The organism is Pectobacterium aroidearum, from assembly GCF_015689195.1.
Classification (GTDB): Bacteria; Pseudomonadota; Gammaproteobacteria; order Enterobacterales; family Enterobacteriaceae; genus Pectobacterium; species Pectobacterium aroidearum.
Window position 1 is genome coordinate 287777 of sequence record NZ_CP065044.1, and the last position, 115343, is coordinate 403119.

Genomic DNA, 115343 nt, shown 5'->3' on the forward strand with positions numbered 1-115343 from the left:
GTGCAGGGTTTATTGGTTCAGCGTTGGTCAGATACATTCTGACGGAGACGCAGGACAGCGTCGTTATTGTCGATAAACTGACTTATGCAGGTAACTTGTCTTCTCTGGCTCCCGTTGCCGATAGCGAACGTTTTGCGTTCGAGCAGGTGGATATCTGCGATCGTGCTGAGCTGGACCGCGTCTTCAAGACTTACCAGCCTGCGCTGGTAATGCATTTAGCGGCAGAAAGCCACGTCGATCGCTCTATCGACGGCCCGGCGGCGTTTATCGAAACCAATATTGTTGGCACCTACACGATGCTGGAAGCAGCACGCCACTACTGGCAGAGTCTGGCTGATGCGGACAAGTGCGCGTTCCGTTTTCACCATATCTCTACTGATGAAGTGTTTGGCGATCTGCACGGGACAGACGATCTGTTCACCGAGACGACGTCCTATGCGCCGAGCAGCCCCTATTCCGCATCGAAGGCATCGAGCGACCACCTTGTTCGCGCCTGGCTGCGTACCTACGGGTTCCCGACGATCATCACCAACTGCTCGAATAACTACGGACCTTACCATTTCCCTGAGAAGCTGATTCCGCTGGTGATCCTGAATGCGGTCGCGGGTAAACCGCTGCCGGTTTACGGTGACGGCGCGCAAATCCGCGACTGGCTGTTTGTCGAAGACCACGCTCGCGCACTGTACAAAGTGGTGACGGAAGGCGAAATCGGCGAAACGTACAACATCGGCGGTCACAACGAGCGCAAAAACATTGAAGTCGTGCAGACCATTTGTGCGCTGCTGGAAGAACTGGCGCCGAATAAGCCCGCGGGTGTGGAACATTACCGCGACCTCATCACCTACGTGAAAGATCGCCCTGGTCACGACATGCGCTACGCGATCGATGCCGGGAAAATTGAACGTGAACTGGGCTGGCGTCCAGAAGAAACGTTTGAGACGGGCATGAGAAAAACGGTCAACTGGTATCTGAACAACGAAAAATGGTGGCGCAGCGTGCAGGATGGTTCTTATGCCGGCGAACGTTTAGGGCTGAACGATTAAAACCTGCGCCTGATGGCGGAAAAAGAAGGAGCGAAACAATGGCCCATCCGGTATCAGTAGGACAGGGAGAGATTCGCGCCACGGTTGAACCGCTGGGCTGGGAGAGTGAATTCTTCCAGCTTAACAGCGGTAAACTGAGTTTTTCCCCTGCTGCGCCCGCGTTGACGCCTGATGTGTTGAGCGCATTTACGCTGACGCAGGCCAAAATTGCGGCGGACAATCTGGTGTTGGCGGATGCACTTGCCGATCTTGGTTTTCGACTGGTAGAAGGCGAGGTTGATCTCAGTCTCTCGCTGCAACGGGCTACCGTGGTTACGCCGCTACCGCGCTGGCGTGAAGCCGTGTCCGACGATATCCCGGCGCTGAAGGACGCGGCATCACGTGTTTTTGCGCTGAGCCGTTTTCGTTCTCCGTGGTACCAGCCGGAGGATAGCGGTCGTTTCTATGCGCAGTGGATTGAAAATGCCGTGCGCGGTACGTTCGACCACTGCTGTTTACTGGCGGAAGATACCGCTGGCAATCCACAAGGATGGGTCACGCTACGCAGAGTGGATGACACGGATTCACGTATCGGACTACTGGGCGTTTGGCCTGGCGTTACGGTACGGGGCGTCGGTTCACAACTGATGGCGCTGGCGGAAACGTGGTGCCGACAACAAGGATTGATTCGTCTTCGGGTCGCGACGCAGGTTGGCAACGTGGCGGCGCTTCGTCTTTATCTTCGCCGTGGTGCCACGATTGAGAGCACGGCGTATTGGTTATACAGGTGATCACATGATTCCATTTAATGCGCCACCGGTTGTCGGTACGGAACTGGATTATATGCAGGCTGCCATGAGCAGCGGTAAATTGTGCGGTGATGGTGGGTTCACCCGCCGTTGTCAGCAGTGGCTGGAACATTATTCCGGCAGTAAAAAAGTCCTGCTCACGCCTTCCTGTACCGCTTCGCTAGAGATGGCCGCTATCCTGCTGGATGTGAAGCCCGGCGATGAAGTGATCATGCCGAGCTATACCTTTGTTTCCACCGCTAACGCCTTTGTGCTACGCGGTGCGAAGATCGTGTTTGTCGATATCCGTCCGGATACCATGAACATTGACGAAACGAAAATCGAAGCGGCAATTACGGAAAAAACGCGCATTATCGTGCCGGTTCACTACGCAGGCGTAGCCTGCGAGATGGACGCGATTATGGCGCTGGCGAAGAAATACGATTTATATGTTGTGGAAGATGCCGCACAGGGCGTGATGTCCAGCTACAAAGGCCGCGTTCTGGGTTCCATTGGTCATATCGGCTGCTTCAGCTTTCACGAAACCAAGAATTACACCTCAGGCGGTGAGGGCGGTGCCACGCTGATTAATGACGTCAGACTGGTGGATCGTGCGGAAATCATCCGTGAAAAAGGCACTAACCGTAGCCAGTTTTTCCGTGGACAGGTGGATAAATACACGTGGCGTGATATCGGTTCAAGCTATCTGATGGCGGATATTCAGGCTGCCTATCTCTGGGCACAGCTGGAAGCAGCGCGGCCGATCAACGAACGTCGCCTGAAACTGTGGCAGAACTACTACGCGGCATTCAAGTCATTGGCCGATGCCGGGCGTATTACGTTGCCGACCGTGCCTGCCAATGGTATTCACAACGCGCACATGTTTTATATCAAACTGCGCGATCAGGACGACCGCAGCGCGTTTATCAATTACATGAAAGAAGCCGAAATCATGACGGTCTTTCATTATATCCCGCTGCACAGTTGCCCAGCTGGTTTGAATTTTGGTCATTTCTCCGGTGAAGATCGCTATACCACGCAGGAAAGTGAACGGCTAGTGCGTTTACCGCTGTTCTATAATCTGTCGGACGTTAATCAGCGGACCGTCATCAATACCATTCTGAGCTTCTTCTCCTGATATGTCGTTGGCGAAAGCATCGATATGGACGGCTGGCTCTACGCTGATAAAAATCGGCGCGGGGCTGGTTGTCGTGAAACTGTTGGCGGTCACGTTTGGCCCCAGCGGCGTGGGAATGGCAGGGAATTTCCGCCAACTGATTACGGTGCTGGGAGTGTTAGCCGGCGCAGGTATCTTCAACGGCGTCACCAAATACGTGGCGGAGTATCAGCAGCAGCCGGAACGGCTGAAGCCGCTGCTCGGTACGTCTGTCACGTTGGTGCTGGGCTTCTCTACCCTGCTGGCGATACTCTTTCTGGCCGCCGCCACGCCTATTGCTCATCTGTTGTTTGGGCATGACGACTATCGTGATGTGGTGCGTGCGTTGGCGTTTATCCAAATGGGTATCGCCTACGCCAACCTGTTTCTGGCGATCCTCAAAGGTTATCGGGATGCGATAGGCAACGCGCTGGCGGTGATTGGCGGTAGCCTGATCGGGCTGGCAGCCTTTTGGCTCTGTCTGAAACTGGGTGGCTACGTTGGCGCACTGGCTGGGCTGGCGCTGGTGCCCGCGCTGCTGGTGATTCCAGCAGGCATCATGCTACTGCGACGCACGCCACTGTCGCTGGCGTCGCTAAAACCGACGTGGGAGCGCGCTATTGCCGGTCAGTTGGGCAAGTTTACGCTGATGGCGTTGATGACCGCGGTGACGCTGCCTGTGGCGTATATCATGATGCGTAACCTGCTGGCAGCCCATTACAGCTGGGATGAGGTGGGTATCTGGCAGGGCGTCAGCAGTATTTCCGATGCGTACCTGCAATTTATTACCGCCTCCTTTACCGTTTATCTGTTGCCGACACTGTCGCGTCTGACGGACAAGGCTGCGCTGGCGCAGGAGATTGTGCGCTCGCTGAAGTTTGTGCTGCCCGTCGTGGCAGGCGTTAGTTTTTGCGTGTGGCTACTGCGAGACTTTGCCATCTGGCTGCTGTTTTCCAGCCAGTTTACGGCAATGAGAGATCTCTTCGTTTGGCAGTTGGTAGGGGATGTGATGAAAGTGGGCGCTTACGTCTTTGGCTATCTGGTCATTGCGAAAGCAGCGCTGCGCTTTTATCTGCTCACGGAAGTCAGCCAGTTCCTCCTGTTGACCGGGTTTTCGCACTGGCTGATTCCTCTTTATGGCGCACAAGGCGCAGCGCAGGCTTACATGGCAACCTACCTGGTCTATTTTTTGCTTTGTTGTTGCGTATTCATTATTTACCGTAGGCGAGCATGACGACACTGATTCATGTATTGGGATCTGATATCCCGCATCATAACCAGACCGTTTTACGTTTTTTTAACGACGTACTGGCGACGGAACTTCCCGAACAGCAGATTCGGCATTTCATCGTGGCGTCCCGCGATGGCATTTCATCGGCTGATTTTCCCGCGCTGCGTATTGAAACCTGCGTGGATAAGAAAACGTTGGCCGAGGCGGTCATCGCCAGGGCGAAAGCGAACCGTAAGATGCGCTTTTTTCTGCACGGTCAGTTTAACCCCACGCTGTGGCTGGCGCTGCTGAGCGGAAAAATCAAATCCGAGCAGGTTTACTGGCACGTGTGGGGCGCTGATTTGTATGAAGAAGCGAGCGGCCTGAAATATCGCCTGTTTTATTGGCTTCGGCGCATGGCGCAAAAACGTGTTGGACACGTGTTTGCTACGCGTGGCGATCTGGCGTGGTATCAGCAGCGTGCGCCTCGTGTGCCGACGTCATTGCTGTACTTCCCAACGCGCATGAATCCGGCGCTAACGAGCATGCAGGTGGATAAACCGCTGGCAGGGCCGATGACGATTCTGGTCGGTAATTCTGGCGATCGCACGAATCGTCATCAGGAAGCGCTGCGGGCGATTCACAAGCAGTTCGGGAAAAATGTGCGGGTGATTGTGCCAATGGGCTACCCTGCGAATAACGAATCCTACATCGCGCAGGTGGAAAAAGACGGTTTGGCGCTGTTCGGCGTGAAAAATTTCCAACTGCTGAAAGACCAACTGGCGTTTGATGATTATCTCAACATGCTGCGCACCTGCGATTTGGGCTATTTTATTTTCGACCGCCAGCAGGGAATCGGGACGCTATGTCTGTTGATTCAGTTTGGCGTACCTTTTGTGATCAGTCGGCAAAATCCGTTCTGGCAGGATCTGACAGAACAGAACCTGCCCGTGCTGTTTTACGGTGACGAGCTGGATGAAGCGTTGGTGCGTGAGGCGCAGCGCCAACTGGCATCGGTCGATAAACACCAAATCGCGTTCTTTAATCCCAATTATCTACAAGGCTGGCGGGATGCGCTGGCGTTGGCGATGGGAGAACCAACATGACGCTGGGGCAATTTGGTGGACTGTTTGTCGTCTACCTGATTTCAGTCATCTTTATCCTGAGCCTGACCTGGATGGAGTTTCGGCGGGTGCGTTTTAATTTTAACGTGCTGTTTTCCCTGCTCTATTTATTGACGTTCTATTTTGGTTTTCCGTTTACCTGTGTGCTGGTGTTCCGGTTCGGCGTTGACGTCGTTCCGGTGCAGTTCCTGCTTCAGGCGATGCTATCTGCGACGGCGTTCTATGCAATCTATTACGTCAGCTATAAGACGCGACTGCGCCAGAAAACCTCTGTGCTGCGTGCGCCACTCCTGACGGTTAATCGTGTCGAAGCCAATCTGACCTGGCTGTTGCTGGCGCTGATCGCGGTCGCCACCGTCGGTATTTTCTTTCTTAACAATGGCTTTTTGCTGTTTAAGCTGCGCTCTTACAGCCAGATCTTCTCCAGCGATGTGTCCGGCGTGGCGTTGAAACGCTTCTTCTACTTCTTCATTCCGGCGATGCTGGTGGTGTATTTCCTGCGTCAGACGCAGCGTGCGTGGCTGATGTTCCTCATCGGCACCGTTGCATTTGGGATGCTGACCTATGTGATTGTTGGCGGAACGCGTGCAAATCTGATCATCGCCTTCGCGCTGTTTCTGTTTATTGGCATTGTGCGCGGCTGGATTACGCTGTGGATGCTGGTTGCGGCTGGCGCGTTCGGGATTGTCGGGATGTTCTGGCTGGCGCTGAAGCGCTATGGGCTGGATGTCAGCGGCGATTACGCCTTCTATACCTTCCTCTATTTAACCCGCGACACCTTCTCGCCCTGGGAGAATCTGGCGCTGTTGTGGCAGAACTACGACAAGATTGAATTTCAGGGGCTGGCACCGATTGCCCGTGATTTCTACGTCTTTATTCCCTCCTGGCTATGGCCGGATCGCCCGAATCTGGTGTTAAACAGCGCGAACTATTTCACCTGGGAAGTGTTGAATAACCATTCCGGGCTGGCGATATCTCCCACGCTGCTGGGGTCGCTGGTGGTGATGGGTGGTGTGCTGTTTATCCCGTTGGGGGCAATTGCAGTCGGGTTGGTGATCAAGTGGTTCGACTGGGTGTACGAATTAGGGAAGAACGACAGCAATCGCTACAAGGCCGCTATTTTGCAGGCGTTCTGTTTCGGCGCGGTGTTCAATATTATTGTGCTGACGCGTGAAGGCGTCGATTCTTTTGTTTCACGCGTGGTGTTTTTCTGTCTGGTATTTGGCCTGTGCCTGCTGGTTGCCAAGCTGCTCTACTGGTTACTGGAAAGCGCTGGGCTCATCCGACAGCGTCTGATGCGTATGCGTGCGACGCCGCTGGTGCCGACACCCAATACCGTACCGGATTCTGTGATAAAGGAGCAGCGATGACAGCGTTAAAAACCACAGAGACAATTCCTCTGTATACCATTCGTGATTTGCCCATTCACGGTTTCCGCGACATGGCGCAGTTCGTTGATTACCTGTTTGCAGGAGAACGGGTTGAAACGGGAACACTTGTCGCGATTAACGCTGAGAAAGTGCTTACGGCAGAGAAAGATGTGGCGTTGCGTACGCTGCTCGATCGCGCAGAGTATAAATATGCGGACGGCATTAGTATTGTGCGCTCCATTCGGCGCAAATACTCGCAGGCTGACGTCACGCGGATTGCGGGCGCCGACCTGTGGGAAGCGCTAATGGAACGGGCAGGTAAAGAGGGAACGCCGGTTTTTTTGGTAGGCGGTAAACCTGATGTGCTGGCACAAACGGAAGCGAAGCTGCGGGCGCAGTGGAACGTGAATATTGTCGGCAGTCAGGATGGCTATTTTGCGCCAGAGCAGCGCGATGCGTTGTTTGAGCGTATTCGCGCCAGTGGTGCACAGCTTGTTACCGTGGCAATGGGGTCACCACGACAGGAAATTCTGATGCGCGATTGTCGTCATCACTATCCTGATGCGTTGTACATGGGCGTGGGCGGAACGTATGACGTCTTTACCGGCCATGTGAAGCGCGCCCCGCGGGTATGGCAAAATTTAGGGTTGGAGTGGCTGTATCGCTTGCTGTCCCAGCCGAGTCGTATTTTTCGGCAGCTTAAGCTGTTGAAGTATGTTGCTTATCACTACAGCGGTCGTCTGTAGCCTCACTGAACTGGCGCGTTCAACGCGCCAACCTTTCTCCGCGATATACCACTCTGATTTTTCATTCCCATTCGACGGTAATTGTCTGTTTTTCAGCCAATTGGAAATACAGAATTCTATCTTTGGCGTATTCGTCATCCCTGATGTGTTATTCACACTCACATTACGGTATTTTCATGGCCGCTAATTTGAGGCAAGGGTACGTTCTTTCTACTCGATCGTATTTATGAATAAGAACAATAACCGGCAGCAGCCGGGATAAGCACAACATAAAGACAGAGGATATATGGCAGAAGATGTAAAGCAGGAAAAACTCCATCGGGGGTTAGAAGCACGACATATTGAGCTGATTGCGCTGGGTGGTACGATTGGCGTTGGGCTGTTTATGGGCGCGGCCAGTGCGCTGAAGTGGGCAGGGCCATCGGTATTGCTGGCCTATATTGTCGCTGGGATCTTCGTTTTCTTCATCATGCGCTCAATGGGTGAGATGCTCTATCTGGAGCCGGTCGCGGGATCGTTTGCCGTCTACGCGCACAAATACATGAATCCCTTTTTCGGTTATCTCACCGCATGGGGTTATTGGTTTATGTGGATGGCGGTTGGGATTTCGGAAATTACCGCCATTGGCGTGTATGTTCAGTACTGGTTCCCTGATTTGCCACAGTGGATACCCGCTATCGCCGCGGTTGCGCTGGTGGCGGGCGCAAACCTTGCAGCGGTCAGGCTGTATGGTGAAATTGAATTCTGGTTCGCAATGATAAAAATCACCACCATCGTTGTGATGATTATCGTTGGCGTCGGCATTATCTTCTTCGGCTTTGGTAACCACGGTCAGGCAACTGGATTCAGTAATCTGACCGAACACGGCGGTTTTCTGGCCGGAGGTTGGAAAGGTCTGCTGTTTGCACTCTGTCTGGTGGTGGCGTCTTATCAGGGCGTTGAGCTGGTCGGTATCACTGCGGGTGAGGCGAAAAATCCGCAGGTGACGCTGAAGCGAGCAATCAACAACATTCTGTGGCGTATCCTGATTTTCTACGTGGGCGCGATCTTCGTTATCGTCACGATTTTCCCCTGGAATGAAATCGGCACGTCCGGCAGTCCGTTTGTGCTGACGTTTGCGAAAATCGGTATCACGGCAGCGGCGGGCATCATCAACTTTGTGGTGCTGACGGCTGCGCTGTCGGGGTGTAACAGCGGTATGTATAGCTGTGGACGTATGCTGTATTCGCTGGCCAACAATCGCCAGCTTCCTGCTTGGTTAGGTAAAGTAACGGCCAGCGGCGTACCGGCTGCGGGCGTTATGATTTCGATTCTTTGCCTGATGGCTGGGTCGGTGCTGAACTACATTATCCCTAACCCGGAAAAAGTCTTTGTTTATGTCTATAGCGCGAGCGTACTGCCGGGTATGGTGCCGTGGTTTGTAGTGTTGATTAGCCAACTGCGTTTTCGTGAACAGCATCGTGCCGCGCTGGCCGCACATCCGTTTAAATCGATATTGTTCCCGTGGGTAAACTACCTGACGATGGCGTTTTTGCTGTGTGTGCTGGTAGGTATGTACATCAATATCGATACGCGGATGTCTTTGTTGGTCGGTATCGCCTTTTTAGCCGTGGTCAGCCTGTGTTATTTCGCACTGGGATTAGGTAAAAAAACGTCGCTGGCAGGCGGTAAATCGTAGTATCTGGGGGCGGGAAGGGCGTAACTGTATGTTATTTAGCTTGAAATGAACAAATCATAATCAAACGCATCATTTCGATAAAAAAGCACTAGACAGCCAGTCACTAAGCCCGTAATATCCCGCCCCGCAACGGCGCTAAGCGCCCGTAGCTCAGCTGGATAGAGCGCTGCCCTCCGGAGGCAGAGGTCTCAGGTTCGAATCCTGTCGGGCGCACCATTATATTTTTATGAAGTATGTTGTGTGCAAGAGCTGCGGTGGTACACTTTTTTTAGTAAAGAAAGTATCCCGTAAAAAGGAAGTACCGCGTAACAAGTAATAGACGTAAAATGTGGTTATGGTGGCTATAGCTCAGTTGGTAGAGCCCTGGATTGTGATTCCAGTTGTCGTGGGTTCGAGTCCCATTAGCCACCCCAGATTTTGTAGTTGATTACTTGGTTTATTAAGGTCTTTTCGTTAATAAAAGAGTTTGTGAGTTATGCGAAGGTGGCGGAATTGGTAGACGCGCTAGCTTCAGGTGTTAGTGTTCTTACGGACGTGAGGGTTCAAGTCCCTCTCTTCGCACCACACACAAACGAGAACATCAGTGATGTTCAGAAAAAGCAGTAAATTCGGCGAGTAGCGCAGCTTGGTAGCGCAACTGGTTTGGGACCAGTGGGTCGGAGGTTCGAATCCTCTCTCGCCGACCAATTACAAAAAAAAGCACATCGAAAGATGTGCTTTTTTTTCGTCTGAAAATCATGTCACGACGATAAACCCTAATTTTTTATTTGAGATTATACGGGTAGAGTGCGGATATGAACGGTTGTGTCTCCGCACTTTGATTTTTACCAATAGACTGGATTTTTACCGATAGGCTGTTTTTATTGAGCCTTGGATTCATGCCCCAGCACACCATCGTCACCGAAATACTTTTCGGCCAATCCGTTCAACTGACGGTTGCTTCTTAATGTGTCGAGCTTTTCGTTAAAAGCGGCGAGCAGGGTGTCCCCTTGTGGATTTTTAGCAAACGGAAAACTAACGAGTTCATGCGATAACGGCTCCCCAACCAACTTGAGCGGCAGTTTATGTTTGTTGATTTCGGCTAGTAGAATCGGGCGTGAATTGACATAGCCCTGTACGCGGTTATTGATGACATCATTGACCGCACCATCCCGAGTCTCGTAGGTTCTAATGGTAATATTGTTTTTGGGAAAAGCGTTACGCAGGTTCGTGACGTGTGTCGATCCTAGAACCCCTGCAATTGTTTTTCCGTCCAGGTCGGATAAAGACTGGATATCGTCATTTTTTATACTTGTGACCACCTGTGAAGCATAAGTGAGGTAGGATTTAGAAAAATTGTATTTTTTCTGACGAGCCTCGGTTTGGACGAAATTATTCGCGATAGTATCAAGTTTTCCTGCCTCTAACTGCCCCAACAAACCGCTGAAGTCCGACGTTGTCCACTCGACCTTATATCCCAGTTCATTCGCTATTTTTTCAGCGACTTCTACATCATAGCCAACGAGTTTACCGTTTTCTTTATAAGAACCTGGAAAACTCTGTCCGGTGGTTCCAATGCGTAAAACCTGTGGCTGATCTGTAGAAGTCGAATTATCACACCCAGCTACGGCGACGGCGATCCCAGCCGCGAGCAAGAGTGTTTTAGGTTTAATAAAGAGGCGTGCTTGCATGGTGGAATCCCTATTCCCTAGTGTCATGATGATATTAATTTGGGTTTTAATATAATTATTTGATAGATATAGATTTAAGAGCCTAAAGTGAACTATATCACTGCGAAAAATGAGTGGTTTATATCGTAACGCTATAATTTATTCCTTTTGCTTTAGTTACAAATTTCATCGGGATTCTTAAACTAATAAACCAATCTATGGGCTTTCCTCGTGGTTATGAAAGAATGGCAACTGCCAGTTAAAAAGGAATTCTTGTGTTATCTATAAAATCTCCCCTTGCTTATCATCATCAGGCTGATTTGTGTCGTCATGTCGGTGGACTGATTCACTCGTTTAGTCAGAACATTGCGATTTTAACCAGCCCAAATGCCTGGCAAGCGGTTGAGAATGAAGTGACTGGCAGCCTTAAGAACAACGGAATTGCTTTTGATGTGCATTTCTTAACCGGAGAATGTACGCGTGAAAGTGTGGAATACCACCGTGAAAAAATTGCACGGAATAACATTCAGTTCGTCGTAGGGATTGGCGGCGGGCGTGTGCTGGATTGTGCTAAGGCCATAGCGGATGGACTGGAAAATGGGCAGGTTGCCACACTACCAACGATAGCGGCGACCTGTGCGGCCTGGTCGCCAATTAGCATTCTTTATAATGATCAAGGCGGGCATCAGGGGACTGTTGTGCTCAAACGGATGCCTGTCCTTGTCATGGTTGATAGTTCCGTCATTACACGTAGCGATGCACGTTACTTGAAAGCCGGGATCGTTGACGCGTTGGCGAAATGGTATGAATTTCAGCCGTACTTGATCTCGTGTAGCGATAGTCTGGCGCTGAGTCTCAAGATACAGGCCGCCACTTTTGCCCGTGATATCTTTGAACAATGGGGAGAGCAGGCGATACGCGATAACGAAAATCAGCAGGTGACGCCTGCGTTGCAGAAGGTTATTGATGCGGCGATTGCTGGTGCGGGACTGGCTAATAGTATGAGGGATGAAAACCCTGCTCCGGGTGTTGCTCATGCTATTCATAACCGTTTGACCTATATCCCCGAATTGCACAATTGGCTACATGGTGAAAAGGTCGGATTTGGATTGCTAGTACAATCTCTTCTGGCTCACGACAGCAAGTGTGTTGATGAGGGTTTATTGGAGCAGTTATATCGCTATGATATGCCTTTATCGCTTCCGATAGCAGGGGAGCAATATGAGGAAACGGTGAAGCATATCGTGACACACTTTAAATTCCCAACGGATAGCGCGGCGTTATTGCCGTTCTCTCTCTCTCCTGACGCACTGAGCCGCGCGATTCTGGCGGTGGAAAATGTGCGTAGATAGCTATGCTGTCCTGCCGGATTCATCAACCCGACAAGACGTTCTTGTTCCCTGTGATATCGTGCGTTACAGCGCGTAATGCACGGGTGCCAGCGCGCTGCTATCTATACTTTCTCGCATTGATTTTAGTACGGTATCAAAAGGACACAGCGTGCCTTTTTCAGTCTGCTGGCAGCCCTGAGAGGTCAATTCTTCTTTCAGTAGCGGCTGCCGATCGCTCAGTGGCGTCAGAGAACGGATCTGAACCAGCGATTGTGCCTGGAAATAGACGCGCAAAAAACGCTGCTGAGTGGTGGTATCACGCCAGCGTTCGAATACCAGACTGCCCGCCGGTGGAATGTTATCTGCGGTGTCGCCGGGCAGTTGCCAATGAAACGGCAACAGCGTGCGCAGATAGGCGATGTTGGTGTCATGTGCCACATACAGCAAGTAAGGCGCTGCTGGCGGCTCCCCTTGTGTGGTGTCCTGCGCTTCCTGCGTTCCCTGTGCCAGAGCCTGTGCGATTTGCTGCATGAGTAGTGAGCCGCCGCGCTGTGCGATATAGGGAACATCGTTGGTGAAATCGTATTTAGCCGTCATCGGAGCCATCAGCGGAGTGAGATCCTGCGTGTTGCGGACGTGACCAAACGCGACCTGCGCCTGTGGTAGGTTCTCAGTGTACTCCAGCAGAAAAACCTCACTCATATTCGCCAGCGTATTCAGACCGCTGATAGAAATCGAACCGTCTTTATCCTGTTTTATCGCCCACGGTTTATCAAACACCGGGCACGGTTTATCCGCTTTACATACGATCTGCTTCAACTGCTCGATGCTCGGCTGAAGGTGCTGATAGGCGGTATTGAGATCGCCTCCCATCGCTTTCAGCACCTCGGCCTTGGCCCGCTCGGGGTCAAGCGTGCTAATCCCCATTTTATCCCCGTGGAACAGCGGATCGTGTTTTTCATCCTCAACGGCGTGCGTTGCTACGCCACAGCCGGGAAACATGCCATCCATGTAGGCCTGTGCGGTCGCACGGGTGCGTTGTAACGGGCTGGCGAGCACATAAATCTGCTGCTCCGTGGGACAACCTGAAGCGAACAGGTGCTGCTGACGATAATACTCGCCCTCATAGCGGCCTTTTAGCACGGTGGCAGCATAGCCGTGTCCGGTTAACTCACCGTCGCGCGTGACCCACTGCGGCCACTCTCGTGCCGTGCCGGACTCTAGCGTCGTCGTGTTGGGTTCTGTTGGAGGGCGTACGCCATGACGGCTGACTTCAACCACCTTTTCCAGTTGGTAGCGATCCTGAGCCTGGGCCTGAGCAGAGAATGCTGAAACAATGATCATGGTAATCAATAAGGTACGGGGCATACGCCATGTCGTGTGGGAAAGCATGATAATCCTTCGTCAGCGGTCATTCGGATAAGGAATTTCATTGTAGGAAGAGGAAGATGACAAACGGGCTTTTTAGCTCGGCAGAGAGTGTTAGCGAACATTTCTACATGCATAGTTTGCAATCAAACTTTTTGATCTAAGATAGATCCCAAAGGTATAAAGCGCATAATTTCCGCATGTTATATTTTTAAAAATTAAAAAGACGATATAAATCCCGCCTGATAAATCCAACACTAACGAGTTAATTATGGCATCACATCTTATTGATTTTCTTCTTATAGGGAATAATTTTGGCACGCCTGAAATGCGCGGCGTCTGGTCCGAGCATAATCGCCTGACTAAACAGGTCGACGTTGAAGTTGCCCTGGCGCTTGCCGAGGGTGAACTGGGTGTCATTCCGCTGGATGCGGCAAAAACCATTGCAGAAAACGCTGACGCAAGCGCGCTTAACGTTGAAGAGATTGCAAAAGATGCGGCACGCATGAAGCACTCTCTGATGCCGACGATTGCCGCGATTCAGAAACAGTGCGGCGCTGCGGGTGAATTTATTCACTACGGCGTGACCACACAGGACATCGTTGATACCGCGACAGTGTTACAGCTGAAACAATCTTTTGATATTGTTGTAAGAGATACACAACTGCTGGCCGTTGAGCTGAAGCGTCTGGCGAAGAAATACCAACACACGCTGATGGCTGGTCGTACCCACGGTATGCAGGCGCTTCCCACCACGTTTGGCTTCAAACTGGCCGTCTGGCTGGATGAATTTATCCGTCACCTCGAACGTCTGACTGAAATCAAGGAACGTGTTCTCGTCGGCAACATCAACGGTGCCATCTGTACCTATGCTTCTTTTGGCGAACAAGGGCCGGAAATCGAGCGTCTGACGCTGGATAAACTGGGACTGAATACGCCGAATATCGGCTGGCAGTCTGCCCGCGATCGCTTCTCCGAATACGCCTCTGTTGCGGTGCTGATCAGCGGTACGCTGGGTAAAATCGGTAACGAGCTGTATAACCTGATGCGCACCGAGATTAACGAAATCGAAGAGCCGTTCTCAGAAGGGAAAATCGGTTCTACCACCATGCCGCATAAACGTAACCCTGCCGCATTGGAAGGGCTGGCGAGCCTGACAGCACCGCTGTTCAAGAGCGCCGCGCTGATTCATGAATCCATGAAAGTTGAGCACGAGCGTGATGCGATGAGCTGGCGTGCGGAGTGGATTGCGTTGCCGGAAATCAATATCTATCTGTCTGCTCAGCTTCAGAACGCGCTTGGCATCCTGCGTGGGATGTCCGTCAACGAGAAGCAAATGCTGGCGAACCTCGATCTGCAAAATGGCCTGCTGCTGTCCGAGAAAGTCATGTTCGAGATTGGTAAACGTCTTGGTAAGCAGACCGCTCACCATCTGGTTTACGAATGCTCAATGCAGGCATTCGAGCAAAATCAGTCCTTTAAATCGGTGCTGCTGGCTCATCCGGTGCTTTCTGAGCAGGTGACCGCCGCCGATCTGGACGAATGGCTGAATCCGGCTAACTACGTTGGTAGTGCGCCGCAGAAGGTCGATGACGTGATTCGCTATGCGGATAACTCCGGCCTGCTGCCAGCATAAGGTGACATCATGAGTATCGTATTTCGTCAGGCTACGCTTGCGGATGATGAGACTTTTCTGGCGCTGGCGCTGGCGGCGTTTGAGCCGATTCGCCAGTTGGGCATCAATTTTTCCGCCGCCCATGCGGACATCGACATGGTGCGCACGCATATTGCCTCACACGGCGTTTATGTAATGGAAAAAGAGGGGGAGATGGTGTCGTCATTCACCATCCGCTATCCGTGGGGGCCGGAGCCAGGTCCGTTCGGTTTGCCCCATTTGGGCTGGTTTGCAACACACCCTGGCTATAAAAAGCAGGGGCTGGGTAAGCAAATGATGGGCTGGCTGGAAGAAGAAATTCTGATTAACCAGCTCAAAGCGCCTGCGGTGTCGCTTGGCACCGCGCAAAACCACCCGTGGCTGATTGAGATGTACAGAAATTATGGTTTCAGGGAAGTCGGGCAGACGAATCTGGGAAAAGGACACCTGACAATCTGGATGGAAAAAATCCTTGATAACCAATTGTATGACCAGTGGAAAGATAAAAACTCAAAAAGAGAGGCAGTAAAATGATGAAAAAAGTAACGTTGTCTGTTCTGGCGCTGACGACCGCCTTTCTTGTAGCCGGCTGTGATTCTGGGAAAAGCAACGCCGAGCAGGAAAAAGTACTGAAAGTGGGTTCAACCGGCCAAAGTTATCCAAGCGGCTTCAAGCAAGATAACAAGCTGGTTGGGTTTGACGTTGAAGTGACAGAAGCCATTGCGAAAGATCTGAACTACAAAGTCGAGTGGGTCACCGCCGATTTCAGCGGCCTGATGGGGCAACTGGAAGCGAAAAAACTGGATACCGTGGCAAACGTAGTCGCCATTACTCCTGCGCGTCAGGAAAAATACAATTTCGCCCAGCCGTACAGCTTCTACGGCAGCCAGATTGTGACGCACAAAGACAACGCGGACATTAATACGCTGGCCGACCTGAAAGGGAAGACCGTTGCCGGGGTTCTGGGTTCCAACCACGTCAACAACCTGAAAAAAGCGTTTGCCGACGGCAGCGTAAATATTCGTACCTATGAAACGCGCGATGGTGCGATGAACGATGCGCTGTCTAAGCGTGTTGAAGGCTACGTGAATTCACGTCCGATCCTGCTGGCGGAAATCAATAAGCGTAACCTGCCGTTCAAGCTGGTTGGTGAGCCGCTGGTGATTGAAGAAGTGAGCTTCCCGTTCCATAAGGACGAGAAGGGCGATGCGCTGCGTAAGCAGTTCGATGCCGAATTAACGAAAATGCGTGAAGATGGACGCCTGAAAGCGATCTCCGAAAAATATTTTGGTGAAGACATCACGGTATCACCGGCTAAATAACCTCACGCCGTCATTCTGGCCGAATCGTTACGTAGACTGATTGTTCGTGATGTAGGTAGCCAGATGATTTGTTATATAGCCTAGTCATAACCCTGTTCCACCGGCGCAATATGGCCGGTGGAAGCATTAATGGTATTACTCATGAATATCGATCTTGCCTACCTGTTAAAGGTCTTTCCCCAGGTATTAATGTATTTGCCGACCACGCTGTTTCTTGCCGTGGTTTCGATGTTTTTTGCTATGGTTCTCGGCCTTATCCTGGCGTTAGTCCGTGAAAGCAAGATCGTCGTCGTGGTAAAAATCGTTGAACTGTATATCTCGCTGTTCCGCGGTATTCCGTCGCTGGTTCAGTTATTTATTATCTATTTCGGCCTGCCGCAGCTGTTCCCCGGATTATCCAATCTGGATGCCATGACGGCGGCGATTATCGGTTTTAGTCTGAAAACGTCCGCCTATATGGCAGAAATCTTCCGTGCGGGCCTGTCCTCGGTGGATTTCGGCCAGACGGAAGCGGGTTTATCGATTGGTATGAGTAAAGCGCAGGTCTATCGCCGCATCGTGTTGCCTCAGGCCATGTTGAATGCGCTGCCTGCGACGGGGAATACCTTTATTTCCCTGATTAAAGATACCTCGGTAGCCTTTGCGCTGGGTGTCTCCGAACTGTTTGCGGAAGGCAAGATGATTGCCGCCGAATCTCTGCGTTTCTTTGAGACCTTCCTGGTTGTGGGTCTGATTTACTGGTTGGTGATCATTGTTTATTCCTGGCTGCAAAAACAGCTGGAGAAGAAACTGAATCACTCGCTACAGCGATAAGGGGCTGACATGATCAGTGTAAAGAATCTTTCTAAACGCTTTGGCGATCAGGTGGTGTTGGACAACATTAGTCTGAATATCGCGAAGGGCGAAGTCGTGGCGATTATCGGCCCATCTGGTTCGGGTAAATCCACGCTGCTGCGCTGTCTAAACCTGCTGGAAACACCAGAGTCGGGCACGATTGAAATTGGCGACCAAACGCTGGATACGCGTCGTTATTCCTCTAAAGAAGCCTATGCGCTGCGCCGTCAGACCGCGATGGTGTTCCAGAGTTACAACCTGTTTAAGAACAAGACGGCGCTGGAGAACGTGACGGAAGCGCTGATTGTCGTGAAAAAAATGCCGAAGAAGCAGGCGGATGAAATCGGTCTGGCGCTGCTGGAGCAGGTTGGTCTGCTGCCGCAGGCGGCACAGTATCCGGTGACACTATCCGGCGGGCAGCAGCAGCGCGTGAGTATTGCACGTGCGCTGGCGGTTGATCCGAAAGCCATCTTATTTGATGAACCGACCTCGGCGCTGGACCCGGAAAGGGTACACGAAGTGCTTCAGGTGATTCAGAAGCTGGCGAAAAACGACACCACGATGGTGATCGTGACCCACGAAATGCAGTTTGCGAAAGAAGTGGCTGACCGCGTGATCTTCATGGCGGACGGTCACATTGTTGAAGAAGGCCCGGCGGAGCAGGTGATTAGCTTCTCGGACAACCCGCAAACCCAGCGTTTCCTGCGTCAGTTGACCAAGCTGCCTGAGCCGCTTGAGTACGATATTTAACGCATACGTAGACACACCTGCACGCCTGAACAAGGCCGCCCTGCCAGACAGGGCACGATAATGTGGAGCAAGAATTGATGAAAACCGCACCCCAGCATGAGCCCCTGGCTCAGTTTATTCAGGCATTTCGCCACGATTTACACCGCAATCCTGAGCTGTCGAATCAGGAGTTTGAGACGACGAAGAAAATTCGTGCGGTATTAGAAAAAGAGGGGATTCGCATCCTCGATCTGCCGTTGAAAACCGGTCTGGTCGCGGAAGTCGGCGGTCTACAGGATGGCCCACTGGTCGTGGTCCGTTCGGACATCGACGCCCTGCCGATTGAAGAAGAGTCTGGCGTAGAATTTACGTCGCTCAATAAAGGGGTGATGCACGCCTGCGGTCATGATTTTCACTCTTCCGCTGCGCTGGGCGCGGCGATTCTGCTGAAGAAAATCGAGCCAGAACTGAAAGGCACGGTACGCATTTTATTTCAGGCGGCTGAAGAAACGGGGCTGGGCGCGCCGGAAGTTATCGCCGTTGGTGCGTTGGACAATGCGGTAGCGATTTTCGGTATCCACAACGATCCAACGCTGCCTGTTGGCGTCATCGGTGGGAAAGACGGCGCGTTGACGGCGGGCGTTGACCGTTTTGAGATCAAGATTGCGGCGAAAGGCTGCCACGCGGCGAAACCACATGAAGGCAACGATCCGATTATCATTCTGGGCCAGCTGATTTCTGCTGTACAGACCATCATCAGCCGCACGGTGTCGTCTGACAACAACGCGGTAGTATCGATTACTCAGGTTCATAGCGGCAGCACCTGGAACGTTATCCCTGATACCGCCTACGTTGAAGGTACGGTCAGAACGTTCAATCAGGACGCGCGTGATTTGATTGAACAGCGTTTCCGTCAGATCGTTTCAGGTATCGCCAGCACCTTTGGTGCGGAAATTGAGTTCCTGTGGCACGCAGGGCCACCGTCGGTAATCAACACGCCAGAGTGGGTTGAATTTGCGCTGAACGTGGCAAGTGACGAAGGGTTTGAAGCGCGCCGCGTGGAAGCCAGCCCGATTGGTGAAGATTTCGCGTTCTATCAGCAGAAACTGCCGGGTACGTTCATGATGGTCGGCTCCGGTGGACCGTATGCGCTGCACCACCCGAAATTCCGCGTTGACGATCGCGCACTGTTCCCAACCGCGCACTATCTGTATCAGATGGCGAAGCAGAGTCTGGAACAGCTCTCCTCTCGCTAAGCCTTGTTAAAGCATGTTATCCGCGTCGGTTCCTCGACGCGGATATTTTTTGTCTATTAATGACTTAAAATCTGATCCAGGAACTGACGCGTTCTCGGATGTGAGGGCGTGTTGAAGAAGTCCTGCGGTGGAGCGGATTCAACGATGCTGCCGTCAGCCATCAGAATCACTTTGTCTGCAACCGTTTTGGCAAAGCCCATCTCATGGGTAACGACGATCATCGTCATACCGGATTCCGCCAAATCGAGCATCACATCCAACACCTCTTTAATCATCTCTGGATCCAGTGCAGAAGTGGGTTCGTCAAACAGCATGATTTCCGGCTGCATGCACAGCGCCCGGGCAATGGCCACGCGCTGCTGCTGGCCGCCAGAGAGCTGTAGCGGGAACTTATGCGCCTGATTGGCGATATGTACTTTTTCCAGATAGTGCATTGCTAAATCGATGGCCTCCTGCTTCTTACGCTGCTTGACCAGCGTCGGGCCAATCGTCAGGTTATCCAGCACGCTTAGATGAGGAAACAAATTGAACTGCTGGAACAGCATACCGATGCCGGAGCGTACGCGGTTGATGTTCTTGATGTTGTCATTGACCTCAATGCCATTCACGCGGATGTGCCCGTCGTGGTGCTCTTCCAGTCGGTTAATGCAGCGGATGAGTGTGGATTTGCCGGAGCCGGAAGGGCCGCAAATCACCACACGCTCGCCTTTCTGCACGTTCAGCGTCACGTTATTCAGTGCCTGAAACGCGCCGTACCATTTGCTGACGGCGTCGATCTCAATGATGACGTTGCTGTCTGCCATTACATGGTTTGTCATTGACGTGTCTGTAACTACAGTCTTTGTAACTACAGTGTCTGCGGCTAAGTTCATGATAACCAGGCTCCTGTCGGTGTTTTCATCAACGGCTATCGCTTAACCGTGATACGTTTCTGGGTTACGGCTGGCATCGATGCGCTTTTCTACCCACAGCGCGTAGCGTGAGAGCAAGAAGCCAAATAGCAGATAGATAGCCGAGATGAAAATATAGGTTTCAATGTAATAGCGCCGCCATAGCGGGTCTTGCATCACTGAACTGGTGGCGGTGAGGATATCGAACAGCCCGATAATGATGACGAACGAGGTGTTCTTCATAGCGGCGATAACATGGTTGGTCATGGCAGGCAGGCAGATACGCAGCGCCTGCGGCAGGACGATTTTGGTCGTCGTGTGCCAATAACCGAGATTGAGCGCTATCGCCGCTTCGTATTGCCCGCGTGGTACGGACTGCAAACCGCCGCGAATCACCTCAGCCTGATAGCAGGCGAAAAACAGCGCGATACCAATGATGATGCGCAGCAGCTTGTTGATTTCCATACCGGCGGGCAGGAACAGCGGGAATACGTTAACGGCGACGAACAGGATCGTGATGAGCGGTACGCCGCGCAAACCTTCGATAAAAATAACCGACAGACCGCGTAGAAAAGGCAGCGGTGAGCGACGCCCCAGCGCCAGCAGAACTGAAACCGGCATACCGATGACGACGGTGCCGCTAAACAGCAGAATCGTCAGCGGCAGTCCGCCCCATTCACTGGAAGGCACGTAAGATAAGCCAAACACGCCGCCGGACATCAGGATGGCGATGCTGACTACCGCGACGAGCCACAGCGGTAAGAGGATACGCGAGTGCCAGAAGCGCGGCATCAGCGACAGGCCAAGTGCCAAAAACCAGATTCCCATCGCCAGCACCAGACGCCAGTGTTCATCGTAAGGGTAAAGACCAAACAGAATAGGGCGATGTTTTTCCACGATAACTGCCCAGCAGGCACCAGCGGCTGCACGACAGATGTCCGGGTCAGCGGTGTACCACACGGCATCGAGAATGCCCCAGTGCAGCAGTTTATTGCCGACGTTCCACATTAGCACTGCCAGTAACAGTGTAAGCACCGTTTGCGGCACGCTGCTGAATAGGTGGCGGCGCAGCCACAGCAGCGGCGTACGCAGTTGGCTGGGAACGGCAGAGAGTGACAGGACCGGAAATAGCATACGGTGCTCCTCAGCGCTCTTTGATAGCGACGACGCGGTTAAACAGGTTCATCAGCAGCGATGTCACGATGCTGACCGTCAGATAAACCACCATCATGATGGCTATCACTTCGAGCGCCTGACCGGTCTGGTTCATCAGCGTATTGCTGATGTTTGCCAGTTCCGAGTAACCGACCACGACCGCGATCGAGCTGTTTTTTGACAGGCTGACATACTGGCTGGTCAGCGGTGGAACGATGACGCGCATGGCCTGTGGGATAATGATGTGGCGCATCATGTGCCACGGCGAAAAAGACAGTGCACGTGCCGCTTCCAACTGGCCTTTGGGGATAGACTGAATCCCCGCCCGCACGATTTCTGCGATAAACGCGGAGGAATAGAGCGCAATGCCGAGCAGCAGCGCTGTAAATTCAGGGCTGACGGTAAAGCCGCCGCGAAAGTTAAAGCCGCGCAAGATCGGGCGATCGAGCTCTGCCGGTGCACCGGAAAGCCACCAAACCAGCAGCGGTAGCCCGATAAGGGCTGCCAGCGTCAAACGACCTGTCGGCAGAGAGCGCCCGCGACTTTCCCGAACATAGCGTGCTACGCGGTTCAGGATCAGGCTAATCAGTACGGCGACGAGCAGGGCGATTCCCGTCCACAGCCAGCCGTGGTGTGCGGCGGGAACGGCAAAAGACAGCCCGCGATTGGTCAGGAATCCCATATTACCCAGTTCGATAGCATCCTGCGGTGAGGGCAAATTGCGGATCACCACTGACCAGAAAATCACCTGCAAGATCACCGGAATATTGCGCATCATCTCGATGTATCCTCCGGCGAGCCGCGCCAGCAACCAGTTACGAGAGACGCGGGCGATGCCGACGGAGAAGCCCAGCAGCGTGGCGAGCACGATGCCGCACAGCGTGATGTACAGGGTATTCAGTAACCCGACGCCCAGTGCGCGCAGGTAACTGTCGCGTGGGGTAAAGGCGATGAGCTTTTCACCGATCTCAAACTGCGCGGTGTGGTCAAGAAAGCCAAATCCTGTTGCGATATTTTGCGAGCGCAGGTTTTCGACCACGTTGGCATAGAGCCAGTAGCTGAAAGCGACAATCAGGAGGCCGAGCAGGCACTGATAAATCCAGGCGCGCAGCGACTTGCTGTCAAACGCATTCAACAGACGGCGCGCATAAGATGGCGTTCCCAGCCACGACGGTGCAGAGGCTGACGGCAGCGTTGGGTGTGGTGATTTCATTACCGGCGGTCTTTTCTTCTGATCATTACCGATTGCAGCGCGCTATCCGAGGGGATCTGTGCGTGAATACGGTGGTATGGCGTCAGCCCGGATATTCTCGGGGGGTGACGCCGATGATTGGGTGAATTAACGAATGGGCAGACCGTAGAGCAAACCGCCTTTCGTCCAGAGATTATTCAGGTCGCGCTCCAGCGGGGCCGGGGTATCTGGCCCGAAGTGGCGGTTATAAATATCGCCGTAATTCCCGACCTGCTTAATCACGTTGTAAGCCCACTGGTTACTCAATCCCAGTTTCTGACCGTAATCGCCAGTGACCCCAAGCTGCGCCTGTATATCCGGGTCTGTCGACTTGAGCTTGCTGTCCACGTTCTGTTGACCGATTTCCATCTCTTCCGCGTTGAATGTGGCGTAAACCACCCATTTCACAATGTCGTACCACTGGTCATCACCCTGACGAACCGCCATCGCCAGCGGCTCTTTTGAGTAAATCCCCGGCAGAATCACATGGTCGGATGGTTTTTCCGCATCAAAGGTGCGCACGCCGGGCAGGGCGACTTTATCGCGGGCAATGACGTCGCAGCGTCCAGACAGGTAGGCCGCGACATACTCTTTATTGTTCTCGATAACCACCGGGGTGTAATGCAGGTTGCGTGAGGCAAAAATCTGCGCGACGTTACGTTCGGTGCTGCTGCCCGGTGTGATGCAGACGGTCGCGCCGTCCAGATCTTCGACTTTCTTCACATTGGCGCTGGTGCGCACCATGAAGCCCGTACCGGTATAGAAGGTCGGCGGCGCGAAGTTCAGCCCCAGCGACGTATCGCGAGACAAATCAGCGGTGATATTGCGTGACAGCACGTCCACTTCACCAGACTGAATCGCGGGGAAGCGCTGGGCGGTGGAAAGGGCGGCAAAGCGTACTTTATTCGCATCGCCAAACACAGCGGCCGCTAATGCGCGGCAATAATCGACGTCCAGCCCGGTCCACTGTCCTTTGCTATCAATCGCGGAAAAGCCGTGGCGCGCTGGGTGCACGCCGCACACCAGTTCACCGCGTGCTTTGATTTTTTTGAGCGTTTCGCCATTTCCTGCATCAGCGGCATTAGCGTGTGCGACGGGCAGCAGAAGCCCCCCTAAAGTCAGCGCTGTGGCGGTCGTCAACGAGAGTAGTTTTCTCAGCATAAGTATCCTCAGAATGATCGGTGTTGTTTTAATTTGTTGTAATTAATGGTTTTTATTATGGCGCGTTCTTTTGTATACAAATGTTCTCAATGTTGCATCTAAATGGCAAATAGCATATTTCTCTATCTAAATCTGAATATTGGATATAGCCATTTCGGGCACGACCAGAAGGATAAAAAAGAGAGGTGTGCCTCGCACGGTAAGCAAGGCACAGAGGGATGATTTAGCGGGCGAGCAGGCTTTGTATGCCTTGCCACATGAGCTGGGCGCTGAGCACTAACATGGTGAGGCGAAACGTGGTGCGGAAGAGTTTTTCAGGCAGATTATCCAGCAGGCGTGTGCCCAGCCAGGTGCCTAATACGCCGCTGACAATCATCGCAGCCAGCATCGGCAGCCAATCGTGATAGGCAAACCCCATCATCCCGAATGCCAGTATCTTCAGGCCGTGTTGTAACACCATGCAGAGCGCGTGCGTGGCGATAAGCGGCTGTTTGGTGACCCCCTGAGAGCTGATAAGCCCAGCGACCATTGGACCCGTTGCGCCAACAATCATGGTGCCGAGGCTGGTGAGCGCACCACCGAGAATGAAGAACAATCGATTAACCGGTTTTGGCGCGGTGCGTTTACGGAAAACCGACCACAGAATGAAACTGGCCAGCGCAATTTTTGCCACGCTGTCTGGGATCCAAACGACGACGGGCGCACCCAGTGCGATGCCGATGACGCTGCCGATAAAAAACCACAGCGCCAATGGCCAGACGATATACAAACGCTGGATCAGGCTGCGGCTGAGGTTGGAGCCTAGCTGGACGATGCCGTGTACCGGCAGCAGGCTGCTGACTGGCATCCCGAGACCCATGATCGCAAGCAATGTGACGCCACCGCCCAGCCCCAGCGCGGCCGTTAACGCCGACGTCAAAAAACTGCAAAAAATCAGGATACCGGCAAAGAGCGGAGAAATGTCGGGCGGAACAAGATGTAGCATGGTGAAACCCATCGCGTGGTCGAGCAAATGATAATGCCTGATGCGTTCAATGCGTATCAAGCACCCGTTCCGCTGTTAACGATAATCGTCATGCAGCAGGCGTTGATACAGCGCCAGCGCCTCAGGGCGTGGCAAAGCCTGACTGGCGCAGTCGATGAATTTCTCCGCAATCAGATTATCCGGCAGCGGGTTCTCTGCGCTGGAGCCACGCGCACCTGCCACGCGACGATGATAGGTGTGGCCGTCACGAGTGATTAGCGTAACGTGCGCCGTGTGTGTGGTGGGCTCGTCATGACAGATGAGTTCAACGCGTGCCATCAGCGATTGTGTGGTGGGGTCGTGCAGCGCCGCTTCGTCAATAAAATCGTCCAGCGTCAGCTTTCCCTGTACCCAGGCACGGGCAATACAGTAGTGCAGGCTGAATTTCCCCGCCAGCGGCGTATCCGGCGTCGGGATGTTGATGTGCGGGAAGCGAATAGGGTGGATGGCAATCTGAATGCGTTCCAGCGATTCTGGGGACAGCTCGGTTTCCTCGCGTAGCGTCAGCAGGCTGTCCAGCGGTGCCAGAATGGCGTAGCAGCAGGGGAAATATTTAAAATTATTCCCTTTTACGGGGTCCAGAATATGAGACGGTGCGGACCAAGGCTCGGTTAATGGTGTGGTGTCGACGTTTTCGGCGGCGCGGTTGTAGACGTTGAAATACCCGTGGTGGTGTTCAAATGCGGTATCCCCCGCGCTGTATCCCTGACGCGCCAATAATACCGCCATGACGGCGCTGCGATTGGCGTGGCCGACTGCCAGTGATTTCGTTTGACTGCCGAAGTTGGATTTGATGCCGGAGGCGAGTGACGCCGTGATTGCAAAGGCGGTCGCCGTTTCTTCTTCACTGAGCTTCAGCAGCACCGCGCAGGCTGCCACGCCCGCGAAAATGCCGACGGACGTTGTGGGGTGCCAGCCGTTGCGATATTGAAAAGGGCTGACGGCTTTGCCCATGCGTACCGCGGTTTCATAACCACACAAATAGGCATGCAGGATCGTTTCTCCGTTGGCTTCCTGCTTGTCTGCCAGCGCCAGCAAGGCCGGGAGTACGGCGACAGAAATATGCCCGTGCAGCCAGGAGTTGGAGTCGTCAAAATCGAGCAAATGCGCGGATGTGCCGTTTAATAACGCCGCATCCAGCGCGTTAAGTTTGAGATCAGTACCGAAAATACGGCTCTTTCCCACGGCGGCGGAGGGCACTATCACCGCCCTGAGTTTTTGCGCCCCGTCCTGAATCCCCCCCGCGAGCGTGACGCCCAGCGTATCAATTACGGCAGTGCGGGCGTGTGCCAATACGTCGGCAGGGAACGTCTGGCGAGAAAATTCCAGCAGATTATGGGCAAGCTGGCGGGCAATGGTCATGGAGGCGTCCTGTCGTTATCGTGAAATTTTTATATCGAATGGTTTATGTCTAACTGAAGCGCGTTAGCCCGCTAATAGCGAAGTCAGTGTCGCGAGCGACCCCGGCTGCTCAAAGTGGAAAGCCGCCTGATAGAGCCGACGGCTGCGGTCTTCCCCCAATACGGGGAGGGTCAGCACGTCAAACTTGGTGCGCAGCTCGGCGTCGGTCAGTGGATTTTGCGGGTGCCCGCGATAAACATCGGTTTCGGCATGGCGTATTTCGCCGTCTTCCAGTTCGATATCGATAAACGCGGAACTGGCCGATTGCCCCTCGACGGCATCGATCTGTAGGCGTGACAGCAACTGGCGTGCAGCCGGGTCGTCAACGGTCTGCTGCGTAAAGTCCGTATCGGTGAGGCGGTAGCCGCTCAACGCCAGCGCAATGCAGTGCGGAATACTGAATTTGCTCTCCAGCGGGGTTTGCGGGTTGGCGATCCCCGCGTTCACCATTCCCATTGGATGGACTTTGGCATGAATACGGGTGATAGCGCGGCCTTTTAGCTGTGGATAGAGCTTGAGCGCCGTTTCAATTGACGCATGGGTTCCTCGACAGCTGGCATACAGTTTGTAGCCGTTACCCAATAGCTCCCAACTGTCGCCAAAATCGAGCGGCGGGATGACGGCACTGCCGTCCTGCACAAAGGTTTTTACCCAGCCATCGGTTTCATAAAAGTGATGGGCGGCAATAAAACCTTCCTCAGCCAGTTCTGCCGCCGTGATGCCATCCATTGCCGCTTTGCCTGCATGAAACGGTTTGCCGTGCGTACCGGATGATTTCTGCAATCCTCCCATCATGGTCGCGGCCGCCCCCAACGCATTGGCAATAGCGTTGGGTTCCAGACGCAGAATGGAAGCGGCAACGGCTGCTGCTCCTGCGCGTCCGACAATCGACGTTGGGTGAAAGCCTCGACGTTGCAGGCTGCGACCTACACCAGGTACCCAGCCGCCCCCCAGTCTGGCCATGACTTCAAATCCGGTGATGAACGCGATAAGCGTCGTGCGCTCGTCCGCACCGTAATGCTGTGCCATTGCCAACGCGGTTGACCAGCAAGGGCCGCTAGGGTGCCCCGCACCAGCCGGATGCGTATCGTCATAGTCGGCTGCATGAGAAAGCGTGCCGTTGATCAGTGCCGCCAGCGCTGGTGTGGTTTTCGCACCGAGAATGATTTGCGCCTTTCCCTGAGCCTGCCAGCGTTGCGCCACGCGTTGAACCGCGCTGGCCGCATCGTCTCCTGTCGCGCCAATGGAGACGCCCAGATAGTCAATGAGCGCACGCTTGGCTTCGTGCCACACGGCATCGGGGATCGTCATTGTGGGCGCGTTGTGAATAAACTGGCTGAGCGCGTTGCCGCGAGGAAACGTCGGGGTGGCAGACATCGTAGGAGCTCCTTAAGCAAAAACGCGAGGAGATTGCCAGTACACCGAACGGTGCTAAGATTCGCGTTTTGTATTGTTGAATGCATTTGTATACAGTGTGTGACGAAAAGCATATGCAATCGCCCATTCAGTGACAAAGACGCTTTTTCGCTAAGCTAAGTACAAAATATGCGATGCGATATCTTGCTAAAGGCAGGGCGTCGGGCAAACTTGAATTTTTCTCAATGCATGACGATCCGTAGCGTGAAGGTGCGAACCGCGACAAAAAGCGAGGCGTTTGTCCATCTGCACTCGGCCTTATTCCGACCGTCACACGATATATCAAGGGACTATGAACTTAACACTTAACGACAAAGCGCCGGCACTGTCGCCATTCGAGGTACTGATTAACGCGATAGAGAAAGGCGAGCTGCTGCCTGGCGAACGTTTGCAGGAAACACGGTTGGCGAAGCAGTTTGGATTGAGCCGAACGCCGATTCGTGAGGCGCTGCACCGTCTGGAAGCGTTGGGGCTGGTGGAGCCGGGTCCACAGCGTGGACTGATGATCGCGCAGATCAGCTATGAGCGACTGCGTCAGCTTTTCGCCGTGCGTGAAGGGTTAGAGCGGCTGGCGATGGAGCTTGCTGTCGCTTCTGCGTCGGCAGAAGAACTGGCTCTGCTGCAGGATATGGTCGACGTGGAGAAGACGCTCACCGATAGCCGACAACTGCACGATCATAATCGGCTTTTTCATCGCCAGATTTACCGGGCGACTCATAATCCGTATCTGAATGAGATGCTGGAAAATCTGCGCATTCATCTGTCGCTCCTGCGCGGAACCACTTATGAATCGACGGAACGTACCGAAGAGGCACGGCGTGAACATCAGGCAATTGTGGCAGCGTTGGTACGGCGTGATAAGGACGCGGCACAAGAGGCTGCCTGCCAACATATCCGTAACGGCTATCGTGCCCGACTAAGCATGTTAAATCAGCAGCTTTGATCGAACTGTCGGAAAAACACGACACTTGGGGTGATCTGCTGTCTCAAAAAAGAGACATTTAATTCATTGATTAATAATAGTTAATATTTTTTATGATAAATCCGTCTCTGAATAGCGACATATTTTGTGAGCGGGGTCTCGTTTTTATCACTCATGACACTTTTGCTTTTCTTCCCGTGAAGAAATAAAAATAACATTTATTATTAGCGGGTTATCATTGAATTGAGAGTCGATGGTAATAAAATTATGCATGTTGGCATAATTTGTGCTTAAATATACGTGTAGATGCTCATTCCACCTTCTATGCTTGCTTCGGCTTCATAATCCTGGGAATGATGCAGAGCCAATTTGAGGTGCCTATCGTCCAACTCCAGATGAAGATGCAAATCTCCATCGGGCTTTCCGGACATAACGTTGAGTGAGGCACCATTCTGTTGTCTGACAGACCTGATATTTTCAACGCTTACCGTTTATCGGTAAGCGTTTTTTTTCGTCTGATGAAAATGTTCGGTAACTGCCTTCTTCCGAAACATAAAACGAATAAGGCTCCCAAAAGGAGCCTTATGAAGGGGATGTCGTAGCGATCGATTAGTCGGCAGGCTGTTGTAGCGTGAGCAACAGCCCTTCACGCCGCATTTGCGCCGCTTCATCGGGCAGATGCAGCCGCTCCAGTGCGTCGGCGCGCCAGGCATAATCATAAGCGTCCGGGCGGAGCTCTAGTGCAGCGCGGAAGGCATCGCTAGCCTGTTGCCATTCGCCGTGTTTCATCAATAGCTGCCCTAACGTGCTGCTCAACAGCGGCGTAGTGCCGTGTTGCTTGGTGTACTGATGCAGCACTTTTTCCAGTTGTTCCGGGTTACCCGCCTTGAGGCGAGGCATTAGCAGGATCAAACGCTCGTCATATTGACGTTTGAGACCGTCGAGAATGATCTTCTGGGCCGTATCGTGATCGTCACACTCGATCAAATGCTCAGCCATCGCGACCTGAAGCGGGATCTCATGGCGTACTTTACGGCTCTGATTATTCCACCATGATTTCAGCCCTTCGCTGCCGCCATCTGCCATCGCCTGATTCATCAGGCCTATATAGGCCTGCTGTTGCAGATCCAGCAAACGTGCTTCAGGGTACAGATTGATCTTGCGCATCGCAGGCAGAATATCCAGCAGTGCACTGTAGGCATGGGTTCGCAGGAAAGCCTGTTCCGCTAAACGCAGCACCTCTGGATGACGGGGCGCAACTTCCAGCAATTTGTCCACGCCGTGACGCGCCGCATGATCTTCATTACGCGCCAACTGAATACGCACGCGCGTGATATCCACCGGAAGTTGATCGGTATCTGCAACCTCGGCGGCACGCTCCAGATATTGCTTGGTGCGGAATTCGTCACCGCGCTGTTGGGCGGCTTCGGCTGCCAGCAGGTAGTTAACCACAGGCTGCTCGGCGTGGTCGGCATTGCGAGTCAGCAGTTTTTCTACCTGTAAATAATCCCCTTCGGCCAGCTTGAGCAGCGCGGCTTTGGTCTGCTTTCTGGCGCGGGTGCGTTTGCGACCGAGGAACCAGCCGCGTGTGCGGGCGCCGGTACGAAAGATTCGGCGGAGCACCCATTCCACCGCCAGAAAGGCGAGGAAAAACAGCACCAGCATAATGACCAGACCGGTCACACTGGTTTGAATATCATAATTATCCGTCTGGATCAGGACGTAGCCTTGGTGACCCGCGACGATCGGGCCGATCACAACGCCTGCGATCAGGATCAGGAACAGCAATAAGACTTTCAGCATGCTCATTCCCCCTGCTGCGTAGCTGGCGCTTGAGCCAGCAGATTACGAACGCGCGTTTGCATCAGTTTTTCCAACAGCGCCTGACTTTGTAGCTCCATTGGGACATCCAGTGAAACCGACTGCTGGCTTAATGCATCGAGCTGATCCAAAAAGGCCTGCGTCGTGGGGTCGGTAGTATCGAAGTAGGCGCGAACCCAGGTGGCGGCTGTTTCCAGCGACTGTTTGTACACTTCATTCTGGTGACGAGGAATGGCCTGTGCGGCAACCAGCAGACGTGAACGGATATTCTCACGCAGATATACATCCTGATTCGGTGCCAGCAGCGGTTCGGCAGCGCTGTCGCGGCGACGAATGGTGATAAAATCCGCCATGAAATTGTGCCAGCTCTTGCTTAGATTCTGTCGCCATTCGCTCAAGGAGGCGGACAGCTCTGTGCTGTTGGCGTCCATCGGCGCTTCATCGGTGTTGTTATCGGCGAGCTGCAAGTTGTCCAACTGGTCGGTTAGCTGATTCACTTTCAGGATGATGCCGTCGAAATCGACCTGGCTCACGCCTGCCAGCGCGCCGATGTCGCTGGTCAATGCGCGGCGGATTTCAATCAAGCTGGGATCGTTCATTTCCGCCAGACTTGCGTCCGCGCTTTTCAGCAACGCACCGGCAGTGGTGACGTCTTTGTCGCTCCACAGCTTACGTCCTGCCAGTTTCACCAGAAAATCCGCCTGAGCGATCAGCCAGGTATTGGTGTCATGGCTGGAAAGTGCCGCCAGCTTATCGCGCAGTTCATCTGACTGACGCGTTAACGCCTCAAGACGCTGTGCGGCCGTGTCCTGCGCTTTGCTTTGCTGCTGCTGAGCGTCCTGCCACTGCTGTTGTTCTTGCTTGTGCTGCTGCTGCAAGGCATTTAACTGTGCTTCCAGACGTTGAAGCGTGGCGGTTTCCCGCTGCGCCTGCTGGTGTCCGTGGTAATACAGCCCCGCGCCTATCGCCAGCGCAATCACAATGGCAATCGCTCCCAGCACGGCACCACTGCGTTTGGGTTGCGGTGCGGGATCTTGCTGCTGATGCGCGGGTTCAACCCGTTCAGCAACCTCGTCGGATGGAGCTGTGGGGGTATTGTGTTCCGTCATAATGGTACATCCCATGATCAGGTTTATTGTAGTGCGCGCACGAGCGCATCGTTATCGGCGTTATCGGCGACCCGGATATCGCGCCAGCCAAGCTGACGAGCCTGTTCTGCCAGTCGTTCACTGACGACGATCAAGCGGCAGCCGAGTAACCAGGAAGCCCGATAGTAATCAGGTACTAAAGTATAGATCCGTTGTAGCATTTCTCCGCTGGTGATCACCAGTTTGTCGATGCCTATTTGTTGCCAGTGGCGGCTTTGCTCCGGCCCATCATAATGAACGTCTCTGCGCTGATAGCATTCGCAGTAGGTCACCTGCACGCCGCGTTCAGTTAGCGTTTCTCCCAGCAATTCCCTGCCGCCGTTGCCGCGCAGTAATAGTGCGCGCTTGCCGGAAATATTTTGCAGTTCAGGTAGTTGCAGGAGCGTTTCGCTGGTTTCGCGTTCGGGAGGGTAGATGACCGGATGGGCGCTGGTTTTATGCAGCGCCAGTGCCGTGGTGCGCCCAATCGCATAATAAGCGAGATGGGCAGGCCAACCGATGCCCGCACGCGTCAGCATTGGATCGGCGTAATGAATCGCATGTTGTGAGAGCGCAAACACCAGATCGTCGGCGCGCAGCGTCTGTAATAGTGCTGGCAAGCTGGCAAGTTCTCGTCCGGGTGAAAACTCGATCAGCGGGCTGTGCCAGGCGTTATAGCCAAGCTTTCTTAAACGGGTCACCAGTTGTTCGCCAGTTGGTGACGGACGGGTAACCAGAATTGTCATGATGAGCTCGACTCGTGATAAACGGCCTGAAGGATGGCGCTGGCCCCTTTTGCTAACAGCTCTTCAGCCAGTGCGATGCCGATTTGTTCGGCGTCGGAGACGTTTCCTCTACGTTCACCGACGATCATTTGGCTACCGTCCGGGGCGCCAACCAGCGCACGTAACCACAGTGTATCGCCTTCCAGTTCGGCATAGCTGCCAATCGGCACCTGACAGCCACCTTCAAGGCGTACATTCATGGCGCGTTCAGCCTGGACGCGGGCAGCGGTCGCGGGGTGATTGAGTGGGGCAAGGAGTTGGCGAATACGATCGTCATTTAAACGGCATTCGATGCCGATAGCACCTTGTCCGACGGCGGGTAGAGATTCTTCCGGGCTCAGCGCACAGCGGATGCGTTCTTCAAGGCCGAGGCGTTTCAAACCCGCGACAGCAAGGATAATGGCGTCATACTCGCCGTTGTCCAATTTTGCCAGACGCGTTCCGACATTGCCGCGCAAATCACGAATCACCAGATCGGGGCGTCGGGCGCGCAGCTGACACTGGCGACGCAGGCTGGATGTGCCGACACAGCTGCCTTCCGGTAATTGTTCGAGGCTGCCGTAACGGTTGGAAACGAATGCGTCGCGCGGGTCATCGCGTTCGCAAATGGTAGTCAGGCCGAGGCCATCCGGGAATTCGACGGGCACATCTTTCATGGAATGGACGGCAATATCAGCGCGCCCTTCAAGCAGCGCCAATTCCAGCTCTTTAACAAACAATCCCTTACCGCCGACCTTTGCCAGTGGCGTATCCAGGATGATGTCGCCGCGGGTCACCATCGGCACCAGCTCCACGTGTAAATCCGGGTAGAGGTGATTCAGACACTGCTGAACATATCGTGCTTGCCACAGGGCGAGCGGGCTTTGTCGGGTGGCAATTCTAATAATATTGGCTAACATGCTTGATACCGTTTTTATCATTTTCCGCCATCGTATCATTGATGGTGCGTTGGTGTCAGGTTGTGGGCATTAGCGGTGCGCCTTTTAAAACGGTCTGAAATTCGGGTGCCGCATACATAGATATACTCTAAATAATTCAAGTTTCAGGCAGGCGGCAAGCGAGGGAATCCCGATGAGCTTACTTAAGTAAGTGATTCGGGTGAGTGAACGCAGCCAACGCACATGCAACTTGAAGTATGACGAGTAGGAAGCCGTGCTGATGCAGTTGGGTAGAGAAATTCGTAATAAAGCAAGATAGATAAGTCTAACTTTCTTTACTTTCTTTACGCCCATTCAGCAAGGTGTTAAATTGATCACGTTTCCAGCAATAATTCGCTAAACATTCTTCTAATTTCATCATGGCGGATTTGGAACACGGGGTTTTTCTAGGCACTGGGATAAATCAGGCGAAACTGTCTTGTACTTCTACATCGAGACTTTGAAGCAAAGACTGGATGCGATCAACCAACTGCGTGTTGACCGTGCTCTGGGAGCAATGAAGCCAGCTTTTCAGCAGGTTTACAGTCTTCTGCCCATTTTATTACATCATCATCACCCGTTGATGCCCGGCTACCTTGAAGGCAAGGTGCCTCATGGTATCTGTACTCACACGCCTGATGAAAAACAACAACAGTACCTGGATGGCATTGCGCTGCGCTGGGGTCAGTTTGATTGTTCTCATCCGCAGGGCGAACTGCCGATCACGGGCATCTATTCAATGGGAAGCACCTCGTCTATCGGGCAGAGCTGTAGCTCCGATCTCGATATCTGGGTGTGTCACCAATCCTGGCTGGACAGCGAAGAACGCCAGCTCCTACAGAAGAAATGTACGCTGCTGGAGCAGTGGGCTGCGGCGCAAGGCGCTGAGGTCAGCTTCTTCCTGATGGATGAAAGCCGTTTCCGCCACAATGAAAGTGGCAGCCTGAGCGGTGAAGACTGCGGCACCACGCAGCATATTCTGTTACTCGACGAATTCTACCGTACCGCTGTGCGTATGGCGGGTAAACGCATTCTGTGGAACATGGTGCCAGTCGAAGAAGAATCTCACTACGACGAATATGTGCTGTCACTGTACTCACAGGGGGCGCTGGCACCTAACGAGTGGATGGATTTAGGCGGTTTAAGTACGCTGTCAGCAGAAGAGTATTTTGGCGCAAGCCTCTGGCAGCTCTATAAAAGCATCGATTCTCCCTATAAAGCCGTACTGAAAACACTGCTGCTGGAAGCCTATTCCTGGGAATACCCGGATACCAGCCTGCTGTCGACCGAGATTAAAAAGCGCCTGCATGATGGCGAAATCGTGTCTTTCGGCCTTGATCCTTACTGCATGATGTTAGATCGCGTGACGCATTATCTGACGGCGATTAACGATCCCACGCGCCTCGATCTGGCGCGTCGATGTTTCTACTTAAAAGTGTGTGAAAAGCTCTCGCGGGAACAAGCCTGCGTCGGCTGGCGTCGCCAGATTCTGAGCCAACTGGTGCAAGAATGGGGATGGAGCGACGAACATCTGGCCATGCTGGATAACCGCGCTAACTGGAAAATCGAACAAGTACGCGAAGCGCATAATGAACTGCTGGATGCGATGATGCAGACCTATCGCAACCTGATTCGCTTCGCCCGCCGTAATAATTTGAGCGTCAGTGCCAGCCCGCAGGATATCGGTGTGTTGACCCGTAAACTGTATGCCGCGTTTGAAGCGCTGCCGGGCAAAGTTACCCTGCTGAACCCACAAATTTCGCCCGATTTGTCTGAACCGAACTTAACCTTTATCTATGTTCCGCCGGGTCGCGCGAACCGTTCCGGCTGGTACCTGTACAATCAGGCGCCGTCGATGGATGCGATCATCAGCCATCAGCCGCTGGAATATAACCGCTATCTGAACAAGCTAGTGGCGTGGGCGTATTTCAATGGCCTGCTGACGCCAAGCACGCGTCTGTACATTAAAGGCAATGAGCTGTGCGATATCACGCGCCTGCAAGCGCTGGTGGACGATGTCGCCAGCCATTTCCCGCTGCGCCTGCCTGCACCAACGCCGAAAGCGCTGTACAGCCCGTGTGAGATTCGTCATCTGGCGATTATCGTCAATCTGGAACACGATCCGACGGCGGCCTTCCGCAATCAGGTGGTGCATTTCGACTTCCGTCATCTGGACGTCTTTAGCTTCGGCCAGCAGCAGCAGTGTCTGGTCGGCAGTATCGACCTGCTGTATCGCAACTCGTGGAACGAAGTGCGTACCCTGCATTTCAGCGGCGAGCAGGCGGTGTTGGAAGCGCTGAAAACCATTCTGGGCAAAATGCATCAGGATGCGGCGCTGCCGGAATCACTGGAAGTATTCTGCTACAGCCAGCATCTGCGCGGGTTGATTCGTACCCGTGTGCAGCAACTGGTGTCCGAATGCATTGAGCTGCGTCTGACTAGCACGCGTCAGGAGCCGGGTCGCTTCAAAGCAGTGAAAGTGGCGGGTCAAACCTGGGGCTTGTTCTTCGAGCGGCTGAGCGTGTCGGTGCAGAAGCTGGAAAATGCGGTCGAATTTTATGGCGCAATTTCCAACAACAAGCTGCAAGGCCAACCGGTTCAGGTTGAAACTAACCATGTGCATTTACCGCCGGTGGTGGATGGCGTCGCCAGCGAAGGGATCATCCAATTCTTCTTTGAAGATCTGACGGAAAATCAGGGCTTTAATATCTATATTCTGGATGAGTCGAATCGCGTTGAGGTGTATCACCACTGTGAAGGCAGTAAAGAAGAACTGGTGCGCGATGTCAGTCGCTTCTATTCATCGTCGCACGATCGCTTTACTTACGGTTCCAGCTTTATCAATTTCAACCTGCCGCAGTTCTACCAAATCGTGCAGTTGGACGGTCGTACGCAGGTGATCCCATTCCGTAGCAGCGCGCTTTCTCATCTGTGCATTACGCCAGTCGTGGATGATGAAGTGATGACAATGAAGCAGCGGCTGCAAATCTTATAATCACTTCCTGATATTCGGCTTTCAGCGCATTCAGAAAAGGATGTATTGATGGATTCGTTGCAACGCCGAAATCTGATACTGCTGGCGCTCGGACAAGGGCTGACCGGCAGTATTATTTCCCTGATGACGCTATGTTCTACGCTGGTTGGCGTATCCATGACGCCTGTTCCACTGCTGACGACATTACCGATTACTGCGACGGTGTGCGGCGCGGCGCTGATGATCTACGCCGTTTCCTCATTGATGACAAAATATGGCAGACGTAATGCGTTCATTATCGGCACGCTGCTGGGTCTGGCGGGAGCGCTTCTGGCGGCGTTGGCGATTGTGTTGCACAGTTTCCCCCTCTTTGTTTTTGCGACATTTGTTCTGGGGATGTCCTGTGCCTTCAATCAGTATTATCGCTTCGCTGCGGCTGAAATCTTTACTGATAATCAGCAGAAAAATCGTGCCATTTCCTGGGTGATCAGCGGCGGCATTCTGGGGGGCTTCCTCGGCCCATTTGCGGCGAGCCAATCATCTCAGCTCTGGGCGCCATACCCGTTTTTTGGCAGTTTTATCGCGGCGGCGTTCATCTGCGTTATCACGTTATTGCTGCTGCTTGGCCTTAAACTGCCTCCGATGTCCGTTGCCGCGGCCAACGCTCAGCGTAGTGAACCGCTATCGTCCATCCTGAAAAGTCGGGCATTTGTCTTGGGAACGGCGAGCTGTTCCGTCGGATTTGTGGTGATGACGTTATTAATGAATTCAGTGCCGCTGGCAATGCATCAGCACCACTTTTCCGTCAGCCATAGCGCGACGGTGTTGCAATGGCATTTTGTGTCCATGTATGCGCCAGCGCTGCTGTTAGTGATGCTGGCGCAACGGCTGACGCCGATTCAGGTTGTGGCGATTGGCATGGCGTGTAACGTGGTGGGCGTGGCGGTTGCGCTGAGTGGTTTGACGTTCTGGCACTTTCTCTTTGCGCTGGTGCTGTTCGGCATTGGGTGGGCGTTTATGTTTAACGGCGGGACATTTATGCTGAACGCGTTTACCCATTCGGTGCATAAATCCCGTTTGCAGGGCATTAATTCGCTGATGATTTACGTCCCTAATGCGTTGGCTTCGCTGTCCGCTGGCAGCCTGATGGCGCTGACCAGCGGCTGGCCGCTAGTGAATATGGTCGGTATCGGCATGCTGTTGTTGCTGGTACTGGCGCTGTTATTACTGGGACGGCGCTGAGGTTCGGTGCGCCGCGATGCCATGGGGCATGTGATAATTACTCGAAGCGAACGGTTTCCCCGGCCTGAGCCGAACAGGCGGATGACAACAGCGCGATAAAGTCTTCACCGCTGCGATCGCATATCCAGCGTGTTTCCTGACGATTGAAGTGGTAACCGCCTGCTTTGGTCGCCAGCCAGATTTGGTGCAACGGTTCCTGCCGATTAATCACGATTTTGCTGCCGTTTTCAAAACTCAGCGTCATCACGCCGCCGTTGGTTTCGTAATCGATGTCGGCATCACCCTCAAACTGATCCAGCGTTTCTTCCAACTGAAGCATGAGTTCGTCGGCTAATTGGTGGAACTCGCTATCGTTCATTTTCGATTCCTATTGATTTTCATGATCCACCTGCGATTATAGAGAGCATACGAGTATTAATGACAGGTCTTAACGTGATGAAGAACGTATTTCGCCAGTTTTTTCTGGTGTTAGCAGTAGTGAGTTTATTCGGTTGTGGCCTGAAAGGTCCGCTGTATATGCCTGCCGATGGCAAATCCGGTGCGTCAACGACTCAGCAAAATGAGAGCCAGCCGCCGCAAAAGAAAGCGTCAATGCATCCTTAATGTGTGACGACAAGAATATATAACAGGTCACGTAGATGTTTATCGCGCCCGGTTAAGCAAGCGGGGGAGTCAGGATAATGCAGTTCGCTAAGATGCACGGATTAGGCAACGATTTCATGGTTGTTGATGCCGTTACGCAAAACGTTTATTTTTCACCCGAATTGATTCGCCGTTTGGCGGATCGGCACTGTGGTGTGGGGTTTGACCAACTGCTGGTCGTTGAGCCGCCCTACGATCCTGAACTGGATTTTCATTATCGTATTTTTAACGCGGATGGCAGTGAAGTGGCACAGTGCGGTAACGGTGCGCGCTGCTTTGCTCGTTTTGTTCGCTTGAAAGGGCTGACCAACAAGCGTGATATCGCCGTCAGTACGCAGACGGGCCGGATGGTGCTGTCTGTGACGGATGATGAACTGGTGCGTGTCAACATGGGCGAACCGAATTTCGAGCCGCAACAGGTGCCTTTTCGCGCGGTCAAAGCAGAGAAAACCTACATCATGCGTGCCGACGAACACACGGTACTTTGTGGCGTGGTGTCGATGGGCAACCCGCACTGCGTGATTCAGGTTGAGGATGTGGACACGGCGAAAGTGGAAACGCTGGGGCCGCTGTTGGAAAGCCACGAGCGTTTTCCCGAGCGAGCCAACATTGGTTTTATGCAGGTTGTCGATAGCCACACTGTCCGCCTGCGGGTGTACGAGCGCGGTGCGGGAGAAACGCAGGCGTGTGGTAGCGGCGCGTGTGCCGCCGTGGCGGTAGGGATCCAGCAGGGGCTATTGTCCGCGAACGTTCGCGTGTCTCTGCCGGGCGGGGATTTGGATATCCAGTGGGATGGGCCGGGACATCCGTTATTCATGACCGGGCCTGCAACGCATGTCTACGATGGATTTATTCATTTATGAAGAATGTCGAGGAACAGGCAGAGCGCGAGATCGCACTCAGTGACGAGATGGTTTTGCAGTTCCTGCAACAGAATCCCGATTTTTTTATCCGTAATGCGCGTCCCGTCGAGCAGATGCGCATTCCTCACCCCGTCAGGGGAACCGTGTCGCTGGTGGAATGGCAACTGGCGCGTCAGCGTAACCACATTACTCAGCTTGAGGAAGAGATCACGCTGCTGATGGAACAGGCGGGGGCGAACGAAGCGTTGTTCAATCGCCTGCTTGGGTTACAGACTGAATTGGCATCGGCGGATAGCCTGACGGACATGTTGGATCGGTTGCAGCGCTGGGCGCGTCAGCTTGGTCTGGCGGGGGCGACGGTTCGTCTGTTCAGCGATAAATGGCGCATTGGCGCGCCGTCTGGTTTTACCCACCTCGGGCTAAACCGCACCACGTTTGAGCCGCTGCGCATTCAGCGTTTCGGGCAAAGTAACCACTATCTTGGCAGCCTGAACGGGCCGGAACTGCTGCTCCTGCTGCCGCAGGCCAGGCAGGTTGGGTCGGTTGCGCTGTCGTTGATGGGCAATAATCACGATTTGGGCGTGCTCATTTTCAGTAGCCGTGACACCCATCATTATCAGGATGGCATGGGAACCGTACTGCTTCAGCAAATGGCCATGATGCTGCCAGCGATGCTGGCGCGCTGGATTGAGCGGGTATGAGCCGACAGCCTGCGTCGCCGGAGGCCCCTTCCTCTTCGCCCTTACAAGCCGATGTTGATGCTTTCCTGCGCTATCTGAAAGTGGAGCGTCAGCTTAGTCCGCTCACGCAGACCAGCTATTTGCGCCAACTGTCCGCGGTTATCACGATACTCTCTGCTGCGGGTGTGGTTGACTGGCGTAAGCTGGACGCCGCTGGCGTGCGTTCCGTGGTATCACGCAGCAAGCGTGATGGGCTGCATTCGGGCAGTTTGGCACTTCGCCTATCGGCATTACGCAGATTTCTCGACTGGATGGTGTCACGCGGTGTGCTGGCGGCGAACCCAGCGAAAGGAATATCCACGCCGAGAGCCGGACGTCCATTACCCAAGAATATGGATGTGGATGAGATGGATCGTCTGCTGGATATCGATCTGGACGATCCCCTCGCGGTGCGCGACCGCACGATGCTGGAAGTGATGTACGGCGCGGGGCTGCGTCTGGCGGAACTGGTCGGTATGGACTGTCAGCATATCGATCTGGCAAGCGGTGAAGTGTGGGTAATGGGGAAAGGCAGTAAAGAGCGCAAATTGCCGATAGGAAAAACGGCGGTAATCTGGCTGGAACGCTGGCTGGCGTTGCGTGAACTGTTTGGCCCACAGGATGATGCCGTGTTTATCTCCAATCAGGGGCGACGCATCTCGATGCGTAACGTGCAGAAGCGTTTTGCCGAGTGGGGGATTAAGCAGGGCGTGAATAGCCATGTTCATCCGCACAAGCTGCGCCACTCTTTTGCGACGCACATGCTGGAATCCAGCGGGGATTTACGGGCGGTCCAAGAGCTGCTGGGCCATGCCAACTTGTCCACGACACAGATCTACACCCATCTTGATTTTCAACATTTAGCCTCCGTGTACGATGCTGCGCATCCACGCGCCAAACGAGGGAAACCCTGATGCATTTTTACCGATCTCTTGGCCCGATCCGGGCGATCACGTTCGATCTGGATGACACGCTGTACGACAACGCGGACGTCATCCGGCGCACAGGACAAGAGTCAATTCGCTTCCTACAAGAATACCATCCTGCACTTCGTGATTTTCAGGCGGATGATTTTCAAAACTTACGCCAGACCTTGCTGGAACGCGAACCTGATATCTATCACGACGTCACTGAATGGCGTCGCCGTGCGGCTGAGCTGGCCATGTTAGAACGTGGGCTAAGTGCGGCAGAAGCTAAAGAGGGTGCCAAGGCGGCAATGGAAAATTTTGCCCACTGGCGTAGTCAAATAACGATTACGGAAGAGACGCACCAGACGTTGGCGGCGTTAGCCGAGAAAGTGCCGCTGGCCGCCATCACCAACGGTAATGCTGAGCCGCACCGCTTTGGCCTTGAGCGCTATTTTTCATTTATTCTGCGCGCTGGCCCGCACGGTCGCGCCAAACCGTTTGATGACATGTACCATCTGGCAGCGGAAAAGCTCAATCTGCCTTTGCATGAGATCCTACATGTGGGTGACGATCTTACGACCGATGTTGCGGGGTCGATCCGCTGCGGTATGCAGGCCTGCTGGATTAACTTGCGTGAAGGCAGCCTGACGCAGATTGGGGATGCCCGACTGCTGCCGCATATTGAAATTTCGCGGTTGGCATCGCTGTCGGCATTGCTATAATCACTGCATTAATCTGTATAAATCACCAGTGGAAATGCCCTTGTTGATGCGGCGTTTCCCTCACCGGATAACCCGTACCTATGGACGTTTCTGATCTGCTCGATGGCCTCAACGACAAACAGCGTGACGCGGTAGCCGCGCCGCGCAGCAATTTATTGGTGCTGGCGGGGGCAGGCAGCGGCAAAACGCGGGTACTGGTTCATCGTATTGCCTGGCTCTTGTCCGTGGAAAACTGTTCGCCTTACTCCATCATGGCGGTGACATTTACCAACAAAGCGGCGGCGGAGATGCGCCATCGTATCGATCACCTGATCGGCACCAGTCAGGGCGGTATGTGGATTGGCACTTTTCACGGGCTGGCACACCGTCTGCTGCGTGCGCACCATATGGATGCCAATCTGCCGCAGGATTTCCAGATTCTGGACAGCGAAGATCAGCTGCGTCTGCTGAAGCGTCTGATTCGGGCGCTGAATCTGGACGAGAAACAGTGGCCGCCGCGTCAGGCGATGTGGTTTATCAACGGGAAGAAAGATGAGGGGCTACGTCCGCAGCATATTGAAAGCTATGGCAACCCTATCGAGCAAACGTGGCAGCGCGTGTATCAGGCCTATCAGGAAGCGTGCGATCGTGCCGGACTGGTGGATTTCGCCGAACTGCTGCTGCGCGCGCACGAACTGTGGTTGAACAAGCCGCATGTGCTGAACCACTATCGCGAACGTTTCACCAATATTCTGGTGGACGAATTTCAGGATACCAACCGCATTCAGTATGCCTGGATCCGTATGCTGGCGGGCGACAGCGCCAAAGTGATGATCGTCGGGGATGACGATCAGTCGATTTACGGCTGGCGCGGCGCGCAGGTCGAGAATATTCAGCTGTTCCTGAAAGATTTTGCCGGCGCAGAAACGATCCGTCTGGAGCAGAACTACCGCTCGACCAGCAACATCCTGAAAGCGGCGAATGCGCTGATCGCGCATAACGGTGGGCGACTCGGAAAAAACCTGTGGACCGATGGCGTAGAAGGCGAGCCTATTTCGCTGTATTGCGCGTTCAACGAATTGGATGAAGCGCGCTACGTCGTCAACCGGATTAAAACCTGGCAGGAAAATGGCGGTGCGCTTAAAGATAACGCCATTCTGTATCGGAGCAACGCCCAGTCGCGCGTGCTGGAAGAGGCGCTCTTGCAGCAGAGTATGCCGTACCGCATTTACGGCGGCATGCGCTTCTTTGAGCGTCAGGAAATTAAAGATGCGCTGTCTTATCTGCGCCTCATCGCCAATCGTAACGACGATGCGGCGTTCGAGCGCGTGGTGAATACGCCGACGCGCGGCATCGGCGATCGCACATTGGATGTCGTGCGTCAGACGTCGCGCGATCGTCAGTTGACGCTGTGGCAAGCCACGCGGGTGTTGTTGCAGGAGAAAGTGCTGGCGGGACGCGCGGCGGCATCACTACAGCGCTTTATCGAATTGATCGATGCGCTGGCCTATGAAACGTCGGAACTGCCGCTGCATGTGCAAACCGACCGGGTCATTAAAGATTCCGGCCTGTGGAGCATGTACGAACAGGAAAAAGGCGAAAAAGGGCAGGCGCGGGTAGAAAACCTCGAGGAACTGGTGACGGCGACGCGCCAGTTCAGCTATCAGGAAGAAGATCAGGATCTGATGCCGCTTCAGGCTTTCCTGTCGCATGCCGCGCTGGAAGCGGGGGAAGGTCAGGCGGATGCCAATCAGGATGCGGTACAGCTCATGACGCTGCACTCGGCGAAAGGGCTGGAGTTCCCGCAGGTGTTTATCGTCGGCATGGAAGAAGGCATGTTCCCCAGCCAGATGTCGCTGGATGAAGGTGGGCGTTTGGAAGAAGAACGTCGTCTGGCCTATGTCGGCGTGACGCGTGCGATGGAAAAGCTGACGATAACCTACGCCGAATCCCGCCGTTTATACGGCAAAGAAGCTTATCACCGACCGTCACGATTTGTCGGCGAACTGCCTGAAGAGTGTGTTGAGGAAGTGCGGTTACGCGCCAGTGTCTCCCGCCCAGTCAATCACCAGCGTCTTGGCACGCCGATCACGCAAAACGACAGCGGCTATAAATTGGGGCAGCGGGTGCGCCATGCGAAATTTGGCGAAGGCACGATCGTGAATCTGGAAGGCAGCGGCGATCACGCCCGTCTTCAGGTTGCGTTTCAAGGACAGGGCATTAAATGGTTGGTTGCCGCCTATGCCCGGCTGGAAACGGTGTGATCGTCACGATGTGGCTTGAAGTATGACGGGGTTATATATCTTATAAAAATCCTGTATTAACCTTTATCGTCATTTTCGACAATGCTAGGTGGCCTGCCGCGTATCCATGGATGTGTGGTATCACAATAAAAAAGGAGCATGCCCATGACGCTAGACCAGATTATTGCCGAGTTGCAGAAGAAAAAATGGGTCGATCTTACGCATACGATTACGGAGTCGATTCCTATTTTTGGCGCGTTTGAAGGCGTGTTGCAGCGTAAGACCTTATTCAACGTTGAAGATCATGGCTTTTATGCGCAGGCCGTGACGTTTGCGACACAAACGGGGACGCATATTGACGCGCCGGGGCATTTTGTCGCGGGTAAACGTTATCTGGATCGCATTGATAATAAAGAGCTGTTGCTGCCGCTGGTGGTGCTCCACAAACAAGACGCCGTCGCGCGCGATCACGATTACCGCCTGTCGGTTGATGACATTCTGGCATTTGAACGTGAACACGGAGAAATCTCGTCAGGAAGCTTTGTCGCGTTTGCCAGCGGCTGGAGCACGCGCTGGCCTGATATTGACGCCTTCGCCAATAAAGATGAGCAGGGTAACAGCCATACGCCGGGCTGGTCGCTCGAGGCGCTGACCTTTCTGTTTGAAGAGCGCGGTATTAGCGCGGTTGGGCATGAAACGCTGGATACCGATTCCGCCGTTGATTTCCGTCGCAACAACGGGTTGATTGGCGAGTTCTTCGTGCTGAATCAGAATGCCTGGCAGGTTGAGGTGCTGAACAATTTGCATCAGCTGCCGCCTACCGGCGCTTATATCCACGTCAGCTACCCTAATTTCGCCGGTGCGCCCGGCTTCCCCGTCCGTGCCATCGCCTACCTGCCGGACAATGCCTAATCGATAAACGCGGTTCCTTTTTGCTTTAAGGGACTGCGTTTCTTACCAATGGCAGCGCCGAATTTATTGGAAAATCTCATTCGTTTGGTCAATATTTTACAGCGTGTTTCAGCCGAGGTTTTAAAGTTGAAGTCTTTTTCATCTCGGCGTAACATGCGCGCATCATTATTCTCGGAGGACTAACGCCTTGGACACACCCAGTCGATACTGGCTCACTAACCTGTTCATTAGGTACAACTTCTAAGGCTATCTTCCTCTGCTGATAGCCTTCGTGGTTGTCAGCGACGCTGTTTTTGTCGCTACGAGTCAGATCCGTCGAACGGACTGAAACCTGCTGGTGACACCTCACCTTTGTTTCTGTGCTTCAATCGCGTTGTCCATCTCTGCTACTGAAAGGGGAGCTATGGCCCATGCTGAGCGCATTTAAACTGGATAATTGCCGTTTATCTCGTCTGGAACTGGATGACTCCGATGATCTCACCACGTCAGTTTGGGTCGATTTGATCGAGCCGGAAGACGATGAGCGTGAAAAAGTACAAAACGAACTGGGACAAAGTCTGGCAACCCGTCCAGAACTGGAAGATATCGAAGCGTCGGCACGTTTTTTTGAAGATGAAGATGGCTTGCATATTCACTCCTTTTTCTTTTTTGAAGATGCTGAGGATCACGCCGGTAACTCCACGGTGGCGTTTACCATCCGTGATGGCCGCCTGTACACCCTGCGCGAGCGTGAATTGCCCGCTTTCCGCCTGTATCGCATGCGCGCCCGCAACCAAACGTTGGTGGACGGTAATGCTTACGAACTGCTGCTCGACCTCTTTGAGACGAAAATTGAGCAACTGGCGGACGAAATCGAGAACATCTACAGCGATCTGGAATCACTAAGCCGCATCATAATGGAAGGGCGGCAGGGTGAAGAGTACGACGAGGCGTTGTCCACGCTGGCGGAACTGGAAGACGTGGGCTGGAAAGTGCGCCTGTGCCTGATGGATACCCAACGCGCGTTGAATTTTCTGGTGCGTAAAGCCCGCTTGCCATCCGGCCAACTGGAGCAGGCGCGCGAAATTTTACGCGATATCGAATCTCTGCTGCCGCATAACGAATCCCTGTTCCAGAAAGTTAACTTCCTGATGCAGGCGGCGATGGGCTTCATCAACATCGAGCAGAGCCGGATTATCAAGATCTTCTCGGTGGTATCCGTGGTGTTTCTGCCGCCGACGCTGGTGGCATCCAGCTACGGGATGAACTTTGAGTTTATGCCGGAGCTGAGATGGTCGTTTGGCTATCCGGGGGCGATTGTGCTGATGATCCTCGCCGGACTGGCGCCGTACCTCTACTTTAAACGTAAAAACTGGCTCTAAGTTTTTACCGATACGCCTGATGGAAATTAACCATCAGGCGTATCAACATTCCTTCCTCCATTCATCGTTCTCCGGCTCACTCTTTCTGTTTATTCTCCCGCGCCCGTTCATTTTCCGGCCATCTTGTTTAGAATGGCGGACAGTCCTCTCTATTCTTACTTTCTATTACTAAAAACAGGTCGTGTGCATGAAAGGGATGTCTCCTTGGATGCAGTGGGGAATATTGCTGTCAGTTTCGTTATCTCTGGGGTTTGGACTACAGATTTACCACGTTCCCGCCGCGCTGTTGCTGGGGCCGATGATGGTCGGTGTCGTCATGGGCTTGAACGGCGCGACGATTCGCATCCCACCCGTCTGCTTTGCTGGCAGCAATGCCGTACTGGGCTGTCTGGTAGCCCAGAGCCTGTCTTTTTCTATCCTGACTCCTTTGCTGAATGAATGGCCGCTGGTGCTGTTCATTTTGTTGGCGACGCTGGCGGCCAGCGGATTATCTGGCTGGTTACTGGTCAAATTTAGCGAGCTTCCCGGAACGACCGGAACTTGGGGCGCATCGCCGGGCGGGGCGTCTGCCATGGTTGCCATGTCTGGAGAGTTCGGCGCGGACGTGCGACTGGTTGCCTTCATGCAATATTTACGCGTGTTGATGGTGACCGCTTCGGCTGCGTTCGTGGCACGTCTGAGCTTAGGCGATGAAGCGGCAGAAAACAGCGCGATGCTGGTATGGTTCCCTTCGTTGGACTGGCGTTTTCTGGCGACGCTCGGCGTGGCATTTGGTAGCGCATGGTTAGCAAGACGCATGCGTATTCCATCCGGGGCGCTGCTGGGGCCGATGATTATCGGTTCTATGCTGCATGCCAGCGGCACCTTGCACTTGCAAACCCCGGAGTGGCTGCTGGCGTTGGCCTACGCCGTGATTGGCTGGAGCGTGGGTTTATGTTTCACCCGTCCCATCTTTCTACTGGCAATACGCACGCTGCCGCACATGATGGCGTCGATCGTCGGATTGATGCTGCTCTGTGGCGGGATGGCGTGGATGGTGACGAAAATGATGCCGGTGGATATGCTGACCGCCTTTCTGGCGACCAGCCCCGGCGGGCTGGATTCGATTGCAATTATTGCCGCAGGCAGTCGGGTCGATATGGCGTTTGTCATTGCCATGCAGACGCTGCGGCTGTTTTCGACGCTAGTATTCAGCCCGATCTTATCGCGCTTTATTTCCCGTCGTGTTGAGGCTGGGAAGGTGTAGCGGGCGCGCGCCGTAGCTTACGCTGTGTATAAAGTGCATCCAGAATGAACAGCCCCAGTGCGCCCCAGATGAAGGCAAACGTGACCAGCTTGTCGCTGCTGAACGTTTCACCGTAGAACACCACAGCCAGCAGGAACATGATGGTCGGGCCGAGATACTGGAAAAAGCCGAGCGTCGATAGACGCAGACGCATGGCTGCCGCGGTGAAAAATAGCAGCGGCACCGTGGTGACGATACCCGCCGAGAGCAGCAGCAGGTTTAGCGACCAGGGATTGGCTATCAGATGGCTGCTTGGCGTATCGGCAATAAAAAACAGATAAATGACCGCCACTGGCAGCAGCCACAGCGTTTCGATCAACATGCCCGTTTGCCCGTCGATACCAATCTTCTTACGCAGCAGGCCGTATAACGCGAAGCTGAATGCCAGCCCCAGCGCGATCACCGGCAGCGATCCGAATGTCCACAGTTGAACCAGTACGCCTGTCACCGCGAGCAGCACGGCCAGCCATTGCAGACGGCGGAAGCGCTCTCCAAGGAAGATCATGCCCAACATGACGTTGACCAGCGGGTTAATAAAATATCCCAGACTGGCTTCCAGCATGTGATGGTTGTTGACCGCCCAGATATACAACAGCCAGTTTCCGCCGATAAGCACCGCCGTTAATGCCAGCAGAAACAGATGCTTGACGTTGCGGCAGGCATAGCTCACCTGACGCCATTTCCGGCCGATGGTCAGCAGGATGAGCATAAAGAAGAATGACCAGATAATACGGTGTGTCAGTATTTCATTGGGTGGAACGTGCTCAAGCAGCTTGAAATAAACGGGAGCAATTCCCCAAATAAAATACGCACCGAGGGCGAAAAATATCCCCTCACGGGTTTGTTGCGCGTTCATGGGTGACTCGATAAGGACGGCGGGAAAACGCTAAGTCTACCCAAAACTGTGAGCGCTTTCACGTAAAGTGTTAATGGCTATGTTGCCTGACAATCCTGTTTGCCCACGGGAAAGGCTACCCGACAATATAGGTTGCGGTCGCGCTGGCCAAATGTGAACCCTGTTCGTTATGCAATTCGGCACGGGCGACGGCGATTTTATTGCCGCCGCGCAGCAGCGTGCTGGTTATCGTGAAGTGTTCCCCATAGCCCGGACGCAGATAATCTACCCGCATATCAATGGTTCCCATGCGGGCGAGTCGGTGATGAAATTCCTGATCGCTGATCGTCTCATGACGCAGCAGCGTGTTGCCGACGCATACCAATCCGGCAGCAACGTCCAGCCCGGCGGCAATCACGCCGCCATGCAGAATCTTTTGTGCCGCATTGCCGATGAGCTTCTCTTGCCGGGCGAACGTCAGGACGGCCTTATCAGCTTCAAATTGCTGTAGCTCAAGGCCTAGCTCGATGTTGAATGGCATTTTGTAAATGAAAATCTCGCCAACGAGCTGGCGCACGGTATCTCTGGTTAATGTCGTTCCCTGAAATGAGGGGTGGTCAGCCATCGTTGTTTTCCGTCCGAGCAATAAGAGGTACGCATTAAATGTAGGTGATTTGATGCGATAAGGTTATGTAAGTGTTTATTTTATGCATTGATTTTGTTTCTTGCCAGAAAAGGCTGAGAAACGGCGGAACGGTAATTCAAACGTCGCGGAACTGTGTAGAATGGCGGGCTTGTGTGGGGAAGGGGAAGGCTTATCGCTATTTAGATAAAAGAGTTTATTTAGATAAAAGATTTTATTTGGATAAAAAGAATGCCGGAGAAAAAACATGTCGGAGAAAATGAATGCATAAAATAGTACTCGTACTGGCAGCATTACTGATGGCACAGGCTCATGCTGAAACAACAACAAACGTAAACGCGCCTGCGCCAAATCAACCGGTGGTACGTGGCAGCATTATCGCCAGTCTGTTACAAGAGCACGATACCCCGTTTGTCCTCTATCCTTATGAAAGTAACTACTTGCTGTACACCTATACCAGCAACATCAATAAAACGGCGATCCAGAGCTATAACTGGGGCGATGAAGCACGTAAAGATGAAGTGCATTACCAGTTGAGCCTGGGATTCCCTATCTGGCGTGGCATTCTGGGTGATAACTCGCTGCTGGGGGCTTCCTATACGCAGCGCTCATGGTGGCAGCTGTCGAATAAGAGTGAGTCTTCTCCATTCCGTGAAACGGATTATGAACCTCAGGTCTTTTTGGGCTGGGCAACGAACGCCACCCTCGCGGGCTGGACGCTGCGGGATGTGGAAGTGGGCTTTAATCACCAATCTAACGGCCGTTCCGAACCCACGTCACGCAGTTGGAACCGCGCCTATGCCCGTCTGATGGCACAGAACGGTAACTGGCAGGTTGATGTGAAACCGTGGATTCGTTTCTCTGATAGCCAGGACGATAACCCGGATATCACCAAATACATGGGTCATTACCGCTTACGCGTTGGCTATGTGTGGGGCGACAGCGTGTTTAGCGCGGAAGGGCGTTATAACTGGAACAGCGGCTACGGCGGTGGTGAACTGGGCTGGAGCTACCCGCTGACGCGTCATGTTCGCTTTTATACCAAGGTCTTTAGCGGTTACGGTGAATCACTGATTGACTACAACCACCGTCAGACTCGCTTCGGCGTTGGGGTGACGCTGAACGACATGTTCTAACGACGGTTATTTTAGCGATTGCCGTTTTGACTACTGCCTTCGTTAACGACTGTCTTTGTTAACCCGTGTCGTTTTACCAAACTAACCATTGCAGTTTTACCAAACGGCGCTGAAAATAGCGCCTGTTTGATTTCATTGAATTGGGGAAGGCGTGTCTACGGCGGAAGTATTGAATAAGGAAGCGCTGGCGGTTCAGGTTCTGCGGGACACGTTCGGCTACCAGCAATTCCGACCGGGTCAGCAGGAAATTATCAGCGCGACGCTCAGTGGGCAGGATTGTCTGGTGATCATGCCGACAGGCGGCGGCAAGTCGCTGTGCTATCAAATCCCTGCACTGGTGATGGACGGGCTGACGCTGGTGGTGTCCCCGCTGATTTCACTGATGAAAGATCAGGTCGATCAGCTTCAGGCCTACGGCGTGTCGGCGGCCTGCCTGAATTCGACGCAGACGCGTGAACAGCAGCTTGAGGTGATGGCGGGTTGCCGTACCGGCCAGATCAAATTGCTGTATATTGCGCCGGAACGTCTGACGACAGATAGCTTCCTCGATCATCTCGCCCACTGGCAGATCGCCCTGATCGCGGTGGATGAAGCGCACTGCATTTCCCAATGGGGACACGATTTCCGCCCTGAATACCGCGCTCTGGGGCAGATTAAACAGCGTTTTCCGCATCTTCCTTTCATTGCTTTGACGGCCACCGCTGACGAGACCACGCGCAACGATATCGTTCGCCTGCTGGATCTTCAGTCGCCGCTCATTCAGATCAACAGTTTTGACCGCCCGAATATTCGCTACACGCTGGTAGAGAAATTCAAACCGCTCGATCAGCTCTGGATGTTCGTGCAGGGACAGCGGGGAAAAAGCGGCATCATCTACTGCAATAGCCGCTCCCGCGTGGAAGACATTTGTGCGCGTTTGCAGGCGCGCGGGCTGAGCGCAGGGGCTTATCACGCTGGTCTGGATAACGAGCGGCGTGCGCAGGTGCAGGAAGCGTTTCTGCGTGACGATCTTCAGGTGGTAGTCGCGACCGTCGCATTTGGTATGGGCATCAACAAACCTAACGTGCGGTTTGTGGTGCACTTTGATATTCCGCGCAACATCGAATCCTACTATCAGGAAACGGGGCGTGCCGGACGTGACGGCCTCGCTGCTGAAGCTGCGCTGTTCTACGATCCGGCGGATATGGCGTGGCTGCGCCGCTGTCTGGAAGAAAAACCCGCCGGGCCGCAGTTGGATATCGAGCGCCATAAGCTCAATGCGATGGGGGCATTTGCCGAAGCGCAGACCTGCCGTCGTCTGGTGCTGCTGAACTATTTCGGTGAAGGGCGCCAACAACCTTGCGGTAACTGCGATGTTTGTCTCGATCCGCCGAAGCGTTACGACGGGCTGGTTGAGGCGCAAAAGGCGCTGTCCTGCGTGTATCGCGTTGGTCAGCGCTTTGGTTTAGGGTATATCGTCGAGGTGCTGCGCGGCGCAAATAACCAGCGTATCCGGGACTTCGGCCATGACAAGCTGCCGGTTTACGGTATCGGCAAGGATAAATCGCAGGAGCATTGGGTCAGCGTGCTGCGCCAGCTGATTCATCTGGGCTTGCTGAACCAGAACATCACGATGCATTCCGCCGTACAGCTTACCGAATCGGCACGTCCGGTATTGCGGGGAGAAGTGCCGCTACAGCTGGCTGTGCCGCGAGTGATTAACCTGAAGCCTCGCGCGAATCAGAAATCTTATGGCGGAAATTACGACCGTAAGCTGTTCGCCAAATTGCGCAAATTGCGTAAATCCATTGCGGATGAAGACAATATTCCGCCTTACGTGGTGTTCAGCGATGCGACGCTGCTGGAGATGGCGGAACTGATGCCGATCACCGCGGGTGAATTGCTGAATATCAACGGGGTCGGTCACCGTAAGCTTGAACGCTTTGGTGCGCCCTTCATGAACATGATTCGCGATCATGTCGATAATGATGACGAGTAACGCTCGCCTTATCTGATTGCATTTAAAAAAACAGGAAAACCAAGATGCTGATGCTATTTCTGACGGTGGCGCTGGTGCATTTCATTGCGCTGATGAGCCCTGGGCCGGATTTCTTTTTTGTTTCACAAACCGCGGCCAGCCGTTCCCGCCGTGAAGCGATGATGGGTGTGCTGGGTATTTCTCTGGGCGTGGTGGTCTGGGCGGCTATCGCGCTGCTGGGGCTGCATCTGCTGTTGCAAAAAATGGCCTGGCTGCATACCGCCATTACCGTCGGCGGCGGGCTGTATCTGTGCTGGATGGGCTGGCAGATGTTGCGCTCCGCACGGCGTAAAGCACAGTTGGAAACCACGCAGGAAACGGCGGTGGTCTTGCCTCAGCGTGGCAAAACCTTTATGCGTGGGCTATTGACGAATCTGGCTAACCCGAAGGCGCTGATCTATTTCGGCAGCGTGTTCTCGCTGTTTGTTGGCGATAGCGTCGGCAGCGGTGCCCGTTGGGGACTGTTCGCGCTGATCTCGATTGAAACGCTGATCTGGTTCAGCCTGGTCGCGATGGTTTTCGCCTTGCCGGCAATGCGTCGCGGCTATCAGCGTCTGGCGAAATGGGTGGATGGCGTAGCGGGCGTGCTATTTACCGGTTTCGGCCTGCACCTGATTTTCTCTCGCTAACATTTCCCCAGAGCGTTTCTGGTGGAGAACAACAGTGCGCCGTAAGTCGATACGGCGCACTGTCTTCATCAGGCTTTTCTCGCGGTGGCAAGTAACGCGCCAACCAGCACGAACAGTGAACCGAATATCCGGTTGAGTGTCTTCATTTGCCGTGGGCCTTTCAGCCACCCGGCGATCCGCGTTGCCAGCGTGGCATAGCCAATCATCACGATAATATCGACCACAACGGTGGTGACGCCCAATACCAGATACTGAGCGGCCTGCGGCTGGTGGGGGATAATGAACTGTGGGAACAGCGCTGCCAGAAACACGATGCTTTTCGGGTTGGTCAGATTCACCAACACCGCACGTTTAAAGAGTCTACGACGCGGCATCGCGCTGGCGATCGCCTGAAGGTCCAGTGCGCCCGCGGCGCGCCACTGCTGAATCCCCAGCCAAATCAGATAAGCCGCGCCCAGCCATTTCAGCATATCGAAAGCCAATACCGACTGGTTAAGCAGCGCGCCTAGCCCGATGCCGACCAGCACGATATGAATCGCCAGCCCGACCTGCAAACCACAGATCGAGGCCGCCGCGCCGCGATAGCCGTGGCTAATGCCGGTACTCATGGTGTTGATGGCGCCCGAGCCGGGCGACAGGCTGAGAATAAGCGTTGTGAGTAAATAGGTTAACCACCAGTCCAATGTCATGAAGCATGCCCCTGAATCACGTTCTGTATTACGAGAGTCTGTCTGTTTTTTATGTCACAATACGCTGGTGCTCTACCGCTTGTCATGTTCTTCCGCTAGCTTTAGTTTTCCCGCGTCACCGGAGAGGTGTGATGGTTCAACGCCACAATACGTTGTTTACGTCGGAACGGTTAACGCCTGAGGGGTTAACCTCGAACCTGCTAACGCGAGAAGCGCAGTTTGCCGCTTTTGCTACCGGAGAATTACTGGATTTTTGGCGTCAGCGTGAAGAGGGCGAATTCTCTGGCGTTGATGACGTCCCTATCCGGTTTGTTCGCTTTACCGCGCCACAGCACGACAAGATTGTCGTTGTCTTTTCAGGCCGCATCGAAAGCTACGTCAAATATAGCGAAGTGGCGTATGACCTTTTTCATAGCGGCTATGATGTACTCATCATGGATCACCGTGGGCAAGGGCGATCGGGTCGCGTGTTGCAAGACGGCCACCGTGGACACGTTGTGCGTTTCAGTGATTATGTCGATGACGCCGAAACGCTGTGTCAGCAGCACATAGGGCCGAAGCACTATACCCGCCGGTTTGCGTTAGCGCATTCAATGGGAGGCGCGATTCTGGCACAACTGCTGATTCGCCAGCCTGAGACGTTTGATGCCGTTGCGCTGTGCGCGCCGATGTTTGGCATTCGTTTGCCGCTTCCTCATTGTGTTGCCGGATGGATTGTCGATTGGGCAGAGCGTCGTCCGGCGATACGTGATTATTACGCTATCGGCACCGGACAGTGGCGTCCGTTGCCTTATCGGATGAATGTACTGACGCACAGCCGTGAACGCTACCAGCGCAGCATTCGATTTTATGCAGACTCGCCGGATTTGCGCGTAGGCGGCCCCACCTATCATTGGGTGCGTGAAGCGATACAGGCAGGGAAACAGCTACAGGCACAGGCCAGCGCCGTCACTACGCCGCTGCTGCTGTTGCAGGCGGGAGAGGAACGCGTGGTGGATAACCGCAGCCAAAATGCGTTTTGTCAGGCACTGGCGCAGAGCGGTAACGCCAATGCGAACGGCGTTCTACAGGTTATCCCCGGTGCGCGGCATGAAATTCTATTTGAAACGGATAACCTCCGCGCTCAGGCATTTGCGCTGATTCTGGCGCACTTTGCGCGTTATCATTAATTTTTGCGGCGTGTGCCGCTACAACACACCAGAAGTGAGATCTCATCGTTATGTACCATGTCGTTGCTTCCGATTTAGATGGCACACTGCTGTCACCTGACCACTCGCTGTCCCCGTATGCGAAAGAAACCCTCAGGCTGCTGACGGAAAAAGGGATTCACTTTGTGTTCGCGACCGGACGGCACCACATGGACGTCGCGCAGATTCGCGATAATCTCGGCATCAGCGCGTTTATGATTACCTCGAATGGCGCGCGAGTGCACAACTCGCAGGGCGAGCTGATTTTCAGCCACAATCTGGATCAGGATATCGCCCGCGACCTTTACAGCGTCGTACACACTAACCCCGATATGCTGACGCACGTGTACCGCGATGATGAGTGGTTTATGAACCGTCCACGAGCGGAAGAAGAACGTTTCTTCAAAGAGTCGATCTTTAAATACAAGTTGTTCGAGCCTGCGCTGCTGGAAACCGATGGCGTCAGCAAGGTGTTCTTTACCTGCGATTCCCATGAACAACTGCTGCCGTTGGAAGAAGCGATCAATGCGCGCTGGGGCGACCGTGTTAACGTGAGCTTTTCGACGCTTACCTGTCTGGAAGTGATGGCGGGCGGCGTATCTAAAGGCCATGCGCTGGAGCAGGTGGCGAAGATCATCGGCTTCTCGCTCAAAGAGTGCGTAGCGTTTGGCGATGGTATGAACGACTACGAAATGCTGTCGATGGCAGGTAAAGGCTGCGTCATGCAGAACGCGCACCAGCGCCTGAAAGATTTACTGCCGGATCGCGAAGTGATTGGTTCTAACGCAGACAGCGCGGTGCCGAATTACCTGCGGGAACTGTTTCTGAAGTAAGCCGTATATTCTCGAACCGACGTCCCATCGAGCACGAACTGCCCGATGGGATCGCTGAACTTCAGCGCGGTTTTTTCAGAAAATCGACCGCTTTGTCGGGGAAATCGGTGAACAGCCCGTCAACATCCGCCTGATAGTAGAGAATATCGTAAAGCCGATCGACATCCTTGGCGTACGCTGGTAGCCTGTCAGCCCTTGCCGTGAACGGGTGTACCTGAAGTTTATGCTGGTGGGCTTCCTTCACCATGCCGGTAAAGGTGATGTTGTCAGGCGTCGAACCTTTCTGGACGAGCATGTGGTAGTCCGGCCCGACACCATCGGCATAGGTTGCAATCTGCTGCATGGCGCCGGGCTTTTGCATCCAGTCGTAGTTGTAATTCGCCCACGTCCCATCGGCCTGTTTCTCGTAGGTTTCATGCCAGTCGGTATAGGCAATCAGTTGAATCAGGTTTAGGTCCATCTTCATCTGCGGCTGCAATTCGGTTTTGATGCGCTTTAGCTCAGCAACATCAAACGATTGCAGGAAGACCTTATCGCTTTTTTTCGTATAGCCATACTGCTTCAACACGGCCAGCGTTTCGCGGGCGATATCTTTCCCTTCCTGATGGTGAAACCACGGCGCTTTGATTTCGGGGTAGATCCCGATGTTTTTGCCCGTTGAGTGGTTCAGACCCTGAATAAATTCAATCTCTTCCTGAAAGGTATGAATGCGGAAGTCGGATTTCCACATCGGGAAGCGGTTCGTGTAGCTCTGTACCTGCTTACCGTCTTTGATGTCGAATCCTTCGGTGAATTTCAGCGACTTGATCTCTTGTAGCGTGAAGTCGATAGCGTAAAAGCGTCCATCTTTACGGGCACGTTGCGGAAAACGTTCTGCCACATCGGTCACGCGATCCAGATAGTGGTCATGCAGGACAATGAGCGCGTTATCTTTGGTGAGCACCAGATCCTGCTCCAGATAATCGGCACCCTGAGCGTAGGCCATTGCCTTGGCTGGAAGTGTATGCTCGGGTAGATAGCCGCTGGCACCGCGGTGGGCAATGACGATTTTGTCGGTTGATGAAGCGGAGTCACTCGCGTGACTGGAAGCACTAAGGGAGACGGAGAGTGCGAGGGCGGAGAGTAGGGATGTTACGGTAACGTTCATGCGATCAAACCTCTTTCTGTTGAGAGAAAGACGGCGTCATCATGACGCCGCCAGAGGGATGCTTACAAGAGCGGGTTAAGCGCGGCTGGCTAACTCTGCTTTATGTTTTTTCTCATTCAGCATAACAACAATCAGCAGAAGTACCGCCAGAATGCTGCCGCCGATCATCACCATGAAGCCGCCGTCCCAACCGAAGAAGTCAACGGTGTAGCCGACGATGGCGCTAGCGGCAACGGAGCCACCGAGGTAGCCGAACAGGCCGGTGAAGCCCGCTGCTGTACCTGCTGCTTTCTTCGGTGCCAGCTCCAGTGCGTGCAGACCAATCAGCATCACCGGGCCGTAAATCAGGAAGCCGATGACGATCATACAGGCCATATCCACACCCGGATTACCGGCTGGGTTCATCCAGTACACGATGGTCGCTATCGTCACCAGCGTCATAAAGAACACGCCCGTTGCACCACGGTTGCCTTTGAACACTTTATCGGACATCCAGCCGCACAGCAGCGTACCCGGAATACCCGCGTATTCGTACAGGAAGTAGGCCCAGGACGATTTATCCAGTGCGAAGTGTTTCACTTCTTTCAGATAAGTCGGTGACCAGTCGAGGATGCCGTAACGCAGCAGGTAAACGAAGACGTTGGCGATAGCGATGTACCACAGCAGTTTGTTCGGGAAAACGTACTGCATGAAAATCTGCTTAGCCGTCAGTTCTTCTTCGTCTTTTTCATTGTAATCAACCGGATAGTCGTTTTTGTACTCTTCAATCGGTGGCAAACCACAGGATTGCGGTGTGTCACGCATTAGTGCAAACGCAATCAGAGCAACCAGAATCGCGGCGAAGGCCGGCATATAAAGTGCGGCTTTCCAGTCGTTGAACCAGGCCATACCCAGCAGGAACAGCAGAGGCGGAAGCCCGCCGCCGACGTTGTGAGCACAGTTCCATACGGATACGATGCCGCCACGCTCTTTCTGCGACCACCAGTGAACCATGGTGCGTCCACACGGTGGCCATCCCATTCCCTGGAACCAGCCGCACAGGAACAGCAGGACGAACATCACCGCGATGCTTGACGTTGCCCACGGCACGAAGCCCATGAACAGCATCACGGCGGCTGCCAGAATCAGACCGGCAGGCAGGAAAACCCGTGGGTTGGAACGGTCAGATACCGAACCCATGATGAATTTGGAAAAGCCGTAGGCGATAGAGATACCGGATAGCGCAAAGCCAAGGTCACCGCGTGAGAAGCCCTGTTCAATCAGGTAAGGCATTGCCAGTGTGAAGTTTTTGCGTACCAGATAGTAGGCGGCGTAGCCAAAAAAGATCCCCATGAATATCTGCCAGCGCAGACGGCGATAGAGGGGATCGACACGATCCTGCGATACGCGCGCCTGGTGGGCTGCGGGCCTAAAAATACTCAGCATAGATATCTCCAATGCGAAAAAAAACGATAGCTTTTTTGTTCTATTACGAACGTTATTGTAAGGGGCTAGCGTACAAATGAGTGTGATTCATGACGCTAATGTTACACTTTTATGAAACTGTGACGATTTTTGCGCTCATGTTAACAGAATCGGAAAATTCCACAGTGTGCTTTTAGTGACCTGAATCACACTTATTGTTTTTAGACACCTCTTTGTTTTCGTTTAGTGTTCGTTTTTGCTCTTTATCAAACATTAACCCTCCTTTTTGTGTCCCAATAGCAACATATACCATCCGCCCGGAGCGAGAATATGATGCAAAATACTGGGAACTGGCGTGAAACTGACGTGGTTGTCATCGGCGGAGGTGCGACGGGAGCTGGTACGGCACGGGATTGCGCCCTGCGTGGACTGCGCTGCCTGTTGCTTGAACGTTATGATATTGCGACCGGGGCAACCGGGCGTAATCACGGCCTATTACACAGCGGCGCCCGCTATGCGGTTACCGATGGCGAGTCTGCCCGCGAATGCATTGAAGAGAATCAGATTCTCCGGCGGATTGCCCGCCACTGTATTGAACCGACCGACGGCCTGTTTATTACCTTGCCGGAAGACGATCTTGGCTGGCAGGCGCAGTTTATTGCCTCCTGCCAGCAGGCGGGGATTCGTGCTCAAGCGATGGACCCGCAGGAAGCGCTGCGGCTGGAACCCGCGGCTAATCCGGCGTTGATTGGCGCGGTGCGCGTGCCGGATGGTTCTGTCGATCCCTTTCGCCTGACGGCGGCCAACATGATCGATGCCTGCGAGCACGGCGCGGAAGTCTTGACCTATCACGAGGTTATCGGGCTGATTCGTCAGGGCGATCGGGTTACTGGTGTGCGCGTTTTCGACCATAAAAAAGGTGTAGAAACAGAAATATACGCGCAGGTGGTGGTTAACGCAGGGGGAATCTGGGGGCAACACATTGCGGAATATGCCGATCTGCGCGTGCGCATGTTCCCGGCGAAAGGCGCGCTGCTGATTCTTGGACACCGCATCAACAACATGGTGATCAATCGCTGCCGTAAACCCGCGGATGCCGACATTCTGGTGCCGGGCGATACCATTTCGCTGATTGGCACGACCTCAACCCACATCGACTACGACCAAATCGACAATATGCTGGTGACACCTGCCGAAGTGGAAACGCTGATGCGCGAGGGATCCATGCTGGCGCCGTCTCTGGCGAGCACGCGAATTTTGCGCGCCTATGCCGGCGTCCGACCTCTGGTTGCCAACGACAGTGACCCCAGCGGGCGCAGCGTAAGTCGCGGCATTGTGCTGCTCGACCATGCCAGCCGCGACGGGCTGGAAGGGTTTATTACCATCACCGGCGGCAAGCTGATGACCTACCGTCTGATGGCGGAGTGGGTGACGGACGCTATCTGCAAAAAGCTGGGCCATGACGTGGCCTGCTCGACGGCACAGACGCCGCTGCCCGGTTCTGAGTCGCTGGATGAGGTGAAAACCGCCCCTCACGCCCTGTCAGCTTATCCTGCGGCAAAACCGCTCTCCGCGCCGCTGCGCGGCTCGGCGATTTATCGCCACGGTGAACGTGCTGGAAGAATGCTGTCCGGTGAACGTCTTGATCGCAGTCTGGTGTGCGAGTGTGAGGCCGTGACGGCGGGAGAAGTGCGCTACGCCGTGGAATCATTGCAGGTGAATAACCTGATTGACCTGCGTCGCCGTACTCGCGTTGGCATGGGCACCTGTCAGGGGGAACTGTGCGCCTGTCGTGCAGCGGGTCTGCTATGCCGTCTGGGCACCGCGACGCCGGAGCAGTCGCTCACGCAGCTCAGCCAGTTTTTGAACGAACGCTGGAAAGGGATTCGCCCAGTCGCGTGGGGCAATGCCCTGCGTGAAAGCGAGTTTACCAGTTGGATTTATCAGGGATTGTGCGGCCTGACGGCCAGCGACAGCCAGGAGGATCGTCATGCGCTATGACGTTGTGATTATCGGCGGAGGACTGGCGGGGCTGACCTGCGGTATTCGCCTGGCGGAGCAGGGGAAACGCTGCGCAATTGTCAGCGCCGGGCAAAATGCGCTGCATTTTTCTTCCGGTGCGCTGGATTTACTCTCCCATCTCCCTGACGGACAGCCTGTGAGCCAGCCGCTTGAGGCGTTGGATGAGCTGGCGCGTCAGGCTCCTCACCACCCTTATTCGCGCATGGGGACGGCGGCGGTTGCCGCACTGTTGCCACAGGTCGAAGCATTGCTGGATCGCAGCACTATCTCCCTGTTGGGCAGCTATCAGCAGAATCACTGGCGTATGACGCCGTTAGGTAAGTTTCGCGCATGCTGGCTGAGCCCGGTTGATGGCGTAACGCGTGGCCTGCCGGATTCCCGTTTTGGCGATAACCCGCTCATTGCTGGTATCGAAGGTTTTCTGGATTTTCAGTCCCGAATTGTTGCCGGTACGCTTCAGGCGCAGGGGATCGCGGCGCGCAGTGATGACCTCAAGCTGCCGGTGCTGGATCGGTTACGCCAAAACCCCAGTGAATTCCGTGCGGTAAATATCGCCCGTGTGCTCGACCGACCAGAAAACCGCGCGGCGCTGGTGGAGGAACTGTCGCTTCTGGCCAACGGTAACGATGCCATCATCATGCCCGCCTGTCTGGGGTTGGATAGTCCCGAGGTGGTGGGTGAACTCGCTGAGGCGCTAGGTAAACCGATATCGCTGTTGCCGACCTTACCACCGTCAGTTCTCGGATTGCGCTTGCATCAGGCGCTGTCGCAGCGCTTTCGTCAGTTGGGTGGCATGGTAATGCCGGGCGACCGCGCGGTGCGTGCAACACTGTCGGCGCAGGAGATTGCCGTTCATAGCCACCATCACCGTGATATTCCGCTACGGGCGAAGTACGCGGTGCTGGCGAGCGGCAGCTTCTTCAGTAACGGGCTGGTGACGCAGTTCGATCGGGTGACAGAGCCAGTCTTTGGGCTGGATATTCGGTTTGCGGAGCAGCGCGAAGGCTGGAGCCAGCAGGACGTGTTTGCGCCGCAGCCCTATATGCAGTTTGGGGCGATCGTTGATGAACATCTCCACCCGCGTATTGGGGGCGAAACGATCGGCAATCTGTACGCCATCGGCGCGGTGCTGGAAGGCTTCGACCCGATTGCGCAGGGATGTGGAGCCGGGGTGTCCTTGCTTAGCGCACTGCATGTTGCCGAACAGATTTTGAAGGAGGGCAACCCATGAGCCTGCTTAGCGATAACAGTTTTGAAGATTGTATCAAGTGTACGGTCTGTACCACGTACTGCCCGGTATCGCGCGTGAACCCGCTTTATCCCGGCCCGAAACAGGCTGGACCGGACGGCGAACGCCTGCGGCGTAAAGACCCGGCACTGTACGATGACGCGTTGAAATACTGCACCAACTGTAAACGCTGTGAAGTCGCATGTCCGTCGGATGTCAAAATTGGCGACATTATTCAGCGTGCGAAAGCGACGCACAGCAATCACAAGCCGACGTTGCGCGACGCGATTCTGAGCCATACCGATCTTATGGGGTCGATTGCCACACCGTTTGCGCCGCTGGTCAACACGGCTACCAGCCTGAAGCCCGTGCGCCAACTGCTGGATAAGGCGTTGAAAATCGACCATCGTCGTCAGTTGCCGAAATATTCGTTCGGCACCTTCCGGCGCTGGTATCGTCAGCAGGCGGCAAAGCAGCAGGACTATGATGAGCAGGTCGCTTATTTCCACGGCTGCTATGTCAACTACAACCACCCACAGCTGGGTAAAGATCTGGTTCAGGTCTTTAACGCGATGGGCATTGGCGTCCAGTTGCTGAATAAAGAGAAATGCTGCGGCGTACCGCTGATCGCCAATGGTTTTCACGACAAGGCCAGAAAGCAGGCGCACGCTAATATCAAATCGCTGGATGAGGCGATCAATCAGAAATCCCTGCCGGTGGTCGCGACGTCATCCAGCTGTACGTTCACGCTGCGTGATGAATATCCGCATCTGCTGGGTGTGGATAACGGTCACGTGCGCGATGGCGTCGAACTGGTGACGCGCCAGCTCTATCGCCTGTTGGAAGAAGAAGGGCGAACGCTGCCGCTGCGTAAATTGCCACTGCGGGTGGCGTATCACACACCCTGCCATCTGGAGAGGATGGGCTGGACGGCGTATACCCTGGCGCTGCTGCAACGCATCCCCGGTCTTGAACTGGTGATGCTGGATTCCCAGTGCTGCGGTATTGCTGGCACCTATGGTTTCAAGAAAGAGAATTACACCACGTCGCAAGGCATTGGCGCACCGCTGTTCCAGCAGATTGAAGAGAGCGGCGTCGATATCGTGGTAACGGACTGCGAAACCTGTAAATGGCAGATTGAGATGTCGACCAGCAAACGGTGTGAACACCCCATCACGCTGCTGGCGAGGTCATTAGCGCAGCCAGAGTAAGAAGCAGAGGGCGAAAAATGGGCCGCGACGCAGCTCGTATTGAGAATAAGAATTTATCGCAAAAAGCACTTTACAACTGCGAATGATAATGATTATTATTGCTGTGCGTTCCGGGGAACGGTGTCATGTGCCTGTGTTAATGGTGTTTATGACGAGCCGGTTTCTCTGTGAAGGCACGACATTGCTCACATTGCTTCCAGTATTATTTAGCCAGCTCGGGTGCTGGCTTTTTTTTTGCCTGTCGTCCGCTCCTGAGCCACCCTGTTTCCGATCTTCCGCGCGTTTTCTCCCTTATTCCATCGCCATTCTCTGATGTTTAACCGATGCATCGCGCTGGTGATGTACCTTTCTGTCAGTACGCTCTACCCAATTGCATTTAGGATGCGAAGACGATCACAACAAAGTAAAAACGATGTTTCATTTTCTCTTTATCGCGCAGATAGTTATTAGTGTTTAATGAATTCTTAGTGTCTAGTGTCTAAAAATGAATGGATGCTATCCTGCTCACTACGGTGGAATCCGCTTATGGCTTTGTCCGCGAAAGATAAACTGTTCCAAAACATCATCACGCACTATGCCAGTAATACCCATGGATTCACGGCGCTGGATTGTGCCGGTTTTATTCAGGTCAGCCGTAGCGTTATCAGCCATTACCTTAATCGCCTGTGCGATGAGGGCAAACTCCATAAGCAGAATACTCGCCCTGTCCGTTTTTATATCGATACTCGTCCACAAACTTCGCCAGATACAGTGATACCGCTCAAGCATGATGATGTTTTTAGTGAACTGATTGGTGCTACAGGAAGTTTGCAGCAAGCCATCTCTTCTTGTCGTTCTGCGGTGAATTATCCCGGTCGGGGGCTACCGATATTGCTCTCTGGCGAGAGTGGCGTTGGGAAAAGCCACCTGGCGGCAATGATTCATCTTTATGCACAGGATCGCGGTATTGTTGCCTTGGACAAGCCATTGGTCGAGCTTAACTGTGCCGACTATGCCAACAATCCCGAACTGCTTTCCGCTACGCTGTTTGGCTATATAAAAGGGGCATTTACCGGGGCCGATCGGGATAAAAAAGGTGCCTTTGATGATGCTGACGGCAGTTTCCTGTTTCTTGATGAAGTGCATCGCTTATCTGCGGAAAATCAGGAAAAACTCTTTTTATTTATGGATAAAGGTTACTTCTATCGTCTGGGAGATAACCGTACTCGCCACTCGGCCGCGATCCGCTTTATTTTTGCCACGACGGAAAATGTCGATACGGTGTTGTTGAATACTTTTCGTCGGCGTATTCCCATTCGTATTGCGCTACCAAACTTTATTTCCCGTCCGCTGACCGAGCGGGTTGCTCAGGTAGAGTATTTTTTACGCCGTGAAGCGAGCGATCTGAACTGCGATATTCATATGGATAGCCTGTTGATGCATCAACTGGTGGCGTCTCCCATTCGGGGAAATATTGGTGAATTGAAAAACCAAGTCAGAGTGATGTGTGCCAGTGCATGGAGTGAAAACCAGCATTCAGAATATATTGCATTACAGCCTCTCCAGCCCGGTCAAATGAATGGCGATACGCTGGTGTTCTCCGCGCGAAAACCTTCAGCTTCCCTCGATATTTCATCACTGTTGCCAAAAGCGATGCGGGATGACGTGATATTCAAAGAGTTTTGTCACAGCGGCAATACCCTACTGTTGAATCGAAAACTCGAACAACTGCTCACCACGCTTAACTGTACCGTTCAGAAAGAGGAACTCTACAGCGGCTATATCTGGCAAAACACGATGCGGGCCATTAATGAGTTGGAAAATCAAACGGGTATTGAATGTAACGCAGACTATCGAAAAACGGTTTGGCTTTGCCTGCATTACGCCATGAATAATGCCAGTGAAGCGCAATACATCAATGAACTGACGGCCATCACCGATTATGTTTCTGCAAAAGCCAGGCTGCTGGCGCTTGAATGCCTCTGTTTGTTGAAAAAATATGTGACAAACACCGATTATCCTTTGCTGATGCCGCTGCTGAGCTGTGCCATGAACAAATTATCCGGCGATGATGATTTGATTCAGGGCGTGATTGTCTCCCACGGTCGCTCCACCGCTTCCAGTATTGCAGGGATTGCAAACCAACTAACGGGCGGATACTACTTTAAAGCGTTTGATATGCCCAACTCGACCTCGACACGGGAGATCATTGATCTATTGATTGCCCATCTGGATAGCATCAAACAGCGTGCAGGGTTGATTATATTGGTCGATATGGGATCGCTGAAAGAGATCTATGAGGAAATAAAACTGCACCTTCACGGTGAGTTGTTAGTCATTAATAATGTCAGCACGGCGATGGCGCTGGACATTGCATCTAAGATTCAGAGTCGATTGTCCATGGAAGAGATTATCGACGGCGTAAAAGGCGCCTATGAGGTCGAAACAAGGTATTACGCGGGTATGCTTCCCGGTAATAAAATTATCATTTCATGTATATCTGGTGAGGGGATTTCCAGAAAGCTGAGAGATATTGTATTACGCTATCTGGCCTCTGACACAATAGATATCGTCACAATGGAATATGATGATTTAAAATACAAACTGTCACAGGCCGATCCGGCATTAAATGGCACACGGCTCGTCATTACCACGACTGCGCTTGATGCAGGTTATATCCCCATTATTAGTGTTGAGCAATTAATAAAAGAGAAGTTTGACATCCTGCACAGGGACTATTTTACCGACCTGCTTATCTCCGGTGGAATGGAACCTATGATTGATGAAGTGGTTAAGCTATTTACGGTAGAAGGCGTTGCCGGACGTCTTAATTTCCTTAATCCGGTGATTATTATTGATGAAGTGGAAGCCGTAATTAAGCAGTATGAATTTTTCTACAAAATTCATTTTGAGAGCTATTTACGCATTAATCTGTTTATGCACATTGCGCTGATGATTGAACGGGTCATGGTCAATACTGGCATGTGCCATCGTGATGACTCCGCGCTAACGGCTGAACAGCAGGCGTTTGTCGATGTTCACGATACGTTTTTTCAGGTACTGAACCGTAAATACCATATTGTCGTTCCATTGACAGAAGTGCTGATGATTTATGAAATCATGGAGCCCTGGATTTCTTCAGACCCTACGCCGTAATAATGCGACGCTGACCAATGAGTCAGTGTCGCCTTTCGCCACTTCGCTCTCTGCCACGCCGAACCATACTGACACCTTGCGCATAAAAATGGATAGCCGGATGGCGTGGCTATCCTCTCTTTTTATTGACATAAATAGGCGCTCACCGCGTTTCGACACATCGTTGTATGCCGATCTGGACAGTATTTTTAGCGTCTAATAACTGAAATAAAACCCAATAAAAACAATTGAATAATAATCTGGCATGGTAAGTGCATTAATGCTGCCAGTTGCTGTAAATAAATTAAGGAACGCGTTATGCGAGAAGTTTATATCGCCAGCCATGGCCGATACGCTGAAGGGACGGTATCCGCCCTGAATTTACTGATTGGCGAAGATCATGCGATTCAACCTATTTGCGCTTATTGCGGCGATATTGGTTCTACAGCTGAATTGGCTGAACGTTTTATTGAGATTGCGCAGGAATCGGCGCGGCGTGGAAATGAGTTAGTTATTTTCACCGATATGCAGGGAGGCAGCGTTAATAATACCGCGGTGCAACTGATGGTGAAATACCCACATATGCACGTGATTAGCGGCGCTAATTTGATCATGCTGATGGCATTTTGCATGTCTGAAAACAGCGATACCGCCGCTCGGGTGCGTGAAGCGATCACGATGGCTACAGAAGGTATGCAGTACATGAATGCCGTTCCAGCGCTTCAGGCGGCGCGTGAAGCGAACTTTAGCGCTGAACAGGATGGCTCCGACGATTTCTTTACTACGGAGCTATCGCAATGACGATCATTCTTGAGCCATTAGATGCGCGCTACGAGGCATTTCACCCTCCACTTTCTCCGGTATGGCTCAATGATGCCATTCAGGATGTTTTAAAAAAGCTGGACGAGATGTTGCCGCGTTTTAGCCACACATTTCCTGCTGCCAGCGCCAGCAGTGGACACTATCCGACGGTTGAAAAGGTCGATTGGACGGAAGGGTTCTGGACTGGCATGTTGTGGCTGGCCTGGGAAGTTACCGGGGATGATAAATATCGTCAGGTAGCGGAAGGGCTGCTGGACAGCTTTGAAACGCGTCTGGATAACCACATCAAAGTCGATACCCACGACTTAGGGTTCCTTTACCTGCTGTCCTGCGTCAATGCCTGGCGCCTAACCGGCAACGAACGCGCCCGTTCACTCGCGCTACGTGCTGCGGAACTGCTGTATCAGCGTTATAACGAAACCGCAGGGGTGATACAGGCATGGGGCGATCTCAGCGATCCTGCGCGGCAGGGGCGCATGATTATTGATTGTAACCTGAACGTCCCGCTTTTGTTCTGGGCTGCGAATGAGACGGGAAATACTGGCTATCGGCAAGCCGCACAGCGCCATCTTGCTTTAGCCGCACGCCATCTGGTCAGAGATGACGCCTCAACGTTTCATACGTTTTATATGGATATCCGCACCGGACGCCCACTACATGGCGATACCCATCAGGGATTCAGCGATGATTCCTGCTGGTCTCGTGGGCAGGCCTGGGGCATTTATGGCTTTGCGCTGGGCTTTAATTATACCGGCGATGGCGAGCTTCCGGAGTTGTCCCGCAAGCTGGCTCACTATTTTCTCAACCGGCTGCCGGAAGATTATGTCTGTTACTGGGATTTGATCTTTACGCCGCAGGATAACGCGTTTCGAGATACCTCTGCGGCAGCGATTGCCGTATGCGGGCTGGCGGAACTGCTAAAGCAGTTGCCCATTACCGATCCGCTGCGTCCCGCCTATCACCATGCCATCACGCAGATCGCGCAGAATTTGCGCCAGCACTATTTCGCTCATCACACCGACGGGCTGCTGCGCGAAGGTGTTTATAACTTCGGCCGCAATATGGGAATTAACGAACCCAATCTCTGGGGTGATTACTTTTGGTTTGAAGCCCTGGTACGCCTTACCCGAATCTGGACCCCCTACTGGTAAATTCTAATAACAGGAGTAAATACCATGATTTCACTTATTCGTATTGACGACCGTCTGATTCATGGACAGGTCGCCGTTGTCTGGACAAAACACCTTGGAGTTAACCGCATTCTGGTTGCGAACGATCAGATTGTGAATAACGACGTACAAAAGATGTCGTTACGCATGGCCGCCCCGGATACGGCTAAATGCGCCATTATGACGGTTGCGGATGCGGTTGATGTACTGAATGACGCCCGCTCCGACAGCATGAAAATTCTGCTCATTATCAATAACGCAGCCGATGCGCGGCGCTTGATTGAACAAGTCCCTGCGATAAAAACGTTAAACGTTGCGAACTACGGCCGTATTACCGACAACCTGGCGGCAAAAACGAGAATCAGCGACACCGTATATGTGACTCCGGAAGATGTGGCTGATTTTCATGCGATTGCTGAACGTGGCGTGGCGGTTGAGTACCAGGTCTTACCTTCACACCCGATAAAAAACCTGATTGAGATGCTGGATAGCGCTCATTAAGCGAGGTCACCATGTTAACAACAGCACTTCTTATTGCATTGGTGATGTATATCGCCAAGTTTGCCGACCACACGCTAGGGCAGCCACTGATTGAACGCCCGCTGATTTGTGGTGCGATGGTTGGGTTTGTCCTGGGGGATTTCCAGCAGGGCATCATCATTGGTGCGACGCTGGAACTCATTTTCCTCGGCACTATCACCATCGGCGGCTCTGTGCCCGCTGACCTTGCGGTCGGCTCGGTACTGGCTACGGCTTTTACTATTTTAACGAAAGCCGAACCCGCCGTTGCAGTCGCGCTGGCATTGCCGATTAGTTTATTGGCGGTCTTTGTCTATCAGGTCGAGAAGCTGGTTTATACCGGTCTGGTCGAGAAATACGATGCGCTGCTTGAAGAGGGCAAAGATCGCGCTGCACTCGGGATGACACTAGGGATGACGCTGTTCTACGGCGTACCGTTTGCGGTGATCGCATTCTTTGGGGTGCTGTATGGGACGGACGTCATTCGCAGCCTGGTGGAAAGCATTCCTGGCACGGTGATGCGTGGCATGACCGCCGTCGGAGGGATTTTACCCGCTTTAGGTTTTGCCATTCTTCTTCAGGCGTTGTGGAACCGTAATATCGCGGCTTTCTTCTTTATCGGTTTTGCCATGGCCGCCTACTTAAAACTGCCCATCATGGGGATCGCGATTATTGCCGCCTCTGTCGCCGTTTACCTGTGTTTTAACGAGTTCAACCAGCTCAAAGCCAACAAACAGAATGCTGCCACTGCTCCGGCGGCTTCTGTAGACGATAAGGATGGGTTCTTCAATGACTGATATCCAAACCAGGCACGTCAGCGAAACAAACAATGCCAGTGCATACAGTGATAACAAGAGTGAGAAAAAGCTGTTTCGCCAGCTGTTCTTCCGCCAGTTCCAACTGCTGGGATCGATGAATTTTACGCGTATGCAAGGGCTGAGTTATGGCTGGGCGCTGGCGCCGATGCTGAAAAAGATCTACCCAGACCCGCACCGTTATCTGGACGCGCTAAAGCGTAACAGCCAGTTTTTTAACTCCAATCAGCATTTATCTCCTTTCATCATGGGGCTAACGCTGTCGATGGAAAAAGAAAACGCCAACAATCCCGACTTTGATCAATCCAGTATTAACGGCATCAAAGTTGCCCTGATGGGGCCGTTTGCGGGGGTGGGCGACTCTTTCTTCTACGGTGTGTTACGTATTATCGCGACGGGGATTGCTATCGGGTTAGCCTCTCAGGGAAACCCGCTGGGTCCTTTGCTTTTCCTGCTGATCTATAACATTCCAAGTTATCTGGTTCGTTACTATGGTGGGGTGATGGGGTATCGGCTAGGGTCGAAATACATTGCGGAAGCGACCCAGTCGGGCCTGTTGGGCTGTATTACCAAAGCCTCGTCGATTATGGGCTTGATGATGGTCGGTGCGATGAGTGCCAGTATGGTGAAATTTACCACGACCTATAACACCACCATCGCCGGACAGCCCTTCGTGTTGCAGGACATTCTCGACAAGATATGCGTTGGCCTCATTCCACTGCTGCTGGTATTAGGGTGTTTCAAGCTTCTCAAGAAGAAGGTCAGCCCTAATCGGGTGCTTATCCTGTTAATTGTATTAGGCTTTGCCGCAGCAGGTATTGGCATCATCTAAATGCATCCTCCCTCATGCGAGGGAGGCGTGTCTTATTCTTTGGTGGAGCGTTAGCGTTGATATCTGACGCTTTCGCTCGCTTCAGAAACGATCATGAGCAGGAAGGGCAATGGAATTTAAATTGCTGGCTATCGATCTGGATGGCACGTTGCTGACGTCACAAAAAGCAGTGACGCCAGCGACATGCAGAATATTGCAAGAGGCTCTGGAAAAGGGCATCCATGTGGCGCTGGTTTCTGGCCGGACGCTGCCCAGCGTATTGCAAATCATGGATCAGCTAGGGCTAGTTGGTTCTCGCTGCTGGGCTATCGCCTGCAACGGTGCGTTGATCTGGAGTCAGGAAAAATCCGCCATGATTAGCGCCCACGTTCTGGATCATGACGATATTCTGACGTTGACGCATTTTGGCCGCAGTCTGAATCTGGAATGCTACCAAATCGATGGGCAGCAGTTGGTTGCCAGCAGGCCTGTTCTCTCTGATGCGGGTGCCTTGCGGTATTGCCGTATGCCGGTGGTTATCCTGCCGCCAGATTGGGAAACCCATTCCCGACGACAGACGCCAAAAATGATGTTTGTTGAGGGACGAACCACGATAGATGCACTGGCCGGGCGTATCCCTCCGTCGCTTTCTCGTCGTTATTATTTTGTGCGCAGCGAACCTAACTATTTTGAAGTCATGCAGCGGGGCGTTAACAAAGGCACTGCCTGCCAGACGCTGGCCCACTATCTCGCGATTCCCCCCGCGGCTATTCTGGCAATCGGCGATGAGGAGAATGATAGAGAAATGTTAGCGTTCGCCGGTACAGGGATCGCGATGGGGAATGCAGTGCCAAAGATTAAAGCCATGGCAGACTGGGTAACGACAAATAATGACAAAGAAGGCGTAGCCGTTGCGCTTCAACGCTACCTTACCCTGACCGGGGACTCGTGTTGATCGCGAGCCTGCGCTCACCACGTTGTACCTTATAGATAGTTAGTACTTTATCGATAATTAGTTCCGTATCGATAAGTAATACCTTATCGACAATAAAAATAAAGAGGTGCTTTAAATGTGGGAAAAAAGTATGTGAAAGGAGTTAATCGACACACATACCTCTATTTTCTACATGTTGTGTGATCCGAGTCTCGCCTAGCGTCTGGGTTGCCGTAGACACTAATAATGAATGTGTTTTTTCTTGAACACATTATTTTAATCTTTTGAAAATAAAAGTTATTTACCTCTTGGCATATCCCTTGCTTATTCCTGTTAGATAATAAGATAAACAGGAAAATAGACGAATCATGAATAGAATCTCTCTGGCTATAATGATGACTACCATTTTCATCACTCCCTCCGTGCTGGCTGCTGTTCCTGACGCTCATGAATTTAACGCTATCAATATATTTACTCGCGATACTGTCGTTAAAAATTTAAAAAAAGATCATCCAAGATTATTGATGACTGGCGAGGATATAAAAATTATCCAAGAGCAGATTAAAAGCGATGAAGAGATGAAAAAGCTGGTTGATGAGGTAATTAGAAGAGCTGAAGGAAGCCTTAATGAGCCGGTTATTCATTATAAATTGACTGGGAACGATGCATCACCTTCATTACTGGATACATCGCGGAAGGCTATAAAGATTATCCTGGATAATGCATTTTCCTGGAAAATCACCGGAGATGCTCGTTTCGCTAAAAAAGCGAAAGAAACCGTGCTTGCCGTATCTGACTTTCCTGACTGGAATGCGCAATCCCGTTTTCTTGATGCTGGAGAAATGATGTTTGCGGTGGCCATCGGCTATGACTGGCTTTACGACCAGTTGTCCGCCGAAGAAGAGAAGCAAATTCGGGAGGCACTACTTGAGAAGGGAATTAATTGGGGATTAAAAGCTTACGCTTACAAGGATCCTGCCGCGCCCAGCCTGGGGTTTCCATGGTGGGCGACCAATTGGAATGAAGTCTGCAACGGCGGGGTACTCGCAGCAGTTCTTGCTACCGCGGAACATTATCCCGAACGGACACTGACGCTGCTCAACAATATTATCCCCTCGCTGAAGATGGGACTGGATGCCTATAAACCAGATGGCGCGAGTGCAGAAGGCCCCATTTATTGGAGCTACGGTATGACCTATCGCATTATTGCGCAGGAGATGCTGAGAAGCGCGTTTGGTCAGGATTATGGTTTATCGTCAGATACCGTTCTGGAAAAAACTCCCTGGTATCGTTTTGCTATTGAAGGTTTCTCTGGTGATGGTTTCAACTACGGTGATGCGGTAGAAGATCAGGGTTATACCCCCGCTTATGCCTGGTTCGGCAATCGCTACAAACAAGATCTCATTATTAATGCTGCCAGAGGACAAATGCAGAAAGCGCTAGCGCGCTCAGCAGCAGGGAAGGTGTGGGGAGAGTTCGATCGCTTTTTGCCGCTATTTGCGCTGTGGTATCCACAAGCCGTGAGCGTCAGTGGCGCAACGACACAAGATAACTTTCTGTTTCATGGACCATCAGCGCTTTTTATTTATAAGAAGCAATTTTCAGATGGGGGAAATGTCTGGTTAGGTATTAAGTCTGGTGACAATAAAGCGAATCATGCCCATCAGGATCTTGGCTCTTTTGTTCTGGAATATGATGGTGTCCGCTGGGCTAATGATTTAGGCAAAGACTATTATAATCTCCCCGGTTATTTTGATAATGCCGTGCGTCCATCGTATTTCCGCGTATCTGCCTTAAGCCATAACACGCTCACCTTTGATGGTGACAATCAGGATCCTAATGGCGTGGCGACACTCATTTGGGATGAAAAGCAATCAACGGCAAGGCTTGAATTAACACATGCTTATCCTGATGTCGCGGAAAATATACTCAGAGAATATCGGTTAGATGGAAAAGCCATAACAATAAGTGATGCAATACAAGGAACCTACAACCCCAAAATATACCGTTGGGCAATGGTGACAACTGCCGAGATTACTATCAAGGGCAATACGGCATTGTTGACCAAAGAGGGTAGGACGATCAACGTGATAAAAGATGATGATTCTGCGGAATTTCGTGTTCTATCGACAAAACCTGCCGATAACCGACAAAAGGACAACGTGGGAACATCCATGTTGGCAGTACAAAAGGAAATACCTGCAAAATCTGATTACAGAATCAATGTCACCATTACGCCATGATCTCTGTAATCTGTTGTTAATCAATAAAAAGGAAACTGTGTATGGATATCTGTTTGAGTAAGAAAAAAGGTGTTTTTTTCTTAATAATTATATTTTTGAGTCTGTTTCTAAGCGGACTCAGAGTCGGGCACGCGGCCGTCAATGATAAAGCTTTCCTGCATCCGGGTATGCTTTATACGCAAGCGGATTTGGAGCGGATGAAGGCAGGGGTTAATAATAAGCAGGAGCCTTGGTATACGGATTGGCAACTGCTGCAATCTCACTATTTGGCAAGCGCCACGTATTCGGTGACGCCAAAAGCGGTGGTATACCGAAACGACCCCACAAATGGCAGTGCGGGAAATGGTGAGCTACAGAATAGTGCTTCAGCCGCATTGTCCCTCGCAATTGAATGGGCGATGACAAAAAATCCCGCCTATGCGAATGCGGCGATAAAAATTCTGAATGGCTGGTCAACGACATTGACGGCAATTAAGGGCAACGACGCACAGCTTGCCGCCAGCCTGTATGGTTATAAATTGCTTAATGCGGCTGAGATATTACGCTATACCGGCAGCGGCTGGTCGTCGGCTGATATTGCGCAGTTTAGTAAAATGATGACCAACGTATTTTACCCATTGACCAGCACCTATGGTCAGGTAAATGGCGGTTGGGCGAATGGTAATTGGGATGCGGCCGACACGCTATTTCACCTGAGTTTGGGGGTCTGGCTGAACGATTCTGAATTATATAATAGCGCTGTAACGTATTTTAAACAGGGCGAGGGCAATGGTTCGGTTATCCATTATGTACAAAATGAGAATGGCCAATTGCAGGAGAGTGGCCGCGATCAGGCGCATGCACAAGGGGGATTAGGCTTATTGGTGATGGCGGCGCAGATTGGTTATAACCAGCGCCAGTATCATACAAGCGGGGCAGATATGGTGAGCTACCCGAATAATAGCTATCCACTGGTTAAGGCGGCGGAATACACCGCGAAATATAATCTGGGATATACGGTGCCCTATACGCCGATTCCTGGTAAAGGTTATACGCTTGCGGATATGGGAAAAGGGCGCGCATGGATCCCCGGTCTGACCATCTCTTCTGCATTTCGTGGCGAATTCAGGCCAATATATCGTGGCATTTTCAGCTTATTCACCGCAGCCGGTGTGTCTGAAACTCAACTGCCTTACACGAAAGAAGTCATCAGTCGTATGCCGATAGGTAAGTTTTATTTTGATCATCCTTCCTATGAAGGATTAATCAATGCGACAAATTCTTCTTCATCCGACAATATGTATATTGTGTTGCAGTCTGTCAGTAAATCTCGGAATAACGATAACACGGGAACACTGGCTACCGTCACGGGTGAGTCCGCGCCAATTACCGTAAATGGGGTCAATCCGTCGGTAAATAGTGGTATTCAGGCGGTTTATCTTAATAAAAATAAATTCGCTTTCCGTTCGATACAGACAGGGAAATATATTTCTGTCACCGCGGAGGGTCGTTTAGTTGCATCTGCCAACAACGTGACCGACCGTGAATCCTTTATTTATACCGACTCCGGAAATGGTAATGGAACGTTATTGTCCGTATCGAATAAGCGTTTCCTGATTATGGATTCTGATACCTATCAAATTTCAGCGACTGGAACGGGCGTTAGCAATGATAATGGCCGGTGGATGATGTTATATCCCGATCCAACAGCGTTAGGTGTTGTTAAGTAATAACCGAACACGGAACTGGAGTTATCTCTGGTTCCGTCATTTCTCAATGCTTATTTCTCAATGCGTCATCCTGTTCTGATTTTTCGAACAGAGCGGTGAGTTTTTTGCGCTATCTTATTTGCCACCGCCCGTTACACTTTCCTTATCAAAAACGCGGGAGGAAATAACATGATCTATTTACGTCAAGCGCAAGATCGCGGACATGCGAATCACGGCTGGCTCGACAGCTGGCACACGTTCTCCTTTGCCGATTATTACGATCCTGATTTCATGGGTTTTTCGGCACTGCGCGTCATTAATGAAGACGTTATCGAAGGCGGGCAGGGCTTTGGCACACATCCGCACAAAGATATGGAAATTTTGACCTATGTTTTATCCGGTGCCGTTGAGCATCAGGACAGCATGGGAAATAAAGAGCAGGTGCCAGCAGGCGAATTCCAGATTATGAGTGCGGGTACCGGTATTCGTCACTCTGAATACAATGCCAGCAAGGACGAACCGCTGCATCTGTACCAAATCTGGATTATCCCGGAAAAAACCGGGCTGACGCCGCGCTACGAGCAGAAGCGCTTTGATGTGCAGCAAGGACGCCAGTTAGTGCTGTCCCCGGATGCGCGTGAAGGCTCGCTGAAAGTCTTTCAGGACATGACGCTGTGGCGCTGGGCGCTGAAAGCGCAGGAGCAATCGGTGTATCAGATTCAGGCTGACCGTCGCGTCTGGGTTCAGGTGGTGCGTGGTACGGTAGAGATTAACGGCCAGAAAGCGGAAACCAGCGATGCATTCGCAGTCTGGGACGAAACGGCGATTTCTGTTCATGCCAGCGAAGACAGTGAAATTCTGCTGTTTGATTTGCCGCCGGTATAACGACGGTGAAGATGTGAAACATAAGCCCGCGTAGGAAAGGACGCGGGTTTTTTATGCTCTTAAAAGCCGCACGCTACCCTTCAGATTCTGCCCCTTTGCCTTTACTTTCTTTACGTTTTTTTTGCTAGACTTAGCCTACTGTTTTTCAGGCATTTTTAGTCGATGATGAAGAAGAAAAGACCCGTTCTCCAGGACGTTGCTGACCGCGTTGGGATTACCAAAATGACGGTAAGCCGCTATTTGCGTAACCCTGCGCAGGTGTCAGCCGCGTTGCAGGAAAAGATCGCTATTGCATTGGATGAGCTGGGCTATATTCCCAATCTCGCGCCGAATATGCTCGCCAGCTCCACCAGCCGGGCGATTGGGGTGCTGCTGCCGTCATTAACCAATCAGGTTTTTGCCGAGGTATTACGCGGTATTGAGCGCACGGCGGAAGCGCACGGTTACCAGACCATGTTGGCGCACTATGGCTATCATCCTGACAAAGAAGAACAGCGCCTGACCTCACTGCTGTCGTATCACATCGATGGGCTTATTCTGGCCGAACGCACCCACACGCCGCGAACGCGCCAGATGCTGGACGTCGCCGGCATTCCGGTCGTGGAGCTGATGGATTCCGTCTCGCCCTGTCTGGATATGGCCGTTGGGTTTGATAACGTCGAAGCCGCCCGTCAGATGACGCTGCGTATGGTTGCGCTGGGGCATCGTCATATTGTCTATCTCGGGGCGCGGCAGGATGAGCGTACGATTATGCGCTGTCGAGGCTACGAGCAAGCGATGTGGGAAAGCGATCTCAAAAGTTACTGCGTGATGAGTGAGCGGGCGTCTTCCTATTCGCTCGGTGGTGAGCTGCTGCGGCAGACACAGGCGGAATACCCGCAGGTCGATAGCGTATTTTGTACCAACGACGACTTAGCCGTCGGCGCGATGTTTGAATGCCAGCGCCAGGGATTGCGCGTGCCGGAAGATATCGGTGTAGCGGGTTTCCACGGGCACGATATTGGTCAGGCGATGGTGCCTAAGCTGGCGAGCGTACTGACGCCGCGTGAGCACATGGGGCGTGTCGGCACCGAGCGTTTGCTGGCTCGTCTGCGGGGCGAGCCAGTTGCTCAGGGCATGGTCGATGTCGGTTTTACCGTGCTGGACGGTGAAAGCCTTTAAACCGCTGCGTTAGCCTGCTGCACGCAGTGCCTCAACGCAGCGCTGTACGACTTCTTCCCGGGTGCCGTCAATATCGACCTTCAGGACATCCGGTTCATCGCTGCCCGGTTCTTCCAGCGCATCGAACTGACTTTTCAGCAGATCCGTTGGCATGAAGTGGCCTGCTCTGGCTTTGTGACGCTCGAGCACTAGCTCAAAGCTGCCTTTCAAATAGATAAACACCATCTTTTCGTTCCCTTCGCGCAGGCGGTCGCGGTAACGCTTTTTCAGCGCGGAACAGACGATGATGCCGGTCTCGTTTTTGTGTGCCAGGCTGTAGGCGACATCGCTAAGCCGCTCCAGCCACGGTGCACGGTCGTCATCGTTCAGTGGCGTGCCGCTGGCCATTTTCTGGATATTCGCGCGCGGATGCAGATCGTCGCCATCAATAAATTTTGCCTGAATGGCGCGGCCAAGTTCAGCGCCAACTGAGGATTTTCCACTGCCTGATACGCCCATCAGAATAATGCTTCGACCTGACATAATTTGATCTCTATCTCAAACTGTAAATTAAATGATACTTAATGGTTCCAGACTTTAACATGTTACCCGTATCATGTTACCGGTATCAAATGACGATGTGATACACCTCACAAACAATCAGCCAATTCTGGCCCGGTGTCTAAGAGAGATGATTAACGATGACAGAAATAACATCCGCCTATAGCGCCAGTGTGCTATTAACCATCGCCGCAGGCGCAGTCGCACTGTTACTGGTGTTGATTATGCGCTTTAAAGTGCATGCTTTTCTGGCTTTGACACTGGTAAGTTTGGTCACTGCTCTGGTGACGAAAACTCCATACGAGAAGATTGTCCCCACGTTGCTCAGTGGCTTCGGTAGTACGCTGGCTTCTGTTGCTCTGCTGGTTGGTTTGGGAGCAATGATTGGCCGTTTGCTGGAAGTGACCGGCGGCGCGAAGGTGTTGGCTGATACGCTGATCAACAAGTTCGGTGAACAGCGAGCACCCTTTGCGCTCGGTATTGCTTCACTGCTCTTTGGCTTCCCGATCTTCTTTGATGCGGGTTTGGTTGTCATGCTGCCGATTATTTTCAGCGTAGCAAAACGCTTTGGTGGTTCGACATTAAAATATGCCTTCCCCGCTGCGGGTGCTTTTGCTGCTATGCACGCGTTGGTGCCGCCACATCCCGGTCCGGTTGCGGCCAGTGAATTACTGGGTGCCAATATTGGCCTGTTAGTGATTATCGGTGGCCTTATTGCGTTACCCACCTGGTATTTCGGCGGTTATCTCTATGGGTTATACGCAGGTAAAAAATTCGATATCAAGCTGCCTTCAAGCTTCTTGTCTGCGGTTGAAACGGATACGAGCGTTAAGCCACCGCGTTTTTCCGTGGTGCTGAGTATCCTGCTGCTACCACTGGTGCTGATTTTTCTCGATACCGGGCTCAATACGTTAACGGTAATGGGTATTGTCAGCGGTGACAGTGGACTGGTGCAGTTCTTGCGTATGTTGGGTAAAACGCCGATTGCATTACTGATCACGGTGTTTTTTGCGTTGATGGTCTTTAGTGGTGATAAGAGCCGCTCACACCTTGAAAAAATCTGTGATGGGGCGCTAGGGCCGATTTGTTCGATTATCCTGGTAACCGGCGCAGGCGGTATGTTCGGTGGTGTGCTGCGTGCCAGCGGGATTGGTAATGCTTTGGCTGGCGCACTGGCTGATACGGGGATGCCAGTGATTGTTGCTGCATTTGTCGTGTCTGCGGCACTGCGTGTGGCGCAGGGGTCGGCGACGGTGGCGCTGACGACGACGGCGGCGCTGATGGCACCCACCGTGGCAGCGACCACGGGCTTAAGTCAGTTTGACCTGTGCTTTATTGTGGTAGCAATTGCGGGTGGGGCGACCGTGCTGTCGCATGTGAACGATTCTGGCTTCTGGCTGGTGAGTCGTTTCCTTGAGATGGATGAGAAAACGACCCTGAAAACCTGGACGGTAATGGAAACGTTGCTCGGGACTATCGCGTTCCTGATTGCGGTAATAGGCAGTATTTTGCTTTGATGTTTTTAGCCTCCCCTCTTGCAAGGGAAGGTTTTGACATTAATCCGGCGTAAAAATTATGCAGCGGTGATCATGAGTACCGAGTGAGCGACAGGACGTCGCGAAAGCCAGTGCCGCGTATGGAACGCGTCACTGGCGGCCCGAAGGGTGATCATGAACGCCGATGGCACCGCGTAGCGGCATGATTTAGCCGGAAGCCTGGGTTCGCAGGGCGGCGGCGACTGAGCGCCCTGCGTCGGGCGCGTGCTACGGGGTAGCATGGAAATTGCGATATTATCGCGCACGAAACCGTGTCTTAGTTGGCATAAAAATGTGACTAAGACACAGGGGGAAACGATGCGGCTATAACTTCATATAAGCGCGCACGCCGTCGAGGAACATCTGCGTCGACAGCATCACCAGAATCAACCCCATCAATTTCTCCAGCGCGCTCACGCCTTTTTCACCCAGCAAACGTAAGAACACATCTGACATCAGCAGGATGATGAAGGAGATACTCCAGGCGATAAACAGCGCCAGCGTCAGATGAGGAAGCTGATTAGGATACTGGTGAGACAGCAGCATCAGTGCCGCAAGGATCGACGGTCCCGCCACCAGTGGAATCGCCATTGGCACCAGAAATGGTTCTTCACCGGCTGGCAGACCGCTGCTGTTGCCTTCTTGTGAAGGGAAAATCATACGAATCGCGATAAGAAACAGCACGATACCGCCGGAAATGGAGACGGTTTCGGTACGCAGATTCAGGAACGCCAGAATACGCTCACCCGCGAACAGGAAAATCAGCATCAGCCCGAGGGCGATCAGCATTTCACGGATCAACACCACGCGTCGGCGTTTGGGATCGAGATGCTTGAGCACGGACATAAAAATCGGCAGGTTGCCGAGTGGATCCATAATGAGCAACAGCAGCACCGTTGCGGAGATCATTTCTGTCATGTTGGTTTTTACTCCCGAAACCTTGTTTCCTGACCTGGGCCCTCTTTATGGGCTGCTCTACATTATTATCTTGCGCCAAGGCAATGATATTAGAATGACTGCTGAAAAATGCCGTGCTATCGAATAAATTCACTTGCGACTTTATGTACATTTTGTAAGGTTGAACGACACGATAATTTACAGGTTTACGACAGGACGCGCGCGACCTTTTCGGCAGCTCACTGAGTCAGTACTCACCAAGCGCTATCGACGTTAGCCAGAATTCTTTTTGTTACCCCCAAAGCAGGACAGTTACCATGAAAAATGTTGGTTTTATTGGCTGGCGCGGTATGGTCGGCTCGGTTCTCATGCAGCGCATGGTGGAAGAACGCGACTTTGATGTGATTCACCCGGTATTCTTTTCAACGTCTCAGCACGGCGAAGCAGCTCCGGCGTTAGGTGGTCATCAAGGCGTGTTGCAGGATGCTTATAATATCGAAGCACTGCGCGCGCTGGACATCATCATTACCTGTCAGGGCGGCGATTATACCAATGAAGTCTACCCAAAGCTGCGTGAAAGTGGCTGGCAGGGTTATTGGATCGATGCCGCCTCCTCGCTGCGTATGAAAGATGACGCGATTATTATTCTGGATCCGGTTAACCACGGGGTGATTCAGCAGGGTCTGGATAAAGGCATCAAAACCTTTGCCGGTGGTAACTGTACCGTTAGCCTGATGCTGATGTCATTGGGCGGTCTGTTTGCTAACAATCTGGTGGAGTGGGTTTCTGCCGCGACGTATCAGGCTGCTTCTGGCGGCGGGGCGCGTCACATGCGTGAACTGCTGACCCAAATGGGCGCGCTGCACGGTGAAGTGGCGAAAGAGCTACAGGATCCGGCGTCTGCGATTCTGGATATCGAACGTAAAGTGACAGCGCTGACCCGTAGCGGTTCGCTGCCAACCGATAACTTCGGTGTGCCGTTGGCGGGTAGCCTGATTCCGTGGATCGACAAACAGCTGGATAACGGCCAGAGCCGTGAAGAGTGGAAAGGTCAGGCGGAAACCAACAAGATTCTGGGCACCAGCAGCGTCATTCCTGTCGACGGTCTCTGCGTGCGCGTCGGCGCACTGCGCTGCCACAGCCAGGCGTTCACCATCAAACTGAAGAAAGACGTGGCGCTGCCGGAAATCGAACAACTGCTGGCAACTCACAACGACTGGGTGAAAGTGGTACCGAACGATCGCGACATCACCATGCGTGAACTGACGCCTGCTGCGGTAACCGGCACGCTCTCCACGCCAGTGGGTCGTCTGCGTAAGCTGAACATGGGGCCGGAATACCTGTCCGCCTTCACGGTCGGCGATCAGCTGCTGTGGGGAGCCGCTGAACCGCTGCGCCGTATGCTGCGCATCCTGCTGTAGTTATCTTGATGTAGCTATCTTGCCATAGTTCTCCTGCTTCTCTGGCGCAACATCGGTTGGTGTTGCGCCTGTTCCCTACTCAGATGACATCGAGAAAGTAAACGAATGAGTACTGACAGTGAAAAGGATATCTCACGTGTATTAACATGGGAAAATCAGAAATTTGTTGTTACGACGAATAATGATCTACTGGATATTCATGCCATACATTGTTATTTAACGCGTTCAAGTTGGGCTGAAGGCATTGATATCGACACTGTTCAGGAATCTATCACTAACAGCCTTAATTTCGGTTTATTTACTGACGATAAGCAGATTGGATTCGCGCGTGTCGTGACGGATTTTGCGACTTTTGGTTATCTCTGTGATGTTTATGTGCTGGAAGAATATCAGCAGCAAAAGTTGGGAAGCTGGTTAATGGAATGCTGCCTTGACCATCCGGTACTTAAACGACTGCGGCGTATTATGCTTGTGACATCCACAGCGCCATGGCTCTATGAAAAAGCAGGGTATTCTCCGGTTAACAAAGAAAACTATGTCTGGGCGATTACGCGTCCCGATATCTATCAATCGAAGATGTATCAGGCTTGAGTTTCCCGTCAGGCCGAGCGTGCTCTCCTGCTCTCAGGTAGTTTTCATTTGCCTGATCTTATTCTGGCACCTGATCTGTTTATCCACCCCATCACGCCACACTATCCATCTGTTCCAATGCCTTACGCGCTGAAATCAGCGGGACGCGCACTTCGACTCGGGTGAATTTATCCGCTTCGCTGACTACCGTGATGCCATAGCGGTTGCCGTATCGTGCTTTGATACGGCGGTCGACCAAATTCATGCCTAATCCATCGCCACCGCTGCGGGGCTGATAGGTGCCCGCATTATCTTCTACTGACAGTTCCAGCGTGTTGGCGTGCAAGCGTCCGCTGATGTGGATGTGCCCACTTTCAATCATCTGTGAGATACCGTGCTTAATCGCATTTTCGACAATCGGTTGCAGAGAAAATGCGGGTAATCGTGCTTCACGCAGCGCCTCCGGCAGCGAAATGTCTACCGTCAGGTGATCGGCAAAGCGCGCTTTTTCGATTTCGAGATAGGCGTTAACGTGCTCCAGCTCGTCATTGAGCGATACTTCATCGTTGCTGCGCTTGAGGTTTTTACGGAAAAACGTCGACAGAGACAGCACCAGTTGGCGAGCGTGATCGGGGTTGCGTCGTATCACGGCGGACAGCGTATTCAGCGCGTTGAACAGAAAATGCGGGTTGACCTGCGCGTGCAGTAGCTTGATTTCCGATTGCGCCAGCAGCTGTTTCTGCTGTTCAAAACGACCTGTCAGAATCTGTGCGGAAAGCAGGTGGGCGATCCCTTCTCCCAGCGTACGGTTAATGCTGGAAAATAGCTTATTCTTGGGTTCATAAAGCTTGATTGTGCCGACAACTCGCTGATCTTCGCCACGCAGCGGGATTACCAGCGTGGAACCGAGTTTGCAGTGTGATGACACCGAACAGGTATAGGACACCTCGTTACCGTCGGCGTACACCACCTGATTGTTGTCTATCGCCCGGCGTGTGTGTGATGACGTAATGGGCGCGCCGACGTTGTGGTGGTCGTCGCCCAGCCCGATAAACGCCAGCAGTTTATCGCGATCGGTAATCGCCACGGCACCGACACCCAGTTCTTCATACAAAATACGGGCAACGCGCATACTGTTTTGTGGGTTGAATCCCTGACGTAGCGCCCCTTCGGCGCGAGCGGCGATTTGCAGCGCCTTGGCGGAAAATGCAGAAGTGTATTTTTCAAAAATGGCGCGTCTGTCGAGCAGAATGCGCATAAACATGGCGGAACCGATGGTATTGGTGATCATCATCGGTAGCGCAATGTCCCTCACCAGCTCTGCGGCGTTATCAAATGGACGGGCGACCAGCAGAATAATCGCCATTTGCAAACATTCTGCAACCAGTGCGGTCAGGCCGACGACGAGGGGCTGAAACAGGAGATCGATACGATTACGGCGTGCCAGATAGCGATGCAGTAACCCGCCGAGCAGGCCTTCGGCTATCGTCGACAGCATACAGGCCAGCGCGGTCATGCCCCCCATCGAATAGCGGTGTAATCCGCCCGTTAACCCGACGAGAAAGCCAACGGAAGGGCCGCCCAGCATGCCACCGAGCACGGCACCGGTCGCACGGGTATTGGCAATCGAATCGTCTATATGCAGACCGAAGTAGGTTCCCATAATGCAAAACACGGAAAAAACCAGATAGCACACCAGCTTGTGCGGCAGGCGAATGGTGACCTGCATTAGCGGGATAAACAGCGGTGTCTTGCTGAGCAGATAGGCGATAACCAGATAAACACACATCTGCTGTAACAGGGAAAGAATGAGATCAATCTGGCTAACCATGGGCGGGGTCTCAACATACACAATCGCCAAATTGTACTGCTTTTTGCCAGCGGACGAATCGATCTTTAAACAAAAGATGCTAATTATCCCGTGTCATAACTTATTCATATAAATATAAACGGAAAAATTTGATCGGTTCTCGGTTATTTCTCCGTTCTTTGACTACGCTGAATTAGGGGGCGTGGTTCAAGAACTCTTTCATACTATTCATTATTTTTACACGTCGCCGTTATTCATTAGCAAGCTAATAACCCGTTATTTTTATTGGATTTTTGTTAAAAATAGGTAACGGGAGAATATAAGCGCAGCGTAATGCGTTTTTATATTACTTATTTATTTAATTCAAATGGTTAATCAGAGGATGGATACCATGTCAGCGTTTTCTGATGCGATTAATTCACTTATTTCCGGGCATTATGCCGATCCGTTCTCGCTGTTAGGTATGCATCATTCTTCTAAAGGCCTTGAAGTTCGGGCTCTGCTGCCGGATGCGCAGGCAGTCTGGGTGGTTGATGCCAGCAATGGACGAAAAATCGTTGAGCTGGAACGTATAGACGAACGCGGTTTTTTTTGTGGTCTGGTGCCGCGCCGGAAAAACGCGTTCCGTTATCAATTGGCCGTGACCTGGCGTGAAGAAACCTGGGTGATTGAAGATCCTTACCGCTTTGGCCCGCTGTTGCAGGATATGGATATTTGGCTGCTGGCCGAAGGCACCCACCTGCGGCCTTACGAGCGGCTGGGCGCCCATCTGGAAACGCTGGACGGGGTTGAAGGTACGCGTTTTGCCGTGTGGGCACCCAATGCTCAGCGCGTTTCGGTAGTGGGGCAGTTCAACTTCTGGGATGGTCGCAGGCACCCGATGCGGTTGCGTAGGGAGAATGGCATTTGGGAGCTGTTTCTGCCCGATGTGAAAGCAGGGCAACTCTACAAATATGAAATGATCGATAGCCACGGCAGCATCCGGCTGAAGGCCGATCCGTATGCGTTTGAAGCGCAGATGCGCCCGGATACCGCCTCGCTGATTACGCCGTTGCCTGAGAAAGTCCCAACCAGCGATGCCCGGCGTGAGGCGAATGGCCTGCGTTCACCTATCTCCATTTATGAAGTTCACCTCGGTTCCTGGCGGCGGCATACGGATAACAATTTTTGGCTGAGCTATCAGGAACTGGCGAAGCAACTGATTGATTATGTGCAGTACATGGGTTTCACGCATGTGGAGCTGATGCCAATTAACGAACATCCGTTCGACGGTAGTTGGGGCTATCAACCGCTGGGGCTCTATGCGCCAACGCGCCGTTTCGGCACCGCGCAGGAGTTCAGGGCGTTTGTTGATGCACTCCATGATGCGGGCATTAACGTCTTACTGGACTGGGTGCCCGGACATTTTCCCGGTGACGAATACGGTTTGGCACAGTTTGACGGCACTGCGCTGTATGAATACGCCGATCCGCGTGAAGGCTATCATCAGGACTGGAACACGCTGATTTATAACTATGGTCGCCATGAGGTGCGTAACTATCTGGCGGGCAACGCGCTGTTCTGGATGGAACGCTATGGCATCGACGGGCTGCGGGTAGACGCCGTGGCTTCCATGATTTACCGCGACTACAGCCGCAGCGAAGGCGAGTGGGTGCCGAACCATTACGGCGGTAAAGAGAACCTCGAGGCGATTGCGTTTCTGCGCTACACCAACCACATGCTGGGCCATGCCGCACCGGCGGCGATCACGCTTGCCGAAGAGTCGACCGATTATCCGGGCGTCACGCTGCCGCCGGATTGCAACGGGTTAGGGTTTCACTACAAGTGGAATATGGGCTGGATGCACGACACGCTGGCCTATATGCAGCACGATCCGGTTCACCGCAAATATCATCACGATTTGCTGACATTCGGCATGTTGTACGCCTATAGCGAGAACTTCGTGCTGCCGCTGTCTCACGATGAAGTGGTGCATGGCAAGCGCTCGCTGCTGGATCGCATGCCCGGCGATGTCTGGCAAAAATTTGCCAATTTACGCGCCTATTACGGTTTTATGTGGGCCTATCCCGGTAAGAAACTGCTGTTTATGGGGGGCGAATTTGCGCAGGGACGTGAATGGAACCATGACGCCAGTCTGGACTGGCATCTGCTGGATGAACCGGAAGGGTGGCACCGTGGCGTGCAGACGCTGGTGCGCGATCTCAACCATTACTATCGCCAGCAGCCGTCGCTGTATCAGTTAGATTTTCAGCCGCAGGGCTTTGAATGGCTGGTGGTGGACGATCGGGAAAATTCGGTTTTTGCCTTTGTCCGGCGTGATGAGCAGGGCAACGAAGTGCTGGTGGTCAGCAACTTTACGCCGGTGCCACGTTATGGCTATCGGATTGGCATTAACCAGCCCGGCGGCTGGCGAGAAGTCATCAACACCGATTCTGTTCACTACAACGGTAGCGATTTGGGCAATGTTGGGACGATTTATAGTGAGGAATGGGGCAGCCATCAGCGCCAGCACTCTCTTGTTCTGACTATTCCGCCGCTTGCTACGCTGTATCTGGTGAAGGAGGCGTAAATGGCAGAATTGCAGACGGGCAAGCCGACGCCGCTGGGAGCCAGTTTTGACGGACAGGGCGTGAATTTCGCGCTGTTTTCAACGGATGCCGAGCGGGTCGAGCTGTGCATATTTGATGAACGCCAGCAGGAGCAGCGGCTCGAACTGACCGCGCGCAGCGGCGATATCTGGCACGGCTACCTTCCTGCTGCGCAGCCCGGCTTACGTTACGGTTTCCGGGTTGATGGGCCGTTCGAGCCGTCACAAGGCTTGCGCTTCAACCCACATAAGCTGCTGTTAGATCCGTGCGCCCGTCAGCTTGACGGCTGGGTGGTGGATGACGATTGCCTGCAAGGCGGCATTGACCAGCGAGATGAACGCGATAGCGCTGACATCATGGCGAAATGCGTGGTCACGGCAGAGGATTACGATTGGCAGGATGACCAGCATCCGCACACGCCCTGGCATCAGACGGTGATTTATGAAGCGCACGTTCGTGGATTGACGCAACTGCACCCTGATATTCCTGAAGATATTCGCGGTAGCTATGCGGCGCTGGGCCACCCGGTGATGATTGACTATCTGACGTCGCTGGGCGTGACGGCGCTGGAACTGCTTCCGGTGCAGCAGCATGCCGATGAGCCACGGCTTCAGCAACTGGGGTTGCGTAATTACTGGGGCTATAACGTACTGCTGCCTTTCGCCGTGGATAACAGTTTGGCTGCGGGCGATGACGCGCTGAATGAATTCCGAGATGCGGTGAAAGCGCTGCATCGTGCGGGGATCGAGGTCATTCTGGATGTGGTGTTTAACCACAGCGCAGAACTGGATGTTGAAGGCCCCACGCTGTGCCAGCGCGGCATCGATAACCGCAGTTATTACTGGCTGGGTGAGAACGGTGAATACCATAACTGGACTGGCTGCGGCAATGTGTTGCGGCTGAACCATCCGGCGGTCATTGATTGGGTGATGGACTGTCTGCGCTTCTGGCGCGAGGTCTGCCACGTTGATGGCTTCCGTTTCGATCTGGCAACGGTGCTGGGGCGAACCCCGGATTTTACCGCCGCTGCGCCGCTGTTGTCCGCCATGAAAAACGATAGCCGTTTACAGGGCTGCAAGCTGATTGCCGAACCGTGGGACATCGGGCATGGCGGTTATCAGTTAGGTCAGTTCCCGACGCCGTTCGCGGAGTGGAGTGACCGCTACCGTGACGATATGCGCCGTTTTTGGCTGCATGGCGACATTTCCCTCGGCGCGTTCGCTCGCCGCTTTGCCGCCTCCAGCGATATTTTCCAGCAGCACGACCGCCTACCTTTCGCCTCTATCAACAAACTGACGGCCCATGACGGCTTTACGCTGCGCGATCTGGTGAGTTTCAACCACAAGCACAACGACGCCAACGGCGAGGGTAACCGCGACGGTACCGACAGTAACTTCAGCAATAACCACGGTACGGAAGGGCTGGAAGCGGACGACGACATCCTACAGCGTCGGCTGGCGAGCCAGAAGGCGCTGCTGACGACGCTGATTCTGTCGCAGGGCACGCCAATGCTGCTGGCGGGCGATGAACTGGGGCACAGCCAGCAGGGCAACAACAATGCCTACTGTCAGGATAACGAATTGACCTGGCTGCATTGGGAAAACGCAAATAGTGCACTGCGCGAGTTTGTCGCCGGATTGATCCAGCTGCGCCGCACGATCCCGGCATTACAGCAGGAGACGTGGTGGCAAGAAGGGGACGGTGCAGTGCAATGGCTCAACAGAGAAGGCCAGCCGTTGACGCCGCAGCAGTGGGAACAAGGGGAGCATCAGCTACAGATTTTACTGTCTGGTCGTTGGCTTGTGCTGTTTAACGCCAGCCTACACGCCGGTGAGTTCATGTTGCCAGAAGGCCACTGGCAGGTTTCACCGCCGTTTGATGAGACGAACCCGCCCGAGGGCGGAATCTGGCACGGACAAGCGCAGGCGGTATGTGTCTTGATAAAACAGACCGCCTAAGCGCAAGCCATTAAAAGAATAATCAGGAGATAGCCATGGTGAATAACGACAAGCATGACCCTCTGATGTTGGCAAGACAGCTCCCTCTTAAATCCGTGGCATTAATTTTAGCCGGAGGCCGTGGAACGCGGCTGAAAGGGCTGACGGCGCTGCGTGCCAAGCCCGCCGTCCACTTTGGCGGCAAATTTCGCATTATTGATTTCGCGCTCTCTAACTGCCTGAATTCCGGCATCCGTCGTATTGGCGTGATTACGCAATATCAGTCGCATACGCTGGTGCAGCATATTCAGCGCGGCTGGTCATTTCTGAATGCTGAAATGAACGAGTTTGTCGATTTGCTCCCTGCGCAGCAGCGCCATTCTACCGATCACTGGTATCGGGGAACGGCGGACGCGGTTTGTCAGAATCTCGACATCATTCGGCGCTACCGTGCGGAGTATGTGGTGATCCTCGCGGGCGATCACATCTACAAGATGGACTACTCACGTATGCTCATCGATCACGTAGAGAAAGGTGCGGAATGCACCGTTGCCTGCCTGCCCGTGCCGCTGGAAGAAGCCAGTGCCTTTGGCGTCATGAGCGTGGACAAACAGCACCGCATCCTCGATTTTGCCGAAAAACCGGATAACCCGACACCAATGCCGGATAACCCCGACATGGCGCTCGCGAGCATGGGGATCTATGTTTTTAATGCGGACTATCTTTATCAGCTACTGGATGCGGATCACAACACGCCGGACTCTAACCACGACTTTGGGCAGGACCTGATCCCGAAGATCGTCTCACAGCGTCTGGCCTGGGCACATCCTTTTACCCTGTCGTGCGTCACGTCGGGTGAAGATGAAAATCAGTATTGGCGGGATGTCGGTACGCTGGAAGCCTACTGGCGCGCCAATCTCGATCTGGCGTCCGTCACGCCGGAGCTGGATGTCTACGATCGGCACTGGCCGATTCGTTCCGCGATTGAATCGCTGCCGCCAGCTAAATTTGTTCAGGATCGCTCCGGCAGCCATGGCATGACGATGAACTCGCTGGTATCGGGGGGCTGTATCGTCTCCGGCTCTGTCGTCACGCATTCGGTGCTGTTCCCGCGCGTGCGGGTCAATTCATTTTGCAGTATCGATTCGACGGTGATTCTGCCGGATGTCAACGTGGGGCGCTCCTGCCGTTTACGCCGTTGCGTGATCGATCGCGCCTGCAATTTGCCGGAAGGCATGGTGATTGGTGAAAACGCGGAAGAGGATAGCCGCCGTTTTTACCGTTCGGAAGAGGGGATCGTGCTGGTCACGCGATCGATGTTGGAAAAGCTGTAAACACCATCGGAACAAAACGGGAGTAATAATGCGGGTCTTACATGTTTGTTCAGAGCTCTTTCCACTGTTGAAAACGGGTGGACTGGCGGATGTGGCTGGTGCGTTGCCCGGCGCGCAGATTGCGGCGGGGATGGATGTTCGCGTCATCCTGCCTGCTTTCCCCGATCTGAAAAAAGGCATCGCCAACCTACAGGTTGTGCGTGAGCTGGATACCTTCGCCGGACACGTCACGCTGCTGTTCGGCCATTTTAACGGCGTCGGTATTTATTTGATTGATGTGCCCGAACTGTATGAACGCGCGGGCAGCCCTTACCACGATCCGGCGCTTTACGCCTATGCCGATAACTATCTGCGATTCGCGCTGCTGGGGTGGATGGGATGCGAAATGGCGTGCGGTCTGGACCACTACTGGCGGCCCGATATCGTGCATGCCCATGACTGGCACGCGGGGCTGACCTGCGCCTATCTGGCGGCGCGTAACCGTCCGGCGAAATCTATCTTTACCGTTCACAACCTTGCCTATCAGGGGCTGTTTGATGCCCGGCATATGCCGGATCTCCACTTGCCGAGCGAGTTCTTTCAGGTGTACGGGCTGGAGTTTTACGGCCAGATTTCCTACCTCAAAGCGGGATTGTACTACGCTGACCATATTACGACCGTGAGCCCGACCTACGCGCATGAGATTACGCTGCCAGCGTATGGCTACGGTATGGAAGGTTTACTGAAGTCGCGTGAAGAGGAAGGACGACTGTCCGGAATCCTCAATGGCGTAGACGAGATGATTTGGAATCCGGCACACGATCCTTTACTCGCTAGCCATTACAGCCGCGATACGTTGGCGAACAAGGCCGAAAATAAACGGCGTCTGCAAACGGCAATGGGCTTGAAGATTGACGACAAGGTGCCGGTTTTTGCCATCGTCAGCCGTCTGACCAGCCAGAAAGGGCTCGATATTGCGCTAAGCGCGATACCGGATCTGCTGGAACAGGGCGGGCAAGTGGTGGTACTGGGCGCAGGAGATGCCGATTTGCAGGAGGGCTTTCTGGCGGCGGCGGCTGAATATCACGGTCAGGTTGGGGTACAGATTGGTTATCACGAGGCCTTCTCGCACCGCATTATTGGCGGCGCGGATGTCATCATGGTGCCTAGCCGGTTTGAGCCTTGTGGGTTAACGCAGCTCTATGGCTTGAAATATGGCACGTTGCCGCTGGTGCGCCGCACCGGCGGGCTGGCGGATACGGTATCAGACTGTTCGCTGGAGAATCTGGCGGATGGGCTGGCAAGCGGGTTTGTCTTTAACGATTGCAGCGTGGGATCGCTATCCCGCGCGATTCGTCGTGTGTTTGTGCTGTGGTCTCGGCCTACGCTATGGCGTTATGTGCAGCGTCAGGCGATGGCGATGGACTTTGGTTGGCAGGTTGCTGCTCAGGCTTATGGTGCGCTCTATCAACGCTTGTATACCCACTAGTTTTCCCGTTGCGCGTCATCCGCATGCAACCTGAAAACGACAGGGTATGATAACACTCACTTGGGAATGAATATTATGAACTCTCCGTTTATCTATACTTCGCCAACGCTCAGTGTGGAAGCGCTGAAACACTCTATTGCTTACAAGCTCATGTTTACCGTGGGGAAAGATCCCTCGATTGCGAATAAACATGACTGGCTGAACGCCACGCTGCTGGCCGTGCGTGACCGGATGGTGGAACGCTGGCTGCGCTCGAACCGCGCACAGCTTTCGCAGGATGTGCGGCAGGTGTATTACCTGTCGATGGAATTTTTGCTGGGGCGGACGCTGTCGAACGCACTGCTGGCGATGGGATTGTATGACGATCTGAAAGCGGCGCTGGATGGCATGGGGCTGGAGCTGGACGATCTGCTAGAGGAAGAAAATGACCCAGGCTTAGGAAACGGCGGTCTGGGACGTTTGGCGGCCTGTTTTCTGGATTCGCTGGCGACGATGGCTTTGCCTGGGCGCGGCTACGGTATTCGCTACGAATACGGCATGTTTAAGCAGAACATTGTTAACGGCAAGCAGGCAGAATCGCCGGACTACTGGTTGGAATACGGCAACGCGTGGGAATTCCCGCGCCACAGCACGCGCTATAAAGTACGCTTCGGCGGCCGAATCCAGCAGGAAGGCAGCAAAATGCGCTGGCTGGAAACGGAAGAAGTTATCGCGTGCGCTTACGACCAAATCATTCCCGGTTTTGATACGGACGCTACCAATACCCTGCGTTTGTGGGGCGCGCAGGCCAGTAATGAAATCAATCTGGGTAAATTCAATCAGGGCGACTATTTTGCGGCGGTAGAAGATAAAAACCACTCGGAAAACGTGTCGCGCGTGCTGTATCCCGATGATTCCACCTATTCAGGCCGCGAGCTACGCCTGCGTCAGGAATATTTCCTGGTTTCCGCCACGGTGCAGGACATTCTGAACCGTCACTGGATGATGCATAAGACTTACGCCAATCTGGCAGAGAAGTTCGCTATCCACCTGAACGATACTCACCCAGTGCTGGCTATCCCTGAGTTGATGCGCTTACTGATTGATGAGCATAAATTCCAATGGATAGAGGCGTGGACGGTGGTGAGGAAAGTCTTCTCCTATACAAACCATACGCTGATGCAGGAAGCGCTGGAAACCTGGCCAGTTGATATGCTGGGTAAAATCTTGCCGCGCCACCTGCAATTGATTTTCGAAATTAACGAACATTTTCTGGAATACGTCCAGAAAGAAGCCCCGGATGACAACGATCTGCTGGCGCGGGTTTCCATCATTGATGAAAACAACGGACGTAAAGTCCGCATGGCGTGGTTGGCCGTGGTCGCCAGCCATAAGGTCAACGGCGTATCGGAGCTGCACTCTGATCTGATGGTACAGTCTCTGTTTGCCGATTTTGCTCGCCTCTTCCCTAATCGTTTCTGCAATAAAACCAATGGGGTGACGCCACGGCGTTGGCTGGCGCTGGCTAACCCATCGCTCTCTAAACTGTTGGACGACACGATAGGGCAGACCTGGCGCACCGACCTGAGCCAGTTGAGCGAACTGAAACAGCACATCGATTATCCGGCATTTGTGCAGAAAATCCGTAAGGTGAAGCTGAAGAACAAAGTGCGCTTAGCGACCTATATGGCGGAAAACCTGAATATTGTGGTTAACCCCGAGTCGCTGTTCGATGTGCAGATTAAGCGCATTCACGAATACAAACGGCAACTGCTGAATGTATTGCACATCATCACCCTCTATAACCGCATTAAAGACGATCCAGAAGTTGCGCGTGTGCCGCGCGTCGCCATCTTTGCGGGCAAGGCGGCATCGGCCTATTACATGGCGAAGCACATTATCAACCTGATCAACGACGTCGCGAAGGTGATCAACAATGATCCGGCATTGCACGATCGGCTGAAAGTGGTCTTCATCCCGAACTACAGTGTGAGTCTGGCACAGTTGATCATCCCGGCAGCCGATCTCTCTGAGCAGATCTCGCTGGCGGGGACGGAAGCCTCCGGGACCAGTAATATGAAATTTGCCCTGAACGGCGCGCTGACGATCGGCACGCTGGATGGGGCGAATGTCGAAATGCTGGAACACATTGGCGAAGAAAATATGTTTATCTTCGGCAACACGGCGGAGCAGGTCGAAGCGCTGCGCCAGAGTGGCTACAACCCACGGCAATATTACGATCAGGATGAAGAGCTGCGCCGCGTACTGACGCAAATTACCACGGGCGTCTTCAGCCCTGATGACAGCCGACGTTATAGCGATCTGTTTGATTCACTGGTGAATTTTGGCGATTACTATCAGCTACTGGCAGACTATCGCAGCTATGTGGATACGCAGGATCGGGTGGATGAGCTGTATGAGAACAAGGATGAATGGGCGCGCTGTGCCGTCAAGAATATTGCCAATATGGGTTATTTCTCGTCTGACCGCACCATCGGTGAATATGCAGAAGATATCTGGGATATCAAACCGATACGGTTGTGATTGCACGTTGGTGATATGAAAAAGCGCCGTAGGCAAAACCTACGGCGCTTTTGTGTTTACAGCAGTAACAGGCGCTTGCGGTAACCGTGCGGATTAACCCGCTTTGGCCATTTGCTGTTGGCGGTGGTGGGCTAACCAGTCGCTGATGCGTTGTTTCTGCGCGTCATTCAGGCGCATGCCCAGCTTGGTGCGGCGCCAGATGACGTCGTCCAGCGTGACGGCCCATTCTTTCTCAACCAGATAGCGCAGTTCCGCTTCATACAGGTCATGACCGAAATCTTCACCCAGATCGCCGAGGCCTTTCACGTTTGTCAGAATCAGTTCGCTGTTTGAACCGTAGGTACGGCTGTAACGACGCGTCAGTGATTCCGGCAGATTGAAGCGGCGACGCAGCGCGGCGGCATAGTCATCACGTGTGCCTGCGATATCACCACCCGGCAGGACGGCTTCTTTCGTCCAGGCTTTACCCGCTTGTGGATAGTATTTGTGCAGCTTGTCCAGCGCGTGCTCTGCCAGCTTACGATATGTTGTCAGTTTGCCGCCAAACACGGAAAGCAGCGGAGCCTGGCCGTTATCATCATCGACAGACAGCGTGTAATCACGGGTAATCGCCTGCGGAGAGTCGGACTCGTCATCACAGAGCGGACGCACGCCGGAGTAGGTCCAGACGATATCATCACGTGTAAGCTGCTGTTTGAAATGATCGTTATACACATCCAGCAGATAGCCGACTTCGTTATCATCGATCTTCACATCGTGTGGATTGCCTTTGTATTCCACGTCGGTGGTACCGATGATCGAGTAGTCATCCTGCCACGGGATCACGAAGACAATACGGTGATCTTTGTTTTGCAGAATATACGCCTGTGGCTGGTTGTGGACTTTTGGCACCACGATATGGCTGCCTTTGATCAAACGGATGCCGTAAGGTGATTTCAGTTGCAGGCCGTCATCAAAGAATTCTTTTACCCACGGGCCAGTGGCGTTCACCAGACCTTTGGCGCGCCAGGTGAAGGTTTCGCCGGTCAGTGAATCAACCGCATCTACGATCCACACGCCTTGCTCACGACGGGCGCGGGTCACTTTGGTACGGGTACGGACTTCTCCGCCGCGTTTTGTCACTTCCTGCGCGTTTAACACCACCAGACGCGCATCGTCCACCCAGCAGTCCGAATATTCAAAGCCCTGCTTCAGTTCAGGCTTAAGTACAGAATCTGCACCGAATTTCAGTCCCTTACTGGCAGGCAGGCTGACGCGTTTACCAATGTTGTCGTACATGAACAGGCCGATACGAATCATCCAGGCCGGACGCAGGTGCGGCTGATGGGGCAAACGAAAGCGCATCGGGAAAATAATGTGCGGGGCCATTTTCAGCAGCGTTTCGCGCTCAGACAGCGCTTCGCTGACCAAACGAAACTCATAGTGCTCAAGGTAACGCAGGCCGCCGTGAATCAGCTTGGAGCTGGCGGAGGACGTGGCACAGGCAAGATCCTGCGCTTCCAACAACAGGACTGATAACCCTCGCCCAGCCGCATCTGCGGCGATGCCTGCACCGTTAATTCCGCCGCCGATAACGATTAGATCTTTGGTTTCCACGTTTCTTCCTCCACCCTCGAATAAATCAAAATGTTCGTTTTCGAGCATTATGATAATCGAAAACAAACAAATCAGCCAATGGTTAACCAAATAAAAACATTTATGCGTGATGGAGCTAACAATATGATGATAATTGTCACATTAAAATAAGGGATAATGAGGGGTTTTGGGACTATCTTGGACGGCATAGCCCGGTCAGGGTTACGACTGCTCTATATATTGGCTGAAGCGCAGGAGATAGCCATCAGGATCCTGAACCAGAAATTCTCTCTGGCAGGCTTGGGTTGGCTCTGTCTTATCTTCGCCAGTTTCTATTGTGTAATAGTTATCTCTCAGCGGTCGGTAAAGCGGAATGTGGTGATGTGCCAGACTGTCTACTAGGGGCATTACGTCGTCCACCTCAATCTGAAGATTGATACCGCGTCCCAAAGGTTTGATTAGCTCCCCTGTTTTCCATCCTCCCTCGTGAAACGCTTCCAACATCAGCTGCGCTTCACCCAGGCTAAGATAGACAAAATCTGGGTTCTCACGGCGGATCGTTACGGTGAAACCGAGTATGTGCACATAAAAATGTATCGAAGCGGAAAAATCCGTCACCGTGAGTTCAGGTACCATGCGGTTCCAGTAGGTCTGTGTCATGTAGTTACCGTTTTTATCGTCACACTTCACGTTAGTGAAGCACTGTTTTTATAAATAACCTTATAATCATATAGGTTTTATGCCGCTGAAGGCGGGTTACAATGACGCCAGTTGTTACTAACATCCTGTCCATTATTAACAAGGTTGTCACTTTCGATGGAACAATTTGAAGCTATTAGTATTGAGCAAGCCCATTCCCGCTGGCAGGAAGGGGGCGTTGTCGTTGATATTCGCGATCCACAGAGCTTTGCTGCGGCCCATGTTCCCGGCGCGACGCATCTGACCAACGAGACGCTGTCTGACTTTGTGCGCGGCGCAGACTTTGAAGCATCGGTCATGGTGATTTGCTACCACGGCATCAGCAGCCGCAATGCGGCACAGTATCTGATTAGCCTGGGGTTCGATTCGGTGTACAGTATCGATGGCGGCTTTGAGGCCTGGCAAAATCGCTACCCGCAAGACACGCAGGCGCAAGCCTGATCGCATGACGATTCAAGAACCTTTATTATCATGTTTCTAACTCAATCTACCCACTGGCGCTTCCCGCTATGATGACTCGCGTTATTGCTCTCTCCAATCCGCGTCTGGCTCAGGCATTTGTTGATTACATGCGTACGCAGCAGATCTATTTGGAAATGCGGCCTCACGGGCATGAAGCTGAACTGTGGCTGGAGGATGAAACCCAACTGGGCAAGGTTCAGGAAGCGCTGGAGATTTTTCTGCGTGACCCGACGAACCCGCGCTATCTGGCGGCCAGTTGGCAAACGGGATCGATGGACACCGGTATTCAATACCAACGCTACTCTTTCCTGCAAACGCTGAAACAAAAGGCCGGGCCGCTGACGCTATCCGTGATGGTCGTGACGATCGCGGTGTTTATCCTGATGCAGATTTCAGGCTATGAGAGCGTGATGACGTGGCTGGCGTTCCCGGCGGAGGGGCAGCAGCTACAGCTGTGGCGCTGGTTCAGTCATGCTTTGTTGCACTTTTCCCTGCTGCACATTTTGTTCAATCTGATGTGGTGGTGGTATCTGGGTGGGCCGGTTGAAAAAGTATTGGGCACTGGCAAATTGCTGGTCATCACGCTGGTTTCCGCGCTGGTGAGCGGCTGGGCGCAGTCCTGGTTCAGCGGTACCTATTTTGGTGGCCTGTCGGGCGTGGTTTACGCCTTGATGGGCTATGTCTGGCTGCGAGGGGAAAGAGAGCCTGACGGCTACTTATCTATGCCGCGTAGTCTGATGGCCTTCGCTTTACTCTGGCTGGTCGCTGGATATTTCGATATTTTAGGCATGTCGATCGCCAATGCGGCGCATGTGGCTGGGCTGATTGTCGGGCTATTGATGGCCTTTTGGGACACGTATAATAAAACAAACCCCCGGTGAATCGGGGCGTCTTAGGGGATAAATGTGAAGCAGACACAACGGCATGACGCCATTATTGAACTGGTGCGTCGGCAGGGGTATGTCAGTACTGAAGAGCTGGTGGATCATTTTGCGGTAAGCCCGCAGACCATCCGTCGCGATCTGAACGATCTGGCCGAACAGAATAAGATCCATCGCCACCACGGCGGCGCGGCCTTGCCGTCCAGTTCAGTGAACACGGCCTACCATGACCGTAAAATGATGTGGTCGGACGAAAAAGCGCGCATTGCCCGTCGGGTGGCGAGCCAGATTCCAGACGGCGCCACCTTGTTTATCGATATCGGCACCACGCCTGAAGCGGTGGCCTATGCGCTGATGCAGCACAAGGATCTGCGCGTGGTCACCAATAACCTGAATGTGGCAACGCTGCTGACGGCAAAAGAGGATTTTCGTCTGATTTTGGCTGGTGGTGAAGTGCGTACTCGTGATGGCGGCATCATGGGTGAAGCGACGCTGGATTTTATCTCTCAGTTCCGCCTGGATTTCGGCATTTTGGGCATCAGCGGTATTGACATGGATGGGTCATTACTGGAGTTTGATTACCATGAAGTGCGCACAAAACGGGCGATTATTGAAAATTCTCGCTGCGTCATGCTGGTGACGGATCATTCCAAGTTTGGCCGTAATGCGATGGTGAATTTGGGCAACATGGATTTGATCGACTATCTTTTTACCGATCAGTCACCACCGCCCAGCGTACTGAAAATCATTGAACAACATAAGGTACAGTTGGAGTTGTGTTGAACCCGATGTGCCTTTTCCATGACGGATAACGGAGGAGGCACGATGTCAGATTCTTCAAGAAAGCCGGATTCTGCAAAGCGATCAGGCTCGTCAACACGTTCAGCGGCGGCAAAAAAGCCAGAGGCTTTTACGCAGCCCGTTTCCTCCGCTTATCCCCCCATCGCTTTTGATACCGCAGAATTTACCGCCGCGCTGCTTCGTCAGCAGCGGCTTGCTGGCGTCACCTCGCTTAATGCGATGACGCCAGTGCAGTGCTGGCGCGCCGTCAGTCTGGCGCTGTCTGAACAATTGCTGATGCATACTGCATCGCCCACGTCTTCCTCGACCAATACGCCGCAACGCCATGTGAACTACCTGTCGATGGAGTTTCTGCCTGGCCGCCTGACGGGCAACAACCTGCTTAATCTGGGATGGTATGACGCCGTTGCCGCCGCGCTGGCTGAGCAGGGGCTGAACCTGAGCGATATCCTTGAACAGGAAACCGATCCGGGTTTAGGCAACGGTGGATTAGGCCGACTGGCGTCCTGCTTTCTGGATTCGATGGCAACGGTGGGACAGCCCGCCACGGGGTACGGCCTCAACTATCAGTATGGTCTGTTCCGTCAGCACTTCGCGCAAGAACAGCAGCAGGAAACGGCTGATGACTGGCAGCGCGACACCTATCCGTGGTTTGTGCCGCGCGCAGAGCTGGCGGTGGATGTCGGATTCGGCGGGCGTCTGCAACCCCAGACGGACGGCACCTTGCGCTGGCTACCGGATACTGTTTTTAGAGGTGAGGCCTGTGACCTGCCGGTGATTGGCTATCACAACGGCGCTGCGCAGCCGCTGCGTCTGTGGCGCGCGACGCATCGTGCTCCGTTTGATTTGACGTTGTTCAACGAAGGGCATTATCTGCGCGCGGCACAGACGGGGATTTCCGCCGCCAGCCTGACCAGCGTGCTGTATCCGAATGACAATCATGCGGCGGGCAAACGTCTGCGTCTGATGCAGCAGTATTTCCACTGCGCCTGTTCGGTGGCCGACATTCTGCGTCGGCATCTTAAGGCGGGGCGCGCGCTGTCCACGTTGCCGGATTATGAAGTCATCCAGCTTAACGATACCCACCCGACGCTAGCGATCCCCGAATTGATGCGTCTGCTGCTGGATGAGCATCAGATACCGTGGGATGAAGCCTGGTCGATAACCGGACGTACCTTTGCCTATACCAACCATACGCTGATGCCGGAAGCGCTTGAGCGCTGGGACGAACGGCTGTTTGGTCGCCTGCTCCCTCGCCACCTGTCTATCATCCGGCAAATTGATACGCAGTTTAAGGCGCTGGTTGAGGACAAGTGGCCCGGCGATCGGCAGGTGTGGGCGAAGCTCGCCATCCGCCACCAGCGTCAGATTCGTATGGCAAACCTTTGCGTCGTCAGCTGCTTTGCGGTTAACGGCGTGGCGGCACTGCACTCGGAGCTGGTGGTGAAAGATCTGTTTCCTGAATATCACCAGCTGTGGCCGACCAAATTCCATAACGTCACCAACGGGATTACCCCACGCCGCTGGCTGAAGCAGTGTAACCCGGCGTTGTCCGCGCTTATCGACGACACACTGCACACGCCGTGGGTAAATGATTTGCCCGCGCTGCGCGGGCTGGAGCCCTATGCTGACGATGCTGGTTTTCGTGAGCGTTATCGACAAATCAAAGCTGATAATAAAACGCAACTGGTGACCTACCTGCGCCAGCAGTACGACATCGTGATCGATCCGCAGGCGCTGTTTGATGTGCAAATCAAGCGATTGCATGAGTACAAACGCCAACATTTGAATCTGCTGCATATTCTCGCGCTATATCGTCAATTGCGTGACAATCCGCATCTGGATATAGTGCCGCACGTCTTTTTGTTCGGTGCCAAAGCGGCGCCGGGCTATGTATTAGCGAAAAACATCATTTATGCCATTAACCGGGTTGCTGCGGTCATTAATCAGGATCGCCGTGTTAACGATCGCCTGAAGGTCGTCTTCCCGTCGGACTACCGTGTATCGCTGGCTGAACGGATGATTCCTGCCGCAGATGTGTCTGAGCAGATTTCAACGGCAGGTAAAGAGGCGTCCGGTACGGGCAATATGAAGCTGGCGCTGAACGGTGCGCTGACCGTCGGCACGCTGGACGGGGCGAATGTGGAAATGGCGCAGCAGGTGGGTGAAGACAATCTGTTCATTTTTGGTCACACCGTCGAACAGGTAAAAGCGCTACAGACGCAGGGCTATGAGCCGTCTGACTACCTTGCCGTGACGCCGCTGCTGCGTGAAGTGCTGAACGAGCTAGCGAGTGGCGCGTTCAGTCAGGGGGATAAAAACGCGTTTGCCCCGCTGTTGGATAGCCTGCTGAAGCTGGGCGATCCCTATATGTTAATGGCCGATTTTGCACCGTATTGCGAGGTGCAGCAGCGTGTTGATGCGCTTTACCGTGAGCCGGATGAATGGACGCGCCGTTGCGTGCTGAATACCGCCAGAATGGGGATGTTCAGTTCGGACAGGGCGATTCATGATTACCAGACGCGCATTTGGCAGGCGCATCGTTAGGAAAAGGAGAGGGTGTTCAAGGTGGATAAACTGGCAAGCCAGCAGCCAGGCATCGCGGAAAGCTATACCGATGCCTATGGCAAAGAGCACATTGTTGCGGCCGCAATCAGAAACCAGATTCAGGCAATGATGGACGTTTCTGACAGCGGCAATGCGCCCTTGCCGCCTGTTCGTGTTTTTTTGCAGGGCCGGGACGCGGTCATTGAGCTTGCTGGTCACGGTGAATTCCTTTGGACGCTAATGTATGAAAACGGCGGTCAAATTCAGGGGCAGATCACGGGCGGCTCTACGTTGGCTCTGCCGGGCGTGCTGCCGCTGGGTTACCACTATCTGACGTTGACGCAGGCCGACCAGCGCTGGAGTTGCCGGATTATTGTTGCGCCGCACCGCTGCTACGAACCCGAAGCCTTACAGCAGGGAAAACGCTGGTGGGGCGTTACCGTCCAGCTTTACACCTTGCGCTCGCAGAACAACTGGGGCGTCGGGGATTTTGGCGACCTGCGCCATCTGGTGGAACAGATTGCCCGGCGCGGCGGTGCCTTTGTGGGGCTGAACCCGCTGCATTCGCTGTATCCCGCGCTGCCAGAGGCCGCAAGCCCTTACAGTCCTTCCTCCCGACACTGGCTGAACATTATTTATATCGATGTGAATCGCATCGATGATTTTCAGCAGAGTGAGGAGGCGCAAGCATGGTGGCTCCGTGAGGATACCCAAAGTGCGGTGACGGCGTTACGGGCAGGTCGCTGGGTCGATTATGAACCGGTGACGGCGCTTAAGCTGACCGCTTTACGGTTGGCTTTCCGCTACTTTACGACACGCAGCACGCTGGACCCGCGTATTAGCGCCTTTCGCCAGTTTGTCGTCAGCGGCGGGCAGAGCCTGCAACTTCAGGCGACGTTTGATGCGTTGCAGGCCTACCTGAAAAAGCAGGGCGAGAACTACGCGGACTGGCACCAATGGCCAGCCCGTTACCATGATGTGCACAGTGAAACCGTGAAGTCATTCCGCCGTGAACACAGCGATGAGATTACGTTTTACAGCTGGCTGCAATGGGTGGCGCATGAGCAACTTGCAGAGTGTTACGCGCACAGTAAACAGCTTGGCCTGCCGCTCGGTCTGTATCGCGATTTAGCCGTTGGGGTCGCACAGGGCGGCGCGGAAACCTGGGATGAACGGCAGCTCTATTGCCTTGATGCCTCTATCGGTGCACCGCCGGATCCGCTTGGACCACAGGGACAAGACTGGCAGCTCGCGCCGATGAACCCCACCATGATGCAGCTGCGCGGCTATCAGCCGTTTATCGACGTACTGCGCAGTAACATGGCGCACTGTGGTGCGCTGCGTATCGATCACGTGATGGCGCTCTTGCGCCTGTGGTGGATCCCCAAGGCGGAGACAGCAGGCAACGGGGCTTACGTGCATTATCCGGTTGATGATTTGCTGGCGGTGCTGGCGCTGGAAAGTCAGCGCCATCGCTGCCTGATTATCGGCGAGGATTTAGGCACGGTGCCGCCGGAAATTGTCAGCAAGCTGCATGACTACGGTATCTATTCTTACAAGGTGCTGTTCTTTGAAAAAGATGAGGAGAACCATTTCCGCGCACCGGAAGATTACCCACGTCAGGCGATGACAACGATCACCACGCACGATCTCCCGACGCTGCGCGGCTACTGGCAAACCGTGGATTTATCGCTGGGACGGGAATTGGGGCTGTACCCGACGGAAACGCTATTGCAAGAGCAGATGCAGCAGCGTGAGAAAGCGAAACAGGGGCTGCTCAATGCGTTGCATGAATTCGGGCTATTGCCGCAGCGGGTTGGTCGCAACTCGGCGCTGACGACGATGGGCGCACCGCTGAGTCGTGGCGTTCATCGCTATGTCGCTGATAGCGCCAGCGCGCTGGTGGGGTTCCAACTGGAAGACTGGCTGGATATGGCGACACCGGTCAATGTGCCGGGTACCAATCGTGAATACCCCAACTGGCGGCGCAAACTTACGCGCCCGCTGGAGTCGATCTTCGCTGACCGCTGCCTTGAACGGCTGGTTCGGGATATGGATTTGCGCCGTGGCGCACCAATGAAAACGCAGAAAGCCTAAATAACGGAATGACAATGATTCCTCCCCTGAGTTGGGGAGGAATAAGAAATAAATCAGCAGGAGAGGGGATTAATAGTAGGAGTGTTCGCCGCGCTGGTGCTCGGTGAGATCTCTCACGCCTTTCAGCTCAGGGAATTTTTCCAGCAGCTCTTTCTCGATCCCTTCTTTCAGCGTGTAGTCGACCATCGAACAGCCGTTACAGCCACCGCCAAATTGCAGAATCGCCATGCCGTCATCGGTAATTTCCATCAGCGTTACGCGGCCGCCGTGGCCAGCCAGCTGTGGGTTGATCTGCGATTGCAGCACATACTCAACGCGTTCCATCAGCGGGGCGCTGTCGTCCACTTTACGCATTTTGGCGTTTGGCGCTTTCAGCGTGAGCTGAGAACCTAATTGGTCGGTTACGAAGTCGATTTCAGCGTCTTCCAGATAAGGTGCGCTGAGTTCGTCTACGTAAGCGGAAATCTTTTCAAACTTCAGTACGGTATCGCTCGCTTCTACGGCATCCGGCGGACAATACGAGACACCGCACTCGGCGTTTGGCGTACCTGGATTGATAACAAATACGCGAATCTGTGTGCCTTCTTCCTGTTTTGCCAACAGTTTCAGGAAATGCTCCTGAGCAGCATCGGTAATACGGATCATAATAGTAAGCTCGATAGTTGACTGCACTTATCGGTTATAATACGCCCATCCTCCCCCTGACTACAAGGTTCGGCACAAACACCAGACCTGAACGCCCGCAGCCCCCTGAGCCAACAGCAGCCTGCTGATTTCAGAGGCGGTGCTGCCCGTCGTGACCACATCATCCAGCAAAACCACCTGCTGCCCGGACAGCGAAACATCACAGGAAAATGCGCCCCGCAGGTTGCGCCGCCGCGCGCTGGCGCTGAGCGTTTGCTGTAGCGGCGTGCGACGGGTTCGCAGCAATTCGCGGGGATTGTAAGCACAGTTCAGCCAGCGGGCGAGAGGACGGGCAAGCAGCTCTGTCTGGTTGAAGCCACGACGCCATTGGCGGTTCCGGTGCAGGGGCACAGTGAACAGGCGATCGGGGCGGAGCAGGGGAACCTGTCCGGTGAGTTTTCTTTCGCGATAGGCCATCTGCCAGCGCAGTAACAGCTGTCGGGCGAGTACAACTGCCAGCTCGGTTTTACCGTGAAATTTAAACTGTTTCAGCAGCGTGTTAAGCGGCGGGGCGTAGTCGCTGATAAAGGTCATCGATTGCCAAGGCGGCGGGTTTTGCAGGCAGCGCCCGCACTGACGCGTTGTGTCGCCAGAAGGTAAACCACAGCGTGGGCAGCAGGCAGGTAAACGCGGCAAATGGCGCTGGCAGTATGAGCATATCCCCTGCTGGCCGTGATGAAGCGGTAATAAGCATAGCCAGCAGCGTGCGGAGATGGTTAACATTGTTTTCCTTAACGATCGTTTTCCCTAAATACGGGTTTTTCCCTGAAATATTTTCCCCCACGCAAAGGTGAAGGGGTTCCTGAAGAAGGAAGATAACGGATGGCAGCGTTGTATTGGCAGACCGAAGGCGCAGGAAACACAGATCTTGTGTTACTGCACGGGTGGGGATTGAATGCGCAGGTATGGCAAAGCATTATTGCGCGACTCGCCCCGCATTTTCGTCTGCATGTAGTCGATCTGCCGGGCTATGGCAGAAGTCAGGGATTTGGGGCGATGTCGCTGAGTGACATGGCGAACATCGTGCTGGCGCAGGCACCGGAACGTGCCATCTGGCTAGGGTGGTCGTTGGGTGGACTGGTTGCCAGCCAGATGGCGTTGAGCGCACCTGAGCGGGTAGACAAGCTGATTACCGTGGCGTCATCCCCTTGTTTCAGCGCGCAGGACGGCTGGCCGGGCATCAAGCCGGACGTCTTGCAGGGGTTTCAGCAGCAGCTCAGTGAAGATTTCCAGCGTACGGTTGAGCGGTTTCTGGCGCTGCAAACGCTGGGAACGGAGAGCGCACGGCAGGATGCCCGACTATTAAAAAGCGTGGTGCTGGAACAGCCAATGCCATCAGTCGAGGTACTAAACGGCGGGCTGGACATCTTGCAGGAAGCCGATTTACGCCAGCCGTTAGCCGACCTGGCCGTACCGTTCCTGCGGCTCTATGGTGCCTTAGACGGACTGGTGCCGCGTAAGGTGGCCGGATTACTGGATGAACAGTGGCTGAACTCGACCTCGGTGGTGATACCAAAAGCCGCGCATGCGCCGTTTATCTCGCATCCTGATGCGTTTACCGAGGCTGTTATGGCATTTTCACAACGGACGATATCCGCCTGACGAAGGCTTCAGGGAAGAAAATAGGCGGGACGGTGGGTTATTCAATGCCTTTGTTATATAATGTTATACTTAACATGCAGACAGGTTATGGATACGCACGCTATAACGTGCGTGTTGGATGGGCGTATAGCGTAATGCCTGATAAAAAAGGATAGTCAATATCGTGGCGAAACTGGATACCGGCAGTGCACTGCCCTTGTATAAGCAGTTAGAACAAAAGATCAAATCAGCGATTTTGGATGGTAAGTTTAAAGCCGGACAGAAAATCCCCACAGAACTGGAACTCAGTCAGAATTATCAGGTTAGCCGCATTACCGTTCGCAAGGCGTTGGAATCGTTAACGCGAGATCGTTTACTCACACGGATTTCTGGCAAAGGAACCTTCGTTTCGGCGGAAAAATTTCAACGTGATATGTCTGGAATTGTCAGCTTTTCCGAGCTTTGTCGTTCACAAGGGCGTCGACCAGGAGCCCGGACGATTAAATCCGTTATTGAAATGCCAACAACAGATGTTCGCGATGCGTTGGAACTGGCTGACGATGATCGAATTATCACGTTGGAGCGTATTCGCTACGCCGATGATATTCCGGTATCACTGGAAATCGCCCGTTTTCCCGAGACGTTTTCCTTCCTGTTGACGGAAGAGCTTAATCAACAGTCGTTGTATCAAATCCTGAAGGAAAAATATGACATCTATTTTACTCGCTCAGCTAAGGTTATTGAGCTGGTATATGCGAGCTACGACGTTGCCCATTATCTGGCGATACCGACAGGGTATCCGCTAATCTCTATTACCAGTCGTATTATTGATAATCACGGTAAAGCTTCTTGTTCATCCACGCAGCTTATTGTGGGCGATAAAATCCGCTTCTTTGTCTAACAGCCACACCAATAATCCCTCTTTGCTAATAACCGCTTTCGGCGGTTTTTTTGTCTCCATTCAGAAAACGGATTAACTCCCTGTCTCGCTAACGCGAGAAAAGTGATCTGCTCCATAGTTTTTTTGCATGTAGCGAACGATTTGTTGAATGATATGTATTGTAATGTTATATGTTAAATATAGTTCATTTTAATACATTTTTTGACGTGTGAACTGAGTATCCAAGCACAAGCGCTATTGAGAGGAATCATGAGCATAAAAGAGATCGTAACGGGTATTATTGCAGACAAGGCAGATGTTGGCGGGATTAAGCATGTTTACTATGCAGCCTGTGGTGGCTCCTATGCTGCGTTTTATCCAGTGAAAAGCTTTTTGGAAACTGAAAGCAAAGACATTTCTGTCGGGATATACAACAGTAGTGAATTTGTCAATAACCCACCTGCCGCATTGGGTGAAAATGCGGTATTGATTGTTGCATCACATAAAGGCAATACGCCAGAAACCATTAAAGCCGCAGAGCTGGCGCAGAGTCGAGGGGTTCCGGTTATTGGTTTAACGTGGCTTACTGATTCTCCGTTGGTAGCGTTTTGCGATCACGTCGTGACTTATAGTTTTGGCGATGATAAAGATATTGCTGAAGAAAAAACCATCAAGTCATTGTTAACTGGCGTTGAAATTCTCAATCAGACGGAAGGCTATGCCCATTACGATAAGTTCCTGGATGCGGCAGGTAAGATCGACAAAATCGTTAAACAGGCTTGTGTTCATGTTGAAAAACGCGCACTGGCTTTTGCTGAAGAATATAAAAATGACCCTGTGATTTATACAATGGGTAGCGGTGCGAGCTATGGTTCCGCTTATCTGCAAAGCATTTGTATTTTCATGGAAATGCAATGGATTCATTCTGCTTGTCTGCATAGCGGTGAGTTTTTCCATGGTCCATTTGAGATTACTGATGCCAACACGCCATTCTTTATTCAACTTTCTGAAGGGAAGACCAGAACATTGGATGAACGTGCGCTGACATTCCTTAAGAAATACGGCAAGCGTATTGAGGTGATTGATGCAAAAGAGTTAGGTATTTCTACTCTTGATGTCTCCGTTGTCGATTATTTTAACCACTCTTTATTTAATAACGTCTATCCGGTTTACAATCGTGCATTGGCAGCGATTCGCCAACATCCGTTAACAACGCGCCGCTATATGTGGAAGGTTGATTACTGATAAACGAACGATATTATTTTTATAAAGCGATACCCTGGATTATTCTAACGAAATTGATACGTGTGTAATTTGTTGTATGAAGGGGTATTTCAGCAAGGATGCTGTTTTTTTTCAGTGAGTCGTTATTATCTTAATAAAATGAGATATCGTTATTTACCCTGAGAAAGACGGCGGGAAAATAAATGAAATACAGAGTCATAGGTATTGGCGATAATGTTGTTGATAAATATTTACACACTGGATTGATGTATCCAGGTGGAAATGCGCTAAATTTTTCCGTTTATGCGAAACAATTGGGATTAGACAGCGCATTTATGGGGGTATTTGGTGACGATGAACCCGCCAGACATGTGCAGGATACACTACGCCATCTTGGTATTGATACACAGCAATGCCGCCGTTATCCAGGGGAGAATGGTTATGCCTGCATTGACCTGATCGACGGTGAAAGAACCTTTATCCATAGTAATAAGGGGGGTGTGCTGCGTGAACATCCACTCATTTTTGAATCTGCTGATGTAGACTATATCTCTGGGTTTGATTTGGTTCATGTGAGTTTGAATAGCTATTTGGAAAACCAATTAGAGATCATTAAACAACAAGGTGTCCTGTTATCATTCGATTTCTCTATGCGTGGCACGGATGATTATTTCAGGCAAGTGTGCCCTTTTATCGATTATGGCTTTGTTTCCTGTAGTCATCTGTCAGAAGAGGAAACAAAAAATAAATTAAATATGCTCTTTGATTATGGTTGTCATACTGTGGTTGCAACACGCGGTCATGAAGGTGTCTATCATTATGATGGCGATGAAATTATTTTTTATCGGCCGGATTATATAAAACCTGTTGATACGCTGGGCGCAGGGGATTCTTTTCTTACTGGTTTTTTAGTCTCTTTCTTATTTTCTGATGAAAAGTCGAATGGCACTAAAAGAGAAAAGATATTAACCGCAATAGAAAAAGGGAACCAGTTAGCAGGAAAAACATTACGATACTTCGGAGCATTCGGTTATGGGACATCATTCATAGAATAAGTAAGTCTTATTTAAAGGCCAGGGAAGTATCCGAAATTCATTTTGACACTACACCCTAAATAATTCGCTTTGCCGCTAACTCTCAGGCAATTTGAAATATGGTGGGATATTACAATAAAAGTTGGGGTGATATATGTTTTGGACAGAATTGTGTTTCATTATATTAGCTCTGATGTACGGTGCCAGGATCGGTGGCGTTTTTTTGGGAATGATCGGTGGTTTAGGCGTTGGCGTACTGGTCTTCCTGTTCCACTTATCGCCGTCTTCACCTCCCGTCGATGTGATGTTGATTATTCTTTCTGTCGTGCTGGCGGCCTCGTCACTCCAGGCTGCGGGAGGATTGGATTTTCTCGTTTCTGTTGCCGAACGCTTACTCAGACGGCATCCGAAATACATTACAATACTTGCGCCATTTGTATCCTACCTTTTTACCTTTATGTCGGGCACCGGTCATGTCGTTTACAGCCTGTTACCTGTGATTTCTGAGGTTGCTCGTGATTCAGGTATCCGGCCTGAACGTCCCTTATCCATCTCGGTGATTGCGTCACAGCAGGCGATAACGGCGTGTCCGATTTCTGCGGCCATGGCAGCAATGATCGGTTTCATGATGCCGTTAGACATCAGTATTTCCTCCATTATGCTGGTCTGTGTACCCGCGACACTTATTGGTGTGGCGGCAGGGGCGCTGTCGACGTTCTCCATGGGAAAAGAGCTGGCGGACGATCCGGAATATCAACGTCGGGTCAAGGAAGGGCTGATTCAAGGCACAGAACAAAGGAAAGCGCGTGTTCCCGCGACCTGGCGGGTGAAGTTGTCTGTCCTGTTGTTTTTATTGGGTGCGGTAGTGATTGTGCTGCTCGGCGTTTTTCCGTCCCTGCGGCCCATGGTTGAAACCGCAAAAGGCCCACAATTGTTATCCATGTCATATACGATTCAGATAACCATGCTGTCATTCGCTTGTCTGATTGTTTTATTTTGCCGTCCGTCAATTGACCAGATTCTGAGTGGAACGGTGTTTAAGGCTGGTGCGTTGGCGATTGTGTGTGCCTTCGGTCTGGCGTGGATGAGCGATACGTTTGTTAGTGGACATTTACCCTTCATTAAAGCAGGTGTGCAGTCCATCTTGCAGGAACATACTTGGTTGATTGCGGTAATGATGTTTTTTGTTTCCGCAATGGTCAGCAGTCAGGCGGCAACGACCATGATCTTATTACCACTGGGGATTGCGTTGGGTTTACCTGCTTATGCGCTCATCGGCGCATGGCCTGCGGTAAATGGTTATTTCTTCATTCCTGTCGCCGGGCAATGTTTGGCCGCATTAGCATTTGATACGACGGGAACGACCCGTATCGGTAAATATGTGCTGAACCATAGCTTTATGCGTCCAGGATTGGTCAGCGTAGTGGTGTCGGTGGTGGTGGGGTTGATGATCGCAAGGATGGTGCTGTAATCGCTATCTGAAAAATACTGTTTTCATGCCGTTAAGACAACATCAATTAAGGAACGGACACATAGGTTGTGTCCGTTCCTTCGCGAGACGTTTATCGATACGCAAAGACGATAATTTACATTTTCTCCTCAATTTCTCCACGATTTAGCCGATGTCGGCAGTTAAGGTTATTCGGCACGCTGTATGCATAATGTCGGTCGTTTCAAGATCGAGATACCGGGGGCTACCACGGTGTGAGGCATTCCTACGGGAACCTCATCACCGTGTTTCCCCCTATAAAATGCAAACGCATTTTAAATGCCACTTGTGGCAGCCCGTCAGGGCGAGCACAGGAACTGGGCGAGTAAATCCATGCTGAAGTGATCGGCATTACCTTGTATGCAGGGTTTTCTCTGGGTTGAATGAACCCGATTCTGTTCGATTATAAGTAGGCTGCTCATACAGCAGCCTCGTCAAAATATGGCTGAGGAGTGTTGGAGAGATGGCGAATTTTTTTGTCGACCGTCCTATTTTTGCGTGGGTGCTGGCTATCCTTCTCAGCCTATGCGGTATGTTGGCTATTAAGTCATTGCCGCTTGAACAGTATCCCGATCTGGCGCCGCCCAGCGTGCGAATCACGGCGAGCTACCCCGGCGCATCGGCGCAGACGCTGGAAAATACCGTCACACAGGTTATTGAGCAGAGCATGACCGGGCTGGATAACCTGATGTACATGTCCTCAGACAGCAGCAATACCGGGCAAGCCCGTGTCATGCTGACCTTCGAGGCGGGTACCAATCCCGATGAAGCTCGCCAGCAGGTGCAAAACCAGCTTCAATCCGCTATCCGCAAGCTGCCGCAGGAAGTCCAGCAGCAGGGCGTCACCGTGAGTAAAACGGGCGATACCAATATTCTGATGGTCGCGTTTGTCTCTACCGATGGCAGTATGGACAAGCAGGATATCGCCGATTATGTCGCGACGAATATTCAGGAACCGATTAGCCGTATCAGCGGGGTGGGCGAGGTTTCTGCATATGGATCGCAGTATGCGATGCGTATCTGGCTGGATCCGGCCAAACTGATGGATTATGCGCTGACCACCAGCGATGTGGTACGAGCCATCGAATCGCAGAACAGTCAGGTTTCGGTAGGACAAGTCGGCGGTGTACCGTCGGTGGATAATCAGGCTCTTAACGCGACGATCAACGCGCAATCCCTGTTACAGACGCCACAGCAGTTCCGTGATATCACGCTGCGCGTCAATCAGGACGGCTCCGCTGTGACGTTAGCTAACGTTGCAGAAGTCGAACTGGGTGCCGAACGCTACGATTTTCTCAGCCGTTTCAACGGCCAGTCCGCTTCTGGTCTGGGGGTGACGCTGGCGTCTGGCGCGAATGAGCTGGAAACCGATAAGCGCGTCAGGGAACGTATCGATGAGCTATCACGTTATTTTCCGCACGGGCTGGAAGCCAAAATCGCTTTCGAAACCTCCCCCTTTGTTAAAGCTTCTATCACCGACGTGGTGAAAACCCTGTTTGAAGCGGTGCTGCTGGTCTTTCTGGTGATGTACCTATTCTTGCAGAATTTCCGCGCCACGCTGATTCCTACGATTGCGGTGCCGGTAGTGTTACTCGGTACGTTTGCCGTGCTATACGCCTGTGGATTCAGCCTGAACACCCTGACGATGTTCGCGATGGTGCTGGCGATTGGCCTGCTGGTGGACGATGCCATCGTGGTGGTGGAAAACGTAGAGCGGGTGATGAGCGAAGAGGGGCTCTCGCCACGGGAAGCGACGCGAAAATCGATGGGACAGGTGCAGGGGGCGCTGGTGGGGATTGCGCTGGTGCTGTCCGCCGTGTTTGTGCCGATGGCCTTCTTTGGCGGCACCACGGGGGCGATTTACCGTCAGTTCTCCATCACGATTGTGACATCAATGATTCTGTCGGTGCTGGTGGCGATGATTCTGACGCCCGCGCTGTGCGCGACGTTGCTCAAGCCGCTTGCTAAGGGGCAGCATCACGGTCGCAAAGGGTTCTTCGGCTGGTTTAACCGGAGCTTTACCCGCACGTCGCTGAAGTATGAGCGCGGCGTCGGCAAGATATTGATAAGCAGCGGGCGCTGGCTGCTGCTGTATATGGGCATCATCGGTGTTATGGCTTTTCTGTTTTTTCGGCTGCCGACCTCGTTTCTGCCGCAGGAAGATCGGGGCGTGTTCACGACTCAGGTGCAGCTACCGCCGGGTTCGACGCAGCAGCAGACCTTACAGGTGGTTCACAAGATCGAGCAGTATTATCTCACGCAGGAAAAAGACACGGTGACGTCCGTGTTTTCCACCATTGGCTCGGGGCCGGGCGGAAACGGGCAAAACGTGGCGCGGCTGTTTATACGTCTTAAAGACTGGAGTGAACGCACCACGCCGGAGAGCAGCTCGTTTGCGGTGATCGAACGCGCGACTAAGGCCTTTCGTCATATTCAGGAGGCGCGTGTGTTTGCCAGTAGCCCGCCGTCAATTAACGGGCTGGGGAGTGCCGCTGGTTTCGCCATGCGGCTACAGGATCGCGGGGGACTGGGACACGATGCGCTGATGGCCGCACGGGATCAGCTGTTAAATATGGCTGATAGCAATCCCGAACTGACGCGCGTACGTCACAACGGTCTGGATGACAGTTCGCAGTTGCGGATTCATATCGATCAGCGTAAAGCACAGGCGCTGGGTGTGTCGGTGGATGATATTAACAGCACGCTGAAAACTGGCTGGGGCTCGACCTATGTTAATGACTTTCTCGATCGTGGCCGCGTGAAGAAAGTCTATGTTCAGGCGGCGGCGAAGTTCCGTATGCTGCCGGACGACATCAGTAAATGGTATGTGCGCAACAACCGTGGCGGCATGGTGCCGTTCAGTGCGTTTGCGCAAACCGTCTGGGAGACTGGCTCGCCACGTCTTGAGCGTTACAACGGTTATTCCTCGCTGGAAATTGTCGGCGAGGCGATGCCGGGCGTCAGTACCGGGACTGCCATGACGGTCATGGAGTCGCTGGTGGCGAAACTGCCAGAAGGCTTTGGCTTAGAGTGGACCGGCATGTCGTTGCAGGAGCGATTGAGCGGAGCGCAGGCTCCGGCGCTGTATGCGATTTCTCTGCTGGTAGTATTTCTGTGTCTGGCCGCGCTGTATGAAAGCTGGACGGTGCCGTTTTCCGTCATGCTGGTGGTGCCGATGGGCGTGCTGGGGGCGCTGGTGGCAACCTGGGCTCGCGGTCTGGAAAACGATGTCTATTTTCAGGTTGGGCTATTGACCGTGGTTGGGCTATCGGCGAAGAACGCCATTCTGATTGTGGAATTCGCCAACGAGATGAACCAGAAAGGGAAGGATTTGGTTGAGGCCACGCTGGAGGCTTCCCGCCAGCGGCTGCGGCCGATATTGATGACGTCACTGGCATTTATTTTCGGTGTTCTGCCGATGGCGACCAGCAGCGGCGCAGGTTCGGCCAGTCAGCATGCAGTGGGAACGGGCGTGATCGGCGGTATGCTGGCTGCAACTTTCCTCGCTATTTTCTTCGTGCCTCTGTTCTTTGTCGTCGTGCGCCGCCGCTTTCCGTTAAAGGAGAAGACGCTGGAGTAGGGCATAGCCGACATTGCCTGACGACCTGATGGTATTCGTCAAATGGCGGCTTGCTGAGTGTCCATAAACAACACGATTTAGTCCGAACTGTTCATTTCTTCACGCTGAACAGTTCGCTCTAATACCTCTGTAAAAGAGGAGAGGTTATGGATATTCATGTATGGTTTTACTTTGCGCTTGCCTGTTGCGGCCTTGCTCTGACCCCTGGGCCGAATGCGCTACTGGTCATCACGCACAGTATTCGATTTGGGCCTGCTATCACTCTGTATACCATTTTTGGCGGCATACTGGCCTTCGTGCTGCTGATGACGGTGTCCCTGTTTGGCATTGACGTGTTGCTTAACATGTACCCTTCTTTCCTGACTTACCTAAAATTTGCCGGCGGCATGTATCTTATCTGGCTGGGTTTCAGGCAGTGGCGGTTAAGGACGTTGAATATCGGTAAGTCTGCGCCATTGGCCGCATCGATAAATCGGTTATCTCTTTTTACTCAGGGTGCTGCGTCGGCAGGGGCGAATCCGAAAGTCTTCTTATTCTTCGGGGCATTTCTCTCTCAATTTATCGATCCGACAAAGGACACATTACTGCAATTTGTCGTGATGGTTGCCACCTTTGCCGCTGTGGAGTTTCTGGTTGAACTGGCTATCAACCTGACAGCGGGACGATTCCGGGCTTACCTTGCCGTCCATGGCAAAGCCTTTAGTCTGGTCTGCGGCGCCATCTTTATGACGGTTGGCGGGCTGGTGCTGTTTATGCCGTAAACGGTGGGTCTTGCGCGAAAAAGACGTTTTCCCTCGCTGAGCGTTAAAATAGGGCTATCTCTGTCTGGATTGCGTTGTCGCGATCCGTTTTTTGAGCAGGCGTAAAAATGGCTGATCCCCAGGTAAAATTTGTTCTGCTGCTGATGCCGGGGTTTTCCCTGCTGTCGGTCGGCGGGTTTCTTGACAAGCTACGGTTCTCTGGCGATGAGGAGGACTATAGCCGTCAGATGAACTGCTCCTGGACGCTGACTGCGCTGAATAACCAGCCAGTGACAGCCAGTTGTGGGGCCGTACTCGTACCAGACGACGCGGTTTCAACGCGGAAAATCCATGCCGGAAACTGCGATTATTTCGTCATTTTCGGTGGGAATACACCCGCCAAAGTCATGTCTGATACCGCCTCTTATCTCCCCTTGCTGCGGCACCTCCGGCGCAGCAAGATCCCGCTTGTGAGTGTTGATAACGCCGCCTTTCTTCTCGCGAAGACGGGGTTCTCCGGCAAACGCATTCTGGTTCACTGGCGTCATTTTGGTGAGTTTAAAGCCCTGTTTCCGTCTATTACCCCCGTTACGGACAGGAACGTCATGGAGGAAGGAAACCTCTATTCTTGCCCCGGCGGCAGCGCCACCATCGAGCTGGCCGCCTTTCTGCTGGAAAAAAAACTGGGGAGAGAACGGGCTATCAAGGGATTGTCAGATATGTTGGTCGGTGGGTTTGTGCCGCCGTCCAGCCTGACATGGAACAGCCCTGAGCTTGAGGGCGCGCCGACGTCGGTACGACGGGCGCTGACTATCATGCGGCAGAGTCTGGCAAGCAGGCTAACTTCTGAGGAGATTGCCCAGCGCAGCGGCCTGTCGCGGAGACAGCTGGATAGATCGCTGCAAAAGTGCATTGGCCGTACCATCCAGCAGACGTACATGGACATGAAGATCGCTCAGGCCTGTTGGCTGATGCTGCGGACTTCCCGCACCTTGTCCCAAATTGCGGCAGATACCGGTTTTTCCGATCCCAGCCATCTGAGCCGCATTTTCCGGCAGCATCTGGGGCTAGCACCCGGAAAGTGGCGTCGGGAGAATGCATTTGAAACGTAACAGCCAGATTGCATTTGTTATTGAAAATAGATTTAGATGCAATAATTTATGGTGAAATTCATCAAACTGTAAAAAAAGGTAACTACGTTATATCCTGTTAAACTACGCAACCAAGGACATAACAATGAAAGCTCGCTGGTTACTGCCTTTACTGATTTCTGCTGCGCTGCCAGGAATGGTGCAGGCTCAGGCCATTTATCCCATTGACCGCGCCACCATGTTGGCGGGCGGGAAATTCGATTTTAAAGTCGAGTTTGATGAAGTACTCAAGCCGGAAGATATCCGCATTCTGATCAACGGCAAAGATTACCAGCAGGTGCTGGGCAAAACCGCCTCGTTTGTTGAGCGTGAAGACGGCGGCAATGCCTCCACGATCTGGCTGCGAGACGTAAACCTGCCAGAAGCAGGCAAATATGTCGTCGAAGCAGAAGCTAAAGGCAAAAAAACACAGGTGAGCTGGGACGTTTATTCCGCGTCCGGTACGCGTAAAGCCAAGAACGTGATTCTGTTCATCGGCGATGGCCTGTCTGTTGCGCACCGCACTGGCGCGCGTATCCTGTCCAAAGGGGTGACGGAAGGGAAAGCGGATGGTCGTCTGGCGATTGATGATCTGCAATATATGGCATTTGGCGGTACTTCCAGTACCGACTCCATCGCGGCCGATAGCGCCAACACCATGAGTGCTTACATGACCGGTCATAAATCCGGTGTGAATGCGCTGGGTGTGTACGTCAGCCGTAGCAAAAATTCACTGGATCACCCGAAGCAAGAAACGCTGGGTGAGCTGCTGACCCGTTCTACCAAAATGTCTGTTGGCGTTGTCAGCGATGCTGAACTTCAGGATGCTACGCCAGCCGCGGTGGTTTCCCACACTCGCCGCCGTGCGGATAAAGCTGAAATCGTTGAAATGTTCTACAACGTGCAGCCTACGGTCATGCTGGGTGGCGGTTCTGCCTACTTCCTGCCGAAAAGCACGCCGGGTTCAAAGCGTAAAGACGAAACCAACTACGTTGAGAAATTCCAGCAGGCGGGTTATTCACTGGTTACCGATGCGGATTCTCTGAAGAAAAACGCGTCACAGGCCACCAAACTGCTGGGACTGTTCCACACCGGCAATATGGACGGTGTGATGGATCGTCGTTTCCTGAAAAATGACGTTGCCAAGAAATTCCCTAATCAGCCTGACCTGACTGAAATGACGCAGGCGGCGCTGGATGTGCTGTCCAAAAACAAAGACGGTTTCTTCCTGATGGTA

96 protein-coding genes and 4 tRNA genes (2 of these 100 running past the window's edge) are annotated in these 115343 nt (G+C 53.0%); 73 read left to right on the forward strand and 27 right to left on the reverse strand.

Annotation, left to right across the window (positions count from 1 at the left end; translation table 11 throughout):
* The 12 genes from rffG to I2D83_RS01285 form a co-directional block, all read left to right on the forward strand.
* Positions 1–1043, forward strand: the 3' portion of a protein-coding gene (gene rffG / locus I2D83_RS01230) for a dTDP-glucose 4,6-dehydratase (RefSeq protein ID WP_180779377.1). It extends 31 nt beyond the left edge of the window; 1043 of the gene's 1074 nt are visible here — the last part of the coding sequence; its start codon lies beyond the left edge, outside the window; the stop codon is at positions 1041–1043.
* A gap of 38 nt (positions 1044–1081) precedes the next feature.
* Positions 1082–1813, forward strand: a complete 732-nt coding sequence (gene wecD, locus I2D83_RS01235) for a dTDP-4-amino-4,6-dideoxy-D-galactose acyltransferase (protein ID WP_180779376.1) — start codon at positions 1082–1084, stop codon at positions 1811–1813.
* 4 nt (positions 1814–1817) lie between these two features.
* Positions 1818–2948: a dTDP-4-amino-4,6-dideoxygalactose transaminase gene (gene rffA, locus I2D83_RS01240; protein ID WP_180779375.1), complete on the forward strand. Its 1131-nt coding sequence runs from the start codon at positions 1818–1820 to the stop codon at positions 2946–2948.
* 1 nt (position 2949) lies between these two features.
* Positions 2950–4200 (forward strand): lipid III flippase WzxE, encoded by a 1251-nt coding sequence (gene wzxE / locus I2D83_RS01245; protein WP_181847968.1) that lies wholly within the window; start codon positions 2950–2952, stop codon positions 4198–4200.
* Positions 4197–5282 carry a TDP-N-acetylfucosamine:lipid II N-acetylfucosaminyltransferase gene (locus I2D83_RS01250; RefSeq protein ID WP_181845224.1) on the forward strand — a complete coding sequence of 362 codons (1086 nt, stop codon included), beginning with the start codon at positions 4197–4199 and terminating at the stop codon, positions 5280–5282. The genes wzxE and I2D83_RS01250 overlap by 4 nt, the downstream gene beginning before the upstream one ends.
* Positions 5279–6670 (forward strand): ECA oligosaccharide polymerase, encoded by a 1392-nt coding sequence (gene wzyE / locus I2D83_RS01255; RefSeq protein WP_194431257.1) that lies wholly within the window; start codon positions 5279–5281, stop codon positions 6668–6670. Before I2D83_RS01250 ends, wzyE begins: the two co-directional genes overlap by 4 nt.
* Complete coding sequence (gene wecG / locus I2D83_RS01260) at positions 6667–7416, forward strand: lipopolysaccharide N-acetylmannosaminouronosyltransferase (protein ID WP_181845226.1); 750 nt, start codon at positions 6667–6669, stop codon at positions 7414–7416. Before wzyE ends, wecG begins: the two co-directional genes overlap by 4 nt.
* A 286-nt stretch (positions 7417–7702) precedes the next feature.
* Complete coding sequence (gene thrP, locus I2D83_RS01265; RefSeq protein ID WP_015842094.1) at positions 7703–9094, forward strand: bifunctional threonine/serine APC transporter ThrP; 1392 nt, start codon at positions 7703–7705, stop codon at positions 9092–9094.
* Positions 9095–9233: 139 nt separating this feature from the next.
* Positions 9234–9310 (forward strand) — tRNA-Arg (locus I2D83_RS01270).
* A 121-nt stretch (positions 9311–9431) separates the two neighbouring features.
* A tRNA-His gene (locus tag I2D83_RS01275) sits at positions 9432–9507 on the forward strand.
* 64 nt (positions 9508–9571) lie between these two features.
* Positions 9572–9658 (forward strand) — tRNA-Leu (locus I2D83_RS01280).
* Positions 9659–9703: 45 nt separating this feature from the next.
* Positions 9704–9780: transfer RNA gene (locus tag I2D83_RS01285), tRNA-Pro, on the forward strand.
* Positions 9781–9954: 174 nt separating this feature from the next.
* Here I2D83_RS01285 and I2D83_RS01290 read toward each other — a convergent pair.
* Positions 9955–10764, reverse strand: a complete 810-nt coding sequence (locus tag I2D83_RS01290; RefSeq protein WP_205947402.1) for a transporter substrate-binding domain-containing protein — start codon at positions 10762–10764, stop codon at positions 9955–9957.
* A gap of 254 nt (positions 10765–11018) precedes the next feature.
* Here I2D83_RS01290 and I2D83_RS01295 point away from each other — a divergent pair, with 254 nt between their 5' ends.
* Positions 11019–12095, forward strand: a complete 1077-nt coding sequence (locus I2D83_RS01295) for an iron-containing alcohol dehydrogenase family protein (RefSeq protein ID WP_205947404.1) — start codon at positions 11019–11021, stop codon at positions 12093–12095.
* A gap of 63 nt (positions 12096–12158) precedes the next feature.
* Here I2D83_RS01295 and I2D83_RS01300 read toward each other — a convergent pair whose 3' ends face one another.
* Entirely contained in the window at positions 12159–13466 is a 1308-nt protein-coding gene (locus tag I2D83_RS01300) for a histidine-type phosphatase (RefSeq protein ID WP_205947405.1), read from the reverse strand.
* 247 nt (positions 13467–13713) lie between these two features.
* Between I2D83_RS01300 and purB the strand changes: the two genes are divergently transcribed.
* The 6 genes from purB (at position 13714) to I2D83_RS01330 (ending at position 19237) form a co-directional block, all read left to right on the forward strand.
* On the forward strand, positions 13714–15078 hold the full coding sequence (gene purB / locus I2D83_RS01305; protein WP_015842092.1) for an adenylosuccinate lyase: 1365 nt from the start codon (positions 13714–13716) through the stop codon (positions 15076–15078).
* A 9-nt stretch (positions 15079–15087) separates the two neighbouring features.
* Positions 15088–15630 (forward strand): GNAT family N-acetyltransferase, encoded by a 543-nt coding sequence (locus tag I2D83_RS01310; RefSeq protein ID WP_181830508.1) that lies wholly within the window; start codon positions 15088–15090, stop codon positions 15628–15630.
* Positions 15627–16418 (forward strand): amino acid ABC transporter substrate-binding protein, encoded by a 792-nt coding sequence (locus I2D83_RS01315; protein ID WP_181830507.1) that lies wholly within the window; start codon positions 15627–15629, stop codon positions 16416–16418. Before I2D83_RS01310 ends, I2D83_RS01315 begins: the two co-directional genes overlap by 4 nt.
* Before the next feature lie 141 nt (positions 16419–16559).
* A complete protein-coding gene (locus I2D83_RS01320; RefSeq protein WP_043882002.1) occupies positions 16560–17231 on the forward strand; it encodes an amino acid ABC transporter permease in 672 nt (223 codons plus the stop codon).
* Between the two features lie 9 nt (positions 17232–17240).
* Positions 17241–18002, forward strand: coding sequence for an amino acid ABC transporter ATP-binding protein (locus tag I2D83_RS01325; RefSeq protein WP_180779369.1), 762 nt, complete (start codon positions 17241–17243; stop codon positions 18000–18002).
* Between the two features lie 77 nt (positions 18003–18079).
* Positions 18080–19237, forward strand: a complete 1158-nt coding sequence (locus I2D83_RS01330) for a M20 peptidase aminoacylase family protein (protein WP_015842087.1) — start codon at positions 18080–18082, stop codon at positions 19235–19237.
* 56 nt (positions 19238–19293) lie between these two features.
* On the opposite strand, the gene I2D83_RS01335 is transcribed toward I2D83_RS01330, so the two are convergent.
* The 7 genes from I2D83_RS01335 to I2D83_RS01365 form a co-directional block, all read right to left on the reverse strand.
* Complete coding sequence (locus tag I2D83_RS01335; protein WP_241007259.1) at positions 19294–20055, reverse strand: amino acid ABC transporter ATP-binding protein; 762 nt, start codon at positions 20053–20055, stop codon at positions 19294–19296.
* Between the two features lie 96 nt (positions 20056–20151).
* A complete protein-coding gene (locus I2D83_RS01340) occupies positions 20152–21261 on the reverse strand; it encodes an amino acid ABC transporter permease (RefSeq protein WP_205947406.1) in 1110 nt (369 codons plus the stop codon).
* 10 nt (positions 21262–21271) lie between these two features.
* Positions 21272–22495, reverse strand: coding sequence for an amino acid ABC transporter permease (locus I2D83_RS01345; protein WP_205947407.1), 1224 nt, complete (start codon positions 22493–22495; stop codon positions 21272–21274).
* A gap of 126 nt (positions 22496–22621) precedes the next feature.
* Positions 22622–23674, reverse strand: a complete 1053-nt coding sequence (locus I2D83_RS01350) for an amino acid ABC transporter substrate-binding protein (RefSeq protein WP_205947408.1) — start codon at positions 23672–23674, stop codon at positions 22622–22624.
* A gap of 223 nt (positions 23675–23897) precedes the next feature.
* Positions 23898–24659, reverse strand: coding sequence for a sulfite exporter TauE/SafE family protein (locus I2D83_RS01355; protein ID WP_205947409.1), 762 nt, complete (start codon positions 24657–24659; stop codon positions 23898–23900).
* A gap of 75 nt (positions 24660–24734) precedes the next feature.
* The gene (locus tag I2D83_RS01360; RefSeq protein WP_205947410.1) at positions 24735–26060 is read right to left on the reverse strand and encodes an MmgE/PrpD family protein; all 1326 of its coding nucleotides are present in this window, start codon (positions 26058–26060) and stop codon (positions 24735–24737) included.
* A 63-nt stretch (positions 26061–26123) separates the two neighbouring features.
* On the reverse strand, positions 26124–27476 hold the full coding sequence (locus I2D83_RS01365; protein ID WP_205947411.1) for an MmgE/PrpD family protein: 1353 nt from the start codon (positions 27474–27476) through the stop codon (positions 26124–26126).
* A gap of 331 nt (positions 27477–27807) precedes the next feature.
* On the opposite strand from I2D83_RS01365, the gene I2D83_RS01370 reads away from it, so the two are divergent.
* The gene (locus tag I2D83_RS01370; protein ID WP_180779362.1) at positions 27808–28458 is read left to right on the forward strand and encodes a GntR family transcriptional regulator; all 651 of its coding nucleotides are present in this window, start codon (positions 27808–27810) and stop codon (positions 28456–28458) included.
* Positions 28459–29046: 588 nt separating this feature from the next.
* Here the strand turns inward: I2D83_RS01370 and hemY are convergent.
* From hemY to hemC, 4 genes are read right to left on the reverse strand one after another with little or no spacing between them, the layout of a single operon-like run.
* A complete protein-coding gene (hemY, locus tag I2D83_RS01375; protein ID WP_043881842.1) occupies positions 29047–30240 on the reverse strand; it encodes a protoheme IX biogenesis protein HemY in 1194 nt (397 codons plus the stop codon).
* A gap of 2 nt (positions 30241–30242) precedes the next feature.
* Complete coding sequence (hemX, locus tag I2D83_RS01380; RefSeq protein WP_015842077.1) at positions 30243–31367, reverse strand: uroporphyrinogen-III C-methyltransferase; 1125 nt, start codon at positions 31365–31367, stop codon at positions 30243–30245.
* A 23-nt stretch (positions 31368–31390) separates the two neighbouring features.
* Complete coding sequence (hemD, locus tag I2D83_RS01385; protein ID WP_180779360.1) at positions 31391–32131, reverse strand: uroporphyrinogen-III synthase; 741 nt, start codon at positions 32129–32131, stop codon at positions 31391–31393.
* Positions 32128–33069 carry a hydroxymethylbilane synthase gene (hemC, locus tag I2D83_RS01390; protein ID WP_205947412.1) on the reverse strand — a complete coding sequence of 314 codons (942 nt, stop codon included), beginning with the start codon at positions 33067–33069 and terminating at the stop codon, positions 32128–32130. The genes hemD and hemC overlap by 4 nt, the downstream gene beginning before the upstream one ends.
* Positions 33070–33526: 457 nt before the next feature.
* On the opposite strand from hemC, the gene I2D83_RS01395 reads away from it, so the two are divergent.
* Both I2D83_RS01395 and I2D83_RS01400 read left to right on the forward strand, forming a co-directional pair.
* Positions 33527–36082, forward strand: coding sequence for a class I adenylate cyclase (locus I2D83_RS01395; protein WP_015842074.1), 2556 nt, complete (start codon positions 33527–33529; stop codon positions 36080–36082).
* 48 nt (positions 36083–36130) lie between these two features.
* A complete protein-coding gene (locus I2D83_RS01400) occupies positions 36131–37303 on the forward strand; it encodes an MFS transporter (protein WP_205947414.1) in 1173 nt (390 codons plus the stop codon).
* Between the two features lie 37 nt (positions 37304–37340).
* On the opposite strand, the gene cyaY is transcribed toward I2D83_RS01400, so the two are convergent.
* Entirely contained in the window at positions 37341–37661 is a 321-nt protein-coding gene (gene cyaY, locus I2D83_RS01405) for an iron donor protein CyaY (RefSeq protein ID WP_205947415.1), read from the reverse strand.
* 59 nt (positions 37662–37720) lie between these two features.
* Here cyaY and lptM point away from each other — a divergent pair, with 59 nt between their 5' ends.
* The 10 genes from lptM (at position 37721) to I2D83_RS01450 (ending at position 46898) form a co-directional block, all read left to right on the forward strand.
* Positions 37721–37906 (forward strand): LPS translocon maturation chaperone LptM, encoded by a 186-nt coding sequence (gene lptM / locus I2D83_RS01410; RefSeq protein WP_015842071.1) that lies wholly within the window; start codon positions 37721–37723, stop codon positions 37904–37906.
* 77 nt (positions 37907–37983) lie between these two features.
* Positions 37984–38808, forward strand: a complete 825-nt coding sequence (dapF, locus tag I2D83_RS01415; protein ID WP_015842070.1) for a diaminopimelate epimerase — start codon at positions 37984–37986, stop codon at positions 38806–38808.
* Positions 38805–39509, forward strand: coding sequence for a DUF484 domain-containing protein (locus tag I2D83_RS01420; protein ID WP_205947416.1), 705 nt, complete (start codon positions 38805–38807; stop codon positions 39507–39509). Before dapF ends, I2D83_RS01420 begins: the two co-directional genes overlap by 4 nt.
* Entirely contained in the window at positions 39506–40441 is a 936-nt protein-coding gene (xerC, locus tag I2D83_RS01425) for a tyrosine recombinase XerC (RefSeq protein WP_205947417.1), read from the forward strand. The genes I2D83_RS01420 and xerC overlap by 4 nt, the downstream gene beginning before the upstream one ends.
* Positions 40441–41157 carry a 5-amino-6-(5-phospho-D-ribitylamino)uracil phosphatase YigB gene (yigB, locus tag I2D83_RS01430; protein WP_181845234.1) on the forward strand — a complete coding sequence of 239 codons (717 nt, stop codon included), beginning with the start codon at positions 40441–40443 and terminating at the stop codon, positions 41155–41157. The genes xerC and yigB overlap by 1 nt, the downstream gene beginning before the upstream one ends.
* Positions 41158–41237: 80 nt before the next feature.
* The gene (uvrD, locus tag I2D83_RS01435; protein ID WP_205947418.1) at positions 41238–43400 is read left to right on the forward strand and encodes a DNA helicase II; all 2163 of its coding nucleotides are present in this window, start codon (positions 41238–41240) and stop codon (positions 43398–43400) included.
* A gap of 144 nt (positions 43401–43544) precedes the next feature.
* The gene (locus I2D83_RS01440) at positions 43545–44291 is read left to right on the forward strand and encodes a cyclase family protein (protein ID WP_181845235.1); all 747 of its coding nucleotides are present in this window, start codon (positions 43545–43547) and stop codon (positions 44289–44291) included.
* Between the two features lie 187 nt (positions 44292–44478).
* The gene (gene ysgD, locus I2D83_RS22555; RefSeq protein WP_349814568.1) at positions 44479–44535 is read left to right on the forward strand and encodes a YsgD/CorL family protein; all 57 of its coding nucleotides are present in this window, start codon (positions 44479–44481) and stop codon (positions 44533–44535) included.
* Between the two features lie 166 nt (positions 44536–44701).
* Positions 44702–45652 (forward strand): magnesium/cobalt transporter CorA, encoded by a 951-nt coding sequence (corA, locus tag I2D83_RS01445; protein WP_015842064.1) that lies wholly within the window; start codon positions 44702–44704, stop codon positions 45650–45652.
* 187 nt (positions 45653–45839) lie between these two features.
* Positions 45840–46898, forward strand: coding sequence for an AbrB family transcriptional regulator (locus tag I2D83_RS01450; protein WP_182100850.1), 1059 nt, complete (start codon positions 45840–45842; stop codon positions 46896–46898).
* Here I2D83_RS01450 and rarD read toward each other — a convergent pair.
* Together rarD and I2D83_RS01460 are read right to left on the reverse strand one after the other, a co-directional pair.
* The gene (rarD, locus tag I2D83_RS01455; protein WP_205947419.1) at positions 46864–47793 is read right to left on the reverse strand and encodes an EamA family transporter RarD; all 930 of its coding nucleotides are present in this window, start codon (positions 47791–47793) and stop codon (positions 46864–46866) included. The two genes, I2D83_RS01450 and rarD, sit on opposite strands and share 35 nt — an antisense overlap.
* 115 nt (positions 47794–47908) lie before the next feature.
* Complete coding sequence (locus I2D83_RS01460; RefSeq protein WP_015842061.1) at positions 47909–48397, reverse strand: thioesterase family protein; 489 nt, start codon at positions 48395–48397, stop codon at positions 47909–47911.
* 281 nt (positions 48398–48678) lie between these two features.
* On the opposite strand from I2D83_RS01460, the gene pldA reads away from it, so the two are divergent.
* From pldA to rhtC, 3 genes are all read left to right on the forward strand, one after another.
* Positions 48679–49551: a phospholipase A gene (gene pldA / locus I2D83_RS01465; protein WP_015842060.1), complete on the forward strand. Its 873-nt coding sequence runs from the start codon at positions 48679–48681 to the stop codon at positions 49549–49551.
* A 151-nt stretch (positions 49552–49702) separates the two neighbouring features.
* Positions 49703–51529 carry an ATP-dependent DNA helicase RecQ gene (gene recQ, locus I2D83_RS01470; protein WP_015842059.1) on the forward strand — a complete coding sequence of 609 codons (1827 nt, stop codon included), beginning with the start codon at positions 49703–49705 and terminating at the stop codon, positions 51527–51529.
* A 44-nt stretch (positions 51530–51573) separates the two neighbouring features.
* The gene (rhtC, locus tag I2D83_RS01475; RefSeq protein WP_010284889.1) at positions 51574–52197 is read left to right on the forward strand and encodes a threonine export protein RhtC; all 624 of its coding nucleotides are present in this window, start codon (positions 51574–51576) and stop codon (positions 52195–52197) included.
* Positions 52198–52265: 68 nt separating this feature from the next.
* On the opposite strand, the gene rhtB is transcribed toward rhtC, so the two are convergent.
* On the reverse strand, positions 52266–52886 hold the full coding sequence (rhtB, locus tag I2D83_RS01480) for a homoserine/homoserine lactone efflux protein (protein WP_015842058.1): 621 nt from the start codon (positions 52884–52886) through the stop codon (positions 52266–52268).
* 131 nt (positions 52887–53017) lie between these two features.
* Between rhtB and pldB the strand changes: the two genes are divergently transcribed.
* Positions 53018–54055, forward strand: a complete 1038-nt coding sequence (gene pldB, locus I2D83_RS01485) for a lysophospholipase L2 (RefSeq protein ID WP_205947420.1) — start codon at positions 53018–53020, stop codon at positions 54053–54055.
* A 50-nt stretch (positions 54056–54105) separates the two neighbouring features.
* Positions 54106–54906 carry a sugar/pyridoxal phosphate phosphatase YigL gene (gene yigL / locus I2D83_RS01490; RefSeq protein WP_015842056.1) on the forward strand — a complete coding sequence of 267 codons (801 nt, stop codon included), beginning with the start codon at positions 54106–54108 and terminating at the stop codon, positions 54904–54906.
* A 61-nt stretch (positions 54907–54967) separates the two neighbouring features.
* On the opposite strand, the gene glpQ is transcribed toward yigL, so the two are convergent.
* Both glpQ and glpT read right to left on the reverse strand, forming a co-directional pair.
* Positions 54968–56053 carry a glycerophosphodiester phosphodiesterase gene (gene glpQ, locus I2D83_RS01495; protein WP_205947421.1) on the reverse strand — a complete coding sequence of 362 codons (1086 nt, stop codon included), beginning with the start codon at positions 56051–56053 and terminating at the stop codon, positions 54968–54970.
* A gap of 75 nt (positions 56054–56128) precedes the next feature.
* Positions 56129–57478 carry a glycerol-3-phosphate transporter gene (gene glpT / locus I2D83_RS01500; protein WP_181830494.1) on the reverse strand — a complete coding sequence of 450 codons (1350 nt, stop codon included), beginning with the start codon at positions 57476–57478 and terminating at the stop codon, positions 56129–56131.
* Positions 57479–57787: 309 nt separating this feature from the next.
* Here glpT and glpA point away from each other — a divergent pair, with 309 nt between their 5' ends.
* The 4 genes from glpA (at position 57788) to I2D83_RS01520 (ending at position 65053) form a co-directional block, all read left to right on the forward strand.
* Positions 57788–59458: an anaerobic glycerol-3-phosphate dehydrogenase subunit A gene (gene glpA, locus I2D83_RS01505; protein ID WP_015842053.1), complete on the forward strand. Its 1671-nt coding sequence runs from the start codon at positions 57788–57790 to the stop codon at positions 59456–59458.
* On the forward strand, positions 59448–60710 hold the full coding sequence (glpB, locus tag I2D83_RS01510) for a glycerol-3-phosphate dehydrogenase subunit GlpB (protein WP_205947422.1): 1263 nt from the start codon (positions 59448–59450) through the stop codon (positions 60708–60710). The genes glpA and glpB overlap by 11 nt, the downstream gene beginning before the upstream one ends.
* Positions 60707–61918 carry an anaerobic glycerol-3-phosphate dehydrogenase subunit GlpC gene (gene glpC / locus I2D83_RS01515; protein ID WP_181845239.1) on the forward strand — a complete coding sequence of 404 codons (1212 nt, stop codon included), beginning with the start codon at positions 60707–60709 and terminating at the stop codon, positions 61916–61918. Before glpB ends, glpC begins: the two co-directional genes overlap by 4 nt.
* Before the next feature lie 525 nt (positions 61919–62443).
* Positions 62444–65053, forward strand: a complete 2610-nt coding sequence (locus I2D83_RS01520) for a sigma 54-interacting transcriptional regulator (RefSeq protein ID WP_205947423.1) — start codon at positions 62444–62446, stop codon at positions 65051–65053.
* On the opposite strand, the gene I2D83_RS01525 is transcribed toward I2D83_RS01520, so the two are convergent.
* Positions 65036–65185, reverse strand: a complete 150-nt coding sequence (locus I2D83_RS01525) for a hypothetical protein (protein WP_181847953.1) — start codon at positions 65183–65185, stop codon at positions 65036–65038. The genes I2D83_RS01520 and I2D83_RS01525 overlap by 18 nt on opposite strands.
* A 165-nt stretch (positions 65186–65350) precedes the next feature.
* Here I2D83_RS01525 and I2D83_RS01530 point away from each other — a divergent pair, with 165 nt between their 5' ends.
* The 10 genes from I2D83_RS01530 (at position 65351) to gntR (ending at position 76079) form a co-directional block, all read left to right on the forward strand.
* Entirely contained in the window at positions 65351–65833 is a 483-nt protein-coding gene (locus tag I2D83_RS01530) for a PTS sugar transporter subunit IIA (RefSeq protein ID WP_015842049.1), read from the forward strand.
* Complete coding sequence (locus I2D83_RS01535; RefSeq protein ID WP_194431239.1) at positions 65830–67005, forward strand: glycoside hydrolase family 88 protein; 1176 nt, start codon at positions 65830–65832, stop codon at positions 67003–67005. Before I2D83_RS01530 ends, I2D83_RS01535 begins: the two co-directional genes overlap by 4 nt.
* 24 nt (positions 67006–67029) lie before the next feature.
* Positions 67030–67524, forward strand: coding sequence for a PTS sugar transporter subunit IIB (locus tag I2D83_RS01540; RefSeq protein WP_015842047.1), 495 nt, complete (start codon positions 67030–67032; stop codon positions 67522–67524).
* Between the two features lie 11 nt (positions 67525–67535).
* Entirely contained in the window at positions 67536–68339 is an 804-nt protein-coding gene (locus I2D83_RS01545) for a PTS mannose/fructose/sorbose/N-acetylgalactosamine transporter subunit IIC (RefSeq protein ID WP_181830491.1), read from the forward strand.
* Positions 68332–69189, forward strand: a complete 858-nt coding sequence (locus tag I2D83_RS01550; protein WP_015842045.1) for a PTS system mannose/fructose/sorbose family transporter subunit IID — start codon at positions 68332–68334, stop codon at positions 69187–69189. The genes I2D83_RS01545 and I2D83_RS01550 overlap by 8 nt, the downstream gene beginning before the upstream one ends.
* A gap of 109 nt (positions 69190–69298) precedes the next feature.
* Positions 69299–70123, forward strand: a complete 825-nt coding sequence (locus I2D83_RS01555; RefSeq protein WP_205947424.1) for a Cof-type HAD-IIB family hydrolase — start codon at positions 69299–69301, stop codon at positions 70121–70123.
* A gap of 347 nt (positions 70124–70470) precedes the next feature.
* Positions 70471–72345: a DUF4962 domain-containing protein gene (locus I2D83_RS01560; protein ID WP_205947425.1), complete on the forward strand. Its 1875-nt coding sequence runs from the start codon at positions 70471–70473 to the stop codon at positions 72343–72345.
* A 41-nt stretch (positions 72346–72386) separates the two neighbouring features.
* Positions 72387–74054: an alginate lyase family protein gene (locus I2D83_RS01565; RefSeq protein ID WP_205947426.1), complete on the forward strand. Its 1668-nt coding sequence runs from the start codon at positions 72387–72389 to the stop codon at positions 74052–74054.
* A 168-nt stretch (positions 74055–74222) separates the two neighbouring features.
* The gene (locus I2D83_RS01570; protein WP_015842041.1) at positions 74223–74918 is read left to right on the forward strand and encodes a pirin family protein; all 696 of its coding nucleotides are present in this window, start codon (positions 74223–74225) and stop codon (positions 74916–74918) included.
* Between the two features lie 165 nt (positions 74919–75083).
* Entirely contained in the window at positions 75084–76079 is a 996-nt protein-coding gene (gene gntR / locus I2D83_RS01575; protein WP_180779409.1) for a gluconate operon transcriptional repressor GntR, read from the forward strand.
* 9 nt (positions 76080–76088) lie between these two features.
* Here gntR and I2D83_RS01580 read toward each other — a convergent pair whose 3' ends face one another.
* Entirely contained in the window at positions 76089–76601 is a 513-nt protein-coding gene (locus I2D83_RS01580; protein ID WP_015842039.1) for a gluconokinase, read from the reverse strand.
* A 158-nt stretch (positions 76602–76759) separates the two neighbouring features.
* Here I2D83_RS01580 and I2D83_RS01585 point away from each other — a divergent pair, with 158 nt between their 5' ends.
* A complete protein-coding gene (locus I2D83_RS01585) occupies positions 76760–78136 on the forward strand; it encodes a GntP family permease (RefSeq protein WP_181830486.1) in 1377 nt (458 codons plus the stop codon).
* Between the two features lie 342 nt (positions 78137–78478).
* On the opposite strand, the gene I2D83_RS01590 is transcribed toward I2D83_RS01585, so the two are convergent.
* The gene (locus tag I2D83_RS01590) at positions 78479–79072 is read right to left on the reverse strand and encodes a YhgN family NAAT transporter (RefSeq protein ID WP_015842037.1); all 594 of its coding nucleotides are present in this window, start codon (positions 79070–79072) and stop codon (positions 78479–78481) included.
* A 296-nt stretch (positions 79073–79368) separates the two neighbouring features.
* Between I2D83_RS01590 and asd the strand changes: the two genes are divergently transcribed.
* Together asd and I2D83_RS01600 are read left to right on the forward strand one after the other, a co-directional pair.
* Positions 79369–80472, forward strand: coding sequence for an aspartate-semialdehyde dehydrogenase (gene asd, locus I2D83_RS01595; protein WP_180779341.1), 1104 nt, complete (start codon positions 79369–79371; stop codon positions 80470–80472).
* Positions 80473–80577: 105 nt separating this feature from the next.
* A complete protein-coding gene (locus I2D83_RS01600) occupies positions 80578–81063 on the forward strand; it encodes a GNAT family N-acetyltransferase (RefSeq protein ID WP_205947427.1) in 486 nt (161 codons plus the stop codon).
* 91 nt (positions 81064–81154) lie between these two features.
* Here I2D83_RS01600 and I2D83_RS01605 read toward each other — a convergent pair whose 3' ends face one another.
* The gene (locus I2D83_RS01605) at positions 81155–82873 is read right to left on the reverse strand and encodes a sensor histidine kinase (RefSeq protein WP_015842034.1); all 1719 of its coding nucleotides are present in this window, start codon (positions 82871–82873) and stop codon (positions 81155–81157) included.
* A gap of 370 nt (positions 82874–83243) precedes the next feature.
* On the opposite strand from I2D83_RS01605, the gene glgB reads away from it, so the two are divergent.
* The 5 genes from glgB (at position 83244) to glgP (ending at position 92702) form a co-directional block, all read left to right on the forward strand.
* The gene (gene glgB / locus I2D83_RS01610; protein WP_181847946.1) at positions 83244–85421 is read left to right on the forward strand and encodes a 1,4-alpha-glucan branching enzyme; all 2178 of its coding nucleotides are present in this window, start codon (positions 83244–83246) and stop codon (positions 85419–85421) included.
* Positions 85422–87398 (forward strand): glycogen debranching protein GlgX, encoded by a 1977-nt coding sequence (gene glgX, locus I2D83_RS01615; RefSeq protein ID WP_181830482.1) that lies wholly within the window; start codon positions 85422–85424, stop codon positions 87396–87398.
* A 35-nt stretch (positions 87399–87433) separates the two neighbouring features.
* Entirely contained in the window at positions 87434–88711 is a 1278-nt protein-coding gene (gene glgC / locus I2D83_RS01620; protein ID WP_180779338.1) for a glucose-1-phosphate adenylyltransferase, read from the forward strand.
* A 28-nt stretch (positions 88712–88739) separates the two neighbouring features.
* Complete coding sequence (gene glgA / locus I2D83_RS01625; protein WP_205947428.1) at positions 88740–90179, forward strand: glycogen synthase GlgA; 1440 nt, start codon at positions 88740–88742, stop codon at positions 90177–90179.
* A 75-nt stretch (positions 90180–90254) separates the two neighbouring features.
* On the forward strand, positions 90255–92702 hold the full coding sequence (glgP, locus tag I2D83_RS01630; protein WP_205947429.1) for a glycogen phosphorylase: 2448 nt from the start codon (positions 90255–90257) through the stop codon (positions 92700–92702).
* A gap of 93 nt (positions 92703–92795) precedes the next feature.
* Here the strand turns inward: glgP and glpD are convergent, their stop codons facing one another.
* Together glpD and I2D83_RS01640 are read right to left on the reverse strand one after the other, a co-directional pair.
* A complete protein-coding gene (gene glpD, locus I2D83_RS01635; RefSeq protein WP_015842028.1) occupies positions 92796–94298 on the reverse strand; it encodes a glycerol-3-phosphate dehydrogenase in 1503 nt (500 codons plus the stop codon).
* Between the two features lie 201 nt (positions 94299–94499).
* Complete coding sequence (locus I2D83_RS01640; RefSeq protein WP_225181835.1) at positions 94500–94937, reverse strand: bleomycin resistance protein; 438 nt, start codon at positions 94935–94937, stop codon at positions 94500–94502.
* A gap of 156 nt (positions 94938–95093) precedes the next feature.
* On the opposite strand from I2D83_RS01640, the gene glpE reads away from it, so the two are divergent.
* From glpE to malQ, 5 genes are all read left to right on the forward strand, one after another.
* Entirely contained in the window at positions 95094–95417 is a 324-nt protein-coding gene (gene glpE / locus I2D83_RS01645) for a thiosulfate sulfurtransferase GlpE (RefSeq protein ID WP_205947430.1), read from the forward strand.
* Between the two features lie 68 nt (positions 95418–95485).
* The gene (gene glpG, locus I2D83_RS01650; protein ID WP_015842026.1) at positions 95486–96319 is read left to right on the forward strand and encodes a rhomboid family intramembrane serine protease GlpG; all 834 of its coding nucleotides are present in this window, start codon (positions 95486–95488) and stop codon (positions 96317–96319) included.
* A 24-nt stretch (positions 96320–96343) separates the two neighbouring features.
* Positions 96344–97102, forward strand: a complete 759-nt coding sequence (locus I2D83_RS01655; RefSeq protein WP_005969330.1) for a DeoR/GlpR family transcriptional regulator — start codon at positions 96344–96346, stop codon at positions 97100–97102.
* A 42-nt stretch (positions 97103–97144) separates the two neighbouring features.
* Positions 97145–99667, forward strand: a complete 2523-nt coding sequence (gene malP, locus I2D83_RS01660) for a maltodextrin phosphorylase (protein ID WP_241007260.1) — start codon at positions 97145–97147, stop codon at positions 99665–99667.
* Between the two features lie 12 nt (positions 99668–99679).
* A complete protein-coding gene (gene malQ, locus I2D83_RS01665) occupies positions 99680–101764 on the forward strand; it encodes a 4-alpha-glucanotransferase (protein WP_205947431.1) in 2085 nt (694 codons plus the stop codon).
* A gap of 69 nt (positions 101765–101833) precedes the next feature.
* On the opposite strand, the gene nfuA is transcribed toward malQ, so the two are convergent.
* Together nfuA and gntX are read right to left on the reverse strand one after the other, a co-directional pair.
* The gene (gene nfuA, locus I2D83_RS01670; RefSeq protein WP_015842023.1) at positions 101834–102409 is read right to left on the reverse strand and encodes a Fe-S biogenesis protein NfuA; all 576 of its coding nucleotides are present in this window, start codon (positions 102407–102409) and stop codon (positions 101834–101836) included.
* Positions 102410–102469: 60 nt separating this feature from the next.
* A complete protein-coding gene (gene gntX / locus I2D83_RS01675; RefSeq protein WP_205947432.1) occupies positions 102470–103171 on the reverse strand; it encodes a DNA utilization protein GntX in 702 nt (233 codons plus the stop codon).
* Between the two features lie 99 nt (positions 103172–103270).
* Between gntX and bioH the strand changes: the two genes are divergently transcribed.
* From bioH to I2D83_RS01720, 9 genes are all read left to right on the forward strand, one after another.
* Positions 103271–104050, forward strand: coding sequence for a pimeloyl-ACP methyl ester esterase BioH (gene bioH / locus I2D83_RS01680; RefSeq protein ID WP_205947433.1), 780 nt, complete (start codon positions 103271–103273; stop codon positions 104048–104050).
* A 160-nt stretch (positions 104051–104210) separates the two neighbouring features.
* Positions 104211–104930: a GntR family transcriptional regulator gene (locus I2D83_RS01685; RefSeq protein ID WP_205948121.1), complete on the forward strand. Its 720-nt coding sequence runs from the start codon at positions 104211–104213 to the stop codon at positions 104928–104930.
* A gap of 246 nt (positions 104931–105176) precedes the next feature.
* A complete protein-coding gene (locus I2D83_RS01690; protein WP_225182569.1) occupies positions 105177–106154 on the forward strand; it encodes an SIS domain-containing protein in 978 nt (325 codons plus the stop codon).
* A gap of 182 nt (positions 106155–106336) precedes the next feature.
* Positions 106337–107188: a fructoselysine 6-kinase gene (locus I2D83_RS01695; protein WP_205947435.1), complete on the forward strand. Its 852-nt coding sequence runs from the start codon at positions 106337–106339 to the stop codon at positions 107186–107188.
* A gap of 133 nt (positions 107189–107321) precedes the next feature.
* The gene (locus tag I2D83_RS01700) at positions 107322–108638 is read left to right on the forward strand and encodes an anaerobic C4-dicarboxylate transporter family protein (protein ID WP_205947436.1); all 1317 of its coding nucleotides are present in this window, start codon (positions 107322–107324) and stop codon (positions 108636–108638) included.
* A gap of 481 nt (positions 108639–109119) precedes the next feature.
* A complete protein-coding gene (gene acrD, locus I2D83_RS01705; RefSeq protein WP_181845257.1) occupies positions 109120–112236 on the forward strand; it encodes a multidrug efflux RND transporter permease AcrD in 3117 nt (1038 codons plus the stop codon).
* A gap of 146 nt (positions 112237–112382) precedes the next feature.
* Positions 112383–112997 (forward strand): LysE family translocator, encoded by a 615-nt coding sequence (locus I2D83_RS01710; RefSeq protein WP_205947437.1) that lies wholly within the window; start codon positions 112383–112385, stop codon positions 112995–112997.
* A gap of 107 nt (positions 112998–113104) precedes the next feature.
* Positions 113105–114088, forward strand: coding sequence for a GlxA family transcriptional regulator (locus I2D83_RS01715; protein WP_205947438.1), 984 nt, complete (start codon positions 113105–113107; stop codon positions 114086–114088).
* Positions 114089–114212: 124 nt separating this feature from the next.
* Positions 114213–115343, forward strand: the 5' portion of a protein-coding gene (locus I2D83_RS01720) for an alkaline phosphatase (RefSeq protein ID WP_181845260.1). It continues 615 nt past the right edge of the window; only the first 1131 of its 1746 coding nucleotides appear in the window; the start codon lies at positions 114213–114215; its stop codon lies off the right edge, out of view.

Excerpts from the sequence above, each read along its gene's own strand:
- glgA (WP_205947428.1), top strand. The coding sequence starts at position 88,740 with ATGCGGGTCTTACATGTTTGTTCAGAGCTCTTTCCACTGTTGAAAACG.
- pldB (WP_205947420.1), top strand. The coding sequence starts at position 53,018 with ATGGTTCAACGCCACAATACGTTGTTTACGTCGGAACGGTTAACGCCT.
- yigB (WP_181845234.1), top strand. The coding sequence starts at position 40,441 with ATGCATTTTTACCGATCTCTTGGCCCGATCCGGGCGATCACGTTCGAT.
- I2D83_RS01535 (WP_194431239.1), top strand. The coding sequence starts at position 65,830 with ATGACGATCATTCTTGAGCCATTAGATGCGCGCTACGAGGCATTTCAC.
- glpE (WP_205947430.1), top strand. The coding sequence starts at position 95,094 with ATGGAACAATTTGAAGCTATTAGTATTGAGCAAGCCCATTCCCGCTGG.
- I2D83_RS01605 (WP_015842034.1), bottom strand. The coding sequence starts at position 82,873 with ATGGTTAGCCAGATTGATCTCATTCTTTCCCTGTTACAGCAGATGTGT.
- yigL (WP_015842056.1), top strand. The coding sequence starts at position 54,106 with ATGTACCATGTCGTTGCTTCCGATTTAGATGGCACACTGCTGTCACCT.
- rhtC (WP_010284889.1), top strand. The coding sequence starts at position 51,574 with ATGCTGATGCTATTTCTGACGGTGGCGCTGGTGCATTTCATTGCGCTG.
- I2D83_RS01710 (WP_205947437.1), top strand. The coding sequence starts at position 112,383 with ATGGATATTCATGTATGGTTTTACTTTGCGCTTGCCTGTTGCGGCCTT.
- I2D83_RS01370 (WP_180779362.1), top strand. The coding sequence starts at position 27,808 with ATGAACTTAACACTTAACGACAAAGCGCCGGCACTGTCGCCATTCGAG.
- I2D83_RS01715 (WP_205947438.1), top strand. The coding sequence starts at position 113,105 with ATGGCTGATCCCCAGGTAAAATTTGTTCTGCTGCTGATGCCGGGGTTT.
- glpT (WP_181830494.1), bottom strand. The coding sequence starts at position 57,478 with ATGCTGAGTATTTTTAGGCCCGCAGCCCACCAGGCGCGCGTATCGCAG.
- I2D83_RS01590 (WP_015842037.1), bottom strand. The coding sequence starts at position 79,072 with ATGACAGAAATGATCTCCGCAACGGTGCTGCTGTTGCTCATTATGGAT.
- rffA (WP_180779375.1), top strand. The coding sequence starts at position 1,818 with ATGATTCCATTTAATGCGCCACCGGTTGTCGGTACGGAACTGGATTAT.
- gntX (WP_205947432.1), bottom strand. The coding sequence starts at position 103,171 with ATGTTAACCATCTCCGCACGCTGCTGGCTATGCTTATTACCGCTTCAT.
- I2D83_RS01440 (WP_181845235.1), top strand. The coding sequence starts at position 43,545 with ATGACGCTAGACCAGATTATTGCCGAGTTGCAGAAGAAAAAATGGGTC.
- glgC (WP_180779338.1), top strand. The coding sequence starts at position 87,434 with ATGGTGAATAACGACAAGCATGACCCTCTGATGTTGGCAAGACAGCTC.
- glgX (WP_181830482.1), top strand. The coding sequence starts at position 85,422 with ATGGCAGAATTGCAGACGGGCAAGCCGACGCCGCTGGGAGCCAGTTTT.
- I2D83_RS01640 (WP_225181835.1), bottom strand. The coding sequence starts at position 94,937 with ATGACACAGACCTACTGGAACCGCATGGTACCTGAACTCACGGTGACG.
- pldA (WP_015842060.1), top strand. The coding sequence starts at position 48,679 with ATGCATAAAATAGTACTCGTACTGGCAGCATTACTGATGGCACAGGCT.
- wecG (WP_181845226.1), top strand. The coding sequence starts at position 6,667 with ATGACAGCGTTAAAAACCACAGAGACAATTCCTCTGTATACCATTCGT.
- uvrD (WP_205947418.1), top strand. The coding sequence starts at position 41,238 with ATGGACGTTTCTGATCTGCTCGATGGCCTCAACGACAAACAGCGTGAC.
- wecD (WP_180779376.1), top strand. The coding sequence starts at position 1,082 with ATGGCCCATCCGGTATCAGTAGGACAGGGAGAGATTCGCGCCACGGTT.
- I2D83_RS01315 (WP_181830507.1), top strand. The coding sequence starts at position 15,627 with ATGATGAAAAAAGTAACGTTGTCTGTTCTGGCGCTGACGACCGCCTTT.
- I2D83_RS01420 (WP_205947416.1), top strand. The coding sequence starts at position 38,805 with ATGAAGAATGTCGAGGAACAGGCAGAGCGCGAGATCGCACTCAGTGAC.
- acrD (WP_181845257.1), top strand. The coding sequence starts at position 109,120 with ATGGCGAATTTTTTTGTCGACCGTCCTATTTTTGCGTGGGTGCTGGCT.
- I2D83_RS01520 (WP_205947423.1), top strand. The coding sequence starts at position 62,444 with ATGGCTTTGTCCGCGAAAGATAAACTGTTCCAAAACATCATCACGCAC.
- I2D83_RS01365 (WP_205947411.1), bottom strand. The coding sequence starts at position 27,476 with ATGTCTGCCACCCCGACGTTTCCTCGCGGCAACGCGCTCAGCCAGTTT.
- I2D83_RS01565 (WP_205947426.1), top strand. The coding sequence starts at position 72,387 with ATGGATATCTGTTTGAGTAAGAAAAAAGGTGTTTTTTTCTTAATAATT.
- I2D83_RS01695 (WP_205947435.1), top strand. The coding sequence starts at position 106,337 with ATGAAATACAGAGTCATAGGTATTGGCGATAATGTTGTTGATAAATAT.
- I2D83_RS01320 (WP_043882002.1), top strand. The coding sequence starts at position 16,560 with ATGAATATCGATCTTGCCTACCTGTTAAAGGTCTTTCCCCAGGTATTA.
- lptM (WP_015842071.1), top strand. The coding sequence starts at position 37,721 with ATGACAGGTCTTAACGTGATGAAGAACGTATTTCGCCAGTTTTTTCTG.
- rhtB (WP_015842058.1), bottom strand. The coding sequence starts at position 52,886 with ATGACATTGGACTGGTGGTTAACCTATTTACTCACAACGCTTATTCTC.
- wzxE (WP_181847968.1), top strand. The coding sequence starts at position 2,950 with ATGTCGTTGGCGAAAGCATCGATATGGACGGCTGGCTCTACGCTGATA.
- glgP (WP_205947429.1), top strand. The coding sequence starts at position 90,255 with ATGAACTCTCCGTTTATCTATACTTCGCCAACGCTCAGTGTGGAAGCG.
- I2D83_RS01460 (WP_015842061.1), bottom strand. The coding sequence starts at position 48,397 with ATGGCTGACCACCCCTCATTTCAGGGAACGACATTAACCAGAGATACC.
- I2D83_RS01600 (WP_205947427.1), top strand. The coding sequence starts at position 80,578 with ATGAGTACTGACAGTGAAAAGGATATCTCACGTGTATTAACATGGGAA.
- glgB (WP_181847946.1), top strand. The coding sequence starts at position 83,244 with ATGTCAGCGTTTTCTGATGCGATTAATTCACTTATTTCCGGGCATTAT.
- I2D83_RS01525 (WP_181847953.1), bottom strand. The coding sequence starts at position 65,185 with ATGTCAATAAAAAGAGAGGATAGCCACGCCATCCGGCTATCCATTTTT.
- I2D83_RS01360 (WP_205947410.1), bottom strand. The coding sequence starts at position 26,060 with ATGACCATTGCCCGCCAGCTTGCCCATAATCTGCTGGAATTTTCTCGC.
- bioH (WP_205947433.1), top strand. The coding sequence starts at position 103,271 with ATGGCAGCGTTGTATTGGCAGACCGAAGGCGCAGGAAACACAGATCTT.
- I2D83_RS01555 (WP_205947424.1), top strand. The coding sequence starts at position 69,299 with ATGGAATTTAAATTGCTGGCTATCGATCTGGATGGCACGTTGCTGACG.
- gntR (WP_180779409.1), top strand. The coding sequence starts at position 75,084 with ATGAAGAAGAAAAGACCCGTTCTCCAGGACGTTGCTGACCGCGTTGGG.
- I2D83_RS01335 (WP_241007259.1), bottom strand. The coding sequence starts at position 20,055 with ATGACAAACCATGTAATGGCAGACAGCAACGTCATCATTGAGATCGAC.
- hemX (WP_015842077.1), bottom strand. The coding sequence starts at position 31,367 with ATGACGGAACACAATACCCCCACAGCTCCATCCGACGAGGTTGCTGAA.
- I2D83_RS01340 (WP_205947406.1), bottom strand. The coding sequence starts at position 21,261 with ATGCTATTTCCGGTCCTGTCACTCTCTGCCGTTCCCAGCCAACTGCGT.
- I2D83_RS01530 (WP_015842049.1), top strand. The coding sequence starts at position 65,351 with ATGCGAGAAGTTTATATCGCCAGCCATGGCCGATACGCTGAAGGGACG.
- glpA (WP_015842053.1), top strand. The coding sequence starts at position 57,788 with ATGATGCAAAATACTGGGAACTGGCGTGAAACTGACGTGGTTGTCATC.
- I2D83_RS01345 (WP_205947407.1), bottom strand. The coding sequence starts at position 22,495 with ATGAAATCACCACACCCAACGCTGCCGTCAGCCTCTGCACCGTCGTGG.
- hemD (WP_180779360.1), bottom strand. The coding sequence starts at position 32,131 with ATGACAATTCTGGTTACCCGTCCGTCACCAACTGGCGAACAACTGGTG.
- asd (WP_180779341.1), top strand. The coding sequence starts at position 79,369 with ATGAAAAATGTTGGTTTTATTGGCTGGCGCGGTATGGTCGGCTCGGTT.
- I2D83_RS01580 (WP_015842039.1), bottom strand. The coding sequence starts at position 76,601 with ATGTCAGGTCGAAGCATTATTCTGATGGGCGTATCAGGCAGTGGAAAA.
- hemC (WP_205947412.1), bottom strand. The coding sequence starts at position 33,069 with ATGTTAGCCAATATTATTAGAATTGCCACCCGACAAAGCCCGCTCGCC.
- thrP (WP_015842094.1), top strand. The coding sequence starts at position 7,703 with ATGGCAGAAGATGTAAAGCAGGAAAAACTCCATCGGGGGTTAGAAGCA.
- I2D83_RS01570 (WP_015842041.1), top strand. The coding sequence starts at position 74,223 with ATGATCTATTTACGTCAAGCGCAAGATCGCGGACATGCGAATCACGGC.
- I2D83_RS01355 (WP_205947409.1), bottom strand. The coding sequence starts at position 24,659 with ATGCTACATCTTGTTCCGCCCGACATTTCTCCGCTCTTTGCCGGTATC.
- I2D83_RS01325 (WP_180779369.1), top strand. The coding sequence starts at position 17,241 with ATGATCAGTGTAAAGAATCTTTCTAAACGCTTTGGCGATCAGGTGGTG.
- I2D83_RS01450 (WP_182100850.1), top strand. The coding sequence starts at position 45,840 with ATGAAAGGGATGTCTCCTTGGATGCAGTGGGGAATATTGCTGTCAGTT.
- I2D83_RS01585 (WP_181830486.1), top strand. The coding sequence starts at position 76,760 with ATGACAGAAATAACATCCGCCTATAGCGCCAGTGTGCTATTAACCATC.
- glpG (WP_015842026.1), top strand. The coding sequence starts at position 95,486 with ATGATGACTCGCGTTATTGCTCTCTCCAATCCGCGTCTGGCTCAGGCA.
- glpC (WP_181845239.1), top strand. The coding sequence starts at position 60,707 with ATGAGCCTGCTTAGCGATAACAGTTTTGAAGATTGTATCAAGTGTACG.
- glpB (WP_205947422.1), top strand. The coding sequence starts at position 59,448 with ATGCGCTATGACGTTGTGATTATCGGCGGAGGACTGGCGGGGCTGACC.
- cyaY (WP_205947415.1), bottom strand. The coding sequence starts at position 37,661 with ATGAACGATAGCGAGTTCCACCAATTAGCCGACGAACTCATGCTTCAG.
- I2D83_RS01290 (WP_205947402.1), bottom strand. The coding sequence starts at position 10,764 with ATGCAAGCACGCCTCTTTATTAAACCTAAAACACTCTTGCTCGCGGCT.
- dapF (WP_015842070.1), top strand. The coding sequence starts at position 37,984 with ATGCAGTTCGCTAAGATGCACGGATTAGGCAACGATTTCATGGTTGTT.
- nfuA (WP_015842023.1), bottom strand. The coding sequence starts at position 102,409 with ATGATCCGTATTACCGATGCTGCTCAGGAGCATTTCCTGAAACTGTTG.
- I2D83_RS01550 (WP_015842045.1), top strand. The coding sequence starts at position 68,332 with ATGACTGATATCCAAACCAGGCACGTCAGCGAAACAAACAATGCCAGT.
- xerC (WP_205947417.1), top strand. The coding sequence starts at position 39,506 with ATGAGCCGACAGCCTGCGTCGCCGGAGGCCCCTTCCTCTTCGCCCTTA.
- I2D83_RS01545 (WP_181830491.1), top strand. The coding sequence starts at position 67,536 with ATGTTAACAACAGCACTTCTTATTGCATTGGTGATGTATATCGCCAAG.
- rarD (WP_205947419.1), bottom strand. The coding sequence starts at position 47,793 with ATGAACGCGCAACAAACCCGTGAGGGGATATTTTTCGCCCTCGGTGCG.
- malP (WP_241007260.1), top strand. The coding sequence starts at position 97,145 with ATGTCAGATTCTTCAAGAAAGCCGGATTCTGCAAAGCGATCAGGCTCG.
- I2D83_RS01350 (WP_205947408.1), bottom strand. The coding sequence starts at position 23,674 with ATGCTGAGAAAACTACTCTCGTTGACGACCGCCACAGCGCTGACTTTA.
- I2D83_RS01560 (WP_205947425.1), top strand. The coding sequence starts at position 70,471 with ATGAATAGAATCTCTCTGGCTATAATGATGACTACCATTTTCATCACT.
- I2D83_RS01330 (WP_015842087.1), top strand. The coding sequence starts at position 18,080 with ATGAAAACCGCACCCCAGCATGAGCCCCTGGCTCAGTTTATTCAGGCA.
- corA (WP_015842064.1), top strand. The coding sequence starts at position 44,702 with ATGCTGAGCGCATTTAAACTGGATAATTGCCGTTTATCTCGTCTGGAA.
- I2D83_RS01300 (WP_205947405.1), bottom strand. The coding sequence starts at position 13,466 with ATGCTTTCCCACACGACATGGCGTATGCCCCGTACCTTATTGATTACC.
- I2D83_RS01400 (WP_205947414.1), top strand. The coding sequence starts at position 36,131 with ATGGATTCGTTGCAACGCCGAAATCTGATACTGCTGGCGCTCGGACAA.
- purB (WP_015842092.1), top strand. The coding sequence starts at position 13,714 with ATGGCATCACATCTTATTGATTTTCTTCTTATAGGGAATAATTTTGGC.
- I2D83_RS01540 (WP_015842047.1), top strand. The coding sequence starts at position 67,030 with ATGATTTCACTTATTCGTATTGACGACCGTCTGATTCATGGACAGGTC.
- I2D83_RS01310 (WP_181830508.1), top strand. The coding sequence starts at position 15,088 with ATGAGTATCGTATTTCGTCAGGCTACGCTTGCGGATGATGAGACTTTT.
- glpQ (WP_205947421.1), bottom strand. The coding sequence starts at position 56,053 with ATGAACGTTACCGTAACATCCCTACTCTCCGCCCTCGCACTCTCCGTC.
- I2D83_RS01700 (WP_205947436.1), top strand. The coding sequence starts at position 107,322 with ATGTTTTGGACAGAATTGTGTTTCATTATATTAGCTCTGATGTACGGT.
- hemY (WP_043881842.1), bottom strand. The coding sequence starts at position 30,240 with ATGCTGAAAGTCTTATTGCTGTTCCTGATCCTGATCGCAGGCGTTGTG.
- I2D83_RS01250 (WP_181845224.1), top strand. The coding sequence starts at position 4,197 with ATGACGACACTGATTCATGTATTGGGATCTGATATCCCGCATCATAAC.
- wzyE (WP_194431257.1), top strand. The coding sequence starts at position 5,279 with ATGACGCTGGGGCAATTTGGTGGACTGTTTGTCGTCTACCTGATTTCA.